Genomic DNA, 115343 nt, shown 5'->3' on the forward strand with positions numbered 1-115343 from the left:
GCAGGCTCCGGCAGGGCACCCGGTGCGCCGTCTCTATCACGACGTGGATCGCCGGGACGCCAATGTCAACACATTGCTCGCACCCCTGCGCACGGCGGTGCATCAGCACTGGCCGGACCTGGACCAGCTGAACGACTTCCGCAGCGTGTCCGAGCACATGGTCGGCCCGGCCCGCGCCGCCAGCGTCGGCGTGAACGTGGCGCAGGCCACGGCTTATGTGGACCACACGGGCAACAGCGCGGTGGTGGCCAGCGCCACGGACCCCAGCGATGCGTGGTCGGTGCTGGTGGGGCCGCCACCGGGCTGGGTCAAGCGCGAGCCGGTCAAGACGTGGCCGCGGGCGCGAGGCCGGACGAGTGCGTACCTGCCGTGGTTCGGAAGGCGGACGGATTGACATGACGCGCGCGCTCGATTGCACGCTTGCATTGGAAACCATAAGCAACCAGACAGGAGAACTCAGGCGATGACCAAACCCAGACGATGCAAGCCGCTTCTCGCGGTGGCGGTGATCCTGCAGTTTGCCGGGCAGGCCAGGGCCGATATCACATCCTTCCAACTGCAGGAACTGCAGATGCAGGCCCAATTGCAGACGGTAAAGACGATCGCGGTCATGCTGGGCATCGCCGAGGGGTGCGCCCAGGTGCATCCGGCGCTGCGTACGGATGTCGATCAACGCTATGGCGCGATCGGCATGGACGAAGAGTTGAAAGGGCAGATGCGAACGGTCATTGCAGCGTGCATGGACAAAAGCAAGGCACCCGGTCTCGAACAATGCCAGCAGCTTGTTCAACGCGTGAATCCGCCATTGGGCGATGACGGCCTGGGCGCCTTCTTCGAAGCGGCCAGGCCTATGCGGGCGCTGGCCATGGTGGAGCCGTGCGAGTAGTGCCCGACGCGCCGCCCAGCCATTGCCGCCATGTCCTGACGCTTAGCCCTCCTGGCAGGCGCCGCTTGCCAAATCTTTCGGAGTCAAACCGATATGTCCAATTCCATAGCCACTGTTGGCGATCTCCATACCCATGGCGGTGTCATCCTCTCCGGCTCCCCCAATCGAAGGATCAATGGGCGTCCCATTGCGCGCAGAGGAGATATGGTGAGCTGTCCGCTGCATGGGCCCAATGTCATCGAACAGGTCATGGGCCTGTTCAAAGTCGATGGCGAAGACGGCGCTGCAACTGGCGACAGAACGCGCTGCGGCGCGGTGCTGATCGGGTCCGCACCCGCGCGGGTGAGCCGATGAGCGTGCGGACGTTGCCGACAGGACGAACGATGGCTGGCGCCGTCCGCCCGCTTGGGCTGGCGCTCGCCTGTGCGCTGCTTTGCGCCTGTTCCACCATGCCGGCGCAGCCGGAGCAGATGAAACTGGAGCTGGCGCTGGAGGCCAGGCCCACCGTCAATCCCGACGAGGCCGGCAAGGCGGCGCCGGTGCTGGTGCGCGTCTATGAACTCAAGACGGAGAGTGCGTTCGCCAATGCCGATTATTTCTCGCTGGACAAGTCCGACCGGCAGTTGCTGGCGCAGGACCTTCTGGTGCGCGACGAGTTCATCCTGCGGCCGGGCGAGCAACGCGCCATCACACGCAAGCTGAACGCGGATACCACCGCGCTGGGTGTCCTGGTGGGCTATCGGGATCTGGGAAAGGCAACGTGGCGGCTGGTGTACAAGCTGCCGCCGGCGCCGGAAGCGGCCTGGTATCGCGCGGCCATTCCGGCGCGCAAGGTCAGGCTGCAGGTGCTGCTGGACCAGCAAGCCATTACAGTTTCCAAACCGGATTAAGAGCATGAGCTGGTATAACAAAGTGGTCTGGAGCGAGGGCTTGTTTTTGCGCCCGCAGCTATTCCAGCAACAGGAACGCTATATCGAGCATTACGCGCACAAGCGTAGCGCGCCGCTGACGCCGTTTTTCTGGGGATTCCATCATTTCGCCATCGATTCGGAAGCGCTCGCGCTGGGAAAACTGGTGCTGTCTTCCGCGGCCGGCTTGTTCCAGGATGGCACGCCATTCGACGCGCCCGCGCATGCCGGCTTGCCGGCGCCGCTGGCTGTGCGCCATGAGCACCTGAACGGGATCATCTGCCTGGCGGTGCCGATCCGCTCGCCGAATGCGGAGGAGACGAACTTTGCCGACGCGGCCGACTCGCTGGCACGCTACCGCGTGTTCGACGAGAGCCTGCCGGACGTCAACTCGATTGCGCAGGGCCCCAGGCTCGTGCAGTTGGCGGACCTGCGCATGCGCCTGATGGGCGAGAACGAGCTGGGCGACGCATGGCTGGGCCTGCCGCTGGCGAGGGTGACGGAGATCGCGGCTGACGGCAGCGTGCGGCTGGATGCCGAACTGATTCCACCCGTCAACGTGTACACCGCCAGCAGTCGCTTGCAGACATGGCTCGCGGAACTGCACAGCCTGCTGCGAATGCGCGCCGAGGCGACCGCAAAGCGGATGGCCGCCGCCACGGCGAGGGGTGGCGATGCCGCCGAAATATCGGAGTACCTGATCCTGCAATTGCTGAATCGCTACGACGCGATCCTCGCGCATCTGCTGGAGGCGCAGGCGGCTTCGCCCGAGGCGCTGTACGCGCATCTCACGGCATTGGCCGGAGAGTTGTCCACCTTTGTCCGCACCGACACACGGCGGCCGTTCAAGCACAAGCCATACCGGCATGGGACACCCCACCTGTGCCTGAAGCCCGTGGTGGATGACCTGCGCATGTTGCTCAATGTGGTGCTGGAGCGCGCTGCGCAGCAGATCGAGCTGCTGGAGCAGGGACACGGCCTGCGGGCGGCGGTGCTGGAACCAGGCGAGATCGCGCAGTTCAGCGCGTTCGTGCTGGCGGTAGCGGCCAGGATGCCGGCCGATCTGCTGCAGCAGACCTTCCCGGCGCAAGCCAAGCTGGGTCCGTCGGAGCGGCTGAACGAACTGGTCGGTTCACACTTGCCGGGCATTCCGCTGCAATCCCTGCCCGTGCCGCCCCGGCAGATTCCGTACCACGCGGGCTATGTCTATTTCGAGCTCAGGCAAGACCATCCCTTGTGGGAGCAGGTGGCACGCCACGGCGGCCTGGCGTTGCACGTTGCCGGGGTCTTTGACGACTTGCGCATGGAGCTTTGGGGGGTGCGGCAATGAACGGAAACCCGAGATCCACAGGCGGCACGGATGCGCTGGGAATGCAGGACGCTGACGCGACGGCCACGGCTGAGCCGCCAGTCGCCACGCCCGCGCCGAAAGCCAAGCCGAGGCTGCCTCCGCGCAGGAGCGTGGAGGAGCGGGCGCAGCGTTGCCTGAAGTCGGAAAACCCGCTGCTGGCTGCCGCGATGCCGTTGCTGCGCGCGATGACCGACCTGCCTGCGTTGCTGCGCCAGGACCAGAAGGCGACGCTGAAGACCATGCTGGTGGAGGCCGTGCTGGAGTTCCAGGCGGTGTGCGAGCGCCTTGATGTCCGGCGCGACCATATGCTCGCGGCGAGCTATAGCCTGTGCACGGCACTGGATGAAGCGGTGATCCGCCAGCCCTGGGGCGGCACCGGCTGGGCGGTCAACAGTCTGCTGATTCAAGTGCACGGCGATACCGGTGGCGGCGTGAAGGTGTTCCAGTTGATGGGGCGGCTGGTTAAAACGCCAAACGAGCATATCGACGTGATCCAGTTGATGTACCGGCTGATTTCGCTGGGCTTTGTCGGGCGCTATGCGGGACAGACCGACGGCCCCAGGACCCTGGAGACGCTGCGTCAGCAGTTGTATGGCCTGATCGCCACGGCGCGGGGCGATGTGCCGCACGAGCTATCGCCGCACTGGCGAGGCGAGACCGAGGGCCGCTTCGGCATGTTGCGAACGGTGCCGGTCTGGGTCAGCTGGTCGGTGATGGCGCTGGTCGTGTTCGGGGTGTTCTCCTGGAACAAGTATCAGCTGATGCAGAAGGCGGCCGCACTTGAACAGTTGATCCTCTCCATCGGCAAGGATGTTCCCGCGCCTCCCGAGCCGCGCGCGACGTTGCGTCTCGCCGAACTGCTGAAGCCGGAGATCGCCCGCGGCGTGGTGAGCGTGCGCGAGGACAGTACGAGCAGCGCCGTCACCTTCCGTGGCGACGATATGTTCGGCGGTGGCAGGGCGGAAGTCAGCGCGCGCATGCTGCCGTTGCTGGACAAGGTGGCGGCCGAGATCGCCAAGGTGAGTGGCAAGGTGACGGTGATCGGGCATAGCGACAACATGCCCATCCGCACGGCGAAGTTCCCTTCCAACCAGGCCCTGTCCGAGGAGCGCGCCGCTACCGTGACCGAGTACCTGGCGGGCCGGGGCGTGGCGAAGGGCCGCCTGGAGGCCATCGGCAGGGGCGACACGGCGCCGCTGACGGACAACAGGACGCCTGCAGCGCGCGCGCAGAACCGGCGCGTCGAGATCGTGGTGACGCAGTAACCGGCGCTATCCGCATGGGCCACCAAGGCTTGGGCGTGACCGCCCGGGCGCGCCCGAATCGCGCATGCAGCGGCTGCAGGGCTGTCGCGCAGGAACGGAAATCAAGATATGGAATTCATGAAACGGATGGCCGGTGCGCTGGCCTCTCGGTACGTGCTGGCGCTGGTGGCATTGCTCCTGGCCGCCGCCGCAGTCTGGTTTGTCGGGCCGCTGCTGGCGTTCGGCGGCATGCAGCCGCTGGCCGGCGCAGGAATGAGGGTGACCGTGATCCTGTTGCTGCTGGGCCTGGTAGTGTGTCTGCTACGGGGCTTTACGGTGTCCGTCGTCGGCATGGTGGCGCTTTGCCTGCTGATCTGGCATGCCGGGCCGCTGTTCGCCTTTGGCGAGCGGCGTCCGCTTGCGCCGGTGGAGGTCCGCGTGACGCTGATATCGGTCATTGCACTCGGATTCATTGCGTACTGGCTGTTCCTGATATGGCGGAAGGCGCAGGCCGAGGAGCACTTCGTCAGGATGCTGCTCAGTTTTGGCAAGGGGAGCAAGGAGCAGGTCGCCAAAGCGGAGATCGCACAGCTCAACGACGCCATTCTGGCCGCGCTGGCGCAGCTCCGGGGCATGCGCACCGGCTCGGGCCTGGGCCGGCTGTTTGAAGGGCGGCGCTATCTGTATGAGCTGCCCTGGTACATGACGGTGGGCGCGGCCGGGGTTGGCAAGACCACAGCCTTGCTCAATGCCGGCCTTCAGTTTCCGCTCGCCGGGCAGATGGGCAAGGCTGCTGGCGCGCGCAGCGGCACGGCATTCACGGACTGGTGGTTTACCAATGAGGCAGTGCTGATCGACACCGCGGGCCGCTACACCAGCCAGGCGTCCAGCCCGGACCTTGATGCGGCGGAGTGGAAGGGATTCCTCGGCTTGTTGAAACGGTATCGCGCACGCGCGCCCATCAACGGCGTGCTGGTCACCATCAGCGCGCAGGATCTCCTCAGCAACTCTGCCGAGGAAGCGGCGCTGGAGGCCGCCGCCATTCGCGCGCGCCTCGAGGATCTCAGGCAGGACCTTGGCATTCGTTTCCCGATCTATGTGGTGGTGACCAAGCTCGACACGATTCCCGGGTTCGAGCCGTATTTCCGTGCGCTGACCAGCGAAGCCAAATCCCAGCCTTGGGGCTTCACCTTGCCGTACGGCAACAAGGGCGGGCGGCGCGAGGATGCGCAGGACCTTGCCGCGCAATGCCGGGCACAGATGGAAGCGCTGGTCCGCCGCGTGGAGGGCACGGTGGACCGCCGGCTCCTGGAGACGTTCGACGCGCAGCAGATGCAAGCCATGCACAGCCTGGTCGAGGACTTTTCCTTTCTGGCGGTTCCGGCCATGGAGATGGTGGAACGGATTTTTCTCGACTCCCGCTTCGACGGCACACAGCACAAGCCAATGCTGCGCGGCGTCTACTTCACCAGCGCCGCCCAGACCGGCGAGGTGGCGCTAGCCGACACGGACCACCTGATCCACCGCCTCCTGTCGGCGACGGGTAGCAGTGAGCAGGCGGCGGGCGCGGCCGACGCCGGTGCCGACGCCAGGGAAGCGGCGATCTCCCGGATCGTGACCGGTAACAGCAGCTACTTCCTGCGCGACGTCTTTCACCGCGTGGTGGTGCCCGAGGCGCACCTTGTACGCCCGAACCTGCGCTGGGAGTTCCGCTTCCGCCTGATGCGCACGGTAGCGCATGTCATGGGCGCGCTGCTGGCCCTCTGGCTCCTGGCGGCATTCGTCGAAAGCACGCGCCGCAACAGCGACTACCTGCACGTGGTGGCGGACAAGGCGCGCGCGCTGATCACGCAGTATGCGGCCTACGTCAAAGCGCCGCGGGCCGAATCCATGCCAGCCGTGCTGGCGGCGGGCTCCGAACTGGCCGCATATCCAGGGCTCGTGCTGTCGGAGCCCGCGCTGCCATGGCGCTACGGCATGTACGCGGCGCCCTTGCCGGTTGCGGCGGCCAGCCAGGTCCATGCAAGGCTTCAGGACAGGCTGCTGGTGCCGCATATGGTGAAGCGGATCGAAGCCGTCCTGCAGACGGCGGTGGCGCAGCGCGACGCCAAACGCACCTACGACACCCTGCGCGTCTACCTCATGCTCCACGAGAAAGACAAATTCAACGCGCGCGACGTCTGGCACTGGGTCCAGGACGACTGGGCCAAGGGCGGCGGCGCGGAAGCCGCCGGCGGCCGCGTGGCGATCCTCGGCCAGCTCGAGGCCTTGCTCGATGGCAGCCGCTCGGTACAGGCGAACTCGGCCCGGAATGAAGAACTGATCCACTCGGCAAGGGCGTTCCTGGACGGCAATACCTCGACGGAGCGCCTGTACGAGAGGGCCAAGGCCGCGATGGCGGCCGAGGCGCCGCAGGATTTCACGCTGATGCGGGCCGTGGGGCCACAGGCCGGCACCTTGTTCGTGCGTGCCAGCGATGAGCCGCTGGAGCGCGGAGTCGCCGGCCTGTTCACTTATGCGGGCTATCACGAGTTGTTCAACGCGAGGCTGCCGGAGTTCGTGGCGGTCGCGCAGGCGCTGGATGCCTGGGTGATGGGGCGCGAAGCGAGGCCGGCCGCTCAAAAAAAAACGCTTGAGGGCATGTCGGGAGGGCTTGCCGGCAATGATCCGCTGACCCAGGAAATCCGCCGCCTGTACCTGAACGAGTATGCGAGCCGGTGGGAAGCGTTTCTTGGGGATATCCGCGTGGTGACGGGCAACAACCTTGCATTCGACCTGGAGATCCTGCGCAACTTCGCGGCGCCCGATTCTCCGCTGGCGCGGCTGGGTCGTGCGGCGGTGCGGGAGACCACCTTGAGCCAGACGCTGGAGCCGGAGGATAAGTCGCTGGCGGACAAGGCCTTGTCCGCGCTGGAGCGCAAGACCGGCCTGGGCGGTCTCGCGGCTCGCGCCGAGGGGCGCCAGGAACGGGAGGCCGTGGACAACCGCTTTGCCGCGCTGCGCGAGGTGGTGACGGGGCAGGCCGATACGCAGAAGGCCGGTGCGGCGGCGCAAGCGGCGGCCGGCAAGCCGCAACTCGATGCCATCGCCGGCATGGTCAATGCCTACTACACCACGCTGGTGGTGGCCAGCAATGCTTTGCAGACGCGCAACCTGCCGCCGCCGAGCGAGGCGGGGGCGCAGTTGCGCATGGAGGCCGCCAAGCTGCCGGCGCCGTTCAAGGCGGTGCTCAACGATCTGGTGGTCCAGGGCACGCGCGCCGTCAACAAGGGCGCGGGCGATATCCTCGTCGCGCGCATGGATGCGGTGATCGGCGAGAGCTGCCGCAGCGCCATCGATGGCAAATATCCTTTCAGCCCGGGCTCGGCGCGCGATGTCGATCCGGATGACTTTGCCCGCATCTTTGCCGCCGGCGGCGTGCTGGACGACTTCTTCCAGAAGGTGCTGGCACCCCATGTGGATACCACCATCTCGCCCTGGCGCTACACGCTGTCCGCACCCGATGTGCCGCCGCTTGCCGGCCCGAGCCTGGTGCCGTTCCAGCGCGCCAAGGCGATCCGGGAGGTGTTCTTCCGGGAGCCGGGCGCCAGCAGGATGGCGTGGAAGGTGGATCTGAAGGTGGTGGCGCTTGACCCGGAAATCGTCGAGCTGAATCTGGATTTCGACGGGCAGAGCCAGCGCTACGTCCATGGTCCCGTGGTGCCGCTGAAGGTAAGCTGGCCCGGGCCGCGCGGCGGGCATGGGGCGGAACTCGCCGCCAGCCCGAAGATTCGGCCGGAGACTTCCACGCTTTCCGCCAGCGGGCCGTGGGCGCTGATGCGTGTCATTGCCAAGGGCAAGCTGGCGGGTTCGGCAAGTGCCAGCCATTTTTCCGCCGAATACGACTTCGATGGGCGCAAGGCAACGCTGGACATCAACACCGGGAGCCTTGCCAATCCCTGGACGACGGGGTTGTTGCAGGGTTTCCAGTGTCCGGCGAGGTCGGGGTGATCAGCGCGCCGTCCATTTTCGGCAAGGTGCCGGCGCAGGGGGATTTCATCCGGCACAACGCTTCGCTGGCACAGGTGGACGCATGGCGCCAATGGTTCGGCGCGGCGGCCGGACAGCCGTGCCGGCCGGGCAGGCATGCTGGCGAACCGCTCTATTTCCTGCTCGGCGCCCGTCCCATGGCGTTTCCCGGCCATGACTTCCTGCTCGGCGTGCTGGTGGCTTCCCGCGACAGGGTGGGGCGGCCGTATCCGATGGCGATCTGGCAGCGCGCCAATGCCGCCGGCCTGGCGCCTTACCTGCGTGCCCCGGCCGCCTGGCTGTCCGGGGTGGCGCAGATTGCCGCCCGGCACGCGGGCCAGCCCGTGGCGGAACCGCTGGCCGGGGAGGTGGTGGCGAGTTGGGAGCGGCACCGCTTGCCTGCGCGTCTGGCCTGGCCCGCCATTGCGGCCAGGATGGCGGATCGCGCCGTGGCGACGATACCCGCCGACTGGCCGGGCTATGGCATGGGAACCCCCGCGGCTTTACGCGTCGACTGGCCGGCATCCCTGTATCGGCCGGGTACGGCCGGGTGCTGCTGGCAGGCAGGTTCGGACCGGGTAGTGCATCTGCGTGACGCAGCCATGCTGGGGCAGCTCATTGGTGGGCTGTGGGCGGAGTCGGCACAGGTGGGCAACGGCAAGCGCGGTTCTGGAATGGGAGTAGTCGCAAATGAACAACGTTGATGCGCAAGCGCGCAGTTCGCAGTTGCTGAGGCTGGCGCAGCCGGTGCTGTGCGTGCTCGATGAACTGGTTCCGGCGCTGGAATCGGCAGCGCGGCTGGATCGTTTGCAAAGCCAGGCCAGGGAACGCCTGCGCGCGTTCGAGCAGGCCGCGGCCGGACTGGATCGCAACGAGGTGCATGTGGTCCATTACTGCCTGTGCGCTGCGCTGGACCAGGCCGGAAGCCGGCTGACCGGCAGGTCGAACGGGCTGCGCGGTGCCTGGCTGCAGCATGGCCTATTGCTGGAATGCTATGGCGAGCATGGCGCGGGCAGGCATTGCCGCGCACTCATCGCCGGCCTGCTGGGAGACCCGGGGGCGCATGCGGATGCGCTTCAGGTGGTGTCCTACCTCGCCGCGCGCGGACTGGCCGATGAGCAAGGCGTGCCCTTGGGGGGCCGGGTCGCGGCGCCACGATCGGCTCCGCCAATGCCAATGCCAATGCCAATGCCAATGCCAATGCATGAGCCCGCACGCCTGCCGCTCATGCCGTCCCGGACGGATATCGAGGTTCCGACTCCGCTGCGCGAAAGACGGGCAAAGACCGTCACCTGGCGCGGGACCCTGATGTGGATGGTGCTGGCGCTTGTTGTCGCGGGCGGCCTGGCATTGTTGCAGTACCGGCAATATGTCAGCGAGAAGGACTTGGCGAGGAAGGTGGATAGCCTGATGGCGCTGAACGCGCCGCTGGAGCTTGCCCCCATCCAACGTATCGCTGCGCAATTGGCTGCGCAAACCGCTCCAGGGGCGTTGAGCTTGCTGTTGCGGGAGGATCGCCTGCATATCGCCATCGATGATGAACTGGCCTTCGCTACCGGCAAAGTCGAACTTTCGCTGGCGCAGATGCCGTTGCTGGATAAGGTCGCGATGCAGCTTGCCGGCAGTCCGGGCACGTTGACGGTGATCGGGCATAGTGATGCCACGCCCTCGGTGCGTGAGGGCCGGCTCTCGAATCTTGCGCTGTCGGAAGCGCGCGCGCTGGCAGTGGCGCGTTACCTGCAAAGCCGTGGCGTGGCGCCAGGCCGGATCCGGGTGATCGGCCGCGCCGACGCGCAGCCGCTTGCGGACAATGACAACGCCGCCGGGCGCGCAAAGAACCGCCGCGTGGAAATCGTGCTGGCGCCACCCGGCTCCTGGCTGCAATAGGGCGAGGCCGCCTTGGCTGCGGGAGCGGCAAGCCGTCCCGCAGCCGCAAGCCCCGGCAATCGCCTTCGGGCTCGACTGCGGCCAGCGTCAGCCGTTTGGCAATACCGGTGCGACGGCCGCGCTATCCGCCTGGGGTTCGTTGCCGCTTTCATCTTCCGCGCCGGCCCCGGCCTCATCCCGCCGGTGCGCCAGCCGGTACAGCACCGGCAGCACCAGCAAGGTCAGCGCCGTGGACGACAGGATGCCCCCGATCACCACGGTGGCGAGCGGCCGCTGCACCTCGGCCCCGGTCCCGGTGGCAATGGCCATCGGGATAAAGCCGAGCGAGGCCACCAGCGCGGTCATCAGGACTGGGCGCAGGCGGGTCAGGGCGCCGGTGTGGATGGCTTCGTCGAGCGGCTTGCCTTCCTCGCGCAGGCTGCGGATGAAGGAGAGCATCACCAGCCCGTTGAGCACGGCGACGCCCGACAGCGCGATGAATCCCACCGCCGCCGAGATCGACAGCGGGATGCCGCGCAGCCACAGCGCCAGGATGCCGCCGGTCAGCGCGAACGGGATGCCGGTGAAGACCAGCAAGCCGTCGCGCACGTTGCCGAACATGGCGAACAGCAGCACGAACACCATCAGCAGCGCCACCGGCACCACGATCTGCAGCCTGGTGGCGGCCGACTGGAGCTGCTCGAAGGTTCCGCCCCAGGTGACCCAGTAACCGGTGGGAATCTTCACCTGGCGATCGAGCGCTGTCATGGCCTCGGGCACGAAGGTGCCCACGTCGCGCCCGCGCACGTTGGCGCTGACCACGATGCGGCGCTTGCCGTTCTCGCGCGAGACCTGGTTGGGGCCGGGCGCGAGCGTCAGGGTTGCGACTTCACCCAGCGGGATATAGCTGGCGGGCGCGGCTTCGCCGGCGCGCGCGGCGGCGCCCTTCGGCAGGGGAATCGGCAGGCGCCGCAATGCTTCCACATCGGCACGGATGCCTTCGGGCAGCCGCACGCCGATATTGAAGCGGCGGTCGCCCTGGAAGAAGATGCCGGCGTCGCGCCCGCCCACGGCGATGGCAACGGTGTCCTGCACGTCGGTCATATTGAGCCCGTAGCGCGCCGCGCGGGCGCGGTCCACGTCCACCGTGAGCACCGGGAGGCCGCTGGTCTGCTCGATCTTGACCTCCGCCGCGCCGGGGATGGCCTGCAGCACGCCGGCGACCTTTTGCGCCGTGTCTTCCAGTACCGCGTTATCGTCGCCGAAGATCTTCACGGCAACGTCGCTGCGCACCCCGGAGATCAGCTCGTTGAAGCGTAGCTGGATCGGCTGCGAGAACTCGAACTTGTTGCCGGGGATGGTCTCGAGTTCGGCTTCCATCTCGGCCAGCAGTTGTTCGCGCGATTTGCCGGGGTCGGGCCATTTGCCCCGGGGCTTGAGCATGATGTAGCCGTCGGACGCATTGGGCGGCATCGGATCGGAGGCGATCTCCGCGGTGCCGGTGCGGGCGAAGACGCGCTCGATCTCCGGAAACTTCTCCTTCAGGCGTGTCTCGATCTGCTGCTGCATGGCCAGCGACTGGGTCAGGCTGGTGCCGGGAATGCGCAGCGCCTGCACGGCGAAGTCGCCTTCGTTCAGGTTGGGGATGAACTCGCTGCCAAGGCGCGTCGCCACCAGCCCGCTGAGCAGCACCGCCACGGCGGCAAAGGTGAGCACCACCGGCGTATTGGCAATGGTCCTGCCCAGCAGCGGCGCATAGGCGCGCCTGGCCCACAGCATCAGGCGGTTCTCTTTCTCCGCCACCTTGTCGCCGATGAACAGCGCCACCGCCGCCGGCACGAAGGTCACCGACAGGATCATCGCGCCGATCAGCGCCAGCACCACCGTCATCGCCATCGGATGGAACATCTTGCCCTCCACGCCGGTCAGCGCAAAGATCGGGATGTAGACGATCATGATGATGAGCTGGCCGAAGATCAGCGCGCGGCGTGCCTCCCTGGAGGCGGCAAAGACTTCGTGGAAGCGTTCGCTGCGCGTGAGCGGCCGGCCGTGCTGATGCTGGGCGTGGGCCAGGCGGCGCACGCAGTTCTCCACGATCACCACGGCGCCGTCGATGATGATGCCGAAGTCCAGCGCGCCCAGGCTCATCAGGTTGGCGCTGATCTTGTACGTCACCATGCCGGTGAAGGTGAACAGCATGGAAAGCGGGATCACCAGCGCGGTGATGATGGCCGCGCGCAGGTTGCCGAGGAACAGGAACAGGATCACGATCACCAGGATCGCGCCCTCGACCAGGTTCTTCTTGACGGTGGCGATGGCGCGGTCCACCAGCACGGTGCGGTCGTACACGGTGACGGCCTTGACGCCGGCCGGCAGCGAGCGGTTGATGGCCGCCATGCGCTGGTCCACCGCTTGCGAGACGGCGCGGCTGTTCTCGCCGATCAGCATGAACACCGTGCCCAGCACCACCTCGCGGCCGTTGTCCGTGGCGGCGCCGGTGCGCAGCTCGCGGCCAATGCCCACGTCCGCCAGGTCGCGGATGCGGATCGGCTGGCCTTGCGCGCTGCCGACGATGATCTCGCGGATATCGTCGACGGACCTGACCTGCCCCGGCGCGCGCACCAGGTACTGCTCGCCGCGCCGTTCGATATAGCCTGCGCCGACGTTGGCGTTGTTCTTCTCCAGCGCGGCCACCACGTCCTGCAGGCTCAGGCCATAGGAGGCCAGCCGTTCCGGGCTGGGCGCCACCAGGTACTCCTTGGCGAAACCGCCGATGGAGTTGATCTCGGTAACGCCGGGCACGGTGCGCAGTTGCGGCTTGATGACCCAGTCCTGGATCTCGCGCAGGTCGGTGGGGGTGTAGGGCGTGCCGTCGGCCTTCTTCGCGCCGTCCTCGGCTTCCACCGTCCACAGGTAGATCTCGCCGAGCCCGGTCGAGATCGGGCCCATCTGGGGCGCGACGCCGGCGGGCAGGTTCTGCGCGGCCTCCTGGATGCGCTGGTTGACCAGCTGGCGCGCGAAGTAGATATCGGTGCCGTCCTTGAAGATCACCGTCACCTGCGACAAGCCGTAGCGCGATAGCGAGCGGGTCTGCTCGAGGCCGGGCAGGCCGGACATCGCGGTTTCGATCGGGTAGGTGACGCGCTGCTCGGTTTCGAGCGGCGAATAGCCGGGCGCCGAGGTGTTGACCTGCACCTGCACATTGGTGATGTCGGGCACGGCGTCGATGGGCAGGCGGCTGTAGTTGTAGATGCCCAGCGCGGCCATGGCGCACACGGCCAGCAGCACCAGCCAGCGCTGCTCGATGGCAAAGCGGATCAGTCGTTCGAACATGATGGAGTCTCCGCTCAGTGGCTATGCTCGGCGCCGGCCTTGCCCAGCTCGGCCTTGACCACGAAGCTGTTGCCCGCCACGTATTGCGCGCCGGGCTTCAGGCCTTCGGTAATCTCGACCAGCTTGCCGTCGCTGCGGCCGGTCTTGACCGGCTGCGCCTGGAAGCCGCCCGGCACGGCAACGAACACCACCTGCTTCTCGCCGTCGCTTTGCAGCGCTTCGCTTTCGATCGCCACGGCTGCCTCGGCGCTGGAGTCGGTTACGCCCACGGTAACGAAAAGGCCCGGCCGCCATGCCATCTTGGGGTTGGGCAGGGTAACGCGGGCAGTGGCGGTGCGCGTTTGCTGGCCCAGCAGGGAGCCTACGTAGGACACCTTGCCCTCGGCCTTGCCGTCGAAGGCGGTGGAGGCGATCCTGACCGTTTCGCCCACGCGCACCCGATCCAGGTCCTTGGGCGCGATCACGAACTCGGCCCATACCGTGCTGAGGTCGGAGATGATGAAGACGTTGGCGTCGGCCGCCACGGCTTCGCCCAGCGCCAGGTGCTTTTCCACCACGGTGCCGTCGAAGGGCGCGCGCAGCTCGAACCGGTTGAGCGCGCGGGCGTTGCCGGCATTGCCGCTGGCGCCGATGGCGGTCAGCTTCTGCGTGGCATTTTGCGTGGCGATGCGGGCCTCCTGCAGCGCGGTGCGCGCCGCCAGGTAGTCCTGCTCGGCGGAGATCTTGTCCTCCCACAGCTTTTTCTCGCGCTGGAAGGTGGATTCGGCCAGTTCCAGGCGCTTTTGCGCGGCCAGCAGTTCGCTGCGCTGGTCCGACAGCGCGGTGCTGGCCAGCACCGCCAGCAGCTCGCCCTTTTTCACCTGTTGGCCCAGGTTGGCGGATACGCCCTCCACCACGCCGGCCACGCGCGGCACCACATGGGCGGTGCGGTCCTCGTTGAAGCGGATCTCGCCGGGGAAGGACACCATGCCTTCGATGCGTGCCGGGCCCGCCACGCGCAGCGTGAGGCCGGCCGCCTGGATCTGCTCGCGCGTCATCTCGACGTGGCCTTCCTTCTCTTCCTTTCCTCCGGCCTCGTGATGCTCATGGTCGCCGTGCGCGGGGGCGTCGTCATGCGCCGCGCCGGCCGGGCTGCCGTGATGCTCGCCGTCGCCGTGGGCCGCGGCTTCGCGATGCGCGCCGCTTGCCGGTGCGGCTTCTGCCGCGCCGTCGCCGCTGCCGCGTCCGGCGAACATCAGTCCCGCCGCGGCGATAGCGCCGCCGGCCAGGATGACGGCGATGCTGGTCTTCTGTTTGCTGTTCATTGCCATGATGGAATTCCTTGTGGCGCTAGCGGCCGAGAATGCGGTCGATGGTGGTGGCGGCCTGGTAGGCGCTGGCGACCACGCCGAGGTAGCGGATACGCGCCTGGAACCAGGTGCGCTGCGCGTCGAGCACGTCGAGGAAATTGAACTTGCCGGCCTCGAAGCCCCGCGTGGCGGCCTCGAAGGCTTGCTGGGCCGCAGGCAGCACGGTGCTCCTGAGCGCCTCGGCCGAGGCGCGGGATACAGTGAGCTGGCGCGCCGCCTGTTGCAGCTCTCCGGCCAGCCGCACCTGGGTGGCGCGGTATTCGTCGGCGGCCTTGTCGGCCTGGCGCTTGGCGGCGTAGAGATTGCCCTGGTTGCGGTCGAACAGCGGCAATGGCAGCGCGATGCCCACCACGGGCATGGTGCCGCGATCGGAACCGTTGTCGCGCTTGCCGCCAAGGCTGACGGTCAGGTCCGGATACTGGCGGCTGCGTTCCACGCCGATGATGGCCTGGCGCCGCTCCAGTTCCAGCCGGCGGCTGGCCAGTTCGGGCGCGCCGTCCAGCGCCAGCGCCAGGCTGGCGCCGTCGGGGCGCGCGGGCAGGGTGTCGAGGCTGCCCGCGGCTTCGGTGAAGCGCGCTTCACCGCTGCCCCACAGGGTCGCCAGGGACTGGCGCGCCGCGGCCAGCGCGGCTTCGGCATCCGCCACCTCGAGCTCGGCATTGGCCTGCTCGACGCGCGCCTTGCTTTCTTCGAGCGGCGCGATCTTGCCGGCGGCGACGCGGCGCGCGGCCGCCTGTGCGCCTTTGGCGGCAATCCCGGCCGAGCCGCGTGCCAGCTTGACGCGTTCCTGCGCAATCACCACGCCAAAGAAGCCGCCGACCACTGCCGCGCGCAGGTCGGTGCGCGTGGCGCCGAGCTGGGATTGCGCCAGTTCGCGCGCCTTCTGCGCGGCGCCGATCCGCGCGGACCGCTTGCCGCCGAGTTCGATCGGCAGGTTGAGCTGCGCGGTGGTGGTGCGGGTATCGCGGCGGTTGTCCTCGAACTGCACGGCCACTTCCGGGTTGGGCAGCACGCCTGCCTGCATGATGCCGCCCTCGGCGGCATCGAGCTCATGGCCGGCCGCGGAGAGCGTGAAATTGCGTGCGGCCGCCAGGGCGAGCGCGGCGTCCAGGGTCAGCGTGCCGGTTGGCTCGGCGACCGGCTCCGGCGTTGGCGCCACGGCTTGCGCGGCGGGGATGGGGGAAGTCGCCGCGTTCTGGGCGAACGCGGCAGGGCTGAGCAAAGCTGCCGCCAGCCCGAGCGGCATCACAAGTGTTCTCATCGAATTTCACCGGAAAAAAGCCAGGGAAGTTCGGCGAGACGAGAGTCTGGAGGTTAAGGAGTCGTCTCGCCGTTCAGGCGGCGAGAGACCATTGCGGGCGGTCCGGGGTGGCGCCGGGCGCCGAGAGATAGGCCATGGCGAGCGGCCGGTAGCTGATCGTCACGCCCAGGTGCGCGGTGGTCGAGGCGACGTCCGGCAATACCAGCTGGGCACCGGCGAAGTGGCAGACCGCGCAGTCCAGGTCGGGCAGCTTGGTGCCGCCCTTGCCATCCGTGCCGGGCTGCTGGTGCGCCTCGCCATGGTGGGCGTGGCTGTGATGGCCGAAATGCCAGCCGGTGCGGGCCGTGCCCGCGCCGCCTTCCTGCTGCCGGCTTTCGTGATTGCAATACGCAGCCGCACCGGCCCAGGCGAACTGGAGCGGCAGCAGGATGGCGAACAGCAGGATCAGGAAACGGCGCATGCGGCGGATTATATAGGCAGATGGCTTGACCCCTGCGGCACTGTGGCCACTGTGGTTCAACCGGCGTCGCGAACAGGCGGCGGGTCAGGTGTGTGCCCTTGCGACGCGCCGGAACCGTCGGTATGAGTACAAAGCGGCTCTCCTGGTTCCGTGAAATGCTGCATGGGATATTTTTATCGAGGTGCACGACACGCTTGACCCTGTAGCCGCTCCAGGGTCTTTAATGGCGGGTAAGAAACAACAAGCAGGGAAATCCGCCATGCCTAGCGCAACGCCAGACCAAGCCTCGCTCCGTGACCAGAAGGGTGATGACCATGGGCATACGCACGATCGCAACCATGCGCACGACCACGACCACGACCATGATCATGGCCACAAGCACGACCACGGCCACAAGCATGACGAGAAGCACGGCCACAGGCACGAGCACGGCCATGTCGCCGTGCCCGCCTGCTGCGGCAGCGCCTGCGGCGCCGCCGGCGCAGCGCCCGCGATGGCCACCCCGGTGCCGGCCGGGGCTGCCTCGGCCAGCTATCGCATCGACGCGATGGACTGCCCCACCGAAGAGACCCTGATCCGCAACAAGGTTGGCAGTATGGCCGGCGTGGCCGCGTTGCAGTTCAACCTGATGCAGCGGGTGCTGACCGTGCATCACACGCTGGATTCCCTGGAGCCGGTCGTGCGTGCCATCGAAAGCCTGGGCATGAAGGCCGAGCCCTTGTCCGAGCAGGCGGCAGCGCTGCCTCCCCAGGCCGCCAGGCCGTGGTGGCCGCTGGCGCTGGCCGGCGCGGCGGCGCTGGGTGCCGAAGTGGTGGAATGGCTGCAGGTGCCCGGCCAGGAATGGCTCGCGCCCCTGCTGGCGCTGGCCGCGGTGGCCCTGGCCGGTCTCGGCGTCTACAAGAAGGGCTGGATCGCGTTGTCCAACGGCAACCTGAATATCAACGCCCTGATGAGCATTGCCGTCACCGGCGCCATGCTGATCCGGCAATGGCCGGAAGCGGCCATGGTGATGGTGCTGTTCGCGCTGGCCGAGCGCATCGAGGCGGCCTCGCTGGACCGGGCGCGCAATGCCGTGCGCGGCCTGATGGCGATGGCGCCGGAGCAAGCCACGGTGCGCCAGCCGGACGGCAGCTGGCTGCCGGTGGATGCGCGCGCCGTGCCCATCGGCGCGCTGGCGCGCCTGCGCCCGGGCGAGCGCGTGGCGCTCGACGGCAGGGTGCTGCGCGGCCGGTCCACGCTGGACCAGGCCCCCATCACCGGCGAGAGCGTGCCGGTGGACAAGACCATCGGCGACGCGCTGTTCGCCGGCACCATCAACCAGGCCGGCGAGCTGGAATACGAAGTGACCGCGCCGGCCAGCGGCTCCACGCTGGCGCGCATCATCCACGCGGTGGAGGCGGCACAGGGCAGCCGCGCACCCACCCAGCGCTTTGTCGACCGCTTCGCCCGCGTGTATACGCCGCTGGTCTTCCTGGGCGCGGTGCTGGTGGCGGTGGTGCCGCCGCTGGCGGTGGATGGCGACTGGAGCGCCTGGATCTACAAGGCGCTGGTGCTGCTGGTGATTGCCTGCCCGTGCGCGCTGGTGATCTCCACGCCGGTGACCATCGTCAGCGGGCTGGCCGCGGCAGCGCGGCGCGGCATCCTGGTCAAGGGCGGGGTCTACCTGGAGCAGGGCAAGGACCTCAAGTGGCTGGCCCTGGACAAGACCGGCACCATCACGCACGGCAAGCCGGCCCAGACCGATTTCCAGCCGCTGGGCGAGACCGCGGCGGCCGGCGCGGCGGCCAGCGACATGGCGCGCGTCATCGCGGCCAGCCTCGCGGCCCGCTCCGACCATCCGGTTTCCATGGCGGTGGCAAACGCCGCGCGCACCGACGGCATCGCGACGCTGGAAGTGCGGGATTTCGCAGCGCTGCCGGGTTACGGCGTCAGCGGCAGCGTGAACGGCCGCGCCTACTACCTGGGCAATCATCGCCTGATCCACGACCGCGGGCTGTGCTCGCCGGAACTGGAGGCCACGCTGGAGGCGCTGGAGCGGCAGGGCAAGACGGTCGTGCTGCTGGGCGCCGACCATGGCGTCGAGGCGCTGTTCGGCGTGGCCGATACGGTCAAGGACAGCAGCCGCCAGGCCATTGCCGAGCTGCACGCGCTGGGCGTCAGGACACTGATGCTGTCGGGCGATAACCCGCACACGGCCCAGGCCATCGCCGCCCAGGTACAGATCGACGAGGCGCGCGGCAACCAGCTTCCGCAGGACAAGGCGGATGCCATCGCGGCGCTGAGCGTGAAGGGCGCCGAGGGTGCTGGAAGTGCCCAGGGTGCCGGCGGCAAGCGCGTGGTGGTGGGCATGGTGGGTGACGGCGTCAATGACGCGCCCGCGCTGGCGCGCGCCGATATCGGCTTTGCCATGGGCGCGGCCGGCACCGACACCGCCATCGAGACCGCCGACGTGGCGCTGATGGACGACGACCTGCGCAAGATTCCGGCCTTTATCCGGCTGTCGCGGCAAACCTCGGCGATCCTGAAGCAGAACATCGCCCTGGCGCTCGGTATCAAGGCGATCTTCCTGGCGCTCACGGTGATGGGCCTGGGCACCATGTGGATGGCGGTGTTCGCCGACATGGGGGCGAGCCTGCTGGTGGTGTTCAATGGCCTGCGGCTGGCGGGGAAGCACCGTGGCTGATCCCTGGCGAGGGCACTGGCCGGAGCCTTCGCCATCGATGCAATCCTGCGACGGCCCCTCTTGCGAGGGGCGTGCAAGTGGCATAGAATGCGCGCCAGACACGGGGCGTTGAGGGACGCCCTCCCGCAAAAGAGGCTCTCACCCTTATACACAAGCATCATCTCCATAGTGGATGTGATCGACCCATTCGCAATGGCTCAGCGGGCAGCCGATAAGCGAACAGGAAGAATCACATGACCAAGTCTCTTGCCGTCGTGACTGGTGCCGCCTCCGGCATTGGTCTGGCACTCACCCACGAACTCATTGCGCGCGCTGTCGATGTCATTGCCATCGACAAGGACGCGATGCCGTTCGAGGGCATTCCCAATATCACCGCGGTCCGGCTCGACGTCAGCGACACCGCTTCCATGCAGCGGCTGAGCGACATCTACGCCGGCCGGCGGCTCGACTATCTTTTCGCCAACGCCGGCATGGGCGCGCCGGGATCGGTCTTTGGCGCTGGCCGGCAGGACTGGCAGCGCGCCTGGGACGTGAATACGATGGGCGCCCTCAATACCCTGCAAAGCTGGTGGCCGCAATTGAAGCTGGCGCGCGGCACGGCAGCGGTCACGGTGTCGGCGGCGGCCTTGCTAGCGTATCCCGGGGCGGCCTTGTACCGCGCCTCGAAGGCGGCATTGCTGAGCCTGCTGGAAAGCCTGTTCTACGAAACGCGTGAGTCGGGCGTGAAGCTGCATGCCTTGTGTCCTGGCATGGTGCAAAGCCAGATCCTCGATAACGCCCGGCCCGCGGGCACACCGATGCCAACGGATGCGTTCACGGCCTACATGATCGAGGCCATGCGGCATGCCGAACCCGCCAGGGATTTCGCGCGGCGCGTACTCGATGGGCTGGACGATGCGCCGTTCTACTGGCTGACGCACCAGGAAACGCTGGCCGCGATCGATGGGCGGCACCATGGCGTGGTGGTGGAAGGGCATCCCACCCTGCATTTCGGGGACATGCCGTGACCTGCCCGGTCGACGAGATCAAGATCCGGGCCCGGCTGCTGTGCAAGGGCCTGGACCGGCAGGATACGGCCGCGCTGGACCGTGCCCGCGGCGTGGCGAAACGGCAGCGCTGGGCTGTTCCGCAAACCTGGACGCTCGGGCTTTGCCTGAATGTGGTGTCGGTGGAAGCGGGCTTCGATCAATGGGACCACGCGCGCAAGGTGCTCGCAGGCGAGGCGGGCCGGGGGAGCGATATGGGCAGGTTCTGGTATGACAAAACCTGCTGGGCCTTGTTGAACCTCTGGTTCGCCAGCTATGAAGACGCGCGGGAGTCCCTGCGCGAGTGCAGCGGCCGGTACCTGTTTCCCTATGGCCGGCAGTACATTGTTGCCGATGGGGCGTTCGTGCAGGCACTTGGCCTGGACCCTGCATCGCCGGGCTTGGCCGGCATCGGCGGCGATCTGGCCGGGGGCTATGGCTCGCCTGCCTGGCAAGAGCAGGTCGAAGCGCGGCTGAGGCACACGCGCACGCAAGCGGCGCGCGCATGAACGCATCGTCAACGGCTGCTTGCCGGCCGTTGACGATTGTCGATGGTTCCTGATGGTTTCCTGATGCGGGGGGCGGCAAGCCCGCCCCGGCCAGCGGCTTACGGCTGCAGGATCAGCTCGCCGCTTCTTCCCTCGATCGCGCCCCATGTCACCGGCAGCTGCGGCAGGGCGCTGTGATCGAGATGGCGGTAGAGCGTTGCCATCGACACCAGTTCATGCCCCTGCGCGCGCCAGCCATCCAGCAGGCGGTTGAACACCGGCGCCAGCTTGCCGCCCTCGAGTTCGGTGTGCAGGGTGAAAACGTGATCGCGTCCGTCTTCGCTCAGGCGCAGCACGGCCTGGTGGACGTTGTCTTCGGTCAGGTTGTCGACGCCGATCAGTTCGTCCAGCGTCGGCAGCGTGGTCGGCATCTGCACGTGGCGGCATGCCACGCCGCCGACGGTGGGCAGGTACGGGCCGGTGCCGCGGCCGTCGGACGCATAGGCCATGCCCCAGTCGTCGATCTGGCGGAAGGCCTCGTCGTTCATCTGCCAGCCGGCCGCGCCATGGGTGGGCGGGGCTTCGCCGAAGATCTCGACATAGCGGTCGAACGCGCTCTGCATCTGGCGCCGGGTCCAGGCGGCATCGCGCTCGCGCACGTTGTCCTGCCAGTAGACATGGTCCCAGGTATGGATGCCGCATTCGTGGCCGGCCGCGCGCGCCGCGCGCATCTCGGCGGCGCCCTTGCGGCCGATGTCGGGACCGGGCAGCAGCACGCCGTACATCAGCGTGCGCAGTCCATAGTTCGACACCACCGAGGTGCGCGAGACCTTCTTCAGGAAGCCGGGCCGGAACACGCGCCGCAGCGCCCAGCCGGTGTGGTCGGGGCCGAGGCTGAAGAGAAAAGTGGCCTCGGCCCGCACGCGGGCCAGCATGGAGAGCAGCGCCGGCACGCCTTCGCGGGTGCCGCGCAGCGTGTCGACGTCTACCTTGAGGGCGATACGGGCCATCGGCTGCGTGCGCTCAGTTGGCCGAATCGACCAGGGTGCGCGCCTCGATCACCTTGCCGCGGTAAGCCTCGAAGATGGCGCGCAGCGCGTCTTCCATGCTGACCTCGGGCTTCCAGCCCAGCTCTTCCACGGTGTTGTCGATCTTGGGCACGCGGTTCTGCACGTCCTGGTAGCCCTTGCCGTAGAAGTCGCCGGAAGAGGTTTCCACGATCTGGGTCTTCTTGGCTTCTTCGGCGTACTCGGGGTAGTCGCCCGCCATCTTCAGCATCATCTCGGCCAGTTCACGCACGGAGTGGATGTTGCGCGGGTTGCCGATGTTGTAGATCTTGCCGGAGGCGACGCCGTTCGGGTTCTCGATGATGCGCATCAGGGCGCTGATGCCGTCGGTGACGTCGGCAAAGGCACGCTTCTGCGCGCCGCCGTCGACCAGCTTGATCGGTTCGCCGCGCACGATATGGCCCAGGAACTGGGTCACCACGCGCGACGAGCCTTCCTTCGATTCGAAGATCGAATCCAGGCCGGCGCCGATCCAGTTGAAGGGACGGAACAGCGTGTAGTTCAGGCCCTGCTCCATGCCGTAGGCGTGGATCACGCGGTCCATCAACTGCTTGGAGCAGGCGTAGATCCAGCGCGGCTTGTTGATCGGGCCGCAGATCAGCTCGGAGGTTTCCGGGTCGAATTCCTCGTCGTGGCACATGCCGTACACCTCGGAGGTGGACGGGAACACCAGGTGCTTGCCGTACTTCACGGCGGCGCGCACGATCGGCAGGTTGGCCTCGAAATCCAGTTCGAACACGCGCAGCGGCTGGCGCACGTAGGTGGCGGGGGTGGCGATGGCCACCAGCGGCAGCACCACGTCGCATTTGCGGATGTTGTACTCGATCCACTCCTTGTTGATGGTGATGTCACCTTCGAAGAAGTGCATGCGCGGGTGGTCGACCAGGTCGCCGAGGCGATCGCTGGACATGTCCATGCCGTAGACTTCCCACGGCGTGGTTTCGAGAATGCGGCGCGTCAGGTGGTGGCCGATGAAGCCGTTGACGCCAAGAATCAGGACCTTTTTCATCGGTTTTCCTCTTTGGACAATGCGGTAAGAAATACGGAAAGCGCGCCTGCCGGGACGGGCGCGGCGGCCGCGCTGTCGTCCAGCAGTTCGCGTACAAGGATCACGCCGCCATCGCCGCATACGCCGACGATCTGCCCGTCGATCACGTGCAGGCCCGGAAGGGCGGCGCTGGCGGGTTGGGACAGGGCTGCCGGCATGCCGGCATGCGGGCGGCGCGCCCGGGCCACCACAAAGCGGCGTCCGCCGACCTCGGTGAAGGCGCCGGGGTAGGGCGGCGCCACCGCGCGGATCAGGTTATAGACCTGCGCGGCGGGCTGTTGCCAGTCGATGCGGCCATCCTCGGGCTTGCGCCCGGAGAAGTAGCTGCCTTCGGCCAGCCGGTTGGGCAGTTGCGCGATCTGGCCGGCCATCATGGCGGGCAGGGCGCGCCATAACGTTTGCTCGGCGGCCACGGTGACTTTCTCGAACACCTCGCCGGCGGTGTCGTCCGGCAGGATGGGCACCGGGGTCTGGTCGACGATATAGCCGGCATCCGGCTTGGCTTCCATGGCGTGCAGGGTGGCGCCGGTTTCGCTTTCGCCGTGCAGTACCGCCCAGTTCACCGGCACGCGGCCGCGGTACTTGGGCAGCAGCGAGCCGTGCATATTGAAGGCGCCCTGCGGGGCCAGGCCCAGCACTGCCGCGGGAATCATCGCGCGGTAGTAGAAGGAGAAGATCGCGTCCGGACGCGCGGCGGCCACCGCGGCGGCCAGCGCCGGGTCGGCCGGGTCCTCGCCGTACATGACGGGCAGTCCGAGCTCGGCGGCGGTATCGGCGACGCGGCGGAACCAGATGTTTTCGTCCGGACGGTCGCGATGCGTGATGACCAGCGCCACCTCCACGCCACGCGCGAGCAGCGTGCGCAGGCAGCGGTCGCCCACGTTGTGATAGGCGAAGACTACCGCGCGCACGAGGACTCCGTGGTCTTTTGCTGTTCCGGCGTGCCTTCGAGCACGGCCTGGATGCGATAGCGCGGACGGTTGCGCACTTCCTGGTAGATGCGGCCGATGTATTCGCCGAGCAGGCCGATGCCGAACAGCATGATGCCCACCAGGAAGAAGTTGAAGGCGAGCAGGGTGAACACACCCTGCACTTCCGCGCCGAACAGGAAGCGGCGTGCCAGCAGCACTACCACCAGGCCGGCGGAGGCCAGCGAGAGCAGGGTGCCGATGGCCGAGAACCATTGCAGCGGGACGATCGAAAAGCCGGTGACCAGGTCGAAGTTCAGCCGGATCAGCTGGAACAGCGAGTACTTGGATTCGCCGGCATGGCGCTCTTCGTGTTCCACCACGATCTCCACCGGGTTGGCGGAGAAGGTGTAAGCCAGCGCGGGGATGAAGGTGTTGACCTCGCGGCAGGCGTTGATGGTGTCGACGACATTGCGGTCGTAGGCGCGCAGCATGCAGCCCTGGTCGGTCATCTTGATGCGTGTGATGCGTTCGCGCAGCCGGTTCATGGCGCGCGAGGCAATGCGCCGGAAAGCGGTATCGTTGCGCTCGCGGCGGATGGTGCCGACGTAGTCATGGCCCTCGCGCATGGTCGCCACCAGCCGCGGGATTTCTTCCGGCGGGTTCTGCAGGTCGGCGTCCAGGGTGACCACGATCTTGCCGCGGGTCTGCTCGAAGCCGGCCAGGATGGCCATGTGCTGGCCAAAGTTGCCGTTGAACAGCACCACGCGCGTGACGTCCGGGCGCTTGTGGTACTGGCTGGCCAGGATCTGCGGCGAACGGTCGCGGCTGCCGTCGTTGACGAAGATGACCTCGTAGCTGCAGCCGAGTCCGTCCATGGCCGGGTAAAGCCGGTCGAACAGGGCTTGGAGACCGTCTTCCTCGTTGTAGACGGGAATGACGACCGAGACTTCGACAGGGCTCATTTGAAGAGGCGTTTGCATGTTTCGCTGAGAGTTGCGCATACCCGCTCCACATCGGCGGCTTGCATGGCAGGGAACATCGGCAGCGTGACGATGCCCCGGCCAATGCGTTCGGCATGCGGCAGCATGCCTTCGCGCCAGCCCAGGGAGCGGTAATAGGAAAACAGGTGCAGGGCGGGGTAGTGCACGCCGGTGCCGATGCCTTGCTCGCGCATGGCTTCCATCACGGCGTTGCGCCCGCCTTCGATGCGCTCGGCCGGCAGCACCACCTGGAACATATGCCAGTTGGTGGTGGCGAGTTCGCCGTCGCGCGGCAGCGGCAGCTCGATGCCGAGTTCGGCCAGGCCGCTGTCGGCGGCACAGCGGAAATAGTTCTCCGCCAGCTCGGCGCGGCGTGCCGTGATGGCATCCAGGTGCGCGAGCTGCGACAGGCCGATGGCGGCGTTGACATCGGTCAGGTTGAATTTGCCGCCGGGCTCTTCCACGTCCATGCCGTCCATGCCAGTGCGGATCACGCCTTGCAGGCGCAGGCGTTCGGCGCGCTCGGCCTCTTCTGGCGAGTTCATCACCAGGCAGCCGCCTTCGACGCTGGTGATGTTCTTGTTGGCCTGGAAGCTGAAGCTGACCAGGTCGCCGAAGGCGCCGATGCGCTGGCCGCGCCAGCGCGAGTCGATGGCCTGGGCGGCGTCTTCGATCACGCGCAGATCATGCTTGCGGGCAATGGCGTAGAGCCGGTCCATGTCCACCGGCAGGCCCGACAGGTAGACCGGCATGATGGCGCGGGTACGCGGCGTGATGGCGGCCTCCACCGCATCGAGGTCGATATTGCGCGTACGCGGGTCGATGTCCACGAAGACCGGCCTGGCGCCCACGGTGACGACCACATTGGCGGTGGCCACCCAGGTGATCGGGGTGGTGATGACCTCATCGCCGGGGCCGATATTGGCCACGCGCAGCGCGATTTCCATGGTGGCCGAGCCATTGGCGAAGGTGCGCACCGGGCGTCCGCCGAACAGCTCGGACAGGGCGGCCTCGAAGGCGTGCATCCTGGGGCCGGAGGTGATCCAGCCCGAGGCCAGCACCTTGCCGACCTCGGCGATGGCATCGGCGTCGATATTCGGCTTGACGAAGGGCAGGAAGGCTTGCGCGGCGGAAGCGGTCATGGCGGTCAGGCTCTTGGTACGGGTGTGACGTTGATCAGGAACGGGCAACAAGGAACACGCCGGCGAGGATCAGCAGCATGCCGGCCACGCGCATCGGGCCGATCATTTCGCCGAACAGCCACCAGGCTGCCAGCGCATTGACCACGTAGCCCAGCGACAGCATCGGGTAGGCGATCGAGACATCGACCCGCGACAACCCGACGATCCACACGCCGACGCTGACCACGTACAGGGTCAGCCCGGCCAGCACCGGCCATTGCGTGAGCACGCGCAGGGCGGTGGTGAACAGCGTCGCGCGGTCGATGGTGATGGCGCCGACGGCGTTGGTGCCCGCCTTGAGCAGCAACTGGGCGCACGCATTGAGCAGCACGCCCGTAAAAATAAAGGCGAAGGTGGAAAGCGTCATGGCGCGCGGTTCGGTTCTTGCTGGGGTGCTGCCGGCGCCTGGCCGGGAAGCGGGAAATTGGTCACCGCCACGCGGCGCTTGTCCTGTCCGATCTTGTACATCGGCACCTTGCGCTCTTCAAGCAGCTTGTAGGTGGCGGCCGACATGATACCTACCGCGTGCTGGCCATCCTGCCATTTTGCAATAAAGGCATCCAGCGTGGGGATCCATTTCTGCGGCTCCTGCTTGGTGCCGAATTCCAGCTCGTCCGGCCATTCCACCATGATGGTGGTGCGGCGCAGGTAGTACGGCAGGGTGTGGTCCAGCATGCGCACGCCGTAGATCGGCATGTCGTCCGTGAGAACCGCCTTGATGGCCGGCGCCATGTCGACCCCCGAGGTCGGCCGGCCCATCACCTCATGGCCCAGCAGCGCCACGGTGAAGCTGGTGAACATGGCGAGCGAATAGGCCGTGATGCTGACCATCACGCCTTTGCTGGCCAGCAGCTTGCGCGCGAGGAAGATGCCGCCGAGCATCAGCACGAAGGCCGTGCCCACCCAGACCGCGAACAGGCGGTACAGGTCGTTGGGCGTATTGTCGGAGTTCAGCGTGGCCACCACGGGGCTCGCCAGCAGGCCGATCGCCGCCACCACCAGCATGCCGTTGAGCTGGCGCTTCCAGGCGCGCTCGTCGATCTTTTCGAGTGCAACCGCCGCCAGGATGGCCAGCGCCGGGAAGATCGGCACGATATAGCCAGGCAGCTTGGAGCCGGACAGGCTGAAGAATACGAAGATGGCAATGGCCCAGATTCCCGCCAGCAGCGCCGGCTGGAAGGGCTTGACGGTGGCCGCGCGTGCTGCGGCGGCACCGCCGCGCATCACCTGCCACATGCGTGGCATCAGGCCCAGCCAGGGGATGAAGCCCGCCACCAGCAGCGGCACGAAGTACCAGAGCGGGCCCTTGCGCGAGTGGACCGTCGAGGTATAGCGCTGCCAGTGCTCGTGGATAAAGAAGAAGTTGAGGAATTCGGGATTGCGCTCCGACACCAGCCAGAACCAGGGCACCGTGACGATCAGCATCAGCACGATGCCGGTGACCAGGTGCAGGCGGCGCCACAGGCCGAAATCGCGCGAGACCAGGGTGTAGATCACCAGTACCAGTCCGGGCAGGGCGATGCCCACCAGGCCCTTGGTCAGGATCGCGACGCCCATTGCCACCCAGCAGGCCCACATCCAGTTGCGGCGGGATGCCGGGGTGGCGGACGGGTGCTGTGCCAGCAGCATGAACGCCAGCACGCAGGCCATGGCCCCCGACAGGGTCATGTCGAGCGAGTTGAAGTGCGAGGCAACGCTCCACATCGGCGCCGCCACCAGCACCAGGCCGGTCAGCAGGCTGGCGCGGATGCCATACCAGCGCTTTGCCGCCAGCATCGAGGCCAGCAGGCCGATCATGCCGGACAGCGCCACGCACAGCCGGGCCTGCCAGTCGCCCACGCCAAACAGGGTGTAGGAAAGCGCGGTCACCCACATATGGAACGGCGGCTTCTCGAAATATTTCAGCCCGTTGTAGCGGATCGTCACCCAGTCGCCGGTGGCGAACATTTCGCGGGCGATCTCGGCATAACGGCCTTCGTCCGAACGCAGCAGATGCCGTGCTTCGAGCGTACCGAACCAGACCAGGAGGATAAACAGGCTGACCAGCGCAATCGCGACTACAGGCAGGCCGGCGGATTGCGAAACACCTTGCGCGGTGTTCGGCGAGGTATCTCGCGAGGTCATCGAACTACGCATACATCTCCTGGAAACTGATCGGGTAACCGTCAGGCTTGCGCACGTGACGGGCGATGGTCGGACCTGCCGGCGCTGCGCTTGCCGCCATCGCGGATGGCATCCGCGGCCTGTCGCAAGCTGCGCACCCGGCGCACTCGGACCAGCTGGCTTGCCCTGTTTCCTGCCCGCGGGCCAACGAGCCCCCGGGTGATGCAGTACGCCGGGCCAATCGCCGGGCGCCTTGCGGGATGCCTGGATTCAGGGAAAACACCACAACGCAGCAGCCACTGCTTTGGCAGACATAACAGTAGACGCAAAGTGAAAGCGATGGCATTGGCCGGCCACTTATCTGTCTTTCCGCGCACACGCAACCTCGATTGCCATGTGGCGCGGCGCGCAATGTTAGCACGACAGCCGGGGCCGCCCGTCAGCCACAGGGGGCCGGCATGAAGACGGCCCGGCATGGCGCAGTGATGCTTTGCTCTAAAGTGATGTAATAGGCGTATTTCTGGCGCTGCGCAGCCGCAGCGCCACGCCAACCAGCAAAATGCCGCATACCAGGGCCCAGGTCCCGATCAGCCATAGCAGCGCCAGGGCGCCAGCCAGCGGCTGCCACAGCAGCAGGAACGCGAATGCGATGCTGACCAGGCCTGCCAGCACCAGCCACCATTCATTGGGAATATCCTTGCGCAAGCGGATCGCCGCTACGATCTGCAGCACGCCCGTAGCCAGCGTCCAGGCGGCGATATACAAGAGCAGCGAAAAGGCCGTGACCACCGGGCTGAACCAGGTCAGCAGGCCCACGCCGAGGCCAAGCAGGCCCTGCAGCGCGAGGATGCCGCGATCGCCGGTTTCCCGCTGGCGGCCCGAGATCGCCATCAGCAGCGCGGCAATGCCGTCGGCGGCCGCAAACGTGCCGAATACCAGCACCAGCGCCGCCAGCGTGGCAATGGGCGCGAAAAAGGCGCAAATCCCAAACATGATGGCGAAGACGCCGCGCAATGCCACGACCCACCAGAGCTTGGCGTAATACTGGAGCATACGAACTCCCTTGAACGGGGCCGGCAGCCCGCCGGTAGCGACGAAGACCAGCAAAGACCGCGAGACAAGCGGGCTAAAACGCGCTAATTTCTAGCCAGCCTGGACAATGGCACGCGGCCGGCCCTGCGCACGGCGCTGCCGCGGCGCTTCATTGGGGCAAGCGCAGGCATAAAATCATTCTAGACAGGAATCATGTGAGGACAAAGGCGCAATTCGTCGGTGCCATATCGGTCGCGGGCGCTGTGTTGATCGCGACCGGCCATGGTGCGCTGGCACAGGCCGTGGCGGGCTCCGACGCCGACACCGCGGATGCCGCGTCGGCACGGCCGGGCGCTGTTCTTTGCGATGCACCGTGGTTCCGTTCAGGCTCGCGGGTACAGATGGAGGGCGACGGGGACATGCCGATGTCGATCACCATGACCCTGCGCCGCACGACCAAGGCCGAGACCGGATGCCGGGCCCAGCTCGAGGTGCGCTCGAAATCGGCATTGTCGGCGCTGATGGGGCCGCCGGTCATCATGGACCAGGTCCACATGGTCAGTATCGAGCGCCGCAGTACCACCGCCAGGGCCAGCATCGAGAGCGAGCATGCGGTCATCAACGCGCAGGGGCGCTATGCGCGCATGTATGGCGAAGCGGCGTTCCGGGGACAAGGCGTGTTCAGCTATGCCGGGATGGATATCCGCGAGGGCAGCACGCTCGACGGGGAGGCCTTCGAGTCCAGTGTTTCGCTGCAGATCTATCCGCTTGGCAAGGACGAGGTGGTGGGAAGCATGCGTGCGCTCTATGCCTCGATCATCGTCAGCTCGCGCCACGTGGGCAAACGCCAGATGATCGATACCATGCTCGGGCGCAAGGAGTGCATGCCGATCACTTACGACAAGCGGACATCGCTCGGGCCGCTGATGGTGGGGGAGGAGGTGGTGCAGGTCGAGCCCACCGTGATGCATGTTACCGACTGGTACTGCCCGGCCGAGGCGTTCGTGCTGCGCACCGAGATCCGCCAGCAGGACAAGGTGCAGCGCGTGGATGTGACCGGGCTGGAGCTCGATACCACGGCGCCCTGAGGCATGCCGCGGCCTTGCGAGTCAGCCGTGTCAGCCGGCTTTTGACAGCAGAAAGCCCGCCAATGGCGGGCTTTCTGCTGTCTGGCGCCGGAACCTGGCGCGCCCGGCCGATCAGTTCGCGGCTGCGGCCGATGCAGCCTTCTTGCTCTTCTTGGCCTTCTTGTGCGACTTCTTGGCTGCCGGCGCCGAGGCGTCGGCCAGATCCGCGCGCGTGCTCTTGTTCGCGCCCTGGGTGTACGGGTCGAACTTGTCGCCGGACTTGGCACCCTGGGTGTACGGGTCGAACTTCTCGCCCGACTTGGCGCCCTGGCTATACGGGTCGAATTGCTGCTTCCCGGTGGATTGCGCCTGGGCAGCCACGGAAACGGCGCCAATGCACAGCGCGATGGCTGTCGCGACGAACTTGTTCATGATTTCTCCTGGAAAATGCCGCCTTGCGGCGGTTCGAGTACGCGGAAACTGCCCGGAACGCCGCTTTGCCGAAACTTGGCCGATGTACCGGGTGGTCCGCTAGGTCCCAGTGTCGCCAACATTTCGCCTGCATGTCAACACGCTTTGTATTGCCGGGAGCGCGGTTTGTGACGGCTTATGGAAAGCCGCTATTGCGTTTGTCACTCAGACTTGCTTGACGAGATGGGTTGAGTGTGTCTCATGAAGCATTTTTTGACTGGCGTCGATCCGCGTCCAGGCGCATAGGGCACACAGGGCGGGACCGGCGAGGTGTGGCGCAAAGAAAAAACCCCCGGCAGTCCCGAGACCGGCGGGGGCTTGCAACGCATTGCTGCGTCGGCAGGGGGCTGGAATTTACTCGGCGGCCACGTCCGAAGGGTGCTTCCAGGCTTCGCGTACCTCCGCGCTGGGTGCCAGCGCAAGGTTGATGCTGCGCGCGCCGATCGGCTGCTGGAACCAGTGTTTCTGCAGCGCGGCGACCTGCGGGCCGGCGAATACCGAGGCCAGGGTCTGGTCGACCAGTTGCTTCCATTCAGGATCGGCCTTCGACATCATCAGCGCATTCTGCTCGACCGACAGCGCCGGTCCCACGATCACGAACTGCGAGGGGTCCTTGGCGCGGGCGCGCAGTCCGGCCAGCAGCACGTCGTCCATCACGAATGCCTGGGCGCGGCCGGACTCCAGCAGCAGGAAGGATTCGCCATGATCCTTGGCGTAGATATCGTGAAAGCCGTACTGGGCCTTCAGGCGGCGCACATGGCGGTCGCCGGTGGAACCCGCGCTGGTGACCACGTTCTTGCCGCGCAGGTCCTCGAAGGTGTGGATGCCGGAGTCCGCGCGCACCAGCATGCGAACGGTGGAGATGTAATGCGAGACGCTGAATGCAACCTGCTTTTGGCGCTCCAGCGAATTCGTGTTCGGCGCGCAGTCGAGGTCCACCAGGCCGTTGACCACGGCGGGAATGCGGTTCTGCGGCGTGAGCGGCATCCAGCGCACCTTGATGGTCTTCAGGCCCAGTTTCGCGCGCGCGGCTTCGGCGGCGCGCAGGCACAGGTCCACGGCGTAGCCCGCTGGTTCTCCCTTGTCATTGGCGAAGGAAAAGGGCAGGGCCGATTCGCGGTAGCCCAGCACGATGGTGCCGGTATTGCGGATCTTGTCCAGTACCGGGCTATCGGCCCGGGCGGCCTGGGGCGCGGCAAAGGTGAGGGCGGCGGCGGCAACGAAAGCCAGCCTGGCCAGCAGGCGCGGCGCGCGGGAAGCGCCGGTGCCGGCGAGTGAGGAAAACAACAGCATGTGGCGAAATCTTCAAAAGTGGCAAGGCTACCTTTCCGCCCTGCCGACGCAAAGAACATTCTTGTCATAAGCAAATACCTGCCTGGAGACCCGCCTGGAGCAAGGTTTTCGGCGCCCGGAACCAAGGTGCCGGGGGCTGCGGGCAACGGCGGGAGCCTTGGCCGGCGTCACAAAAAATCACCATCGCCGGGTTGCAGTGGCATCGATGTGCACGGTACGCTACCGGGTTCGCTGCATTTGTGACTTGCAGCGATCACGATCGTGAAGGGAATCATGAAGATGTCGCGCAAGAAAATCGCGCTGGGTACGGCCGCGCTGGCAGTTGCGGCGGGCGTTGCCGTGCAGGTGGTCTGGCACCCGTTCGGACGTGCATACAAGGGGCAGCCGAGACAGGTCGAGCTTGACTTTGCCCGCCCGGACGCACTGGTCGACAGCGAGAGCCTCTCCAGCCTGCCGCGCGACATGCTGCGCGTGCCGCTGTTGCGCGACGTGCTTACCGAGGATTTCGTCAACTACTACGAAGACAACGAAGGCCGGCTGTCCGCCGCGGGCGCCCTGCGCCGCATCGCCTTCGAGCACGACCTCGACTGGGACGAAGCACTGCTCAAGCGCGTCTTCGACGAACCGGGCCGCCTGATGCTGTGGCGCGGCGCCGACGGCACGCTGCGCTACTGGGCGCTGGCGATGGAGCGCAACGGGCTGGCCAAGGTGCTGCAGACGCTGGGCACCGTCGCGCCTGCCGACACGCAGCTGAGCCGCGCCGGCGAGATCGACGGCACCCCCCTCTACGCCTTGCGCATCGGTCCGGCCCGCAGCCTGCTGCTGGCAGGCAAGGGCGACCGGCTGGTGGTCCTGTCCGAAGCCGGCATGCTGCTGGATGCCGAGAGCAAGCCGATCGGCGCGCGCGCCAAGGCGGTGGCGGCCTGGCTGTCCGGCGACGCCGCCGCCCGCGAGGCCCCGCTGCAGTCGTTCGCGCTGGACCCCGCCAAGGGCGCACCCAAGGGCCACCGCGTGGTGGTCGGGGCCAATTACCTGTCGTTTGGCTACCAGGCGTTCTTTCCCGGTATCGAAGCGCTGCGTTTCGACTTTGCCGGCGCCGATCCGAAGGCCGGGACGGGCGATGCCTCCTGGCGCAGCGCGGTGCTGGTGGATGGCGCGCGCCTGCCCGGCCAGTGGAATACGGCCGGGCTCTGGCAGGCCTTGCCCGCCGATCCGGCCGCCTGCGCCACGCTGCCGGTCGACTGGCAGGCCGCCGGCAAGATGCTGCAAAAGGTCAGCGACGGCGAGGACGAGTTGGCCACCCAGGTCGGCCAGGCTTTCGACGGCCCGGCCGCTGTGTGCTGGTACAGCAAGTCGGCGCTGGTCGCGCCCCTGTTCCTGGCCCGGCTCAAGTCGCCGGAAGCCGCGGCCACGCTGCGGCCGGTGCTGGCCAGCCTGTTCGAACGGGTGATTGGCGCTTATGAACCCAACGCCGGGGGAGAGAAGGGCACGTATGCCCGCCTGCCGGTGCAGAGCCGCCAGGGCGCGGGCGGTGCGACGCTGTGGTCGCGTCCGGTGAGTTCGCCCTATGGCACGCGCGAGGCCAAGGGCGCGCCGTTCGCGGCGCAGCTGTCGTCCGGCATGTATTTCCCTGTGACGCTGGCGCTGGCCGGCACCACCGTGGTGTTCTCGCCCGACGGGGCACTGGTCGACGATGCGCTGGCTGTGCTGGCCAAGCGCTTTCCCGCGGTGGCCGATACCATGCCGCGCGGCCAGCAGGCGCATACCGTACTCGGCTTCACGCCGTCGACGCTGGCGCCGCTGGTGCGGCGCGAGGCCACCAAGGCGCTGCCCGCCGACCAGGAAGCCTTGTTCCTGAACGCCGCGCGCGCGCACCTGTTTCCCAAGCTGAAAGCGCTCGGGGCCTACCCGGCGGTGTCACTGGTGTTGCCGGACAGCTTGCCGTCCGGCCGCGGCTGGGTCACGGTGAACTGGCAGCAGGCAGGCGCGCCGCGTGGCGCGCTGGCCGCGGCTCCCGTGCCACCGGCGCAAGCGGAGCAGGCGGCAGCAAGCCCGGCAACCGAAGAGGCGGCGCAGTGACGGCTGTGAGCCAAGGCCGCCGCGCGATGCTGGCGGCACTGGCGGCGCTGGGGACGGGTTTGCCCCTTGCCGGCGTCGGCCGCGCGTGGGCTTTATCGGGCCTGGAAGCCGACACGCCCGAGGCTGACGTGCTCGATGCCACGCAGTCGGCGGCGTTTCGCGCCTGGTTCGTGCGCATCGTCGGCGAGCAGCTGCGCCAGGGCCCGACCCCGCGCTGGTACCAGCGCGATTGCGCGGGCCTGGTGCGTTTTGCGGTGGGCGAGGCGCTCAAGGTGCATGACGCGCGCTGGCTGCGCGCCAACGGCATGCAGGGCGGCGCCTCGGCCCGCCAGTTGCCGCCGGAGTTCAGCCTGACCCCGAGCCAGCGCACGCTTGGCCAGCGCTGGACCCGTGCAGACGGCAGCACCGGAGCCTATGCCTCCGCCCTTGCCCTGGTGCAGGGCAATAGCCGCTTCGTTGCCAGGAACGTCAACCTGGCCCAGCCCGGCGATTTGCTTTTTTATGACCAGGGCGACGAACAGCACCTGATGATCTGGATGGGCCAGTACCTGGCCTACCACACCGGCACCGTGACCCGTACTGACAACGGTTTGCGTGCCGTCACCCTTTCCCGCTTGATGCAATGGAACGATACGCGCTGGCAGCCGCAGGACGGCAATCCCAATTTCATCGGCGTGTTCCGTTTCGCCTTTCTGTCGAGGTAAAGACGATGCCTGTCGTCACGCTGCGCGCAAGCGCGTTCCTGAATTCCGTGATTGCCCGCGTGCTGCTGGCGCTTGCCCTGCTGGCGGGCGCTCATGCCGCCAGCGCCGCCGAGCGGCCCAGCGCCACGCTCGACCCGGTGCCCTCCAGCGGCTATGGCGCGTTCCAGGGCCAGCCCTTCTTCCTGCTGTCCGATGCCAGTTTCGGCAGCGACCAGACTGCCCGGGTGCGGCTCGAAGCGCCGGGGCGCGAATACAAGAGCGAACTGCAGCGCTACGGCGGCGCGGACATCCTGGTGTACCGGGTCGCGGAGCCGATCGCTTTCCTGAAGGCGCAGAAGAACCTGCACCGGATCGACGTCAAGGCCAATTACCGCGGCGAAGGCCTGGCCAATACGCTGTCCTATCTGTGGGATAGCTGGTACAAGCAGGCGCGCCGCGCATGGCAGCGCGTGCTGTCCTTCGCCACGCGCAGCAAGGCGGTCGAGGACGCGCCCCAGTTCAGCATGGGCGAGCAGATCGCCCAGCCCACCCGCTTCGAGAACAATCCGCAATACGAGCCGCTCAAGGGCTACGACCTGGTGGAGCGTTTCCGCTATCCGATCTGGGACGCCAAGGAGATCGAGCCGCCCAAGGATGTCAAGCTCGAAGGCAGCAGCAGCGAATTCCTGCCGCGCGACGCCGGTAACGTGATGGTGCCGCTGGGCAAGCTCAAGCCCGGGCTGTACATCGTCGAAGGCATCATCGGCACCTACCGTGCCCATACGCTGTTGTTCGTTTCCGATACCGTGGCGATCACCAAGAGCACCAGCAACGGCATGCTGGTCTGGGCCGCGCAGCGCAAGAGCGGCCGTCCGGTTGCCGGCACCAGCCTGGCCTGGACCGATGGCCTGGGCGTGCTGCAAAGCGCCACCACCGGCACCGACGGCGCGGCTGAACTGGCCCACACCAGTCCGGAACGCAGCTACCTGCTGGGCGTGGACCCGGCCGGCGGCGCCTTTATCTCGGAAAACTTCTACTACGACAGCGAGATATACAACACCAAGCTGTACGCCTTCACCGACCGGCCGCTGTACCGCCCGGGCGACGAGGTCCGCGTCAAGTTCATCGGCCGCAATTTCCGCAACGCCACCGAATCGGCGCCGGCCGCCGCCGGCGATATCAAGCTGGAGGTGCTGGATCCCAATGGCGCGCCGCTGGCTTCGGTGAATACCGCGCTGGCCGCGGACAACGGCGCCGACGCGCGCTTCACGCTGCCGGCCAATGCACTCGCGGGCGGCTATACGCTGCGCTTCGACTACGGCGGCAACACCTACGGCGGCGCCTTCCGCGTGGCCGAATACATCAAGCCGCATTTCGACGTGAACCTGGCGCTGGACAAGGCCGACTACGCCACCGGCGAGGCGGTCAAGGGCAAGATCCAGCTACGCTACCCCGACGGCAAGCCGGTCAAGGACGCCAGGCTGTCGGTCAGCCTGCGCGCGCAGCAGGTGACCATGGTGGAAGGCGAGCTGCAGTATGCCGGCCTGTTCCCGGTCAAGCTGGAGCAGCAGGAACTGAGCACCGATGGCAGCGGCAATGCCGCGCTGACCCTGCCGGCGGCCAAGGACCCCAGCCGCTACGTGGTGACGGTGTTCGCCAACGACGGCGCCGCCTATCGCGTCAAGGTGACGCGCGAACTGCTGATCGCGCGCGGCGCCACGCCGTACAAGCTCAGCACGCCGGCCAACTTCACCAACCCGGGCCAGAGCGCGACCTTCCAGCTGCAGGCGCTGGCCGCCACCGGCCAGGCGCCGGCCCAGGCGCCGGCCAGGTGGGAACTGGTGCGGCTTGAATCGCGCACGCGTACCGAGGGCAAGCTCAGCCCGGGCGCCGGCGGTGCATTGTCGTTCCCCGTCAAGTTCGACCAGCCGGGCTCGTACACACTCTCCGTCAAGGACGGCGCCGGCAACCTGCTGGCCGCGGCCAGCCACTGGGTGGCCGGCGAAGGCCTGCAGACCGTGCCCGGCAATATCGAGATCGTGTTCGACCGCGACCGCTACCGCATCGGCGATACCGCCGAGGCGCTGGTGACGTTCCCGCTCGCGGTGGAAGACGCCCTGCTGACACTGGAGCGCGATCGTGTGGAACGGCGCGGCCTGCTGTCCAAGGGCGGCGACTGGCTCTCGCTGGAAAAAGTCACGGACCGGCAGTGGCGCGCGCGTATCAAGGTGGGCAATGACTTCAGCCCCAACATGACGTTCTCCGTGCTGTACGTGAAGGACGGCGACTACGTGTTCCAGAACGCCGGGATTGCCGTGGTGCAGCCCACCATCGAGCTGGCGGTCAAGAGCGACAAGGCGGTCTACGCGCCCGGCGACACCGTCACGCTGGACCTGTCGAGCGCCTTCAACGGCAAGCCCGTGCCGGCCAATCTCACTGTGAGCGTGGTCGACGAGATGGTCTACGTGCTGCAGCCGGAAATCGCGCCGAGCATCGTGGACTTCTTCTATCATCCGCGCCGCAACAGCGTGCGCACCACGTCCAGCCTCAATTTCATCGGCTACGACCTCGCCGTCTCGGCCCAGCCGGGCGCCGGCGGCCCCGAGCGCGGCCGCTACAACGAACGCGGCGTCAAGGTGCTGGAGCGCCCGCGCCGTGACGAGAAAGACACCGCCGCCTGGGAGGCCAACCTGCGCACCGGCGCCGACGGGCGCGCGCGCATGAGCTTCACCATGCCCGACTCCCTGACCCGCTGGCGTGTCACCGTGCGCGCCATGGCGGGCGACGGCGTGGTCGGGCAGCGCACCGCCAGCATCCGTTCGGACAAGGGCCTCTACCTCAAGTGGACCGGTCCGCAGCGCTATCGCGCCGAGGACGCGCCGCGCATCGATATGGTGGCCTTCAACCAGGGCGACCAGGACGTGGCCGCGGACCTGGTCGTGATCGGCGCCGGACTCAACGTCAACCAGAGCGTGACGCTCAAGCGCGGCGCCAACTACGTGCGGCTGCCAGTCGCGCAAAGCGCGCTGCAAAGCGGCGTGGTCAATGCGGAGATCAAGCTCCAGGGCAGGACGGTGGACCGCTTGCAGACCACGCTGACGGTCGAACCCACGGGCTGGCTCTCGCAGCGCGAGCTGACGCTGCCGCTGGCCGGGGCCAACGCCGCGCTCAAGCTGCCGGCCGATGCGCAGGACGTGCGCCTGCGCTTCGTGGATGGCGCCGCGAGCCAGTTCGCCCGCGTGGCCGACGACCTGCTCAACTATCCCTACGGCTGCACCGAGCAGACCGCCAGCCGGCTGATTCCGCTGGCGCTGGCCCAGCGCAGCCTTGCCGCCACCGGTGCCGACACCGGCGGCGGTACCCAGGGCATCGACGCGCTGCTGCGTACCCAGCGCCAGCGCCTGGCGCTGCTGGCCGGCGTCAACGGGCAGTTCGGCTGGTGGGGCGATACCGTGGGCAACAGCGCGCTGTTGACCGCCTATGCCTACTATGCCGACTGGCTCGCCACGCGCGCCGTGGGCATCAGCCTGCCGCCCGATCACTGGAAGCGCACGCTGGAAGCCTACAAGCAGGCCATGAGAGAGCCGCTGCTGCATCGCACGCTGGCCCTGTGGTTCATCAACGAGATGGGCCTGCCGGTGGCCACGCAGCTCGGCGGCGTGGCTGCCGAGCTGGGCCGCCCCGCTACGGATGCGCCCGGCGCCGCGGTTGGCGAGAGCCTGGTGTTTGCCGCGCCGGATTCGCCGCAAGGCCGCCGCGTGGCGACCGTGCTGGCCGCGCAGCTCTACAGGCAGATCGGCCAGCCGATGCCGGAAGGTCTTTCCGGCGCTGCCGACGCCGCGCGCCAGACGCTCGCCAACGATCCGTCGCCGCTGGTGCAGAGCCTGTTGCTGATGGCGGGCAAGGGTGCCGCCACCTCCGATGTGCAGGCGCTGCTGTCCCGCGCCGGCGCCGCCTCGCCCACCATCGACCGCGCCGTGACCCTGGTCTGGCTCAACAAGGCGCTTGGCGGCGGCCTGGGCCGCGGCCTGGCCGGCGAGGGCGATCCCGCGCTGCGCGTGCCGCAGGGCAACTGGAAGGCCGCGCGCAGCCAGCTGGGCCGCCCGGAATGGCGCTGGACCGGCGCGCAACTGCCGGAGACGCTGGCGCTCACCGTGCCGCAGAACATGGACGCGGCCTCGCAGTCGTTCAATACCAATGCGGTGGTGTCGTACCGCAGCCGCGCGCAGGAAGCCGCGCGCCTGCCCATCGGCATCGAACGCAAGCTCTATCGCCTGGTACCCACCAGCGATGGCGCGGCCAAGGAGGGCAAGGCGGACGACGCCGCGGCGGGCACGGCCGGGCTGAACTTCACGGCCAAGCCGGTCAAGCCGGGCGACAAGCTCGACAGCAATACGCTCTACGTCGACGAGATCGTGCTCAGCCCGCGCCAGGGCGCCTATCGCTATGGGCTGGTCGAGGCGCCGCTGCCGCCGGGCGGCGAAGTCGAGGGCACCACCTGGGGCCTGCGCATCGACGGTTTGCCCGATCCCGACAACAAGGCCACCGGCCTGCAGCCGTTCCAGCGCGCGGTGACCTATGAAATGGGCATGCTGTCCTACCACCAGCCGGTGGTGTCGCTGGAGCGCCCGGTGGTGCTGCGCCAGCTGGTGCGTTTCTCGCTGCCGGGCAAGTTCAACCTGCCGCCGGTGCGCTATTTCCGCATGTACCAGCCGGATGCCAAGGCCCTGCAGGGCGATGGCAAGGCAGCGGGCTTCCCGTTGACGGTGGAGTGAGGCAGGCATGAGCGGGGCAGTGTGCCAGGCAACGGGCCGGGCCGGGTCGCCGGCACGGCGCTGGCCGATGCCGCGCGCCACACGGCCGGGCTGGTGGCGCCGGCTTGCGATGGCGGCGGCAATGGGCGCGGCGTGCGCCACGCCCGTGCCGGCTGCCGCGCGTGTACCGGCGCAGTCCGGCGTGGCCGAGCCACTGCGCTTTGCGCGCCTGGCGGGCAATGAGGCCTGGTTGTCCCGCCTCGACGGCAGCGCCGCGGCACCGTTGCCGGCGGGCTTGCAGACGCCGCTGGGCAGCGTGTGGAAGCTGTTTGTCTACAGCTACCTGGTGGGGCGCGACACGCCCTCCGACGACTACACCTGCCGCGGGGGCGATCCGGAGGAAGTCTACTGCTGCACCGCCGGGCAGAGCATCGATCGCGAACATGCGCTGATCCAGTCCTGCGGGCGCTATTTCGAACCGGGGCGGCTGGGGCTGTCCGGCGCCGACTGGCGCCGGTTCTGGAAGGCGGCCGGGGCACCGGCGTGGCTGCAGGACATGCGGGCGATGCAGCCGCAGCGCACGGTGTCCGTGGCCGATCTGCTGGCCGGGCTGCATGCGGTGCCGCCGGCTGCGCAGCAGGCGGCCGCCGCGACCCTGGTGTCGGTGCTGACGGTGGGGCGCGGCGAGGGCACGCTGGCCGGTTATGGCAGCCTGCTGCGCGCCAAGACCTGGACCATGCCGGACCCGGCGCGGCCGGGCGCGTCGATCGGTGGCGCCGCGGGCTGGCTTGCCGATGGCAGCCCGGTCTGGCTGGGCGGGCCCGGCGCCAGCGCCAATGTATTGCGGCGCGCGGCGCCGCGCCTGCAGCCGCTGCTGGCATCCGTGCCGGTGCCCGACGACGGCGCCTGCGTGCTGGTCGACATGTTCGAGCGTTACCCCTTGCGCGATCTGCTCGCCGTGGGGGCCGGTCCGGGGCGGAAGGCCGCGCCGGCCGGTCCGCTCAATGGCAGCTTCCGCGCCGAGTTCGCCAACGGCAACAGCCTGCGGCTGGAAAGCCGCGGCGAACTGACGCTGCTGCGCGCGCCGGGCGCCGCGCCGCGCGTGCTGGGCCGCTTTGGCCTTAACGACTACGTGGCCCGCGTGGTCGAGCGCGAAGGCGATACCGCCGAGCCCGAGGCCGCCCGCGCCCTTGCTGTCGCCGCGCGCAGCTACCTGATCCAGCAGGCCACGCGCGAGCAAGGCTGCTTCCATATTGCCGACAGCAGCCGCACCCAGCGCGTGCTGCCGCGCGCGCCCACGGCGGCGGCGCGCCGTGCCGCCGACCTGACCGATGCCCTGGTGCTGTCCGGCGTGGCGGTGCGCTACCACCACGATGCGGGCGGCCAGGGGCGCATGGCCTGGCTCGAGGCCAAACGCGCGGCCGGGCAGGGGCAGGCATTCGACGCCATCCTGGCGCGCTGGTGGCCGCAGGCCACGCTGACCTCGTTCCAGAGCCCGGTGGCCGGCGACTGCCTGGCGGTGGCCAATGCGCGCCAGTGGCTGGCCCGGCGCGCGCCGCAGTGGGCGCGCCGGCTTGCCGGCGAGCCGGGTTACGAAACCCCGCCGCTGCCCGCCGTGTGCGAAGTGCGCGAAGGCCGGCCATATGCCGACGCGCGCCGCAATCGCCTCTACATCCACCGGCTCGCCAGCGAGGACGACCGCATCGCGCTGGCCCACGAATATCTTCATCTCGCGTTCGCGCGCCATCCTCGCGGCCAGGACGAAAACTTCGTCGAAGGCCTGGCGCGCAAGCTGGTGCGCACGGAAAATCCATCATGAACCTGACCCGCAATCTCCTGTGCAACTGGCGCCGCGGCGCGCTCGCCCTGGCCTGCGCCGGGCTGCCGCTGATCGCCGCGGCAGAGCCGGTCGCGGACCTCGATGGCCCGGTCGGGGGCTGGCGCCACGGCGGCCTGTCGAATGAACTCGAGCGCTATACCGCCGCCTATCCCAAGCCACCGGTGGATCGCGGCGCGCAGAAATACCGCACCCTGATCGAGGGCCGCCTGCGCAAGGTCGGCAAGGACGACCGCAAGCCGCCCACGCTGGTCGTCAATGGCACCGCCATGCCGCTGTACGCCGATGAGCAAGGGCGCTTCGCCCGGCCGTGGGCGTTCGGCCGCGGCTCCAACAGCGTGGAGATCGTGTCCGCCGACGGCGCTTCGCGCCAGCGCCTGCAGTTCTTTGAGGCCGACGCTACCAAGACCCAGGCCAAGCTGCGCGCGGTCCTGACCTGGGACGATCCCAAGGCCGAGGTCGACCTGCATGTGATCTCACCGGACGGCGGCCACGCGTTTTTCGCCAGCCCGCTGCTGGCCGAGGGCGGTGGCCTGGACGTCGACAGCGTGGACGGGGCGGGGCCGGAGATTTTCTCCAGCGCGGCACCGCGGCCGGGGGTGTGGCTGTTCTATGTGAACTACTGGGGCAATTTCAGCGCCGCCGGCTACAACTTCGAGAAGGGCGCGAACGCTCGCGACCTGATCACCGCCAAGCTCACCCTGATCTACAACGAGAACACGCTCAATGAAAAGCGTGAAACCCTGGTGGTGCCGCTGCGCAAGCTGGGCGAACTGGCGCTGATGAAATCGGTGCGCTTCTGATCCCGGTCCGCCGCCGGAAGCCTAGCCAGAACAGCCAGAACAGCCGCAAGGAATGCCAGGAAGGAACCGTGGATATGCAGCGTTTGCCGAATCTTTTCTTTACCAACCTGACCCTGCCCGCGCTGCTGCTGCTGGCGGGCGCCGCGCACGCGGACGAGGCCATTGAATTCACTACGCCGAGCAATGGCTGGCGCAACTCGGCCGGCGACGCGTCGGCCTACACCCAGGAAGTGCACTACCCGGCGGTGGCGGTTTCCACCAGGCCCGGGCAGGCCGCCAGCGCGATGATTGCCGGGCGTATCCGCTCCTCACCGAAGACTGCCGACGTCCAGGCCGCGAGCGTTGTGCAAGGCCAGCCGCAGGCCCGGCGCGCCAGGCGCGGCGATGGCAGTTCGGTCGCCACCCTGGTGGTCAACGGCGTGGCCATGCCGCAACGGGTGGAGGAGGATGGCCGCTTTTCTCGGCCCTATGCCTTCTCCGGCGGCAGCAACAGCGTAGAGATGCGTACCGCGCAGGGCGCCAGCAAGCGCGTGCAGTTCTACGACGGCTACCAGCGCAAGACCCGTCCGCGCCTGCGCGTGGTGCTGTCCTGGGATAGCGACGGCACCGACCTGGACCTGCACGTGGTGGCGCCCGATGGCCAGCACACCTTCTATGCCAATCGCGTGGCCACCAACGGCGGCGCGCTCGACGTCGACGTGACCACCGGCTACGGTCCCGAGATCTATTCGATTGCCGCGCCGCCGCCCGGGACCTACCTGGTCTACGTCAACTACTATGGCAGCGGTGCCGGCCCGGAAGCCATCACCGTGGCGCAGGTCGCGGTGATCACCGACGAGAACACGCCCAATGAAAAGCAGCAGGTGTTCCGTGTGCCGATGCGCAAGCCCGGCGAACTGACCCTGGTCAAGTCGTTCGTCATGAAGTAAGGCCGCGGCGGCCTCCCTGCCTTGCCGTGGCCGGCTGCCTCGCCGGGCGTATACACTGCTACCCGCCATTTCCGAACATCCGGGGTGACTCCCGGAAACCCAAGTCCACATGTCGCAGCAGAAGATCCTGTTTCTCAGCGTTTCCGCCGGCGCCGGCCATATGCGCGCCGCCGAAGCGCTGCGCCTTACCGCCGAAGCCGAGTTTCCCGGGGTGCAGACCCTGCACCTCGACGTCATGGAGTACGTTCCGGCGACTTTCCGCAAGCTGTATACGGATTTCTATATCAAGCTGGTGAACAGCTACCCGGCGATCTGGGGGATGCTCTATCAACATACTTCCGAGGCGGACCCCGCCGGGCCGATGCAGAAGCTGCGTCGCGCCGCCGAGCGGCTGAGCACGCGCGCACTGCGCCGCGCGATCGACGAGTTTGCCCCGGATGCCATCGTCTGCACGCACTTCCTGCCTGCCGAGATCCTGATGCATGAAGTGCGGCGGCAGCGGCTGGCGGTGCCGGTATGGGTGCAGGTGACCGATTTCGACCTGCACGGCATGTGGGTGATTCCGCATATGACTGGCTACTTCGCCGCCAGCGAGGAGATCGCCTTCCGCATGCGCGCCAGCCGCATCGAGGCCGGCCGCATCCATACCACCGGCATTCCCGTGGTGCCGGCGTTTGCCCATCCGCAGGACCGCCAGGCCTGCGCCCGGCATTTCGGGCTCGATCCGGCGCGGCGCACCATCATGCTGATGGGTGGCGGGGCGGGTCTTGGCGGGCTGGACGAGGTGGCGGGCGCGCTGATGCGGCTGGAACACGACTTCCAGCTGATCGTGCTGGCCGGGCGCAACGAGACCGCGCTGGCGCGCCTCAAGACCCTGGCCGCCGCGCATCCCGGCCGGCTATTTCCCTTTGGCTTCACCAACGAGGTGGAGCGCCTGATGACCTGTTCCGACCTGGTCATCACCAAGCCGGGCGGGCTGACCACCTCCGAATGCCTGGCGATGGGCGTGCCGATGGTGGTCAACGCGCCGATTCCCGGGCAGGAAGAGCGCAACGCAGATTACCTGCTGGAGCAGGGCGCCGCGCTCAAGGCAGTCGACCTGGTTTCTCTGGAATACCGCGTGCGGCTGTTGCTGGCGGAACCGGCCCGGCTCGACCAGATGCGCGCCCGCGCCCGTGCCCTGGGGCAGCCAGCGGCGGCCCGGCGCGTGCTGGAAATCGTGTTGGGGCGGATGGCGCAGACGGAACCGGCGGGACGGCAGGGCCAGGCGGTGACGGCCGCCACGGTGGGACGCTGAGATGCGCACCCTGAACCTGTCGGCCTCGCGCGAGGCCGCGCCTGCCTACCCGCCGCGGCATCCGCTGGTGCTTGTGCTCACGGTGGCCTGGACTTTGCTGCTGGCTTTTTTCTTCGCCAATGTGGAGATCCAGATCGAGGGGGCCGCGGGGTGGGCCGGCAATTTGCCCACCTGGCGCATCGAGCATCACTGGTTGCTGGACATATTCTGGGGTGGCCGCCCGATGACCGGTTATCACGCCTGGGTATTTCCCTGCGTGGCATTGTTTTTCCATTTTCCGCTGCTGTTCGGCGGGCGCTGGAACTGGCGGGCCGAGGCGCGGGTTATCGCCTGCATCATGGTGTTCTGGATTACCGAGGATTTTCTCTGGTTCGTGCTGAACCCGGCGTTTGGCATAGCCCGCTTCGCGCCGGATTTCGTGCCCTGGCATATTCACTGGTGGGCGGGTGCGCCGACGGATTACTGGGTGTCGCTGGCGGCGGCCGCGGCGCTTTTCCGGTTGTCGTGCAGGGTGTCGGGCGCGCGCTAGTTTCGGGTTCCCGGTCGACGCACGGCGCTCTGGCCGACAGCCGCTTTGGTTTCCCGAGCGGCGCGGGCGCTGAAGATCTGCCGCAGCAAGCCTCAGAGGCAGGCCCGCGCAAGCGGGCCTTTTTGCAGATGAAACCTGGGCCTGCTACGCGAAATCGCCAAAACTGTCTGGATCGTCCGGCATCGTCCATTTTATCGACACGTCTTCCGCCTCGACCGGTTGTTTGGGCGGCGGCGTTGTGCCATGTGGCGCGAACTGCGAAATCAATTGGGATTGCGGTACGTCGATGATTTCCTCGCCGTCTTCGGACCAGCACCTGAGCCTGACCGACATAGTGGCCTCCGGTAAGTGACGCCAGAAATCTGCACCGCATCGGCGATGCAGGGGGGGATCTCCTACCATAGGTCTGTTACATGACAGTTTGCTTACGGCAAGGGGCAAGGCGATCTCCGTGCTGAGCCCGCGCAGCCCGGCGTTGGCGGCGCCAGCAGGCCGGGGCCGGTGCGAGATCGCGTCCCGGCAAAATGCAATGAGGGGCTCCACCATGTACCTTACCCGCCACAGCGGGGCACGATATCCCGCCTTGGCGCGCAGCGCGATCGCACAGGAGTAGAATCCGCTTCTCATGTACTTTGTAGCATTCTTATAACAAATGGGAATGAGCCCCCGTCCTTCGCGCATGGCGTGCATCGACGCTCTGAAAGCGCTCAGTTCGCAACTGATCGTGCTGCACCATCTTGCTTTCTACGGCCCCATGTCCGATGCGGCCCACGTGCTGGCGCCCGATCTGCTCGACTGGCTCTCGCAATACGCGCGTATCGCGGTGCAGGTCTTCCTGGTGATCAGCGGTTTCCTGGCGGCGCGCAGCCTGGCGCCCGGCGGGCATCTGGTGGTGCCGCATCCCTTGCTGGCGATCTGGCGCCGCTACCAGAAGCTGGTGGTGCCTTATACGGTGGCTATCCTGATTGCCATTGCCGGTGCGGCCATCGCACGCACCTGGATGCAGCATGATTCCATTCCTTCCGCACCGGGCTTGCATCAGTTCCTGGCGCATGTGCTGTTGCTGCACAACCTGCTCGATTTCGACGCGCTGTCGGCCGGAGTCTGGTATGTGGCGATCGACCTGCAGTTGTTCGCGTTGCTGATTGTCGCCCTGTGGGCGGCGCGCCGCTGCGCGCAATGGTTCGAGTTTGGCGGCAGCCAGCTGGGTACGCTGACGGTGGCGGGGCTGGTGCTGGCGTCGCTGTTCTGGTTCAACCGCAATGCGGCCTGGGATGTCTGGGCGATCTACTTCTTCGGTGCCTATGGCCTCGGCACGCTGGCGTTCTGGGTCTCCGCGCCGGAGCGTTCGCCGGTGGCGCTGCTGGTGCTCGGTGCCGTGGTGGTGGCGGCGCTGATCCTGGACTTCCGGCTGCGCATCGCCGTGGCGCTGGCCGTTGCCTTGCTGCTTGGCGCGGCACGGCGCGGCGGCTGGCTCGAACACTGGCCGCGGGCGCGGGGACTGGCATTTTTCGGGCGTATTTCCTATTCGGTCTTCCTGGTGCATTTTCCGGTCTGCCTGGTCGTGAACGCCCTGGTATTCCATCTCGTACCGCACCAGCCAGTTCTCAATGCACTTGGCATGGTGCTGGCATGGGCGCTTAGCAATGGCGCCGGCGCCGTGTTCCACCGCTACGTGGAGAGCGGCGCGCCGCTGCGGAGCCTGCGCCTGGCACTGTGGCCGGCACGCCCGCGGCCGGTCCAGCGGCAGCAGTCGACCTGACGTTTCCTGCCGGCTTCCCGGCGCATCCGGTCGCGTCCACGCGGCACCCGGCCCCGGCGGGCGGGTGCCGCTTTCACATGGTGCCTGTGCACCATCCCCGGCCAGTGGGCAGGATCGCACGCACGCTCCCGGTGCGCCGCCACATGGTGCGGCATGCAACACAGGGTGGAAACGAGCATTGGGATATGGCACGAAGGTTGCCTACTATGGAATTGCAAACCTGACCGTTTGGTCAGGATTCCCGTTCCGAGGCTGCCATGTCCGACCATATCGTCCTGACCTCGCACGCGCGCCGCGACAAGCCGGCCGAGCCCATCCACTGGGGGGCCGTCAGCGCGGCGGAGCGCGGTCCCGTGATCGCCAGCCTGACCAATCCGGCGCAGCGCAATGTGATCGGCACCCATTCCGGGGCCTACGCGGTGTACCGGGCGCTGGCGGTGGCCTCCGGCAAGCTGCAGCGCGACCATCGCGCCGACCTCACCGATACCGCCCCGGCCGAAAGCATCGGACCCCATCCGCAATGGAGCGATCCGGACAAGATCGTCTCGCTCGATCCCTGGGGCCACCTGGTGTCCAGCGCCTTCGCCGACCGGATCGCGGCGGGCATCGATATCCGCCCGTCGATCGCCGTTACGCGGGCCCACATCAATATGCCCGAACTGATGGGCGCCATCGCTGCCGGCCGCCTCAAGCCGGATGGCCACATCCTGCATGCCAACGGCGACGTGCGCGTCACCAAGGCGGCGATCGATCCGGTCTGGTACCTGCCCGGGCTGGCGCGCCGCTTCGATATCAAGGAAAGCATGCTGCGCCGCAGCCTGTTCGAGCAGACCAGCGGCATGTTTCCCGAACTGGTGACCCGGCCGGACCTGAAGGTGTTCCTGCCACCGATCGGGGGCATGACGTTGTACTTCTTCGGCGATGTCGGCCAGCTTGGCAAGCCCGAGACCAAGGTGGCATGCCGCGTGCATGACGAATGCAACGGCTCCGATGTGTTCGGCTCCGATATCTGCACTTGCCGGCCCTACCTGGCGCACGGCATCGAGGTTTGCATCGAGATGGCCCAGCAGGGCGGGGTGGGCCTGGTGGTCTATAACCGCAAGGAGGGCCGTGCGCTGGGAGAAGTGACCAAGTTCCTGGTCTACAACGCCCGCAAGCGCCAGGTGGGTGGCGACCGCGCCGAGACTTATTTTGCCCGCACGGAATGCGTGGCGGGCGTGCAGGACATGCGCTTCCAGGAGCTTATGCCCGATGTGTTCCACTGGCTCGGCATCAAGCGTATCGATCGCTGGGCTTCGATGAGCAATATGAAGCACGGGGCGCTGACAGCCCAGGGTATCGAGGTGGTCGAGCAGGTGGCGATTCCCGATGCGCTGATTCCGGCCGACGCCCGCGTGGAAATCGACGCCAAGGTGGCGGCCGGCTATTTCACGAGCTATACCCCGCCGGATGCGGAAGAACTCGCACTGGCCAAGGGTAGGGGATTGGACGAATGAACGAGACACCCGAAGCGGGCCCGCCGGATGGCGGCCCGAAAGCTTCCGCGCATGGCGCGGAGGACCGCGCCGGCTGGGCCTGTCCAGTGCCTCCCGGCCATCCCGCCGCGGCACTGCTGACCGGCCACGCGGTGCGCACCCGTTGCGCCGCGGTGACGGATCACGTGGCGGCTGGCGCATCCGGGCTGTTTACCTGGCATCCGGAGCGGATTCCGGCGGTCGCCGATTACGTCGCGACCACCATCCGCCAGCGCTATCCCGACCTCAACGTGCCCTACCACAGCCGCTGGCGGCACTTCGAAAGCGGTGGCCCGGGCGAGAAGCGGGACCGCTGGCAGATCCTGTGCGAACGCGGCGGGCTGTCCGGCGAGTCCGATCGCGAGGAGCGCGCCCGCATCGGCATCGACCTGGTGATTCCCAGCGTACTGCTGGATGCCGGGGCCGGCCCGGGCTGGCGTTACCGCGACCCGGCCAGCGATTTGTCGCTGACCCGCTCCGAAGGGCTTGGCGTCGCCAGCTTCGACCTGTTCGCTCGGGGTGGCTTTTCGGCCGAATCGGGCCAGCCGCTGCGCGCCGACGCCGAGCGGCTGAGGCGGATCGATGCGTCCACCATCGCCACCGCTTTCCAGGTGGCGCAGCACAATCCGCTGGTGGGGCTGGAGGGGCGCGCCGGGCTGCTGCGGCGGCTCGGCGAGGTGGCGCAGGCCACGCCGGCCGTGTTCGGCACACCGGCGCGGCTGGGCAACCTGTACGACTACCTCAAGGCCCATGCCGTCGACGGCCAGATCGAGGCCGGCTACGTGCTCACCACGCTACTGGTGGCGCTGGGGCCGGTGTGGCCGGGGCGCATCAGCCTGGAAGGCGTCTCGCTGGGCGACTGCTGGCGCCACCCGGCCTGCGCCGATGGACTGGTGCCGTTCCATAAGCTGACCCAGTGGCTGACCTACTCGCTGCTGGAGCCGCTGGAAGATGCCGGCCTCAAGGTGACCGGGCTGGAAGCCCTGACCGGCTTGCCTGAATACCGCAACGGCGGCCTGCTGTTCGATTTCGAGCTGATGGTGCCGCGCGACCCCGGGTTTGCCGCCGCGACGCACACGGTGGACGAGCCGGTCATCGTGGAGTGGCGCGCACTCACGGTGACCGGGCTGGACCTGGTGGCCGCGTCGGTGCGCGAGGCGCTGGGTCTGTCGGCCGCGGATTTCCCGCTGGCACGCGTGCTGGAAGGGGGCACCTGGGCCGCGGGGCGGCGTATTGCCGCCAAGCGCAGGCCCGGCGGTCCGCCGCCGTTCGCGATCGACAGCGACGGCACGGTGTTCTAGACCTAGACCAGGACGCACGCAGCAAGACCTGTTCGCTACCGCCCTCCAGGAGCGCTTCATGACCGACCTTTCCGCCGTTCCGACTGTCACCCCGTCCCTCATGGTGGTGGATCATCCGCTCGTGCAGCACAAGGTCACGCTGGCGCGCAGCGAGGACACCACGACCGACAATTTCCGCCGGCTGGTGCGCGAGATCAGCCAGTTGCTGACCTACGAGGCGACCCGCGACCTGGCGATGGAAACCATCTCCATCAAGACCCCCATCGCGCCGATGCAATCGCCGGTGCTGTCGGGCAAGAAGCTGTGCCTGGTGTCGATCCTGCGCGCCGGCAATGGCTTCCTGGACGGCATGCTGGACCTGCTGCCGGCCGCGCGGGTGGGGCATATCGGTCTGTACCGCGACCCGGAAACGCTGGAGCCGATCGAGTACTACTTCAAGATGCCGGAGGATATTCACGAGCGGCTGGTGATCGTGGTCGATCCCATGCTGGCCACCGGCAACTCCGCCATCGCCGCGCTGAACCGGCTCAAGGAGGCGGGCGTCAGCACGCTGAAGTACATGTGCCTGATCGCCTCGCGCCCGGGCTTGCGCGCGCTGCAGGCCGCGCATCCCGATGTGGCCATCGTCACCGCCGCCATCGACGAGGAACTCAACGATCACGGCTATATCGTACCGGGCCTGGGCGACGCGGGCGACAGGCTCTACGGCACAAAGTGATGGATGCGCGGGCCACGGCGCAGCCGCCATGCTTTCCGCCGCCGCGGGCGGCGGCGGGCGGGCGCATCCGCCAGGAGAACGAGGCGCTGATCCTGCGCGCCGCCGAACACGTCTTCGCGCGTGCCGGGTTTGCCGGCGCCACCATGGCCGATATCGCGGCGCGCGCCGGCGTGCCGAAGTCCAACCTGCATTACTACTTCCGCACCAAGCAGGCCCTGTATCGCGCGGTGCTCGCGCATACGCTCGCGCTGTGGCTGACCGAGACCGACATCATCGACGCGGAGCAAAGCCCGCGGGTGGCGCTGGAGCAGTATATCCGCGCCAAGATGCGGCTGTCGGCGAGCCATCCAGATGCCTCGCGCGTGTTCGCCAACGAACTGCTGCACGGCGCGCCGGAGATCCGCGACGTGCTTAGCGGCGCGCTGCGCGGGCTGGTGGCCCGCAAGGCCGGCGTGATCCGGGAGTGGATCGCGCGCGGCGAGATGGCCAGCGTGGATCCCATGCATCTGTTTTTCACGATCTGGGCCGCGACCCAGACCTATGCCGATTTCGAGTCGCAGGTATGCGCCGTGCTTGGGGTGAGCCATCTGGGCCAGCGCGATTACGAGCAGGCCACCGACCACCTGGTGCGGCTGCTGCTGCGCGGTTGCGGACTGGAGCCGGCCGGCCTGGCCAGGCAACTATCGTCCACAAGGGGATAAAGCCATGCGGTTATGGGGTGCGCGCAGGGCCGGGTTGACATTCGCGGCCGCTGGCGTGGCTGGCTATTCATGAGCCTGGCGCTATCGCAGCCCGTGGCCGGACAGGGCAACCGCGTGGGCGCATGAACGCCGATCGTGCCTGGAACAAATAACAGACCACCATCATGCTCGACCTTATCCTGCGCAACTGCGCGCTTCCCGACGGCCGTACCGGCATCGATATCGGCATCGCGGGCGAGCGCATCAAGGCAGTCGAGCCGGCGCTCAAGGCACCCGCGGCCGCCGAGGTCGATACGGCGGGGCAACTGGTCACGCCCCCTTTCGTCGACGCGCATTTCCATATGGATTCGACGCTGTCCTATGGCATGCCGCGCATCAACCAGTCCGGCACCTTGCTCGAAGGCATTGCGCTATGGGGCGAGCTCAAGCCGCTGCTGACGCAGGACGCGATCGTCGAACGGGCGCTGGCCTATTGCGACTGGGCCGTGGCCAAGGGCATGCTGGCGATCCGTTCGCATGTGGACGTGTGCGATCCGCGCCTGCTTGCCACCGAGGCGCTGCTGCATGTGCGCGAGAAGGTCCGGCCATACCTTGACCTGCAACTGGTGGCCTTCCCGCAGGACGGCGTGCTGCGCGCGCCCGGCGCGCTCGACAATCTCAAGCGGGCGCTGGGCATGGGCGTGGACGTGGTCGGCGGCATTCCGCATTTCGAGCGCACCATGGCCGACGGCGCCGAGTCGGTGCGCATCCTGTGCGAACTGGCCTGCGAACGCGGGTTGCGGGTGGACATGCACTGCGATGAGAGCGACGATCCCTTGTCGCGCCACATCGAGACGCTGGCCAGCCAGACGGTGCGCCTTGGCTTGCAGGGCAGGGTCACGGGTTCGCACCTGACGTCCATGCATTCGATGGACAACTACTACGTGTCCAAGCTGATTCCGTTGATACGCGAAGCCGGTGTTGCCGCCATCGCCAATCCTCTGATCAACATCACGCTGCAGGGCCGGCACGACAGTTACCCGCGACGGCGCGGCATGACCCGCGTGCCGGAACTGCTGGCCGGCGGCGTGCCGGTGGCGTTCGGCCACGATTGCGTGATGGATCCCTGGTACGGCCTGGGCTCGGGCGATATGCTGGAGGTGGCGCATATGGGGCTGCACGTGGCGCAGATGACCGGCCAGGACGCCATGCGCGCGTGTTTTGCCGCCGTCACCGAAACACCGGCGCGCATCCTCGGGCTGGAGGGCTATGGCATTGCCCCGGGCTGCCGCGCCGACCTGGTGCTGCTGCAGGCGCGCGACGCGGTGGAGGCGATCCGCCTGCGCGCCACCCGCCTGCTGGTGCTGCGGGCGGGCAAGGTGGTGGCGAGCACACGTCCCGCCACCGCCACCCTGCACCTCGACGGCAGGCCGGGGCATGTCTGTTTCCAGCCGTGATCCGGACCACAGAAAAGGGATGCCGGAAAGGAGGGGGGGTAAGAAAAATGTTGACAGCAGGTTCCGTGGTCAGCATAATGTCGTTCTTCGCAGCGCTGCAGCAAAGCGGCAAAACGAAGCCCAGATGGCGGAATTGGTAGACGCACTAGGTTCAGGTCCTAGCGGTGGCAACACTGTGGAGGTTCGAGTCCTCTTCTGGGCACCAAGACTCGATGAAAAAGGCCGTTGCTTATGCAGCGGCCTTTTTCTTTGGTGCGCCGTAATCGGCCATGCGCGTAGAGCTCTTCGCATGCACTGCTTGCCCCGTTCCGGGCCTGCCTGCCGCCGCGGCAAGTTCAGGGTCCCGCCGTCCACGATTGCACGATGCCGTCATTGCCCGCCTCGGGCTGGCCTGCGCCGGTGCCTTGCGCGGACAGGCCGGGCACGGGCGCCAGCCGTCCCACATAAGCCAGCTTGCGCGTGACCTGGAAGGAGGGCACGTCGCCTTCGCGCATGTGGAGCAGGTCCGCTGGCGAGACGGCATCGTCCGCTGCGCCGGTCAGCGGCAGGCCTGCCGCGCGGTAGGACGCCAGTACCAGTTGCGAACAAAAGAAACTGTTGCGTGCGTCCAGTTCATTGGGTGCCATCTGGATGGTGCTGAAGCTGCGCATGCAGGCGTTGCGCACGACGCCGGGCACCCCCGGTAGCTCGCACAGGCGCCGTTCCAGCGAGAACGGTGCCTGCATGGCGATGCCGATGTGGTTGTACGGCTGGCCTACCTGGGCCATGGCGAAGGCGCGCAATTTCAGGCGCATGCCATCGTCGAGCCCCGGGTGGCGGTAAGCCACGATGATGTCGCCATCGTCCAGCGCCTGGTGCAGCGGATAGACCCGGACACCTGAACCCACCGCCTCCACCACATTGCCATCGCCGACGTAGACGGCCGAGTGGCTGACCTGCGATAGCGTCGCCAGGCGGATCGCGGAGGAATTGAATGACGGGGTGGCCGAAAGCAGGATATCGCCGACCTGCAGCGCTTCGACGTCGAGTGGCCGCGCCGCGACCCCTGCGACCTCCAGGCTCATTTGCTGGAAGCGCACCGGCAGGGGCGAGCCGCGTGTCGCGGCGACATTGAGATCGTCCGGATGGCTGCCCCATTGCGTGGCGCAACCCCCTAGCGCGAACGCCGCCAGGCCGGCGCCGGCCAGCATGCGGATGCGGCTCATGCCTCGTCGTCCGTGCGCGCGGGTGGCATGCGGCGGAAGGGGAATAGCTGCTGCCGGACGAAGCCGTCGGGCATATAGTCGCCAACTACGCCGTATTTCTCCGGGAAGCGCTTGTCCGATTTCACCGCGGTGCCGAACAGGTAGTCGAGAAAGGCGTAGTGCGCCGCGTAGTTCTTGTCGATCGCCTCGTCGTCCGAGGCGTGATGCCAGTGATGGAAATCCGGCGTGACCACCAGGTAGCGCAGCGGTCCCCATGGCAGGTGCACATTGGCGTGATTGAATACCGCCTGGAATCCCACGATGATGATGTACGCGTCGATTACCGCCTTGTTGAAACCGAGCACGTAGAGCGGCGCCAGCACCAGCACGCGGGTGAACACCAGCTCCAGCATGTGCTGGCGCGACCCGGCCAGCCAGTCCATGGTCTTGGTGCTGTGGTGTACCGCGTGAAATTTCCAGAGGAAGGGCACTTCGTGATAGGCGCGATGGGTCCAGTACTGCGCCAGATCGGCGGCCAGGATGCACAGCAGCAGTTGCAGCACGAACGGAATGCCGCCCACGAAAGCGTGCACGCTGTCGCGCACCAGCCAGCCGAACAGCCGGAAGATCAGGAAGTTGACCGTCAGCAGGATCAGGCCAACGATAAAGTGATTGACCGCGAAATGCACCAGGTCGGTTTGCCATTCGCGGCGAAACACGGCCTGTCCGCGGTAGAGCGGGAACAGTTTTTCGATCACCACGAAGATCAGCGTGGAGCCCAGCAGGTCGAGGATGAACCAGTCCAGGCCGATGTATGGCGTGTGGTCCGGGAAGTCGCCCACCGGCACGCGCGATCCGCCCAGGGCCACGGCCAGCGCCACCAGCGCGAAGGCGGCGGCGTTGAGGCTGCGCCGCCGCCCCAGCACCAGGTTGCTCAACGACAGGCCGCCCGACACCAGCAGCGCGGCAAACAACACATGGCGAAGTACATCCACGGAATACTTGTGGCGCAGTTCGGGGGTGGTCAGGTACTGCGGGAAATGGAAGGCAAGCACGCCCAGCAGGCTCAGCCCGCCCAGGGCCAGCGCCAGGATGGCGGTGATCAGGCCGCGCCCGGCTTCGAGCTCGCCGCTGCTGTTCAGCAATTCGCGCGTATCGCGCAGCACGTTATGCACCGGGGCGATCGGCAGCTTGCTGCCGGTCGGGCCCTGCTCATTCTGTTTCATCTTTGCATCGTCCGGCGCGCCGGGCTTGCCAGGCTCGTTGAGTTCGCCTGACCTGTCAATCGGGTCGTTGTTCATCCGGATATTCCATTGTTCTTGTTCTGCTGGCGCTGCGGCGCCGGGCAGTAGCGTCCGTCATGGCCGTGTGGCCACTGCCAGCCGCGATCCTAACGGACCGACATCGCTTTGCATAGCGACGTGGGAATCCGCTCCAGCGCCGCCACTGTGTTTCATCCATGTTACTCGGGCAGCCGAGTCGCCCTGTGCTCGCGCCCACATAGCCGATGCCCGTCCCCTTACGCTTGGTCAGGGTTTGACCTATGCTCAAGCAAAGCCGACATGGTGCATTTTCGCCAGAGGTAGCAGCGATGGCCACGGGCGTGTCTTCTGCGAGCGCGACATCGGACGGTACCGGTACCGCTGAGCATGGTCTTTGCGCGCACGCCGTCCACACCCATCCTTGCCGCCTGTGCTGCTCGATTCTTGCGATGCTGATGGCAGCCCTGGCACAAGCGGAAGAGCGTCCCGCCAGCGGCAACCCGGGCTTTGCCCGGGACCAGGCCGAAGCCGAACCCATGGCGCAGGTGGCCGGCAACGTGGCGACTTCATCGCCAGTCGCCACGACGTCAATGGCGATGCCGGCGGCAACCACGCAACCGGCAGCATCAGCAGAATCAGCAGCACCAGCAAGGCCGATAGCATCGCCGCCGGCGCCACCCGGCCACGTGGACTATGTGCAGATGCCCGTGATGGCATCGATCGGCCGCTGGCATCAGGCTGGGGAGCCGCGTTCCGCTAGCCACGGCGCGGACAACGATGCGCCCGGTCCCATCGCCGTCGCCAGCGATCCCGCTTATGCCGATTCAGCCGGCAAGCCGCCGCGCGCCGTTTTTTCCCTCCATATGGACGATGCCACTTCGGCAACCGGCCATGTCGGCAGCCGTGTGCAAAGCATGGCGCTTGCGCTGGACACCGTGCTGCCGCGCAGTGGCGGCCTGACGATACAGTCGCGCCTGCAGCTTGCCTACCAGTCCGGCCTCGACAAGAACGCCAACGGTTTCCTGGCCGGCCAGCCGGAAGACAGCAGCGTGGCGGCGATGGTCGTGCGGGTCTATCAGACGCAGCCGACCCGGCTCAATGGCGTCAACGGGGTCTATCCCTTCGTCGAAGCGGACCTCTGGCAGGATCACAAGCAGGTCATCAACATCAACGGTACCCGCATCGATCCCGAGATGCTGCGCGGCCTGCTCGCGTTCAACCTGGGTGCGCATGGCAGCACCAATTCAGGCGTCAAGATCTGGCTCAAGCTGAAGGCCGGCCGCAATCCCGGCGGGACCGTGGGCGCGCGCTATCGCTGGTAGCTCGCGGACAAGGCTGGCATCGGCGGCAGGCTGGAATCAATAAATACGGCGAGGGGTCTTGCTTTTTTCGGCGGCTCCGCTAGAATGTCGTTCTCGCGTGCGGCTGTAGCTCAGTTGGATAGAGTACTTGGCTACGAACCAAGGGGTCGTGGGTTCGAATCCTGCCAGCCGCACCACCGATAAGACAAGGGTTAGCACGTTCTGCGTGCTGACCCTTTTGTCATTTTGTCATTCCGGCGCATCGATCGGCACGCCTGCGGATGCGCGGCTCCCGTATCCACTCCCATGCCAAAGACCGATCCCGCATCCAGCACCGCTGCAGAGCCCGTACCGAAACGCAGCCTCGCCAGCCAGACCTTGTTCCGCGGGCTGGAAATCGTCGATGCCGTGTCGCAGGGCTTCACCACCTTGCCGGAAATCAGCAAGCAGACCGGCATCTCCTACAGCACCGCGCACCGGCTGGCCTCGGCGCTGACTGAGATCCGCTATCTGCAGCATGAGCCGCGCAAGGGGTACAGCCTCGGCAGCCGGCTGATCGAACTGGGCTTCCAGGCGCACCGGCAGTCGGACATTCTCGGCTGCGCGCGGCCGTATCTCGAACGCCTTGCGGCGCAGACGCGCGATACCGTGCATCTGGCCACGCTGATCGGGGACGAGGTGGTGTATCTCGACAAGCTGGCGGGGCAGCGCGCGGTGGAGATCAGCTCTCACATCGGCGGCCGCAAGCCGGTCTGCACCACGGGCGTGGGCAAGGCGCTGCTGATCGACAGCGGCGAGCCGGAGTGGCGGCGGCTGTATACGCGGGAAGCGGCAAAGGCGCCCCAGATGCCGCCGGAGGCAGTGTGGATCGACGCCATGCGCGGCTATGCGCAAGCCGACTACGCCTTCGACCTGGGCGAGGACGAGCCGTCGATCCGCTGCGTGGCGGCGCCGATCCGGGACGCCACCAACCGCATCGTGGCGGCGGTGAGCGTATCGAGCGCCGTGCAGTATATGGACAGCGAGCGGGTACAGGCGCTGATACCGGTGATCCGGCGCGCGGCGGCGGATATCAGCCAGCAGCTTGGCGGAAAGCCGGCGCGGCCCTGAGCCGGCGCCGGCGGCTTCCGTTGTGCATGCGGCTGGCCGCCGTCAGGCGATGCCGCTGGTCCCGCCATGGCGGTCTTGATCAGCGTGATGGAAAACATGCCGCGGTACGACTGGCGGTGGGTCAGGCCCGCGATAGCTGATCCCATCAGGCCGGCCAGCACGGTGATCGAGATGGCTTCGTTGAAGAGCGGAGTGGGGATCATCTGCAGCGTCCTGGCGGCGATGATGAAGCCCGGCAGCGTCGCGACAATGGCACTGAAGCCGAATGCCGGGGCGCTGTTCATCGCAGCCAGCAGCGACCCGCTCACCGCCGTCTTGCTGCCCTCGGAGAGGCGCCGCAGCAGCGTGCGCCAGCTCGTCGCCACCGCGGTCAGGAATCGTGCCTGCGGCTGGCGGCCGGGCCCGAGGCCCGGCTTTGCTAGCGTTTGAGATCGAGCGCGACGTCCACGATCATGTCTTCCTGCCCGCCCACCATGCGGCGCCGTCCCAGTTCCACCAGGATTTCCACTGCCGGCACGCCGTATTTTTGCGAGGCGGTTTCCGCGTGGCGCAGGAAGCTCGAGTACACGCCGGCGTAGCCTAGCGCGAGCGTTTCGCGATCGACCCGCACCGGCCGGTCCTGCAGCGGGCGCACCAGGTCATCGGCGGCATCCATCAGCGCGCGCACATCGCAGCCATGGTTCCAGCCCATGCGCTCGGCCACCGCCACGAAGACTTCGAGCGGCGCATTGCCCGCGCCCGCGCCCATGCCGGCCAGGCTGGCATCGACGCGATCGCAGCCTTCCTCCACCGCTACCACAGAATTGGCCACGCCAAGGCTGAGGTTGTGGTGGGCATGGATGCCGATTTCCGTGCCGGCCTGCAGCGTGCCGCGCAGCGCTCGCACACGGTCGCGCACGCCGTTCATGGTCAGCGCGCCGCCGGAGTCCACCACGTAGATGCAGGTGGCGCCATAGCTCTCCATCAGCTTGGCCTGCCCGGCCAGTTTCTCCGGCTCCGTCATGTGGCTCATCATCAGGAAGCCGACGGTATCCATGCCCAGCTTGCGCGCGCATTCGATATGCTGGCGCGAGGTGTCGGCCTCGGTGCAATGCGTGGCCACGCGCACCACGCGCGCACCGGCATCGTAGGCGGCGTGCAGGTCGTGCACGGTGCCGATGCCCGGCAGCAGCAGGGTGGCGATCCTGGCGTGCTTCACGCTCTCGGCCGCGGCCGCAATCCACTCCAGGTCCGTGTTGGCGCCGAAGCCGTAGTTGAAGCTCGAGCCGCTCAGGCCGTCGCCGTGCGCGACTTCGATCGAATCGACGTGCGCCGCGTCCAGCGCGGCTGCGATCGTCCTGACGTTCTCGATGCTGTACTGATGGCGGATGGCATGCATGCCGTCGCGCAGCGTGACATCGGAAATATAGATTTTCTTGGTGCTCATCTCGGTTTCCCCCTTGTCTTTCAGGCTGCGCAGAGTTGCGTCTGCGCCATGCGTTCCGCGCAGGCCAGTGCCGCGGAGGTCATGATGTCGAGATTGCCCGCGTAGGCCGGCAGGTAGTGCGCGGCGCCCTCCACCTCGAGATAGACCGAGGTCTTCAGGCCAGCGGTCCTGCCGATACCCGGCACGTTCAGCGCGTTCTCTCCCTCGAAGCGGTCGAATTGCACCGACTGCTTGAGCCGGTAGCCCGGCACATAGGACTGCACCTTCTTCACCATCTCGTGGATGCTGGCTTCGATGCGGTCCTGATCGGCCAGGTCGGACAGGACGAACACCGTGTCGCGCATGATCAGCGGCGGCTCGGCCGGGTTCAGGATGATGATCGCCTTGCCGCGCGTGGCGCCGCCCAGCACTTCGATGGCGCGTGAGGTGGTTTCGGTGAACTCGTCGATATTGGCGCGGGTGCCGGGGCCGGCCGACTTGCTCGAGATCGAAGCCACGATCTCGGCGTAGTGCACCTTGGCCACCTGGGACACCGCCGCGACCATGGGGATGGTTGCCTGGCCGCCGCAGGTCACCATATTGATGTTGGTGGCTTCAAGCTGCTGGTCGATGTTGATGGCGGGAATCACGTACGGGCCGATGGCCGCCGGCGTCAGGTCGATCACGCGGATGCCTTTTTCCTGCAGCTTCGCGTTGTGGTGCTCGTGCGCGCCTGCCGAGGTGGCGTCGAAGACCACGCGGATGTCCTTGAACTCGGGCATGGCCAGCAGGCCGTCGATGCCGCCCGCCGTGGTGGGGACGTTGAGGCGCGCCGCGCGCGCCAGGCCGTCCGATGCGGGGTCGATGCCGACCATCGCTCCCATCTCCAGATGCTTGCCGTGCCGCAGGATCTTGATCATCAGGTCGGTACCGATATTGCCGGAACCGATGATGGCGGCTTTGATCGTGTCGCTTTTGCTCATTGGATCTCCTCCGATTGACTTGAGCCGCGCGTTGCGATGTCCCCGACCGGAGATGGCCGTGACGTGGCGAAGCTCATCTATTCGGAGCAGATGTTATGGGCTCTCTCAATTAGTTGTCAATATATGAAAGTAACTCTCATATATTGAGATTAAAAAGAGATGGAATCTCCATTTGCGAGCCGAAAACCGGACAGTAGCGCTTGCCGTGGCATCTACAGGCCGTTTGGCAGCAGGGCCCCCAGTGCCTCGCGCATGGCGCGCGCAATCAGTTGCTGGCGCTCGCGCGGCATGCGCGCCAGGGTGGATGCCACGCTGATGGCCGCCAGGGGCTCGCCGTCGCCGGCGTGGACCGCCATGCCGACCGCCAGGACGCCGCGGGTGGCGTGGTTGCCGATCACCGACCAGCCGCGCTCGCGGGTGGCGCGCACCAGGATCCGCATGCGATCCGGCGTCATGCCGCCGTACTGCCCCAGCGCCGGCGCGTTGGCTGCGATGCAGCCCGCCACGTCGTTGTCCGGCAGTGCCGCCAGCAAGGCCAGCCCTGCGGCGCCGACGCCTAGCGGCTGGCGCGTGCCGACCTGGATGACGAGGATCTGCACCGGGTGGGTGCCCACGTGGCGTGCAATGCAGTGCGAGATCGGCCCTTCGCGCACGATGGCGAAGGCAGCGTCGCCGCAGGCCGCGCTTACCCGCGCCAGGACGGGCTGCAAGCGCTGCGCAAAGCCAGGCGTGGCCTTGGGCGGTGCCAGGCTTGCCAGACGCGGGCCTGCCGTATAGCGAAAGCGGCCGCGTTGTGCGATGTAGCCGCTCTCGATCAGGGTCGCCAGCAGCCGGTAGACCGTGGCCCGCTCCAGCCCCGCGGCACGGCACAGATCCACTACGCGAAGACCGTCGCGGCCGCTTTCGCGCACCGTGTCCAGCAGTTGCAGCCCACGCCGAAGCGTGCGGCTGCCGGGATCGTCGTCGCGTTCGGCGGCGGGGGTGGGCGTCGCCATGTCCATGGCTTGAATGTCCGGCAGGCGGACGTTTCGAGTGGCGGTGCGGGCGGGCATCGGGAAGAATTTCTCCGTCGGTGGGGTACCCCGCAGTATGCCGCAGCGTGACAAGAACGGGCCCGCGACAAGCATGACATCCAACAGGAGACAAAGCATGACATTCCATCGCGCACCGCGCCGGCGCTGGCTCGCGTTCGCCGCCGCACTTGCGTGCAGCGCTGTGCTGCCGTTGCAGGCGCAGCCCGCCGCCTGGCCGGCCAAGCCGGTCAGACTCGTGGTTGGCTACGCCCCCGGCGGCGCCACCGACGTGATCGCGCGCATTGTCGCCAACAAGCTCGGCGAGCAGCTTGGCCAATCCGTGATCGTGGACAACCGCGCGGGCGCCAACAGCAATGTGGGCGCGGAGGTGGTCGCCAAGGCGGTGCCCGACGGCTACACGCTCTATGTCTACACTATCGCCAACACCATCAACGGCACCCTGTACAACAAGCTGGGCTATGACCCGCAGAACGACTTCGAGCCGATCGGGCTGATCGCCAAGATTCCCAACCTGCTGGTGGTGAATCCCAAGCTGCCGGTCAAGAGCGTGGCGGACTATGTGCGCTTCGCGAAGGCATCGCCGAACGGCGTCACGTTCGCATCATCGGGCAGCGGCTCGTCCATCCACCTGTCGGGCGAGATGTTCAAGATGCAGGCCGGGCTGAACATGCTGCACGTGCCCTACCGCGGCAGCGCGCCGGCGATCACCGATCTGCTGGGCGGCCAGGTGCAGTCGATGTTCGACAACACGCCGTCGGCGCTGCCGCACGTGCAGGCGGGCCGCTTGCGCGCCATCGCCATCACCAGCGCGCAGCGTTCGCCGCTGTTGCCGGACGTGCCGACGGTTGCCGAGTCGGGTTTTCCCGGCTTCGACGTGCAATCGTGGTTCAGCCTCGCCGCGCCTGCCGGCACGCCGAGGCCGGTGATCGAGCGCGTGAACGCCGCCCTCAACAAGGCGCTTGCGGCGCCCGACGTGCGCCAGCGCCTGCACGACCTGGCGGCCACGCCCGAACCCGGTACGCCGGGGCAGTTGCGTAGCTTCATCAAGGCGGAGATCAAGCGCTGGCACGACGTGGTGAAACAGTCCGGCGCCAAGGCCGAATAAGGAGTCCCACCCTTCATGTATCCGATCGATTTCTTCTGGCGCGCCGCCGCGCGCTGGCCTGGCAATGTCGCCATCGATGCGCCCGAAGGCGCCATCCGCTACGATGCGCTGGCCGACCGGGTGGCCGCGCTCGCCGCCGCGCTCGTCGCGCTGGACCCCGCACCGCAAAGCCGGGTCGGCATTTGCGCGGGCAACAGCGCCGAGCATATTGCCGCGCTGCTGGCGGTGCTGGCCTGCGGCAAGGTCTGGGTGCCGCTCAATCCGAAGAGCACCCGGCCTGAGATCCGCCGCATCGTCGACGCGACCGAGCCGTCCATCCTGGTGGTCGATGCGGCCTGTGCCGGCCTGCTGGAGGGCGCGCCCGGCGTGCGCATCTACAGCGGCTTGCCGCCGGCAGGCGAGCCAACCGTCGCGGCGCTGGCGGCGGTGCATGCGGGAGCGCCGCGCCCGGTCTTCACGCTGCCGCCGGATGCCATCCAGGCGATCAAGTTCACCGGCGGCACCACCGGTGCGCCGAAGGGCGTGATGCAGCCTTACCGCGCCTGGATGGCCAACATCGTCAACCAGATCCACGCGTGGGGCTTCGACGAGCACGAGCGCTATATCGTGGCGGCGCCGATCACGCATGGCACCTCAACCTATCTGCTGCCCATCCTGGCACAGGGCGGTTGCCACGTGGTGCTGGCCGAGGCGGGCGCCGAGGCCGTGCGTACCGCGTTCCGCGAACGTGGCGGTACCGCGTGCTTCATGCCGCCTACGCTGGTCTACATGCTGATGGCGTTGCCGGGCGCCTCGCGCGCGGACTTTCCGCGCCTGCGCCGGCTGATCTATGGGGGCGCCCCGATGCCGCCGGAGAAGATCCGCGAGGTGCGCGACTTCTTCGGCCCGGTGCTGGGCACCACCTACGGCCAGACCGAGGCGCCGCAGATTCTTACCGTGATGCGTCCCCGGGACTTCGATGATGAACGGAACTGGGCTGCGGTGGGCCTTGCCGGCTGGTTCAGCGACGTGGCGGTCATGTCGCCGGACGGCCGCTTGCTGCCCCCATGCGAGGTCGGCGAGGTGGTGGCGCGCGGTGACCTCGTCATGACCGGCTACTGGCGCCTGCCGGAGAAAACCGGGGAGACCCTGGTGGACGGCTGGCTGCATACCGGCGACCGCGGCATGATCGACGAGCGTGGCTACCTCTACCTGAAGGACCGGCTGAAAGACATGGTCATCACCGGTGGATTCAACGTGTATCCGGTGGATGTCGAGAACGCGCTAGGCCAGCATCCCGCCGTGCATGAATGCGCGGTGTTCGGCGTGCCCGATGAGAAATGGGGCGAGGCGGTGCAGGCCGCCGTGGAGTTGCGCCCCGGCCAACACGCTACCGAAGCCGGATTGATCGCCTTCGTGCGAGAGCGGCTCGGACCCGTGCAGACGCCCAAGCGCATTCATTTCCATGCCAGCCTGCCGCGCTCGCCCGTAGGGAAGGTGCTCAAGACCACGGTGCGGGAACGCGCCATGGCCCCCGGGGCGCCTGGCACCGACAACCCAGCTAGCGCAGACAACAGCGCCCGCGCAGCATCAAGGACCAAGCCATGACCACAACCGCCAAGCCCGTTACCCGCCTGTGCACCCATACGCTCACCAGCCTGCATTACCGCGATGCGAACCTGGTCGAGGACCTGATGGGCAAGAAGACCTTTACGGAAGTGATGCTGATGCAGATTCTCGGCCGCGAGCCGCGCCCGGTCGACCTGCGCATCACCGACGTGGTGCTGATCGTCCTGATGGAGCACGGCCTCACGCCGAGCGCCATCGCCACGCGCCTGATCTACATGAGCGCGCCCGAGAACCTGCAGGGTGCCGTGTCGGCAGGCCTGCTGGCGGTCGGGAGTTCATTCGTGGGCACCATGGAGAACTGCGCGCAGTTGCTCGACCGCATCGGCGCGGCCGCCGACCCCGATGCCGAGGCGATGGAGATCGCGCGCCACTACAAAGCCGTCAAGAGCCCCGTCCCGGGCTTCGGCCACCACTTGCACAAGCCGGTGGATCCGCGCGCCTACAAGCTGCTCGAGATGGGGCGCGCCGAGCCCGACCTGGCCGGAGACAAGATCCGCGCACTCGAGTGCCTGTCCAGGGCCGTGGATGCCGTGAGCGGCCGGGCCATCACCATCAACGCCACGGGCGCCGTCGCCGCCTTGCTGGGCGAGCTGGGCGTGGCCACGGGCGTGATGCGCGGCTTTGCCGTCATTTCGCGTGCGGCGGGCCTGGTGGCGCATATCGTCGAAGAGCAGCAAAGCCCCTCCGGGCGCTTTATCTGGGACACCGTCGAGCATGCCATTCCCTATGTGGGCGAGGGCGGCAGGCCGGAGGAGGGCAGGTGACGCGGGCAACTCCCTGAGCCCGCGTGCATCCGGGCTGGCCAGACGGCAAGAGCGGCATCGGATGCGGGTGGAAATGCTAGGATTCCAACAGAACGCAGCAATGATCCTGCGAATCCAGGCAAGTGCAAAGGAGAGACACGGAGATGGAAAGCGGCGTCACGGAAGGCATCAAGGAATACAGGGGCTATGTTGTCCATGTCTTCTGCAAGACGATCAAGGACGGCTTGCACATCGCATCCTGCGCGATCTGGGAGGATGGCGCCGTGGTGCAGGATGCCAGGTCGATCGGCCGCAACCATGCCACGCCTGACGATGCGAAGGCGGCTGCCTACGAATGGGCCAGGCAGTGGATAGACGCCAATAGCTGAAACCGGGGGCAGGAGTCCAGGCCTGGTTCCGGTGCCGGCGGCGCCTGCGCCGGAAGGTCGGAAGTTCGTATTGCCGCAGGGCCTCGGGCGGTGCATTTCCGTTCGCATCGCCTCGGGGAAGGGATCCATACCGGCACTTTCCGGCTTTTTTTCCATAAAGGGTATCCAGATGCCGCCAACCCGCGTATATTTCGGCCCGCGGGGTGGAGCAGTTGGCAGCTCGTCGGGCTCATAACCCGAAGGTCGCAGGTTCAAGTCCTGCCCCCGCAACCAGATATAAGGCAAAAAGCCCGTGCGGATCACACCGCACGGGCTTTTTGCTTTCTTGCCTTGCCTCAGCCCTGGTCTACCTTGATGTTCAGCAAGTCATTGCCGGTCTCGGTCAGATAGGGCGAGAAAAGGCTCATCACCTGAGACGCGCCCCATCGGATATGTTGGCGCTTGATGGCGTCGATACCATGGCGGGAGCGCAGATAGTCGATCCAGTAAGTGGATACGATCCAGGTATTCACGACCAGATGATCGAGTTGCGCGGGCGTGGCGCGCAGCAATCCCGCGGATTCCATGTCCCCGAATACCCGCCGGACATCTCGCTGGCCGTCATTGGCCAGCGCTTCGGTGCGCGAGCGCAAAGCCGGCGCAAGGTTGCGAATGGCGGCCGAGTCGCGATAGAAGAAGCGCCACTCCCACATCAGGTTGAACCAGCCGCTCAGATAGCCTGCAAAACGGCCAGGTTCTTCCCCATGCGCCAGATCGGCAACCGAGGTGTCGCGCAGCGCCCGCTCGAACTTGTCGAACAGCGCCTCCAGGATCTGTTCCTTGCGGTTGAAGTGATAGTAGAGATTGCCTTCCTGGATGCCGACCGCCGACGCGATCTCCGCCGTCGTCACAACGACCGGGCCGCGTTCGTTGAACAGGCTCAGGCAGGCATCCAGGATGCGTTCGCGCGTCTTGGGGCGCAGGACCGGCGCGCCTTTCACAGTCATGGCCGGAGACTCCTGTGGTGTTGCGTTATCTGCATGTCTTGCATGGGGGAATTTAGGGGTAAGCCCTGATTCCAGGCAATCCCGGTTGATAAATTAGGGTGAACACCCTAGTCTAGTCCGAAGGCAGCACGAATGCACCGCGAGAATTCGGCGCGGCCAGCGCCAGCCCGGTTTTGCCAACAGGAGACAATCGATGCTATCAGGCAACGCGGATCATCTTTCTTCCCAGGCCCAGTCCGGCACGCCGGCCGAAGCGCGGGGCGCGGGACAGCAGACGGCGCATGCCGCTGGACAGGGCAAGGCACAGCATGTCGATGTGCTGATCGTAGGGGCCGGGCTGTCCGGCATCTGCGCGGCCTACCACCTGCAAACCAGCTGCCCGGGCAAGACGTTCGCGATACTGGAAGGGCGGGATGCGATCGGCGGCACGTGGGATCTCTTCCGTTATCCCGGCGTGAGGTCGGACTCGGACATGTACACGCTGGGCTTCAGTTTCCGCCCCTGGCGGAGCGAGAAGTCGATCGCCGACGGCGATGCCATCCTGCAGTACATCCGGGGCACGGCACGGGAATTCGGTATCGAGCAGCGCATCCGCTTCGGCCACCGCGCCACCCGTGCTTCGTGGTCGTCCGACACCGCCCGGTGGACGGTGGAGGCGACGGTTGGCCCGCAGGCCACGCCCGCGCGCTTCACTTGTGGTTTTCTCTATCTCTGCAGCGGCTACTATGACTACGCGGATGGCTATATGCCGGGCTGGCCGGGCATGGAGCGGTTTGGCGGGCGCATCGTGCATCCGCAGCACTGGCCGTCGGACCTGGTGTATGACGACAAGCGCGTGGTCGTGATCGGCAGCGGCGCGACTGCGGTCACGCTGCTGCCTGAAATGGCCAAGCGGGCTGCCCATGTGACCATGCTGCAGCGCTCGCCGACCTATATCGTGGCCCGCCCATCCAGCGATGCCATTTCCGCATGGTTGCAGCGGCGCCTGCCGGCGGGCATGGCGCACCGGGCCACACGCTGGAAGAACGTCTTGCTCGGCATGTACTTCTACAATCTGTCGCGCAAGAAGCCGGAGCTGGTCAAACAGAAGATCCTCAAGGGCGTGCGTGCCCAGCTCGGGCCCGACTATGACATTGACAAGCACTTCACGCCATCCTACAAGCCGTGGGACCAGCGGCTTTGCCTGGTGCCGGACTCCGACCTGTTCGAATCCATCCGCTCCGGCAAGGCCTCCGTGGCGACCGACCAGATCGCGTCGTTCACCGAGACAGGGCTGGCGCTGCGCTCCGGCGCGCAACTCGACGCGGACGTCATCGTGACGGCCACGGGACTGCAGCTCAAAGTGGCGGGCGGACTGCAGATCGAGGTGGATGGCGTACCACGGAGCCCGGCGCAGGCCTTTATGTACAAAGGCATGATGTATAGCGACATGCCCAACCTTGCGGTTGCCATGGGCTATGTCAACGCCTCCTGGACCCTGAAGGCGGAACTGTCGTCGACCTATGTGTGCCGGTTGATCAATCACATGGACGCGCACGGCTATGCCTGGTGCGCGCCGCGGCGTGCGGATTCGTCCGCGGACCAGGAGCCGTCGCTGTCGCTGAGCTCAGGCTATGTGCAACGCGCCAGCGGCATCCTGCCCAAGCAGGGCTCGAAGCGGCCATGGCGGGTGCATCAGAACTACCTGTTCGACCTGATGGCGCTGAAATTCGGCAGGATCGAAGATGGCGCGATGGCGTTCGGCCGGGCCGGCCAGGCTGCGGCGCGGCCGGAGAGCACCATGCCTTCCGCCATGACCGCGGATTCCGTGAACGGTTGAAAGGATCCCTGTTATATGACCTTACTGATTGCTTGTATTGCGGTTGCCGTCGTCGTCGTGCTCGGGCTGGTGGCATTTACCTGGCTGATGGCGCGCAAGGTGGAAAAGGCGCTGCCGCCGAAGGGGAAGTTCATCGAGATCGACGGGGCCCGGATCCATTACATCGACAAAGGCAACGGCCCGGCCATCGTGATGGTCCACGGACTGGGCGGCCAGAGCGGCAACTTCTCCTATGCCCTGCTTGAGCGGCTGGCCAGCCGTTTCCGGGTGATCCTGGTCGACAGGCCCGGCTCGGGATATTCGACCAGGCCGGCCGCGATGTCCGCACGCCTGCCGGTGCAAAGCGCGGTGGTCGCCAAATTCATCCGGGCGATTGGCCTGCAACGTCCTTTGCTGGTCGGGCATTCCCTTGGCGGTGCCGTTGCGCTTGGCGTTGCGCTCGATCATGCCGACGCGATCAGCGGGCTGGCCCTGATCGCGCCGTTGACGCATCCCGTGGAGGGCACGCCGGCCTCGTTCCGCGCATTGGCGATCTCGTCCGCCGCGGTGCGCCGCGTGGTGGCGTGGACGTGGGCCATACCCAGGTCGATCCTGCGCGGGCGCGCCATGATGGAACTGGTGTTCAGTCCCGACCGGCCGCCCCAGGATTTCGGGACCGCCGGCGGCGGATTGCTGGGGCTACGGCCGGGCAGCTTCTATGCGGCATCGTCCGACATGGTTGCCATCGCGGACGACCTGCCCGGCATGGCCCGGCGCTATGCGACGCTGGCGCTGCCGGTCAGCATCCTGTTCGGCACCGAGGACGGCATCCTCGACTGGCAGGCGCAGGGCAAGGCGATGAAGGACAAGCTGCCGGCGCTGGATCTCGAACTCGTCTCCGGCGGGCACATGCTGCCGATCACCATTCCCGACCGTACCGCAGCGTGGCTGACGGCGGTTGCAGGGCGGCTATAGCGGCGGCAGATAGCGGCGTGGCCGACGGGAACAAGCAACGGGTGGCTTGCATCTGCACGACAAAGGGGCATGACCGGGAAGGCGCAAACGCAGCCGGGCGGAGCGGGGTGAAGCGGTGGATCATGCTAGGATCCGCCCTCTGCACCAAAATCGAGCCCACCGATGTCCAACACCTTCCTGATACTTGATCCGGTTCCCTCCGAAGACGGCGAGCGAATCGGCTTTTCCATTGTGGCCAACGGCGTTGAGGGTAGAGGCGCCGTGTCTCGCTCGGCGCTCGACGAGCTGGCCCAGGGGCAGATCGGCAGTCACCTGGATATTTTCGGGAGGAATCTCGCTCGCATCCAGGAGGCGGTCTTGATGAAATGGTCGGCGAATCCATCGCTCGACCCGGTGCTGCTGGGCGTCAACGACTTCTGAATGGCCATCTGCCGCCTCCTGCGCTCGCCTGGCGGCGAACGCAGGCCTCACACCTGCGAGTAGGTGCGCACGAGCTTGGTCTTGAGTGGCCAGGGCTTCGAGGCAAGGATCCAGATGCAGAGCAGTGGACCAAGGAGCGGGATCAATGCCAGGTAGGCATAGAAGCCATCGAAATGCGCTGACTTGAATACCTTCCGAAAGGGAAAGAACCAGATGGCTTCGAAGACTAGAAATCCCAGAAGGTAGAGCGTCATGATCGTGCTTCCTGTGCGGCTTCCCGGCTAGGCACATGCCTTGCTTTGCGGCATTGTAGAACCCATTCAAACACGGACAATCCCACCGCATAGGGGGATTTCTGCGGGAGCTGCAGCCATACCGGCGTAGCAATGCGCGGGAATTTCGCCTCGCCGGGGCGGCGCGTCGCTTACCGCAGTGCGCGCTGTGCCACGGCAACCAGGGCCACCGCGACGCAGGCGAAGGCCAGCAGCGCAAACAGATTGCTCACCGCTATCAGCTGTGCCTGCTGGTCGATCAGCATCGACCAGCTTGCCAGCGTGGCGGCATCGAAGCCGGCGGGCAGGTCGAAGGGCGTGATCCTGGCCACCAGTTGCGTGCGTGCCAGCGCCTCGCCGTACTGGAGCCACAGGCTGGCCACGCCAGTGCCGCCAGCGGTCGCAATCTGGCGCACGATGTTCTTGAACTGGTAGGCATGCGCAAAATCCTCGACGCTGAATTCCGCATAGGTCAGGCCCGCCACCAATGCCAGGATAAAGGGCGTGGTCAGGCTCTGCAGCGTCAGGGCCGGCAGCAGGACGGCGATGGAGGCGCCCGGCATCATCCGCTGGCTGAGCAGCCAGGCGGCGGCGCCAAACATGAGGTAGCCCAGGGCGATGTAGCGTCGCTGTCCCTTCAGGCGGCTCCCGGCATAGGTGAAGGCGCACAGGCCGGCACAGCCGATCAGCCCCGTGACGGTGAGCACCTTGCCGGCGGTCTGGAAGGTGAAGCCGAGCCCGGACTGCAACATGGTGGGCACCACATAGGCCCACAATCCATTGAGGAAGTAATACAGCGTATAGAAGCCCAGCCCGGCCAGGTAGCGGCGGCCGAACAGCAGGCGGGGATTGAGCCAGGGGTCGGGGTGGCGATGCTGGTGCACGAATACGGCCGCAAGCAGCGCCAGTCCGACAAGGGGTGTGACCGACACCGAGGGCGAACTCGCCAGTTCATAGAAGCGCAGGTCGCCGAGCCCATGCAGCAGGACCAGCGCGCCCATGCCAAGCAGGACCACGGTTACCCAGTCCATGCCGCCGACATCCACCTCCCACGGTGCGAGCGAGGCCGCCAGCCGGCGCGGATAGGAGCCCAGCACCAGCAGCATTGCCGCGGCCGACATGATGGCCTGCACTACAAAGATCATGCGCCAGCTCGCATCCTCCACCAGCACTGCCGTGATCCACGGCGCCAGCGCCGCCAGGCCCATGCCGCCGATATTGAAGCCCATGAAGAGCGGCCGCCGCTCTTCGCGGACGGCGGCCAGCTGGATGATGATGCGGGACGCGGTGAACAAGCCGCCCGCGCCCAATCCCTGCACGGCGCGCGCCAGGCTCAGTTCGAGCGGGGTATTGCAGACAGCGCACAGCGTTGCCCCCACAGTGGCGATGCCCAGGCCGAGCAGGCTATAGCCGCGATAGCTGATATCCTTGGCGAGGCGCCCCAGTATCAGGTTGGCGACCGTGGCCGCGGCCGCATAGGACGTGAGGCTCCAGAGAAAATCCTCCGGCGAAGCGTGGATGCCGCCCCGGATGTGCGTGCCCGCCACGCCCATCATGGATGAGGCGACGAAATCCACGCCGGTGGTGCAGCCCAGCGTGAACGCGAACAGATAAACCTGCGCCGCCGACAGGTCGGGGTGTTTACCCAGCAATGCGCTGCCAGTTGCCATGGCGGTTCCATCCGTCGCATATCAGCGTCGCAGTCCGGCCGGCTTCCGCTCCCGCAACCGGGCGAAGCGCTTCCCGGCTTCCTCGGCGGCGTCCCGGTGCGTTGTGTATGGCGGTTTGATGAGGCGCCTGGATGCCTTCCCCAGTATCGTATAAACGACAAGGGTGCCCAAGCAAAAAACGGGAAAGCGGGCCGCGGCCCCGGTGGAGATCGCCAAGGGCTGGCGATTGCGGCCGATGGTCAGGCCGTCATGGCAGCGGACGATCGGGGGCGGTACCTCAACGTGGCCGCCCGCCCAAAAAAAGACGCCGCCCCATGGTCGAGGCGGCGTGGCGAGGTATCTAGCGGGAAATGCAGAAGGGCTGCATTCAAGGACTGGATGGTGACGGCTGCCGCGTAAAAATGGTGTAAAAATTCGCTGGAAAGCGGGGTCAGGCCAAAGGCGGCGATGCCTGGCAGGCCCGTGAACCCCGGGGCCAGGGGCGCACTCCGCCCGCCCCCTGTTAGATGCCGGGTTCCGGTCTTCCCGGTACCGGAAAACCAGGCCTGCCGAAACCTGGAGCCATCCCAAAATGGAAAGGCGATGAAAAAAACGCGAGTAATCGGCACCTCCATGGATGCACTCCGTGCTGCCGAAACGGAGTTGGGGCGCAGGCTGCCTCAATCCTTCTTAATGAGGGCAAAGTGGTCGTTCGCGGCATTGCCCGGGTAAAGTCCGGCTCGGATTCTGGGCGGCGAACCTGGCTGGTTGGCATTATATCGTTTTTTGTTCGGTGATTAATATAATTCGATTCCTGTTTTTATTGATTATTGGTTTTTTGAGAGTTGATATTCATTATCAGGGTTAATCGCCTGGCCTGAAGGGCCGATGCTGCCGCTGTCGCCGGGGGCCTCATATCGAAGCCGTTCGCTGCCTTGCCGCCACGACTGCGGCTTGGTTCGTTCGCGCGCATTGTTTTCAGTTCGTCAATTGACAAGCCTGGTTCGCGGGAACATCATCGCTGGGGAAAATAAACGCGCCTCTGTGCGGTCGGGTCGCCCGTTTGCCGGCGATAACGCGCGGAAGGTCGCCAGTCCGAGAGGAAACGGGGGTCATGAGTATTTCGCTACGCCAGATTGCGAGCGCGCTTGCGCTCGGTTTGCTGTTGTCCGCCTGTGCCACGGGCCCGCAAGCACCCGCTGCGCCGCAGTCAGCCGCGGCACCATCCGATGCGGCCATCAAGGGCTTGTCGGCCCAGGTGTTCGCCTACGCTTATCCACTGGTGCTGATGGATGTCACGCGCGAGGTCATGACCGCGCGCGTTCCGCCCAACACGTTTGGGCACAAGCGCAGCTTTCCGGATGCCGGCTTCAGCGCGGTGGTCAGCCCGAATGCCGATACGCTTTACTCGACGGCATGGCTGGATCTGTCCGCCGAACCGGTGATACTGTCGCTGCCCGACACGCACGGGCGCTATTACCTGATGCCGATGATGGACGCGTGGACCAATGTCTTCGCCTCTCCGGGCAAGCGCACGACCGGCACGAGAAAAGCCGTGTTCGCCGTGACAGGTCCGAAGTGGACGGGAACGCTGCCGCCGGGCGTCAGGGAAATCCGCGCGCCCACCGATATGGTCTGGCTGCTTGGCCGCACCCAGACCAATGGCAAGCAGGACTACGCCGCGGTGCGCCGCCTGCAGGACCAATACCGGCTGTTGCCGCTTTCCGCATGGCTGCGGGATGGCGCGGCGCGTGCCGCAGCAGCGCCGGCCAGCCTGCCCGCAGCGGCCGTGGTGGATGCCGAGACACCGCCTGTCGAGCAGGTAGCGGCGATGGATGCCCAGGCCTTCTTCACGCGGTTTGCAGCACTGCTGCCGGCGAACCCGCCCGCGGCGGACGACGCCGGGATGGTGGAGTCGATCCGCAGGCTAGGCATCGTCCCGGGTGCGCCGTTTTCCGTGACGGCGCTGGAGCCATCGACCGCGCGCGCGGTGCAGGAAGGCGCAACAGCCGCGCTGGCGGGCATCGTGGCCGCGGCCCGGCACGGCGAGCAGGGCGCCGAATGGACGATGCACCGCGATCTCGGCAATTACGGCACGGCCTATGGCAAGCGTGCCGTGGTCGCCTGGGTGGGGCTTGGCGCCAACCTGCCGGCGGACGCGCTCTATCCCGGCACGCGGGTCGATGCCGCGGGCCAGCCGCTGAGTGGCGCGCATCGCTACGTGGTCCATTTCGCCAAAGGCCAGTTGCCGCCCACCGATGCCTTCTGGTCCCTGACGCTTTATAACGACAAGCAGGCATTTGTCGCCAACCCGCTCGGCCGCTACGCCATTGGCGATCGCGACCGGCTCAAGTACAACCGGGACGGCTCGCTGGATATCCATATCCAGAATTCGCGGCCGCCGGCAAAGCAGGTGGCCAACTGGCTGCCGGCGCCGCCGGATGCCTTCAACCTGATGCTGCGCGTGTACTGGCCGCGCAAGGCCATGCTGGACGGGACGTGGATGACGCCCTTGGTGGAGCGGCTGGATTGAGCGCCGCGCGCAGTTATGCCCGGAACGGAAAAAACCCGCCATGGCGGGTTTTTTCAAGCTGCAAGACCAGCAGGCAAGCTTGCCGCGGCCCGGTCAGAACTTGTATTTGACGCCGGCGTACAGCGAGCGCCCCGCGCCCGGGTAGAACACCGCGGTGTTGGCGGTGCGGGCATCCGTCACGGTGCTGAAGTCGGTCACATAGCGTTTGTTGCCAAGGTTGCGTGCGTCGAGAAAGAGGGTGACGCCGTGCTCGAACGCGTAGCTGGCCTGCAGGCCGAACAATGCATAGCCTGGCGTGCGCAGCGTGTTCGCGTAGTCGACATAGGCGCCGCCGGGCACCCAGTCGATCGTGCCCGCCACGCGCAGGCCGGCAGCGCGGCTGTAGGCGATGGTGGCGCGCAGCACATGCTCCGGCACGCCGGCGATACGGTTGTTGCCATACTGGGGATCATTGTCGAAGCGAAAATCGCTGTAGTTCCAGAGCGCCGACAGCGTGAGCTTGTCGCCCGGGCCGGACAGGTTCTGCAGCACGTCCCCCGACACGCCCAGTTCGATGCCTTGCAACGTGGTGCGGTTGGCATTGAAGGTCGAAGCCGGGATATTCGGGTTGGTGGTGTATTGCAGCAACTGGTCGCGTAGCAGCGAGCGGTATGCCGTTGCGTCCCAGGAGAAGCGCTCGCGCTTGCCGCGCGTGCCGAGTTCCAGGGTCCAGCCGCGCTGCGCGGAGAGCGGCACGAAGCGGGTGGTGGTGGCGAAGGTCTGGCTCAGGTCGGTGAAGTCCGGCACGTCCGCGCTGCGCGTGATGTCGGCAAAGGCCTGCACATCCCGCGCCGGCTCCCACAGCACGCCGAATTTCGGATTGATGCCGCTGTAGGTCACGCTGTCCGACTTGGCCGCGGGGTTGGCCGGCAGGCCGCCGTAGTCCTGGTATCTACGCACGTTGCGGTAGGCCTTGGCGCCGGCCATCAGCGCGACCGTGGACGTTACGTAAAGGCGGTTTTCCAGGTAGGCCTCGTAGTTATAGGCGTCCTGCGCTGCGTTCAGGGTCTGGGCGCCGCGGTTGCCGGCGTTGTTGAGGTACTGGCGCGCGTCGTTGTTGCCGCCGAACAAGCGCGCACCGGCGATGAGCTGGTTGCGCAAGCCGCCGATGGTCTGCGTGCCGGTGTAGCGCGGGGCGAAGCCATAGGTCCAGTAGTCCTGGTCGATGACCTGGAAGATCGGGTGGTACAGGCTCTTGTGGATGACCCAGGTGGTGAAATCCAGCTGCCCGCCGTCCAGCTTGACGCTGGTCACATTGGCCACGCGCTCGGTGCGCGTATCGCGCGCCTGGTCGCCGGCCAGCGCCGCCGGCGAGGCTTTCCTGGGGTTGTTCAGCGCATCGTTCAGCGACAGCGCGCCGGGCAGCTGCTGGTCGACGATATAGGCGCCGAGGTAGAAGCGGGTCTCCACCCGCGGGCTGAATCGATAGCCGAAATTGGCATTGAACTGCTCGTACTGGCCCCGCTCGTGGGCGCGGAAGCCGTCCGCGTGGTTGACGCTCAGGTTGGCCAGGAAATCGAAGGCGCCGATCTGGCGCGAGACCTGGCCGCTGGCGCGCGCGGTGCCAAAGCTGCCGCCATCCACGCGCACCTGGTTGGGCGCATCGGCGGTGAGCGCGGTGGGCGTGGTGAAATTGATCGCGCCGCCCAGCGTGGTGCCGCCGTATGCCAGCCCATTGCCGCCCTTGTAGACTTCGGCTGCGCCAAGGCCCAGCGGGTCGATCTGGTAGAAGTCGCCGCTACCGTCGGCGAAGTTGGTGGGGATGCCGTCCTGCAGGATCTCCAGTCCGCGCGTGTGATAGCCGCGGGCGATGCCCGACCCGCGGATGGAAAGGCGCAGTTCCTGGCCGTAGCGCTCCTGCACGTAAACGCCCGGCGCATCCTTCAGTACGTCGCGCAGGTTGCTGGCGTAGGTGTCGCTGTACGAAGCCGCGTCGACAAAGCCGACCGAGCCGGCCGTTTGTTCCAGTGCCTGCTTTTGCTGCTGCAAAGCTGGCGCGGTCAGCGAGCCTGGGGCCTTGGCCGTGACCGTGGTGGCGGGCAGCGTGACGGCCGCATCCGGCGTGGCCAGGTTGCTGGCCTGCGCGAAGGCAGCGGTGGTGAATGCAGCGGCGGGGAAGGCGGCGGCACGCCGCTTCCAGTGTCTGGCTCGTTTCATGTTTTCCCTTGTGGCGCCGAACCTGCATTGGGCCGCGCCTTTTCATCGTGCTTGGATAGCCGCCTACGATACGGAACAGCACCGCCCGCGCGCTATGCGACACAGTGCCGCATAAATGCGTCCGGGCGCATTCATGCGAGCGAGCCGCCGGTACAGACCATCGCCAAGGGAAAAAAGAGATGGCCGGCCGGCTCGTGCGCTAACCGCGCCGGCCGGCCGGCAGCAGGCTCAAGCGACCGCCTGGCTTGCGCAATCGGTGCAGCCTGCCGCGTGGCCCGTCGTCCGCTGCGCGGCGTGGCCGCCCAGCCCGGCGCGGCGCGGTGCGCGCTGCCACCGGGTCGCGCCGGCCTTGCCGATGCGCTCGCGCAGGCCGCGCGCGGCGGCCACCATATTGGCCAGCGCGGCTTCGGTCTCCGGCCAGGCGCGCGTCTTCAACCCGCAATCGGGATTGACCCACAGCCGCTGCGGTGGAATCACCTCGCAGGCCCGCTCGAGCAGGTGCGTGATGGCATCCACGCCCGGTACGCGCGGCGAATGGATGTCGTACACGCCCGGTCCGATCTCGTTGGGATAGTCGAACGCACCGAAGCCTTCGAGCAGTTCCATGGCCGAGCGTGAGGTTTCAATGGTGATCACGTCGGCGTCCAGCGCGGCGATGGCGGGCAGGATGTCATTGAACTCGGCGTAGCACATATGGGTGTGGATCTGCGTTTCATCCGCCACCGAGGCAGCCGAGATCTTGAACGCATGCACGGCCCAGTCCAGGTACGCGGTCCAGTCGCCCTTGCGCAGCGGCAGGCCTTCGCGCAAGGCGGGTTCGTCGATCTGGATGATGCGGATGCCGGCCTGTTCCAGGTCCGAGACTTCGTCGCGGATCGCCAGCGCGAGCTGCAGCGCGGTGGTGGCGCGCGGCTGGTCGTCGCGCACGAAGGACCATTGCAGCATGGTGACCGGCCCGGTCAGCATGCCCTTCATCGGGCGCTCGGTCAGCGACTGCGCATAGCGCGTGGTTTCCACGGTCATGGGCTCGGGGCGGTACACATCGCCATAGATCACGGGCGGCTTGACGCAGCGCGAACCGTAGCTCTGCACCCAGCCGTTGTCGGTGAACGCGTAGCCGCATAGTTGCTCGCCGAAGTACTCGACCATGTCGTTGCGCTCGGCTTCGCCGTGCACCAGCACGTCCAGGCCGAGGGCCTCCTGCTTGCGCACGGCAGTCTCGATCTCGGCGCGGATGCGTTGCAGGTAGTCCAGCGCGCCGATGTCGCCGCGGCGGTAGGCGGCGCGCGTCTGGCGGATCGCCACGGTCTGCGGGAAGGAGCCGATGGTGGTGGTTGGCAGCGGCGGCAGTTGCAGCGCTGCGCGCTGGCGCTCGATGCGGGCCTGGAAGGGGCTCTGGCGCTCGGCCATCGCGGCGGTGACGGCTGCCACGCGTGCCTGCACCTGCCGGTTGACCACGCGGCGCGAGTCGCGGCGTGAAGCCAGCGCGGCATCGGCGGCGGCCAGCTCGGCGGCGACCGCGCTTTCGCCCTCGTTCAACGCACGGGCCAGCACGCTGACTTCCGCCAGCTTCTCGGTGGCGAAGGCCAGCCAGGTCTTGATTTCCGCATCGAGCTTGTGCTCGGCTTCCAGCGAGACCGGCACATGCAGCAGCGAGCACGACGGCGCCACCCACAGGCGCTCGCCCAGCCGGGCATGCAGCGGTGCCAGCAGCGCCAGCGCGCGCCGCAGGTCGGCGCGCCAGATATTGCGCCCGTCGATCACGCCTGCGGATAGCACGGCGCCGGCGGGCAGGACCGCGAGCCAGGCGTCGAGTTGTTGCGGGGCGCGCACCAGGTCGATGTGGAATCCCTGCACCGGCAGCGCGGCGGCGCGCGCGGCATGGTCGGCGGCGCTGTCGAAGTAAGTGGCGAGCAGCAGCTTCACGCCGGACCCGGCCAGCCCGGCAAAGGCGCTGTGGTAGGCGTCGAGCCATGCCGGGGCCAGGTCCAGGCACAGCGCGGGCTCGTCGATCTGCACCCATTCGATGCCGCGCTCGCGCAGGCGGGCCAGGATGCGGCGGTAGGCAGCCACGAGGCCGGGCAGCAGGCTCAGGCGGTCGAAGCCGTCCACATGGGTCTTGGACAACAGCAGGTAAGTGACCGGCCCGATCAGCACGGGCTTGGCGGCCAGGCCCAGCGCCAGGGCTTCGTCGAGCTCGTCGAAGAACCAGTCCACGCCGCCGTCGAAGCGGGTATCCGGGCCGAGTTCGGGGACCAGGTAGTGGTAATTGGTATCGAACCACTTGGTCATTTCCATGGCCGGCTGCGCCTTGTTGCCGCGCGCCAGCTCGAAGTACTGGGCCAGGCTCAGTTGCTTCGGGTCGAAGCCGAAGCGCGCGGGCAGGGCGCCAAGCAGCGCGCTCAGGCCCAGCACCTGATCGTAGTAGGCGAAGTCGCCCGCCGCCACGCTGTCCAGCCCGGCTTGCGCCTGCGACTGCCAGTGCTGCTGGCGCAGGCCGGCGGCAACCTGGCGCAGGTTGGCTTCGTCCGTTTCGCCGCGCCAGAACGCTTCCTGGGCGAACTTCAGTTCGCGCCGGGCGCCGATGCGGGGGAAGCCCGCGATATGGGTGCGTGCCATGCAATGCTCCGAATTTGAGATGTGACGATGGCGCCCAGTGTGGAATCCGGCGTAAAATGAATCAAGCGATAAGATTTAAACACTATATGAATCATTTTCATACGAAGCCGTTCCGGCGCGAGTCCGAAGGCGCGGCGCGCCGGGCCGGCCAGTTACCTCAATGTGGGAGTCCCTTGTGATCGAAGTCAGGCACCTGCGCTCGCTGGTGGCGATCGCCGAGTCCGGCAAGCTGGCCATGGCCGCCGAGCGCGTGCATCTGAGCCAGTCGGCGCTGTCGCACCAGATCAAGGGCATCGAGGCGCATTACGGCCTGCCGCTGTTCGACCGTACCCGGCAGGGCCTGCGCTTCACCCCTGCCGGCGAGCGCCTGCTGGTGCTGGCGCGCGAGACGCTCGCGGCGATCAGCACCGCCGAGCGCGACCTGACCCGCCTCAAGGGCGATACGCGCGGGGAGCTGCGCATCGTGCTGGAGTGCCACACCTGCTTCGACTGGCTGATGCCGGTCATGGACGAGTTCCGCCGGCGCTGGCCGGAGGTGGAGGTGGATCTGGTCGCGGGCTTTCATGCCGATCCGCTGGCGTTGCTGGCCGAAGGCCGCACGGATATGGTGATCGGCTCGTTGCCGCAGGCCAGGCGCGGCCTGGCGGTGGCGCCGCTGTTTCGTTTCGAGATCCTGGCGGTGATCGCCAACGAGCATCGCCTGCGCAACAAGCGCCGCATCGAGGCGGCCGACCTGGCCGGCGAAACCCTGATCACCTACCCGGTGCCGGAGCAGCGCATCGACCTGATCCGCGAGGTGCTGGAGCCAGCCGGCATCAAGCTGCAGCGGCGCACGGCGGAGCTGACCGTGGCGGTGCTGCAGCTGGTGGCCAGCCGCCGCGGCGTGGCCGCGCTGCCGAACTGGGGCGTGAAGAACTATGTCGACCACGACTATGTGCTGGCCAAGCGCATTGGCGCCAAGGGCCTGTGGAGCGAGCTTTACGCCACCACCCCGGCCGCGCTGGCGGTGCGGCCATACGTGCGCGATTTCGTTGCCATCGTGCGCGATACCTGCGCCGCCGAACTGGACGGGATCGAGCTGCTGCCCGAAGCCGCCTAGCGGGCGGCGGCGCGCTACTGCACCAGCTGCCCGCAGCGTTCAGCCACGCCGATGCGGGCTTCGGTGCCGGCGTTGAACTGCAGGAAATCCGCTTCGATGCCATCGCTGAAGATCACGCCGCTCTCGGGCATCAGCGAGCGCAGCACGATCTGCTGCCCGCGCGGGATGTCGCCATACACCAGGGTGGTATTGCTGGCGCGGCTGGGAAAGGGCTCGCGCACGGCGAACACCAGCCGGTCCGCGTCCCATGGCAAGGGCTGATAGGGTGTACCGGCGCCGTCGCCCGCCTGCGCGATGGCGCGCGCGCCGGTGACGATGCTCTTGAGCCAGGCCGTGGAGCCAAGCCCCGTGGAGACAATGACGCCGCTCGACGATTGCACCTCGTTGCGCGCGCCGAGCTGGATTTCGTAGCGCGCCGAGGTGTGGCTGCGCGGCCCGATGAAGAAGTCGTTGACCGCGTACAGCACCTGCTGGTCCGACAGTTCGGCGCGCGCCATGGTGACCGGACGGGCAGGGCGCCGGTCCTGCATGGCTTCGGCCAGCACGGGCGCCAGTTCGCCCGCCTGGAACGGCAGCAGCACGCCGTCGTAGCGGCCCGGATCCGGGTTCACGCCGAGCAGCGGCTGGCCGTTCAGGTATTTCATGGTGTTGGCGACGAGGCCGTCCTGGCCCAGCGCCACCACGATATCGTCCGGCCCGAACAGGAAGTTGGGCAGGAACTGCCGGTCCACCACCTGCCTGCGCAGGTAGCGCGACAGCACGGCGCTGACTTGCTCGCGCGCGGCAAGGTAGGCATCGTGCTCGCGCTGGTAATCGGTGATGTCCGCGCCGAGGTGCTCCAGGTAGAAGCGTGCCTGCGCCAGCGAGTGGTAGCGCGCCAGCAGTTCCTCCAGCCGTGTCTTGCGTGTCACCAGTACTACCTTGCGATCGGCGGCCGTGCCCATGCGTGTTGCTCCTGTTCCTGTTTCTGTTCCTGAATGCGGATGACCTGTTCGCGTGCCGGGGATCAGCCGCGGCCCTTGCCCTGCGGGGCCAGCAGCGATTGCAGCAGCTCCGGCGACATATTCAGCTGCCCGATGCGCTCGGCCTTGTCGGCAATGCCGCCAAAGGCCTGTGCGATCAGCTGGCCGGGGGCCATGCCCGATGCGGCCAGCGCCTGCACGATGCGCGCGTCGGCCCCCTGCAGTGCCTGCATGACCGCGCCCAGGCGGTGGGCTTCGGCCTCGGCGGTGGTGCGGGTGTTGTCCGCTTCCAGGCCGACGAACTCCTTGCGGCGCGCCTCCAGCGCGATCTGCGCCTCCATGGCGCTGGCCTCCAGTTCCGCCTGCTTCTTCTGCACCGCGGCTTCGGCTTCCATCTGGGTCTCGCGGATGGTGCGCTGCTTGAGTTCCACCGCCACCTCGGTGTCGAGTTCGCTTTCCTTGATGGCGCGTTCGTTCTCGACGGCAGCGTTGCGGCGGGCGTAGATGGCGTCGTCGGCCGCCTTCAGGATTTGCTCGCGGATTTCGGCTTCCAGCGCACGCGCGGTCTCGGCGCGCGGCTTGACCGCCACCATCGAGAAGGACAGGATCTCCAGCCCGAGCGCCAGCACGTCGGGCTGGGTCTTCAGCGCGCCTTCGACCTGGCGCGCCATGCGGTCCGAGGCCTGCAGGGACGAGCGCAGGGTTTCGGCGCTGACCGCCTGCTGCACCAGCACTTCCACCACGCCTTCGACGCGGGTGCGCAGGTTCTGGGGATCTTCCGAGACGTAGTTGCGGCCATCCGGCTTGAGCGCGAAGTTGAGCATGGCGGCCGTCTTGCGCGGTTCGGCGACGCGGTAGGAGAGATTGCCCTGCACTGTCACCGACTGGAAGTCGGCCGTGATCAGCTCGAAGATGTACGGCAGGACCTGGCTGCCCACGGGCACGGCCACCAGCGACGTGGTGGGCGAGTAATAGTAGAAGGACTGGCCGCTGCCTTCGCGCAGGATCTTGCCGCCCTTCATCTGCATCAGATAGGTGGTGGGGTCTGCCTTGATGAAGCGGATGCCGAACATGGTGGTTCCTTTCCCGTGGTGTCTGGTGGTCTGCCCGCTTTCGCCGGCAAGCGAAAATCGGCGATAAGTGTGTCAGTACCACTAATATAAGTGTCACTGTGCCACTTGTCAACCTATAATCCGCCATGAACAGCCGCGACAAGGAGCCCTCCCGCAAGATGACCAAGCCTTCCGAGCCCATTCCTGATCCGGTCGAAGCCGCCGGCGACGCGGTCTTCCGCCGCCCGCTGACCACCGTGGATGTGGTCATCCTGACCATCCGCGCCGGTTCCCTCCAGGTGCTGCTGGTGCAGCGCCCGCAACAGGCGGGCGAGCCCTTCCCGGGCCGCTGGGCGCTGCCGGGCGGCTTTGTCGATGTCGCGCGGGATCAGGATCTGCAGGCCTGCGCCCTGCGCAAGCTGGCGGAAAAAACCGGGGTGGACAGTCCTTACCTGGAGCAGGTGGGCAGCTGGGGCAGCGCCACGCGCGATCCGCGCGGCTGGTCCACCACGCACGTGTACGTGGCCTTGTTGCCGGACGAGACGCTGGCGCTGCAAAAGGGAGGCAACGCGGCCGACTTGCGCTGGGCGCCGGTGGAGGGCGAGGGCGTTGCCATGCCGCTGGCGTTCGATCACGCTGTCCTGCTGGGCGCAGCGCTGCATCGCGTGCGCGGCAAGACCGAGTACACCTCGCTGCCCGCGCACCTGCTGCCGTCCGCCTTCACGCTTGGCGAATTGCAGCACGTGTACGAACTCGTGCTCGGCCGTTCGCTGGAGAAAAAAGCGTTCCGCACCAGGATGCTGGCGGGCGGGATGCTGGAAGACCTTGGCGCGCAGAAGGAAACCGGGCGCCGCCCGGCTTTGCTCTACCGGTTGCGCGAGCAGGCCGGGCTGGTTTATTTCACGCGCAGTTTCGAGCAGCGCTGAGGCGCCGGCGGCAGGGGCCGGGCCGCGTGGCTACTGGACTTGTGCCGGGGCCGCATGGGCATGGCCGACGGGGACGGTCCGCGGCGCATCGAGGGGGCTGGGACCGGCTGCCACGGCGGGAACGGCCTGCGCATCGGCGGGGGCCGCGATCTCGAAGATTTCAAGCACATCCGCGCCGTTCTCCATGCGCCGGAGAAACAAGGGCAGCAAGTCCGCATTGTCGGCGCCGACCGACAGCGTGAGCTGGTGGGGCGCGGCCGCCTGCCCGAAGCACAGATCGATCAGGGTGAGCCCGGTGCGGCGGGCGTTGGCGAGCGTCCATTCGATGGCGCCGAAGAGGTCGTTGCGTTCAAGCCGCAGTGCAAGGTTCAGGGTAGGCATGGTGTCGGAGGCGGCGGGGGTATGTGGCTCGGAGTTCATGCGATAAATCTACCAGCGCTGCCTCAGAATGGGCTTCTTTATTGCCTCCAGATTTGCCTTGATTGAGGACGAATCATCTTCTGGTGTTAAAGTTGATGGTGAATTGTTCCTGTAAGGTGGTAAAAACCATGGCAAGCTCCCCAAAGCTGGATGAAACCGACCGGCGTATCCTGCGCGCGCTGCGGCGTGACGGCAGGCTTTCCAACCTCAAGCTGGCCGAGCAGGTCGGGCTGTCGCCCACGCCCTGCTGGAACCGGGTGCGCGCGCTGGAGGAAAGCGGCGTGATCGAGGGCTACGCCGCGCTGCTGAACCAGAAGGCGCTGGGCCTGCCGGACACGGTGCTGATCGAAGTGACGCTGGACCGGCACGATGACGACATGCTGGACCGCTTCGGCGAAGCCCTGGCGGAGTTGCCGGAAGTGATGGAAGCCTACCTGCTGACCGGCGAATACGACTACCTGATCAAGGTGGCGGTGGCCGGCACGGAAGGCTACGAGGAATTCTTGCGGCACAAGCTCTACAAGCTGCCGGGCCTGCGGCACAGCCATTCCACCTTCGTGCTGCGCTGCATGAAGCGGGAGCCGTCGGTCGAGCCTTGACCTTGAGGCTTCAGGCTTTGAGGTTTGACGATTGAGGCCCGGCAAGGTGGCGCGCCTCCAGGCCGCCTGCCGTTCAGGCCGCCGACTGGCTCCAGCGGTCGGTGCACAGCAGCTCCGCCAGCGGGCGTCCCTGGCGCCAGCCTTCCAGTTCCAGCATGGGCGCGGGATAGAAGGCGTCGACCGGACCCAGGCAGAGAATCGCGATCGGCAGGCCGCCCGGCGGCAGCCGCAACAGGGTTGCCAGCGCGCCGGGCTCGAACATGGACACCCAGCCCAGTCCCAGGTTTTCCACGCGCGCCGCCAGCCAGAGGTTTTCAATGGCGCAGGCCGCCGAGCACAGCGCCATCTCGCGCGGCATGGTGCGGCGGCCGAACACGGTGCCATCGTCCGGCGCCAGCGCCACCACCAACAGCTCGGCGCACTCGCGCACGCCTTCCACCTTCAGGCGCAGGAATTCGCTATCGCGTTCGCCCAGCGCCGCCGCTGTCCGGTGGCGCTCGGTCTCGACCAGGGCCGCGATGTCCTGCCTCAGTGCGGGGTCGGCAATGCGGATGAAACGCCACGGCTGCATCAGGCCCACGGACGGGGCGCTGTGCGCGGCCTGCAGGACGCGCATCAACACCGCCTCGTCGACCGCGGCGCCCGCCATGAAGTGCCGCATGTCGCGGCGCGACGCGACTAGGCGGTAGAAGCTCTGCCGCTCCTCTGGCGAGAACGTGGTGCAGGCTGTTTCGGTCATGGTCGCGGGCATGGCGTGGCGGGGGCGCGAAAGCCGGCATTGTAAGCCTGTGGGGAGGGCGGCGGGCGGCATGCGCAGATCCGCCGCGCGGGCCCGGGATGTGGCGGCGCCCAAGCGAGGCTGCCCGCTGGCCGGCGATGGCTGATCCAGCGGGAACTAGCGCGCCGAATCCGGCGGCAGCGTACTCACATGGCAGGAAATCTTTCCGCCAATCGCTTCGAACCCCTGCGCCAGATCCGCCAGCAGGTCATCGACATCCTCCAGCCCGATATGCAGGCGAATGACCTGGCCGCGCGCTGACCAGTCGGTCACGCTGCGCGCGCCGCGCAGGTCGGCGATCACGGCAAGGCTCTCGAAGCCGCCCCAGGAGGCGCCGATGCCGAACAGCGCAAGGCCGTCGACGAAGCGCTCGGCCGCATCCGGCGCAGCATCGCCCAGAGAGAACGACAGCAGCCCGTTGGTGCCGCGGCAATCCCGGCGCCACAGTGCATGGCCGGGGTCGCCGGGCAGGGCGGGGCAGAACACCTCGGCCACTTCCGGGCGTGCGCGCAGCCAGTGCGCTACCGCCAGCGCGCCGCGCTCGTGCTGGGCCAGGCGCGCGCCCAGCGAGCGCATGCCTCGCTGTACCAGGTAGGCATCGTCGGGGCTGACGGCCATGCCGAAGGCGTCGGCGGCGGCGGCAAGCGCCGGCCAGGCGGCCTCGGTGGTGCAGGCCGTGCCCATCATCACGTCGGAATGGCCGGACAGGTATTTGGTGGCTGCCATCAGCGAGATATCCGCGCCGAGCGAGAGCGGGTGGTATAGCAGGCCGGAGCCCCAGGTGTTGTCGGCCGCCACCAGCGCGCCGTGCCGATGGGCGATGCCGGCAATGGCGGGCAGGTCGCACATCTCGTAAGCCAGCGAGCCGGGCGCCTCGACGTAGACGAGACGGGTTTCCGGCCGCAGCCTGGCTTGCAGGTCGTGGCCGTCGCTGGCATAGAAGCTGGCGGCAATGCCGTGCTGCGCCAGAAAACCCTCGGCGAGCTTGCGTACCGGCTCATAGACGCAATCCGGCAGCAGCACATGCTGGCCGGGGCGCAGGCAGGCCAGCAGCGTCATTGCCGCGGCGGCGAGTCCGCTGGGGAACAGGCGGGTGCGGTAGCCGCCCTCCAGCTCAGTGACCATGTCCTCCAGCGCGAAGGCGGTGGGATTGCCGCGCGCGCCATAGGTGAAGAGCCGCTCGTTGCCGCGCCGCGAGCGCATCTCGCGCATCTGCGCGACGGAATCGAAGAGCACCGTGCTGGCGCGTACCACGGGCGGGTTGACGGGCTGGCCGCCGTCCACGGTGCCGGTACGGCCGGCATGCGCGAGGCGGGTAAGCGTGCTGTGTTTCATGGTTTGGCCCGATCAGGGTGAGGCACCGTACCGCGCCGGCGCGGCCGGCGTGGCTGTGCGTGGCTGCGCGTGCGTATATCGTGTTGCTGGCGCAGGCGGTTGCAAATCCCATGCCCATGCCGTTTGCGCGCCGGACAGCGATCCATCAGTCCATGCGCGCGCCGGACAGCTTGACGATATGCGACCAGCGCGCGATGTCTGCCTTGAGCTGCGCGGCGAACGCATCCGGTTTGCTGGCCACCACATCGCTGCCGCCGTCATTGATCAGTTTCACCACTTCCGGCATCTGCAGCACCTGCACGATGGCGCGGTTCAGGTAGGCGACGCGCTCGGGCGGGGTGCCGGCCGGCGCGAACACGCCATACCAGTCTTCGAAGCGGGCATTGCGATAGCCCAGTTCTTCCAGCGTCGGCACCTTGGCGAACACGCCGAGGCGGCGCGGGCTGGTCACCGCCAGCGCGCGCATCCGGCCGCCCTGGATAAAGCCGGCCACCGAGGCGGTGGAGGTGATCAGCACGTTCACCTGGCCGCCCAGCAGGTCGTTGATGGCGGGGCCGGCGCCCTTGTAGGGCACATGCTGCAGCGTCACGCCGCTGTCCTTGTCCAGCACCACGCCGACCAGGTGCGACAGCGTGCCATTGCCGGGCGTGGCAAAGGTGATCTTCTGCGGCTGGGCCTTGGCCTGCGCAGCCAGTTCGGCAAAGGTCTGCCATGGTGCATTGGCGGCCACCACGATGGCCAGCGGCGCCGCGTTGATCTGCGTGACCGGCGTGAAGTTCTTCACCGGGTCGAAGCCCGGGGCGCCGTACAGGGTCGGGTTGACGGCCATCACCGATACCTGCGAAGTGAGCAGGGTGTAGCCATCGGGCTTGGCCTCGGCAACCAGGCGCGTACCGATATTGCCGCCGGCGCCGCCGCGATTGTCGGTGACGGCGGTCTGGCCGAGCACCTCGCCCAGCCGGGTGGTGACGATGCGGGTGATGGCGTCGTTGCCGCCGCCAGCGGGGAAGGGCGAGACGAAGCGCAGCGGCTGCGACGGGTAGCCGCCGACCGGCGCCAGCGGCTGGGCCGTGGCGGGGGTGGTGGCGAGGGCGAATGCGGCGACGGTGGCGGTAGCGAAGGTGCTGGCCAGGACATGCTTGATGCGTGACATGAAGAACCCCTGTATCTGTAGAGAGATGTCAGTGCAAAGGGAGGCTGGGCGGGCTTCTGCGGCCCCGCGCGATGCATCGCGCGCCGCTCCGGCCCCTGTGTTCCCGGAATGCCGGGGCGTCCCCTTGGCGCTGCACCGTCGAGCCGGTTGGGAATCGTTGCCTTGCGACTCGCCTTGCCGGCTGCGCGCGTCCGTCGCCGTGCCGGTGGGCGGGCGGTGGATGCGCGAGCGGGCTCGGTCGCTGGTGGCGGTTCATGGTGCGAAATGGCTTGGATCAGGCAGGAACGGATCGCATGGCGCTGGCTCAGGCGAAGCGGAAGGTGGCCAGTTCCTGCGCGTCGAGCTGGCCGATCAGGTTGGTTTCCCAGGCCAGGTAGCGGCGCGCGGCTTCCTTGTTGCCGTCGTGGCGGTCGTGCACGAAGAACAGGAAATCGATGCAGCGCGCATCCGGCAGGCAGTCCGCGCTGCCGGTGACCAGCGCGAGGCCCGCGGCCTGCCACGCGCCGACGCCGCCGTCGAGCACGCTTACGTCGCGGTAGCCGAGCGCCACCAGTTCCGCCAAGGCCAGCGCCGCTACGCCAGGCTGCCCGGCGTCCCCGATCAGTACCAGCGCCGTGTCGTGCGGCACATCCGCCAGGTCGCGCGCAACTACGGGGCGGATCGACCAGCGGCTGCCCTGGATGTGTCCCGCGCGATACGCCGCGCTGGGGCGCACATCGAGCGCAAGTGCGCGTTGCCCGGCCAGTTGCGCGGCCAGCGTGGGCGTATCGATGCGGCGGAGCACGGTGGTGGGCGCCGCGGGGCCACCCCGGGCGGCCAGGCCGCCGGCCAATGCCGCGGCAATGCCGCCTTCGAGCACCACCGCGTCGTGCCCCATCTGGCGCAGCCAGCTGGCCACCACGGGGGCACGCACGCCGTCGGCGTCCATCAGCACAAGGCGGGCACGCCGCACGCCCACGTACTGGTCGGTGGCCTGGATGAGCTGGCCGCCGGGCGTGTGCTGGGCCCCGGGCACCGAACCGGCTGCGTATTCCTCCGGCGTGCGAACGTCGCACAGGTAGGTGGTGCGCAAGCGGTCGTCCAGCCACATGCGGGCTTGCGCGGCACCGATGCACGGCACGGCGAAGCGCCTGGCCATGGCCTGCGCGGCATTCCGGGCGGCGTCGAGACCGCGCGGCGCGTCGTTGTCCGGATAGCGGCGCGTGCCGCCATGCTCCAGCTTGAAATCGTTCAGGTACCAGCCCTGGGTGCCGTTCTCCAGGGCGAACACGGGATTGGGCACGCCGAAATGGATCAGCGTCTGGGCGCCGATGATGCTGCGGGTGCGGCCGGCGCAGTTGATCACGATGGGCGTGGTGGCGTCCGGCACGAGGTCACGCAGGCGGTAAGCCAGTTCGCCGTTGGGGCAGCAGATGGCGCCGGGGATATTCATCTTGCGGAACTCGGCGGCCGGGCGGCCGTCGAGCACCACCGGCGGCTGCCCGCTGGCCTGCATGGCGGCCAGCCCGGCGGCCGAGACGCGCGGCGTGCCGTAGTGATGCTCGGCCAGTTCGCCAAAGGCCTTGGAGGGCACGTTGACGCCGGCGAACAGGACGTAGCCCGCGGCCTGCCAGCCGGGCACGCCGCCATCGAGCACAAACAGCCTTGTGTAGCCGAGTGCCGCCAGGGCGTGGGCGGCGCGCGGCGCCACGCCGTCGCCATCGTCGGCCAGCACGATGCGGGCCGAGGCGTTGGGCGCCAGGCGGCCGATGTCGAGCTCGAGCCGGCTATAGGGCAGCGGCACGGCGTAGAACGGGTGGCCTTCGCCGTACTGGCCATGCTCGCGGATATCGAACAGGGCGATTTCATCCTGGTCGTGCAGCCATCCCTTGAGGACGACGGGATCGACCAGGGCGTAATGCGTAGCGGCGGTATCGACCGTATCGGCGGTAGCGGGCGCAGCGAGGAGAGCGGGCATGTGTTTGTTCAGGCAAAAAGGGGGCCTGGCCTCCTGGCCGCGCACGGGCGGGAGGCAAGCGGCAATGCATTGGGTGAGGGTTGGGCCGGGCGTGCCGGCGCGGCAGCCCGGTGTTTGCTAGCGGCGCGTCTTGACGCCCACGCCCATGACCTGGCTGCGGCCGGTCTCGAGGTCGAAGGAGAGGCGGTCGGTCAGGGTTTCGAGCGCGCGGCCGTACATATGCAGATGGCGGATCACGGCTTCGCCGCGGATTTCCACCGAATGGATGTCATCGGGCAGCAGCGCGATGCCCGTGCCCGGGCCGACTTCCACGGTGTGCGAATGCGCGAGCGTGCCCACGCCGGGCTGGCTGCCGTCGTCGGTGCGCAGGTAGACGTCGTTGTATTCCGTGCCGACCACGCCCGCCACGCAGGCCCACGTGGTGTGGTTGTGCGGCGGGATGCGCTTGCCGGGCCGCATCACGTTCAGGTATAGCGCGAAGGTCTGATCGGTGTCTTCGGCAATCAGGTAGCGGGCCTGGCGCTCACCCTCCTCGGGCGGGGCGAATTCGCTCTCCTCCCACAGTTGCGGGCTGGCCGCGAGTTGCTCCACCTGCGCCAGCACGCCGGCCAGCGAGTCACGGGTGACGCCTGCGCTGGCAACGATTTCCTTGATGGATCGAATGGCGTCCCCGACGGCGGCCTGGCGTTGTTGTGCGATCGACATGTCTCTAGAATCCTTGCTGGGTCTCTGGTAAGTCTTGTGGGATATTGGCTTGCGGGGCGTTGCGTAGCGCCGTCAGGTTTCACTGTAATGAAAGCCACCGCCCGAAACCACTTAATCACCCATGAAAACACTTAAGCAAGTCTAATGAATGCGTAATCTCGATCTGGATCTGCTGCGCACCCTGGTCGCCATTGCCGATCACGGCACCTTCGGCGCCGCTGCCGAGCGGCTGCATCGCACGCAATCCGCCGTCACCCAGCAGATGCAGCGGCTGGAGGAGCAGGTGGCGCTGGCGCTGTTCGAGCGGCAGGGGCGGGGCAAGCAGCTCACCCGGCATGGCAACAAGCTGGTGGAGTACGCGCGGCAATTGCTGAGCCTGAACGACGAGGCGCTGCGCGTGCTGCGCGAGGGCGACCTGACCGGATCGCTGCGGATCGGCGCGCCGCACGATGTGGCCGACACCATCCTGCCGCCGCTGCTGTCCCATATCGCGCGGGCTTCGCCTGCCTTGCGGCTGGAGATCCACGTGGGGCGCAGTCCCTTCCTGATGGAGTCGCTGCGGCGCGGGGAGATCGACCTGACCGTGTCGACGCGCGAAGACACCAGCCTGGACGGCCTGGTGTTGCGCACCTCGCCCACCATCTGGGTTTGCGCGGCGGATTTTGCCTATGAGCACGGCAGCACGGTGCCGCTGATCCTGGCCGATGAGCCCAGCCTGTTCCGCAAGCTGGCCCTGGAGGCGCTCAAGGAGGCTGGCGTGCCGTGGCGCGCCGCCTACCTGGCGCCAAGCCTGATCGGCATCAAGGCGGCCATTCGCGCCGGGCTGGGGATTACCGCGCGCAGCATCGACCTGCTGGGGGCCGACATGCGCGTGCTGGGGGACAAGGATGGGCTGCCGCGCCTGCCGGATGTGACGTACTACCTCTGGGCACGTCCGAATGCCGCCAACCCGGTGGCCCGGCAGGTGTTCTCCATGCTCAAGACCACCTTGCAGCGCGGCCTGTCGGCGCCGTGAGCGGGCCCGGCGGCGAGCGCTGCGCCCGCTCAGGCCACCGGGGCCAGCCGGAAGGCGCCCACCGCTTCGGCAAGCTGGTGCGCCTGCGCTTCGAGCGAGCCGGCGGCGGCGGCGGCCTGCTCCACCAGCGCGGCGTTTTGCTGGGTGACCTGTTCCATCTGCGTCACCGCCTGGCTGACCTGGACGATGCCGGCGCTTTGCTCCAGCGATGCCGAGGAGATGTCCTCCATGATCCGCGCCACGCGGCGTACGGCCTCCACGGTCTCGCTCATGGTCTGGCCGGCCTGCGCCACCAGGGCGTTGCCGGCGCTGACCTTGCTGGCCGAGTCGTCGATCAGGGATTTGATCTCGCGCGCAGCGTTGGCGCTGCGTTGCGCCAGCGCCCGCACCTCGCCCGCCACCACCGCGAAGCCGCGGCCGGCTTCGCCAGCCCGCGCCGCTTCCACGGCCGCGTTCAGGGCCAGGATATTGGTCTGGAAGGCAATGCCGTCGATCACGCCGATGATGTCGGCGATGCGCTGCGAGCTGCCGCTGATGTCGCCCATGGTCTGCACCACCCCGCGCACGTCGTCGCCACCGCGCATGGCCAGGCGGGCGGCCTCGGCGGCCAGTGTGCTGGCCTGGCGCGCGCTCTCCGTGTTGTTGCTCACGGTGGAGGTCAGCTGCTCCATGCTGGCGGCGGTCTGTTCGAGCGAGGCGGACTGCTGTTCCGTGCGGGAGGAGAGATCCGTATTGCCGGCGGCAATCTCGCGCGCGCCGATATTGACCGAATCCGAACTGGCCCGCACTTGCGTGACGGTGCGGATCAGCGCCTCCTGCATGCGTGCCACCGCGGTGAGCACGCGTCCCACCTCGTTGCCGCCCGCGGCTGCCGCGCGCTGGCTCAGGTCGCCCTCGGCCACGCGGCCAAGGTGCTCGGCGGCGGCGGCCAGGGGCCTGACGATGAATGCGCGCAGCCCAAGGTGTACCGCGACGATCAGCCCAAGCGCGGCCGTGATGCCCACGACCACCAGCTTGACCACCAGGCCGTAGCGTGCGCCGCTGGCCTCGGCCTCCTGCTGCGCGAGCTGGCTTGCCTGCTGCTGGAAGGCTGCGGCACCTTTCGAATAGGCGGCGCCGGAGGGTGTCACCTCCTTGTCGTTGACGGCTGCATAGCCGGCGGGGTCCCCGGCGCGCAGCGCTGCCATGGCGCGCTCGACCGTGGCGGCGTGCGCCCGCGCGGCCCCAACGACCTGGCGGCGCAGGGCCTCGTCTTGCCCTTCCAGCGCGGCGGCGGCGCCAAAACGCTGCAGTTGCTCGCCCGAGCGCTTGAGCGATGCCTGCGCCGCGTCGAGTGCGTTGGCATCGACCCCGGCGCTGCCTTCGCGTGCCGAGGAATAGGCGCGCGCCAGCGCCGAGCGGGCGCGGGTCATGTCCTTGTAGGCATCGTCCAGCAGCAGGGTGCGGGCGGCGATCTGCTGGACGCGCTCGGTGGTCTGGTTGGCGGCGCGCAGCGCGAGCACGCCGACGCCGGCGCCAAACACGATCATCAATGCAAAGGTCACCAGGATCGCCAGCAGCCCAGTGCGCACGCTAAGGTTTTTCATCGTCGGGATCGAAACGAGGGTTTGAGGTCAGTCCGCTAACGGCCGGCGGCGTCCAGACTTGACCGGGCGATGGCGTATTGTTTGAGCTAGATCAAGTGCGACAGTCCGTCCGCGGGATGCAGGGCGCCTGTTCTGGCACACTGCGCGGCGCCAGTTCAAGTTTTGTTGCGTTGCACCGATAGAGAGGGCGTCCCCCTCCAGCGAACCGCCCCCTTCGCATCATGATCGCAAGCCTCACCATCCGCGCCCGTCTCATTGCCACGGTTTCCCTGTTGTTCCTGCTTGCGCTCGGCATAGGCGCGGCCGCCTTGCTGGGCTTGCGCGCCGCCAACCAGGCACATGAGGCCACCTATTCGAACCAGCTCGCCTCGGCCCTGGCGCTGGGCGAGGCGGATCTGAGCCTGACCCGGGCCCGCACCGCGCTGGATCGCGCCATGCTTTATCCCGACAGTCCCGAGGCATCCGGTCTGCTGGAGCGCACTGAAGAGCTGGTGGCGCGCTCGGATACCGCGTGGAAGCGGTTCATGGCCTTGCCCCGCGACAGCGAGGAGGACCGCCTGGCCAGCGAGGTCGCCGGCAAGCGGGAGGCCGCCAACCGAGATGGCATTGCGGCCATCATCGCAGCGCTGCGTGCCCGTGACCGTGCCCTGGCCGACCAGATCATGGATGGCAGGCTTTCCAGGCTGTTCCGCGATGCCAATGACAGCAGCCTCAGGCTGAGCCAGTTGCAGCTCAGGATGGCGGCGGGCAATTTCGATGCATCGCAGGTGGCGTACCGTCAATTCCGCAACGGCGTGATTGCCGCCATCGTGCTGTCGCTGCTGGTGGCGGCCGCCTGCGCGGTGTTTCTGCTGCGTGCCATCGTTGGCCCGCTGGAACTGGCGCTGCGGCAGTTCGACCGCATCGCGCAGGGCGATCTCAGCCACCCGGTGCGGGTGACGCGCCGCGACGAGATGGGCCGCCTGCTGGAAGGGCTGGGCCGCATGCAGGGCAGCTTGGCCACTACCGTGGGCCGCGTGCGCGACGGCTCGGAGGCCATCACCGCGGCCACGCGGCAGATCGCCGCCGGCAATGCCGACCTCTCCGGCCGTACCGAGGCGCAGGCGGCATCCTTGCAGGAAACGGCGTCCAGCATGGAGCAGATGACCTCCACCGTCCGCCAGAACGCCGACAACGCGCGCCAGGCCAGCCAGCTCGCAGTCAGCGCGGTCGAGGTGGCGCACCAGGGCGGTGCGGTGGTGGGCGAAGTCATGGCCACGATGGGCGATATCAGCGCGGCGGCCAAGACCGTGGCGGAGATCATCGGCGTGGTCGACGGCATTGCCTTCCAGACCAATATCCTTGCGCTCAATGCCGCCGTGGAGGCCGCGCGGGCCGGCGAACAAGGGCGCGGCTTCGCCGTGGTCGCCGGCGAGGTGCGCAGTCTGGCGCAGCGCAGCGCGGGGGCTGCCCGCGAGATCAAGTCCATGATCGAGACCTCGCTGGCGCATGTAGCGACCGGCAGCGGCCTGGCCGGGCGGGCCGCAAGTACCATGGAGGACGTGGTGGCGGCGATTCGCCGCGTGACCGACATCATGGGCGAGATCGCAGCCGCGTCGCTGGAGCAGAGCAGCGGCATCGAGCAGGTCAACCGGGCGGTGACCTCGATGGACGAAGCCACCCAGCAGAATGCCGCGCTGGTGGAGCAGGCCACTGCCGCTGCGGCGTCGCTGCAGGACCAGGCGCGCCAGCTCGACCAGGCCATTGCCGCGTTCCGCATATAGGCTGACGGGGCGGGCGGGGCGGCGCGCCATGACGCCGCACGCGCACTTTGTACGTTAGGCCCCATTGAGCTAGGGTATACGCGGTGACGAACGCAGCGTAACAGTGCCATCGTTGCCAGCAGGCGGCCGGCACAGGCCGAAGCGCCGGGCTGCCCCCGGTTTCCTCGCAAACGGACCTGAATCGTGCGACGTCGTCTCTGGCCCAGGCTCCTGATACTGGCCCTGCTTGCGGGGGGCGCGTACGTGCTTGGCGCCGTGGTCGCCGAGGAACTTGCCACGTCGCGGCTGCAGGCGCGCTACTTTGCGGCGCGGGCGAAAGGGGTCGCCTTTGCGGTACAGCCCGGCCCGAGCGATCGCATCCGCTTTCCAGAAGACGGTCCCTATGACGTGCGCTTCGGCTATAGCCGGCTGCCGCAGTTCACCGAGTTGCTGGAGGCGCGCGGATTTCGGCGCGAACACCAGGCGCGCTGGTCGGACAGGATGCTCGAGCTGACCGATTCCGGCCTGTTCGCGCCATACCGCGAAAAAACCCATGCCGGCCTGGACCTGCTCGACTGCAATGACGAGCCGTTCGGCCCCCCCCGGCTGCCGCGGCGGGACTATGCCAGCTTCGGCGCGGTTCCGCCGTTGCTGGTGAGCGCCTTGCTCTTCGTCGAGAACCGCGACCTGCTCGACCCCGAGTTTCCCATGCGCAATCCGGCGCTGGATGTGCGCCGTTTTGCGCGCGCCGCCATGGACCAGGGCATGCACTTCTTCAATGAGAAGCACGATGCGGCCGGCGGCAGCACGCTGGCTACCCAGATCGAGAAATACCGCCATTCGCGCGCGGGCCGCACCGCTTCGCCCAGGGAAAAGATCAGGCAGATGGCCAGTGCGTCGATACGGGCGTACCTGGACGGGCCGGATACGGTCGCGGCCCGCCAACGCATCCTGGTCGATTACCTGAACACGGTACCGCTGTCTGCCCGGGCCGGCATCGGCGAGATCAACGGGCTGGGCAACGGGATGTGGGCCTGGTACGGGCGGGATTTCGACGAGGCCAACCGGCTGCTGGCGAGTGCCGTGGGGCCGGGGCCCGGCGCGGGCCAGGCCGAGGGCGAGCAGGGCCAGCTGCAGGCACGGGTGTTCAAGGAGGCCCTCTCGCTGATCATCGCGCAACGCGGGCCATCGCACTTCCTGCGGCGCAATACCGAGGCGCTGGCAGCGCTGACGGATAGCCACCTGCGCCTGCTCGCCGCCGCCGGCGCCATCCCGCCATGGCTGCGCGACGCCGCGCTGGCCCAGCCCTTGAAGCTGTCGCCCGCCGCGCTGGACCGCCCGGAAATCTCGTTCGTGGCGCGCAAGGCCATCAGCGGTGTCCGTTCCGACCTGTTGCGCTATCTCGGGCTGGGCAGCAGCTATGAACTCGACCGCCTCGACCTGACGGCGCACAGCACGATCAACACGGCGCTGCAGCGTGTCGTCACCGACGCACTGCTGGCGGCGGGCACGCGCGACGGCGCCCACGCCGCCGGGCTGTATGGCCACAACCTGCTGCGGGAGGGCGACGATCCCGGCAAGCTGGCCATGAGCTTCACGCTCTATGAACGGGTCGCCGGCGCGAACCTGCTGCGCGTGCAGGCCGACAACCTCGATCTGCCTTTCGACCTGAACCGCGGCGCCCGGCTGAACCTGGGCTCGACTGCGAAGCTGCGCACGCTGGTGACTTACCTGGAGATCATCTCGGAGCTGCATGAGCAGTATGCCGGCATGTCTGCCGCCCAGTTGCGCGAAGTCAGGCCGGCCCCGCTCGATGCGCTGCGCCTGTGGGTGGTGAACTACCTGCTCACCGCCTCCGACAAGAGCCGGCGCGCCATCCTGGAAGCCGCCATGCAGCGCCGCTACTCCGGCAGCACGGGCGAGGCGTTCTTTACCGGCGGCGGCCTGCAGACGTTTACCAATTTCGAGCGCTGGGAAAGCCTGAAGATCATGCCGGTCGAGGAAGGCTTCAAGCACTCGGTGAACCTGGTGTTCATCCGCCTGATGCGCGATATCGTGCGCTACGAAACCTACCGGCTGCATCCCGACGCCGACGAGTGGCTGAACAACCCGGATGCGCCGCAACGGCATGCCTACCTGGTGCGCTTCGCCGACAAGGAGGGCAGCGATTACCTGCGCGCCTTCTACCTGAAGTATCAGGGCAAGACGCAGGCGGAGGCGGCCAGGCGCGTGCAGGAAGGCCGGACCCTTACCCCTTTGCGGCTGGCGGTCACGCTGCGCAGCATCGATCCCGACGCAGACCTGGCCCAGTTCAGCAAGGCGATGCGCGCAGGCCTGCCGCACGCGCCACTGACCGACGACATGCTGGCCAAGATGTACCGCAAGTACGGACAGGACAAGTTCAACCTCAACGATCGCGGCTATCTGGCGCACGTGCATCCGCTCGAGCTCTGGCTGCTGGACTATCTGCGCCAGCGGCCCGATGCCAGTCTCGACGAAGTGTTGCGCGACAGCACCGCGCAGCGTCAGGAGGTGTACGCGTGGCTGTTCAAGACCCGGCATCCCGGCGGCCAGACGCGCCGCATCCGCAGCCAGCTCGAGCGCCAGGCATTCGGCGAAATCGCGCGCCGCTGGCAACGGCTGGGCTACCCGTTCAGCGCCATCACGGCGTCCTACGCCTCGGCGATCGGTGCGGCGGGCGACCGGCCCGCCGCGCTGGCCGAACTGGTGGGCATCATCCTGGCCAATGGCGTGCGCCAGCCGGCCAGTGCCTTGCGGAGCCTGGATTTTGCCGCGGGCACGCCCTATGAAACCGGATTCGGGCTGGGCACGCAGGGTACCCGGTTGCTGAGCGAGGATATTGCCGACGTGGTGCGCGCGGCGATGATCGGCGTGGTGGACAGCGGCACGGCGGGTTCGCTCAAGGCGGCGATGAGCGGCAGCGGCGTGGTGGCCGGCGGCAAGACCGGCACGGGCGATCACCGCTTTGAGGTCTACGGGCCGGGCGGCCGTCTTATTTCATCGCGCGTGGTCAGTCGGTCCGCCACCTTCGTCTTCTTCCTGGGCGATCGTTATTTCGGCAATGTCACGGCCTATGCGCACGAGCCCTATGCCGCGCGCTATGCCTTCACCAGCGCCTTGTCGGTGCAATTGCTGAAATCGCTCGCGCCGACCATCCTGCCGCTGGCGCGGGATGGCGGCACGCGTCCCGCGCTGGCATGCCGGCATTGAATCCGCCTGGCCGCCGGCAGGGCGGCCGGACAAGGACGGCGCTAATCCCAGCCGTGGCGACGGGCGCAGTACTCGTCTTCGGACGCCTGCGCGTCCCGTTCGTATTCGGCGATCACCTGCAGCGTGGCCGACTGGAGCAGGGAGCCCGCGGTCAGCGTGGCGGCAAGCTCGCGCAGGCCTTGCAGGCAAATGGCGGTGCGGGTCGGGGCTTGTTCCTGCATGATGCGCTGCTGGCTCGAAGATGGGCCCGACGCGGGGCCCGATGCTTCGATTGTAGGGAGCCTGCGCCTGCCCGAATGCAAAGCAATGTGTCGGCTCGCACCTTCAAGGCGCGAGGCGGCGCATCAGGCCTGTCAGAGCCATGAAAAGTATCGTGCAAGCAGCCCGGCGGCCAGCAGGGTGCTGCAAATCCACAACACCACGATCACCGCCGCGGCGATGCGGCTGCGCGGGCGTTGCGCGGCCGCCACGGCCGCGGCACGGAACTCGCCCATCAGTGACGTGGGGATCATCCTGATGGTCAGGATGACGCCGAGGGGAACCAGCACGACGTCGTCGAGATAGCCCAGCACGGGAACAAAGTCGGGAATCAGGTCGATCGGCGACAGGGCATAGCCGGCCACCAGCAGCGCCATCGCCTTGGCATGCCAGGGCGTGCGCGGGTCGCGCGCGGCCAGCCAGAGGGCGTGCACATCGCGCAGCACCTCGCGGGCCCACTGGCGTCCTCGCCTGGCCAGGCGCAGCAGGCGGGCGCGCAGGTCGTCCATGACCGGCACCACCGCCAGCACCAGCAGCAGTGCCGCCAGGACGAGCGTGGCGCTGAAGCCCAGTTGCTTGAACCCCAGCGCACCGGCAACGCCACCCCCGAAGAACAGCGCCACCAGCGTGGCCAGCACGCGCAGCTTGGGGCGGTTGGCCAGCACCACCGGCGTGGCCGGGTCGGCCCTGGCTATGTTCCAGTAGAACAGCTTGCCGATTTCGATGCCGATATCGGTAATCATGCCGGTGATGTGGGTGGTGCGGATCTCGGCGTTGGAGATCTTGGTGATCAGGGCGTTCTGCAGGCCCATGATGAAGCACAGCAACATCACCGTGGCCGGCACGAACAGCCATTGGCGGGTACCCAGGTTGCCGCCCAGCAGGCCGAAGCAAAGGAGCAGCAGGGCTTCCAGCATCAGCGGCAGGGCGTATTCGCTATGCAGCCGTTCGCGCCGCGCCCAGTTGATCAGGACTGCCGAGGTGGCGGCGCCAGCCAGGAACGACAGCAGGGCCCCGAGCCCCTCCAGGATCAGCCCGGCCTGGCCGAGCGCCAGGCGGTCGGCCATGGCCGAGACGATGCCGGTCATATGCGAGGTGTACTGCTGCACCGCGAGGAAGCCGCCGGCATTGGTGGCCCCGGCCACGAAGCTCAGATAGCCGGCGAGCCGGCGGTTGGCCAGCTGGCTGCGGCGCTGGCCGGTCAGGCTGCGCAGGTAGGCGATCGGCATGGGGGCGGTATCCGTGGGGTGGCCGCTCAGTCGGTCAGCAGTGCGCAGATGACGCGCAGCGCTACCGATTCGTCCACGCCGCTGGCCTGGATGCGCAAGCGGAGCCCTGCGCGCGACGACAGATGCATGACCTCCTTGACGTTCTTGGCGTTGGCCGTGTAGTCGTTGCTGCTCAACAGGATATTGCACTCGAACTGGCTGGCCGTCTTGGTCAGCCGGTCGGCCCTGCGGCCCTGCAAGCCGTGGGGACTGGACATTTCAATCGTTGCTTCTACCACGGCACCCTCGGTCGAACCTCGATAAAGCGTGGATATCGGAGACTGCGGGCACGGGTGGCGCAGAGGCCGGGAATGGCCTCGCCCCACAGGGTTGCCTGTCAGCCAGCATGCGATGATAACCCGCCGCATCCTACTGATCGACCCGGTGAACGGGAAAGTGTTCGCAAGCCTGTGTGCGATACCGGGCGCTCAACTGGCCGGCCGGCCGTTTTGCAGCCATTGGTCAAGCATGCAGCATGACGCACGCGGCGGGTCCGCTGCTGGCAGAATAGGGGGGCGCCGGCTGCCCGCTGTCTCACCTGCGTGCCAGCCCATCTGTCAGCCAACTTCCCGGAGCCTTCGCCAAATCATGCAAGCACGCCTGCCATCCGCTGTCGCCCTTGTCCCTCCGCTCCGGCTGGTGTTGCCGGCGCTGGCTCTGGCCGGCGGCCACGCCTTTGCGCAATCCATCCCGGTGCCCGCGGTGTCGCCGGCGGTGGAGCGTACCTATGCCAGCCTCGAGGCAGCCCCGCTGGTCAAGAAGGTACTGGCCGACGTGAAGGCGGACGACGCGCGCTCGCTGGGAGACCTCAAGGCAATGACCGAGATCCCGGCGCCGCCGTTCAAGGAAAAGGCCCGGGCCGAGTATTTCCTGGGCAGGCTCAAGGCGCTCGGCCTGGCCGACGCGCATATCGATGCCGAGGGCAATGTCATCGGCATTCGCAAGGGCGCCGGGAGCGGCCCCCGGCTGCTGGTCTCGGCCCATCTCGACACGGTGTTTCCAGAAGGCACCGATGTCACGGTGAAGCCGCGCGACGGCAGGCTGTATGCGCCGGGCATCTCGGACGACACGCGCGGCCTGACCGTCCTGCTGTCGTGGCTGAAGGTGCTGAACGACAACCAGGTCCGCACCGTCGGCGACCTGGTGTTCGTGGGCAATGTCGGCGAGGAAGAGCTGGGTAACCTGCGGGGCATGAAGGCCGTGTTCCGCGAGCATCCGGACATCGACGGCATGGTCGGGCTGGAGCCCGGGGTGGGCGACCGGGTGCTGACCCTCGGCACCGGCAGCCATCGCTACGAAGTCACTTTCCGCGGCCCGGGTGGCCACAGCTTCGGCGCTTTCGGCCTGCCCAGCGCCATCCACGCCATGGGACGCGCCATCGCCAAAGTCGGCGACGTGCGGCCGCCCGAGGATCCCCGGACGACCTTCACCGTCGGCACCGTGAGCGGCGGCACCTCGGTCAACGCGATCGCAGGCGATGCGCGCATGAGCGTGGATATCCGCTCGAATGCCACGCCTGCCCTGCTGGAGACGGAAAAGCAGATCATGGCGGCCATCGACGCCGGCGTCGCCGAGGAAAACCGGCGCTGGCATGCCAGCCAGGCCGCCAGCCAGATCACCTACCAGGTACGGCTGATCGGCGATCGTCCCGCCGGGCACACCCCGGCCGATGCCACCATCGTGCAGGCGGCGGTGCGCGCCATCAAGGGCTATGGCAAGGGCACGCCGAGCCTGCGCGGCGCCAGCACCGACGCCAATGTGCCGATGTCGCTAGGCATCCCCGCCATCATCATCGGCAGCGGCGGCAAGACCGGCGGCTTCCATGCGCGCGACGAGTGGTACGACCCGGCCAACGCCTGGGAAGGCGCGCAGGTCGGGCTGACCACGGTACTCGGGCTGGTGGGTGTGCAGGGCGTGAGCCAGCCGCTGCTGGAAAAGCGCGCGGCGGCGAAGTAGCGCGGCGGCCCCAGGCTGCCAGTCTGGCGTTCGAGTTCGGCCAAGGGCGGGTTCCAGCAGACTGCCGCGGCCGCAGCGCGCGCAACCTAGGTTTTTTGTCCTAGCGCCGCTTTGTGGATCGCCGCCCGTATGCGCGGATACGTGCCGCAGCGGCAGATATTGCCGGCCATGGCGGCGTCGATGTCCGCGTCGGTCGGCTGGGGTGTCTGCCTGAGCAGGGCGCAGGCGGACATCAGCTGTCCGCTCTGGCAGTAGCCGCATTGCACGACATCCAGTTCCGTCCACGCTGCCTTCAGGGCCTGCGCCTGCGCGCCTTGCAGCCCCTCGATGGTCGTGACCTCCCGCTCGCCCACGGCGGAGACCGGCGTCACGCAGGAGCGGACCGGCGCGCCATCGAGATGCACCGTGCAGGCGCCGCACAGGGCCATGCCGCAGCCGAACTTGGTCCCGGTCATCTTGAGTTCGCCGCGCAGCACCCAGAGCAGCGGGGTGTCGGCCTCGGTCTGCACATTGACCACCTTGCCGTTGATCTTCAGTGAGAGCATGTCAGTCTCCAGGGGCCGGGTCAGGCCAGTTGCAGGGGAAGGGCGCGCAGGCGCTGGCCAGTGAGGGCGAACAGCGCGTTCGCAATGGCCGGGGCGATCGGCGGGGTGCCCGGTTCGCCAACGCCTTCCGGAGGGGCCTGGCTCGGCATGATTTCGGTTTCGATCGCCGGGCAGGCATCGATGCGCAGCACCGGGTAGTCATGGAAATTGCTCTGCTGCACCTGGCCTTCGGCAATCGTGATCTCGCCATACAGCGCCGCCGAAAGGCCGAAGACGACCGCGCTTTCCATCTGCTGGCGGATCAGGTTCGGGTTCACCGGGGTGCCGCAATCGATCACGCAGACCACCCGGTGCACACGGATGCGCTTGTCCGGGCCGAGCGAGACCTCGGCCACCTGCGCGACAATCGAGCCGAACGACTGGTGCAACGCCACGCCGCGCGCCCGCGGGGCGCCGTCGGCGGCGGGCGCAAGCGGCTTGCCCCAGTCCGATAGCGCCGCGGCGCGCTGCAGCACGGCCAGGTGCCGGGGGTGATGCGCCAGCAAGCCAGACCGGAAGGCCACCGGATCCTGGCCCGCGGCAACGGCCACCTCATCGACGAAACTCTCCTTGAAGAAAGCCTGGTGCGAATGCCCCACCGAGCGCCAGAAACCCACCGGCACGGGCAGCTCGACGATCTCGTGCCCGATCCGCGCGTTTGGCCATTCATAGGGCTGGTCGAAGGCGCCTTCCGAGGTGGTCTTGTCGGGACCGGCAGCCGGCAGGCCAAAGCTGCGCGCCAGCACATTCGGCATGATGGCCTGGCCGGCCGAGGTGTTGTGCCAGGCGACCAGCTTGCCAGCCTTGTCGAGGCCCGCCTTGAAGCGAGAGACACAAGCCGGCCGGTAAAAATCATGCCGGATGTCCTGCTCCCGCGACCAGATGGTCTGCACCGGCCGGCCTTCCACTTCGCGCGCGATGGCCGCGGCCTGCGAAATGAAGTCGGCCTCCAGGCGCCGGCCAAAGCCACCGCCGAGCAACTGCACCTTCAAGTCCACCTTGTCGGCCGGAATGCCCAGCGCCCTGGCGGCCTGGTCGCGTGCGATACGGGGCACCTGCGTTGACGCCCAGACGGTGGCCGCCCCGTCCTTGAGCCGCACCGTGCAGTTGGCCGGCTCAAGCGCTGCGTGCGCCAGGTAGGGCGCGTGATATTCCGCAACGACCGTCCTGGCCGCCGTGGACAGGGCGGCATCGACGTCGCCGTGGCTGTAGTAGGCGTGCCCCTGGGCTTCATCCAGCGTCTGGGCCAGTTGCCGCTGGATGGCCGCGCTCGATGCCTGCGCGGCGGCGCCGTGGTCCCACTGCACGGTGACCTGCTTGAGCGCACGCATGGCGCGGTAGGGCGTATCGGCAATGACGGCCACGCCGCCGCTGCCGCCGTTGTGCGCACCGACCTGGATCACTTTGACCACGCCGGGCAGCCTTGCCGCCGCCGTCCCGTCGAAACCGGCCACCGTGCCGCCCAGGGTCGGGCACATTGCGACACTGGCATAGAGCAGGCCGTCCGGCAGGACGTCGATGCCGAAGCGCGCCGAGCCGTCGAGCTTCGATGCCGCTTCAATGCGGCGTACCGGCTGGCCGACAAGCTTGAAGCGTGCCGGATCCTTGAGCGCCACCGTGTCGGGCCGTGGCTGCCGCGCGGCCAGCGCCGCCAGTTCGCCGAAGCTGGCCGTGCGGCCCGAGGCATGCAGCACCTTGCCGGCCTCGGCACGGCATTCGCCCGCCGGCACCTTCCACTGTTCGGCGGCAGCGCTGATCAGCATCGCGCGCGCCGAGGCGCCGGCTTCGCGCATGGGCAGCCACAGGTCCTTGATGCTTGACGACCCGCCCGTCATCATCGTGCCGATCTCGCGCATGAGCTTGCGGGTCATCCATCCCGCCGCCGTCTTGACGGCGCCATCGTCGTCTGGATGAAAAGGCAGTCCATCGACGGTGGCCGCCTGGTTGTTGTAGATCTTGTCGATCGGCGAGTGCTCCACCCTTACCTGGGCCCAGTCGGCGTCGAGTTCCTCGGCCAGCAGCATGGCCAGGCCGGTGTGCACGCCCTGGCCCATCTCTGACTTGCTCATCATCACCGTGACGGTGTTGTCGGAAGCCACTTTGACCCAGCCGTTGAGTCCTGCCTGCGAATCATCCAGCGGCAGCGGATCGGCCGTGACCAGGCGCTGGCGCGGCGGCATCACCGACCAGCCGACCACCAGCGCGCCCATGGCCCCCGCGATGCCGGCGCTGCGGAGCAGAAAGGTTCTTCGGTTCAACATGGGAGGTCTCCGGGTGCCGCATAAGATACCGGGCTTGGTCCTGGCCAAAGATCGCGCGTTGTAAAATCGCTCGCCCCTCCTTGGCAGGTTGCAGTCCATGGCCTGCGTATCTTATGTTTTATGTTGTCAGTGGCAACATACCATAGCAACGGATGTAACCCATGTCAACATCGAGGCTCGACGATGAGTTCAACCCGCCTTCCACTGCCGGCCAGCGAGGCGCGGCGAAAGGCGCCGCAAAGCGCGCGGGCGCGGCACGGTACCACCATGGCGACCTGCACGCGGCCTTGAGAACCGAGGCCGAGCGCATCCTCAAGACGCGCGGCGCGACGGAGGTGAGCCTGCGGGAAGTGGCGCGCGGGGTGGGGGTATCCCACGCCGCGCCATACCGTCACTACGCCAACCGCGAGGCCCTGCTGGCCGATCTGGCGGCGCGCGGCTTCGAGCGCCTGCATGCGCGTTTCGAGGCGTTGCCGCGACGCGTCAAGGCAGCGCGCCGCTTTGCGGCCTTGCTGCAGGCTTACCTGGAGTTTGCGGCAAGCGAGCCTGCCATCTACCGGCTGATGTTCGGGCCGGACCTGCGCAAGGCCGATCATCCGCAACTGGCGCAGGCAGGCTACCGGGCGCTCGACGTGGTGCGCCGGGCCATAGAGGCGCTGGATATCCCGCCGCCGGCCACCGCGGAGGCAATGGCGGCCTGGAGCCTGGCGCACGGGCTCGCGCTGCTGATCCTCGACCAGCGCCTGGAGTTCGAGCCGGGCGTGGACGAGCCCATGGAGCATCTTGCGCTGGTCAGGCGGGCCGCCGATATTTTCATGGCGGGCTTGCAGGCTGGCCGGTTGAGCGCCGCGGTGGCAAAACCGGCCGGAGCCGCACCGAGACGCAAGCCATGACACGCCGCGCCATGGCGGCGCGGCGTCTTTGGCTACGCGATCAGCGCTGGGAGTGCCGGTCGCCGGGCTCGGCCGGTGGCCGTGGCGTGGCGATCCACTGGGCCACGGCGGCGGCATCCAGCGGGCGGGAAAACAGATAGCCTTGTCCCATGCGGCAGCCCTGCGATAGCAGGAAGCACCGCTGCGCTTCGTTTTCGACGCCCTCGGCGACCACCGCGAGTTTCAGGCTGTCGCCGATGCGGATGACGGCGCTGGCCAGTTCGCGGGCGGCGGCATCGCTCTCCAGGTCGATCACGAAGCTCTTGTCGAGCTTGAGCTGGTGCACGGGCAGCTGCCGGAGATAGCCAAGGCTGGAGTAGCCCGTGCCGAAATCGTCCATGGACAGGCGTACGCCCTGCGCGTGGATGGCCGCGACAGTGGCGGCAAGGCTGGCGTCGTCCTCCATCAGCAGGCCCTCCGTCATCTCGAGCATCAGCGCCTCGGCGGGCAGGCCATGGCGGGACAAGGTCTGCGCGACCTGCGCCGGCAGCGTCGGGTCGCGGAAGCTGGCGGGCGAGATATTGACCGATATGGTCGGCACCGAGAGCCCTTCGCGGCGCCAGGCGGCGAGTTGCGCGCACGATTGTTCCAGCACCCAGCGGTCGAGTGTGCCAATCAGGCCGCTGTCTTCGGCCAGCGGCACGAAACGGGCGGGCGAGACCGTGCCGAAATGCGGGTGCTGCCACCGGACCAGGACTTCGAGGCCGTAGAGCCGTCCATCCCGCAGGAACACCTGGGGCTGGAAATTGAGGTGCAGCTCTTCGCCGATCAAGGCCTCGCGCAGCGCAGACTCCAGCGCCAGGCGTTCCTGGGCGGCCCAGTTCATCTCGATGCTGAAGAAGCGGAACAGGTTGCGTCCAGCGGCCTTGGCATCGTACATGGCCATCTCGGCGCAATGGAGCAGGTAGTCCAGCGCGTCGCCGTCGACCGGAAACATGCTGATGCCGATGCTGGCGGACGGCGCGATGCTGACGTGATCGATGCGCAGCGGCTGGCGTAGCGCGGCCAGGAGGCGTTCGCCCGCGGCGATGGTCTGCGTGCGGTCGCTATTGGGCAGGACCAGCGCGAATTCGTCGCCCGAGAGCCGGGCCACCAGCGCGCCGTCGCCGGCCTGCGCGGCGAGGCGCACGGCGACTTCGCGCAGCAGCTTGTCGCCGCCGGCGTGGCCCAGCGAATCGTTGATATGCTTGAATCGGTCCAGGTCGACGAACAGCACGCTGAGCGTGGCGCCGGCCTGCTGCGTGGCAAGCAGCAAGGTGGCAGCCTGCCTTTGCAGCAGGCTGCGGTTGGGCAGGCCGGTCAGCGAGTCGTAACGGTCCAGTTGCAGGATGCGTTCCGCCGCCTCCTCGCGTTCGAACGCGAGCTTGCACAGCGCCACGCAAACCTCGACCAGCTGCAGGTGAAAGGCATCCGGCCGGCGGACCGTCCGGTAGTAGAACGCCAGCGTGGCCAGCACACGCCCGTCGCCCGCCTTGATCGGATAGGACCAGCAGGCCGCCAGGCCGAGCGGCAGCGCCAGGTCGCGATAGCCATCCCACAGCGGGTCGTTGGCGATGTCGCTCACCACGACCGGTTCGCCGAACCAGGCAGCCGTGCCGCAGGAGCCGGTCATGGGGCCCGCGTTCAGGCCCTCCAGCGCCGCGCAGTAGTGCGGCGGCAGGCCGGGCGCGGCCAGCGTATGCAGGCGCCGGTCGGCGTCCACCCTCAGCACCGACGCGATCACGGCGGGCGCCACGCGTTGCACCTCCTGGCAGATCAGTTCCATCACCGCCGGCAGCGGCTGCTCCATCACCATGGCATGCAGCACTTTGCGCTGCAGCAGTTCGTAGGTTTTCTTCTGCGTGATATCGGAGAGGATGACGATGCCATGATGCTGCGCGCCGTCGGCCCGGCCCAGGTGCCTGACCGTGGCCGAGACCCATAGCGGGCTGCCGCAGCGCGCATAGACCAGCGCTTCGTGGCGCTCGGTGGCGGCAGTCGGGCGCGGCGTCTGCAGGCGGTGCATCACGGCCGGATCGGTGAATTCGCCGGCCAGCAGTTCGGCAGGCGTCTTGCCGGCCATCTCGCCGGGCGTAAAGCCCAGCATGCGCGTCAGGCCGGCGTTCGCGTAGACGATGCGCCAGTCGGCATCGACCACGAGGACGGCGCTGTCTATTTCGTCGGCGATCACCGATAGCAGCGGATGGCCTTCGCGGCTGGCTCCGGCAGACTCCTTCACCAGCAGGGTGTGCAGCGTGGCGTCTCCCAGGCGGGTACGGGATTCGGCGACGTAGCCAAAGCGCAGCGTGCCGTCGCGGCGCTGAATCTGCACGGCGGGTAAAGGACTGAGGCCTTCGCTATCCGGCCCGGGTCCGGCGGCGTGGGCGGCGTTGCCGATGCCTGGCAGCCGTTGCACGAGCGTATCGATATGCATGCCGACGACTTGCGTCCGGCATGCGCCGTAAAGTGCCTCCGCCGCGGCGTTCAGGAAGATGACGCGGTTGTCCGCGTTCAGGACGAAGACGGCGTCGGTTGCCTGCTCGAGCGAATTGCGGAACAGCTGATGGGGGTCGGCTATGCTGAGCGCTTTGTCTCTGTCTGGCATGAGTGAGGTAAACGTCGCTAAAGGCCGCGATGCCCGCCTGGCCCGTCTGGGCTCGCGAGACATTGACTCGGCTCTGATGCAGCTATCGGCATTCGTAGCCATATCCTGAAGTTTTTTTGGAATCGCTCCGGGGTGCGGCCCGCCTGCCGATACCCCCGGATCGCCATGACGGAGCATGAGCGCGCGCAAATCCGCGCGCGGCTTGGCATAATTGCGCCCTGTCCGGACGGGGCGCGATGCGCGCCCGTTCTTGTCGATACGGGAGATTTCATGATCATCTGCGCCGGCGTAGGCCCCGGGCACCTGGACTTCCTGACGCATGGCGTGGCGGAACTGATCCGCGGCGCCGATATCGTGGCCGGCTTCGATGCGGTGATCGAGGTAGTGCGGCCGCTGCTGCCGCAGGGCGCGCGGGTCGTGACCATGGGCTATCAGGACCAGGTGGCCCGGCTCGACCGGGTCGCCGCCGAGCATCATGCCGGCCGGCGCTGCGTCGTGCTGTTCATGGGCGACATGCATTTCAGCGGCTTTCAATACCTGGAGCGGGTCGAGCGGGCATGCGGCCATCCGGTGGATACGGTGCCCGGCATTTCTTCCGCCCAGGTGCTGGCCGCGCGGGGCAAGGTCTGTTTCGACGAAACCACATTCCTGACGTTTCACCGCCGCGGCGACCTCGAACCGTTCAAGCGTCATCTCGTGCACGTATTGGCGGACCAGCGCAACGCCATTGCGATTCCTCGGCCCTGGGATTTCATGCCCAAGGACATCGCCGCCTGGCTGCTTGCCCAGGGCGTGTCCCCCGGGCATCCGGTCGAAGTCTGGGAGAACCTTACGCTGGCCGACGCCGCGTGGCGTGGCACGTTGGGCAGTTGCACGCAGGCGTTCAGCGACATGAGCATCATGCTGATCCGCGCCCTGGCGCCAATGCCCAGCCAGATCGAACCCCCGCCGCACCCCTGAGCCACGTGCCGGCGGTGCCGGGCCGGGGAGGCTTGATCTGCCGCAACGGCTGCGCATTGCCCGCTTGCACTGCCCTGGCCAGGGAGTAGAGTCCATCCGGAATGGTTGAACAGCACCGGCACCGGCACCGCCATGGCAATGGCTCCAGCTAACATTACCGGCACGGAGGAACAAACATCATGGATTTCAAGACCCTGCTTGTCGAACTCGGATCCGACCCTGGCTGCGCGGATCGCGTGGCCTTTGCGGCGGACCTGGCGCAGCGCGCCGCGGGACATGTGATTGGCCTGACGGCCACCGGCATGCGCCTGGAGCCATTCCGGGGCGCGGGCGACGAGGCCGGGCGCTACGCCGAGCTGGCAAGGCGCCAACTGCTGGCGCAGGGCGCCGAGGCCGCCGCCGCCTTCCAGCGCGCCATGCACGAGGCGGCACCCGGCGTGGGCTTTACGCACCGGATCATCGAGGACGACGCAGGGTGGGCGCTGGCGCAGCAGGGGCGCATGGCCGATCTCGTCGTGTTGGCCAGGCCAGCCGGCACCGATGGCATGCCGGTGCTGGTGGCGCAAACCGCCGAGTACGTCCTGCTCAATGCCGGCCGACCGGTGCTGCTGGTGCCGCAAGGTGTGCGCCGCCTGGTTTGCCAGCATGTGGCCATCGCATGGGACGGCGGGCGGGAAGCCGCCCGGGCCGTGGCAGATGCCATGCCTCTGCTGCGGCAGGCCAGCCGTGTCACCGTGGTGGCCGCGTCCAGTACGCATGACCGCACGGTCACGCACAGCGCGCCCGACGTGCACGGTGCCCACGCCGGTTTGCGCGACCAGCTGGAGCGGCAAGGCGTCGCGGTCGCGATGCATGCCGTGCAGGGAAGCCACCGGGTGGGCCAGCTCCTGCTGGAGGCGGCGCGGCATTTGCAGGTCGACCTGCTGGTGGCCGGCGGCTACGGCCACGCGCGCCTGCGCGAGCTGGTGACCGGGGGAACCACGCGTACCCTGATGCGACATGCCGACATGCCGGTGCTGATGTCGCACTAGGCGGCCGGCGGTCCCTGCTACCTGGCAGGGCCCGTGCGCGGATTCGATATGCAAATGCATGTCAGTTAGATTCGCGTAGCGCAACCGACCGCCTTGCCCCGGCTTCCCATCCATGGATCGGGCAGGGGCTGCCATCCTGAACAGCGAAGCGATGCGGGCCGCAAGCGCCGGCACCGTCGCTCCGGCCTTGCCATTCAAGACCCGTCAACCGGTTTTCGTCCCGGCATTTCCGGAACCGGTGCGCAAGGACGCGTGCGCGCCGAAGGTTTACCGCGCACAATCACGCCTGCGGCGCGGACGCGCTTGTTCGCGCCGCGCGGTAACCGATTCGCGAACCAGCGGATCGGCGAGCCAGCGCACCGCGACCAGACAACGAATGAACGAAATGATGGAGAGAGGTCGATGCAAGTCGATGTTGTGAGCGACGAGGCCGGGGTGGATCCGCTGGCACGGGCCCAGGCCGCAAGTCGCAGCACCTGGGTGAGCGTGGCGGTGAACATCCTGCTGACCGGCATGCAGTTGCTGGCCGGCGTGGTGGCCGGCTCCCAGGCCTTGATCGCGGATGCGATTCATTCGCTTTCCGACCTGGTCTCGGATTTCGTGGTGCTGTTCGCCAGCCACCATAGCCGCAAGGGCGCGGATGCCGATCACCACTATGGTCACCAGCGTTTCGAGACCGCCGCCGCGCTTGCGATCGGCGTGCTGCTGCTGGCGGTCGGGGCCGGCATGCTGTGGTCGGCCGTGCAAAAGCTGGAGCATCCGGAGCTGATCCAGCCGGTCAAGTCCGTGGCGCTTTGGGTGGCATTGGGCGCGCTGGTGGCCAAGGAACTGCTGTTCCGCTACATGCTTGCCGTAGCCGAGCGCGTGCGCTCCAGCATGCTGGTCGCCAATGCATGGCACGCCAGGTCCGATGCGGCCTCCTCGCTAGTGGTTGCGGTGGGGATTGGCGGCAATCTGCTTGGCTATCACATGCTCGATCCGGTAGCGGCGCTTGTGGTCGGCCTGATGGTGACCAAGATGGGCTGGAGTTTTTCCTGGGACGCCTTGCATGACCTGATGGATCGCGCAGTGGACGAGCGGAGCGTCGAGGCGATCCGGCTGGCCATCCTTGCGACGCCGGGCGTGGCGGGACTGCATGACCTGAAGACGCGCAAGATGGGCGATGCCATCCTGGCGGACGTGCACCTGGAGATCGACGGCGCGATCACAGTGGAAGAGGGGCACCGTATCGCGGTGGAAGCCCGCCTGCGCGCGCTGGAGGTGCAGGACGTGCTGAACGTGATGACCCATGTCGACCCGGTGCGCTTGCCGCGGCCGCCAGCCGCGGACCCGGCTCGCGCGCGGGCGGCATAGGCGTTGCCCCGTGCGTCCGCATTGCGGCAGCGCCACACAATCCGCCCCATGGACCCATCGCAAAACCCCTCTTCTTCGATGAGATTCCTGCCTTATCTCGTCGCCGCCACCTTCTTCATGGAGTACCTGGACACCACCGTGCTCGCCACTGCCTTGCCGCAGATGGCGCATTCGTTCGGGGTCGGGCCGAATGACCTGAGCCTGGGCATGACGGCCTACATGCTGGCGCTCGCCGTGTTCATCCCGATCAGCGGCTGGATTGCCGATCGCTTCGGGTCGAGGACGGTGTTCGGCGGCGCGATCGTCGTATTCACGGTGGCCTCAGTACTGTGCGGCGCGTCGAACGGCCTCGTCGAGTTCACCGCGGCGCGGGTATTGCAAGGGATCGGCGGCGCGATGATGGTGCCGGTCGGGCGGCTGATCGTGGTGCGCAATACGGACAAGCGCCAGCTGATCAAGGCCATTTCCACCATCACCTGGCCTGCCATCGTCGCGCCCGTGGTCGGGCCGCCGATTGGCGGCTTCATTACCACCTATGCCTCGTGGCGCTGGATCTTCCTGCTGAACGTACCGTTTGGCATCGCGGCGCTGATCGCCACCATGACGATGATCCGCAACGAGCGCGCGAGCGAGCGCCGGCCGCTCGATATCGTCGGCTTCCTGCTGAGCGGGGCGACGCTCACCCTCGTGCTGTACGGTACGGAACTGGCAAGCCAGCAAGGCTCCAGCCTCGCCACGGCCGCAGGCTTCGTGGCCGCGGGCATCGTGCTGGGCGTGATCGCCGTGCGGCACGCGGCGGGGCGGGCGCATCCGCTGCTGGATTTCACGACGCTGCGCGTGCCGACGTTTTCTGTCACGGTGATCACCGGATCGGTCACCCGCATCGGCATTGGCGCGGTGCCGTACCTGATGCCGCTGCTGTTCCAGGTCGGCTTCGGGCTCTCCGCGTTCCGCTCGGGACTGTTGCTGCTGGCCAGCGCGCTGGGCAATCTCGGCATGAAGGCGCTCACGACCCGTGTGTTGCAGCATTACGGCTTTCGTGCCACCGCGATCGTCGATGTCGTCTTTGCCAGCGTGTTCATCACGGCGTGCGGACTCCTTACGCCGCAGACGCCGCTCGCCGTCGTGCTGTTCGTGGTGTTCGTCTACGGCGTGACGCGCTCGATGCAGTTCTCGACCCTGGCAACGCTGGCTTACGCCGATATCCCGCAAGCGCAGATGAGCAGCGCCAACACATTGTGGAACGCCGCCCAGCAGATGACGATCGGCCTCGGCATTGCATTCGGCTCGCTGTCGCTGCGGATGGCGGCGTCGATACGCGGCGAGGCAAGCGAAACGCTGCATTTCACGCTCGGCGATTTTCGCTGGGCCTTCCTGTTCGCGGGCGCGGTGACGCTGGTGTCGCTGATCGGCTATGTGCGGCTTGCGCCCGATGCGGGACGGCATCTGGCGAGCGGGCAGGGCGCGCAGCGAGCGCGTTAATGCCGGCCGGCCATCGCCGCGGGCCCTGCCGGCGGCCATCCGGGCCGCACTCTCTTACAGCAGCGATCCGTCCACCGCCAGGATATCCGGCGCCATGTCCACGAGGATGGCGGCCTGGCGCTGGACCAACGCGGCGATCGCATGCGCCATATCGCGTTCTTCCTCGATGTACAAGGGATCTGCTGCCTGTCTTGCGGCTTGCATGGCCGCCGTACGCGCCAGGCTTGTCATGATCCGCATGGCCGTCGGCCGGCGGATACCGATGCGCGACATGAAGTCCGCGAAGGCAAAAGGCGTGACCCTGGCCATGTCGAATTCATCGCCAATCGCCATCGCAAGCTCATGTATGAACCGGTCGTACTGGACTACCGAGACCAGATCGTAGAAAGGGGCGGGCGTCAGGCCCGCCCGCGTGCAGAAGAACGAGAAGTTCTTGCCGTGCGCGTCACTGTTGCCGATCAGGAACTGGAAGGTGGCCCATTGCAGCATGATGCGCTGGGCAACGGCCCGGTCGACCGTCTTGTCCCGCAGTGAAAAAAGGCGTTCGAAGCTGATGCCGTCGCGGATGGCCGCAACGTCCTTGGTGGCGCCGAAATTCCGCTCGTACTTGTAGCTCACCGGAAGATCCAGCGCCTGGCAGGCGTCGACGATATGCAAACGCCTGACTCCGCCGTTTTCCTTCAGGCGGTCGAACCGCGTGACCAGCAGGATCGGGCTGGGAATGCGGCGAATCGACACCGGCGCGACCGGCAAGCCAAGGCGGCCTGCCAGCGTCATGCAGAAATGCTCGTTGGCTACCATGCAGGAGGCCGAATCGTGGGCGGATTCGGGTTTGACGATGTGGGTCGATGCCACGGCTGCCCCGTCGGCCAGGTACATGCGATCCCCATCCATGAACACGGCCAACTTGTCCTGGTGGCCGGCGATGGACAAGCGCACCCGGCCGTCCCAGACAGAGAAGGGAACCTGTTCCCGTTCGCGTATGCGCTGGTTCAGCTCGTCGGCGGAGATCTCGCGCAGCCGTGGCGCCACGGGCTGCGGCGGGGCATCGGCATGAAAGCTCAGCGCGCCCGCGGTCTCGCCGCCGAGCTGGCGGATCAGGCCGTAGACGTTGTTCTTCGAGACTTGCCCATAGACCGAGGCGATGTCCAGTGCCCGGCCCTCGGGAAGCAGGTTTTCGATGAAGCGCCTGATGCTTGCCGAGCCCGCCGGCTGGTCGAACGGGATCGCGGGCGACAGCGGGTAGCCGCGGGCGGCAGCGCGCCAGGCCTCGTCATAGGCAAACGAGAAGCTGTCCTCCAGCGCATCGTAGTGGACCGTCCCCACCAGATCCGGCCCGTCGTAGACGGAGAGGGGATGCGTGGCCATCAGGCACGCTCAAGGGGAAAAAACGGCAGGTCGATATCCATCAGGGCGGCCTTGGGCCCAAGGACCATGCCCAGGCCCAATCCCGCGAGGACGAGCAAGAGCTTGTCGGTCTGCACGGGGCGGCCATTCTCCAGTCTCGATAGAAGACTCGCCGACACGCCGCAAAAGCTCGCCGCGTCGTCAATGCGAAGCGCTTGCTCAAGGCGGCGGTTGCGAACGAGCGCCCCCAGTTCGGCAAGGGTGGAGATGCGCGGCTGCACTGACGGTATCGAGGGGGGAAGCTGACGAGCCATGTGATGTGAATTCCCGGATACCCAGGTTCTGTACGTTATTGTTTCCTTTTGCGGAAACAATTTCCGTGCCAGGCAGTGGTTGAGCATTGTTTTTTGATAAAGAAACTATAGTCCGGCAAGTACAGGTGGTCAACGTTGTTTCCGATTGCGGAAACTATGACTATCACGGCGCGTATATACACCATGGTTTCCTTAAACGGAAATTTAGTGGTGTATAGTGCTCATACCCTGTGCCGGCCGCATCGCCTGGCCAGGCCAAAGCCAGAACTCCCCGCGGAACTCTCGAGAGGCAGATCAGTCACACCATCCATATCCACCGGAGTCAACGCAAAATGATCCTGTAAGCCCGCTTCAACACTGTTCGCGCTGGTCGAGCCCCCGGGTTCCGGGCGCGCAATCTGTCTTGTCGGGAGCTTGCATGGCTGACTTCGAATCGATTCCGTTCGCGGTATTCTCCGCGTCCCCTTCTTCTGTTTCTTCCAGCGATGCCGGCGCAGCCTCGGACGTGGCGCCATTGTCATTGCCCTCATCTTCGGCTTCGCGTCTCCATCCGCCTGCGGCGTTCTCGCTGTCGCTGCGTCATGTCACCGTGGCGTTGCCTGACGGGCGCGTGGTACTGGACGACCTGAGCGGCACCTTCCACGCGCAACGCATTGGCCTGGTCGGCCGCAATGGTGCCGGCAAGAGCCTGTTGGCAAAGCTGCTGGTGGGGCTGCTCACGCCGGACGCCGGGCGGGTGGTCAGGAGCGGCACTGTCGCTTATGTTCCCCAGGATGCAGCGCCGGCGGAGCACGCCACGCTGGCGGAAGTGGCCGGCCTGGCCCCCGCCTTCGATGCACTCGCGCGGCTCGAACGCGGCGAGGCGCTGGCATCGGACTTCGACCTGCTGGAAGGGAGATGGGATCTTGGCGAGACGCTGCATATGGCGCTGGCGGCGGCCGGCCTCGGGCACCTGGAGCCGCAGCGGCCCGCCGCCAGTCTCAGCGGCGGCGAGCTCACACGCGTGGCGCTGATCGGCGCCTTCCTTTCGGGCGCGGACGGGCTGGTGCTGGACGAGCCCAGCAATCACCTCGACCGTGACGCAAGGCAATGGCTGCGCGAGCGGCTGCGGCAATGGCGCGGCGGGCTGGTGCTGGTGAGCCACGACAGGGAACTGCTGGACGACATGGCGCACATCGTGGAGCTGACGCCGGACGGCTTGCGGCACTATGGCGGCAACTACTCGCTGTACCAGGCGCAACGCGAGGCCGAGGCCGCCGCCGCGCAAGCCGCGCTCGACCATGCCAGGGCCAGCAGAAGCGCGGCCCTGCGGGATTTGCGGCGCCAGCACGATGCGCATCAACGCCGCAGCGCGCATAACGACCGGGCGGGGACGACGGCCAACCTGCCCGCCATCTACCTGGGCCGGCTGAAGGACGGCGCGCAAGCCTATTCCGGCCGGGAGCAGCGGCGCCAGCAGGAAACCCGCGCTGCGCTGGACGACGCGGTGAAGCAGGCGGCAGAGCGTGCCGGGTCAGGCACGCCGGTGGCCCTGATGCTGCCGGGCGCGGTGGTCGCCACGGGCAAGCGCGTGGTGCATCTGGAAGACGCGGTAGCGCCATTCCCGGCGGGGGCCAGGCCGCTCAGCCTGACCTTGTCGGGGCCCGTGCGGGTTGCCGTGACCGGTCCCAACGGCAGCGGGAAAACCACGCTGCTGAATATGCTGGCCGGTATCGGCGAGCCCGTTTCCGGTACCGGCGCGGCATGTGTTCCCTGCGCGCGGCTGGACCAGCACGCGGCATCGATGCTGCGGCCTGGCCAGTCCGTGCTGGAGCGCTTGCGTGAGCTGGACAGCCCCTTGCCCGAGGGCGTGCTGCGCAGCCATCTGGCCTTGCTCGGCCTGGGCGCCGGGCTGGTGCGGCAACCCTCGGCGGCGTTGAGCGGCGGAGAGCGCCTGAAAGCCGCCCTTGCGTGCGCGTTGTGGGGCGGAACGCCTGCCCAGCTGCTATTGCTGGACGAGCCGACCAACCACCTCGATATCGACTCGGCAAGCGCGCTCGAGCAGGCCCTGGATACCTATCCGGGGGCAATCCTGGTCGCTTCGCACGACCAGCGTTTTCTCGATGCGCTGCGCGTGAGCCACAGGCTGGAGTGGAGCGCGGGAGAATGGCAATTGACGGCTTGCGCGTAGCGGGGCCGCACCCGTTTACCCCTGTTCCCCCGCGCCGCCGGCGCCTTCCTCGACCGACCGGGTGCCCGCGCGCCGCAAGGCGTCGAGCGCGGCGCTGACGGCGGTGCGGCCGAAACCATCGTCGCGCCAGTACATGGAGACCGAGCCGAAACCCGCCAGGCGCAGCGGCAGGATGCGCAGCGCCCCGAGTTGCTCCAGGCGGCGCGCGGTCCGGTGCGAGGCCACGCCGATCATGTTGCTGTGGTTGAGCAGGGTCAGGTTGAGGATGACCGAGTTCGACTCCACGCAATCGCCCGGCATGCTCCTGCCGGCGGCGTTCAGCGCCGACTCCAGCGTATTGCGGATCGGCGTGC

General features: G+C 67.3%; 93 protein-coding genes, 3 tRNA genes and 1 pseudogene (1 of these 97 running past the window's edge). 54 read left to right on the forward strand and 43 right to left on the reverse strand.

What is annotated here, in order from left to right; genetic code table 11:
* From AC3FOF_RS14470 to AC3FOF_RS14510, 9 genes and pseudogenes are all read left to right on the forward strand, one after another.
* Positions 1 to 394 (forward strand): annotated as a pseudogene (locus AC3FOF_RS14470) (hypothetical protein); the annotation flags it as partial.
* Between the two features lie 105 nt (positions 395 to 499).
* Positions 500 to 886: a hypothetical protein gene (locus AC3FOF_RS14475; RefSeq protein WP_488726983.1), complete on the forward strand. Its 387-nt coding sequence runs from the start codon at positions 500 to 502 to the stop codon at positions 884 to 886.
* 93 nt (positions 887 to 979) lie between these two features.
* Positions 980 to 1240: a PAAR domain-containing protein gene (locus AC3FOF_RS14480; RefSeq protein WP_035818270.1), complete on the forward strand. Its 261-nt coding sequence runs from the start codon at positions 980 to 982 to the stop codon at positions 1238 to 1240.
* A gap of 29 nt (positions 1241 to 1269) precedes the next feature.
* Positions 1270 to 1776: a type VI secretion system lipoprotein TssJ gene (gene tssJ / locus AC3FOF_RS14485; RefSeq protein WP_488726984.1), complete on the forward strand. Its 507-nt coding sequence runs from the start codon at positions 1270 to 1272 to the stop codon at positions 1774 to 1776.
* 4 nt (positions 1777 to 1780) lie between these two features.
* A complete protein-coding gene (tssK, locus tag AC3FOF_RS14490) occupies positions 1781 to 3124 on the forward strand; it encodes a type VI secretion system baseplate subunit TssK (RefSeq protein WP_017230928.1) in 1344 nt (447 codons plus the stop codon).
* Positions 3125 to 3165: 41 nt separating this feature from the next.
* Entirely contained in the window at positions 3166 to 4410 is a 1245-nt protein-coding gene (gene tssL, locus AC3FOF_RS14495) for a type VI secretion system protein TssL, long form (RefSeq protein WP_488726985.1), read from the forward strand.
* Between the two features lie 108 nt (positions 4411 to 4518).
* On the forward strand, positions 4519 to 8379 hold the full coding sequence (tssM, locus tag AC3FOF_RS14500) for a type VI secretion system membrane subunit TssM (protein ID WP_488726986.1): 3861 nt from the start codon (positions 4519 to 4521) through the stop codon (positions 8377 to 8379).
* On the forward strand, positions 8358 to 9101 hold the full coding sequence (gene tagF / locus AC3FOF_RS14505; protein ID WP_488726987.1) for a type VI secretion system-associated protein TagF: 744 nt from the start codon (positions 8358 to 8360) through the stop codon (positions 9099 to 9101). Before tssM ends, tagF begins: the two co-directional genes overlap by 22 nt.
* Entirely contained in the window at positions 9088 to 10284 is a 1197-nt protein-coding gene (locus AC3FOF_RS14510) for an OmpA family protein (RefSeq protein WP_488726988.1), read from the forward strand. Before tagF ends, AC3FOF_RS14510 begins: the two co-directional genes overlap by 14 nt.
* 87 nt (positions 10285 to 10371) lie before the next feature.
* On the opposite strand, the gene AC3FOF_RS14515 is transcribed toward AC3FOF_RS14510, so the two are convergent.
* The 4 genes from AC3FOF_RS14515 to czcI all read right to left on the reverse strand — a co-directional run bounded on the left by AC3FOF_RS14515 (position 10372) and on the right by czcI (position 16666).
* The gene (locus tag AC3FOF_RS14515; protein WP_488726989.1) at positions 10372 to 13596 is read right to left on the reverse strand and encodes a CusA/CzcA family heavy metal efflux RND transporter; all 3225 of its coding nucleotides are present in this window, start codon (positions 13594 to 13596) and stop codon (positions 10372 to 10374) included.
* Positions 13597 to 13610: 14 nt separating this feature from the next.
* The gene (locus AC3FOF_RS14520) at positions 13611 to 14906 is read right to left on the reverse strand and encodes an efflux RND transporter periplasmic adaptor subunit (RefSeq protein ID WP_488726990.1); all 1296 of its coding nucleotides are present in this window, start codon (positions 14904 to 14906) and stop codon (positions 13611 to 13613) included.
* A gap of 19 nt (positions 14907 to 14925) precedes the next feature.
* On the reverse strand, positions 14926 to 16206 hold the full coding sequence (locus AC3FOF_RS14525; RefSeq protein ID WP_488726991.1) for a TolC family protein: 1281 nt from the start codon (positions 16204 to 16206) through the stop codon (positions 14926 to 14928).
* Positions 16207 to 16279: 73 nt separating this feature from the next.
* Complete coding sequence (gene czcI, locus AC3FOF_RS14530) at positions 16280 to 16666, reverse strand: cation efflux protein, CzcI family (RefSeq protein WP_017224175.1); 387 nt, start codon at positions 16664 to 16666, stop codon at positions 16280 to 16282.
* A 259-nt stretch (positions 16667 to 16925) separates the two neighbouring features.
* Here czcI and AC3FOF_RS14535 point away from each other — a divergent pair, with 259 nt between their 5' ends.
* From AC3FOF_RS14535 to AC3FOF_RS14545, 3 genes are all read left to right on the forward strand, one after another.
* Entirely contained in the window at positions 16926 to 19349 is a 2424-nt protein-coding gene (locus tag AC3FOF_RS14535; RefSeq protein WP_488726992.1) for a heavy metal translocating P-type ATPase, read from the forward strand.
* A 233-nt stretch (positions 19350 to 19582) separates the two neighbouring features.
* A complete protein-coding gene (locus AC3FOF_RS14540; protein ID WP_017227579.1) occupies positions 19583 to 20356 on the forward strand; it encodes an SDR family NAD(P)-dependent oxidoreductase in 774 nt (257 codons plus the stop codon).
* Positions 20353 to 20883, forward strand: coding sequence for a hypothetical protein (locus tag AC3FOF_RS14545; protein ID WP_017227578.1), 531 nt, complete (start codon positions 20353 to 20355; stop codon positions 20881 to 20883). The genes AC3FOF_RS14540 and AC3FOF_RS14545 overlap by 4 nt, the downstream gene beginning before the upstream one ends.
* Positions 20884 to 20981: 98 nt before the next feature.
* Here AC3FOF_RS14545 and AC3FOF_RS14550 read toward each other — a convergent pair whose 3' ends face one another.
* The 8 genes from AC3FOF_RS14550 to AC3FOF_RS14585 all read right to left on the reverse strand — a co-directional run bounded on the left by AC3FOF_RS14550 (position 20982) and on the right by AC3FOF_RS14585 (position 29205).
* Positions 20982 to 21872, reverse strand: coding sequence for a polysaccharide deacetylase family protein (locus AC3FOF_RS14550; RefSeq protein ID WP_017227577.1), 891 nt, complete (start codon positions 21870 to 21872; stop codon positions 20982 to 20984).
* A gap of 13 nt (positions 21873 to 21885) precedes the next feature.
* Positions 21886 to 22938 carry a bifunctional UDP-4-keto-pentose/UDP-xylose synthase gene (locus AC3FOF_RS14555; protein ID WP_017227576.1) on the reverse strand — a complete coding sequence of 351 codons (1053 nt, stop codon included), beginning with the start codon at positions 22936 to 22938 and terminating at the stop codon, positions 21886 to 21888.
* Positions 22935 to 23888: a formyltransferase gene (locus AC3FOF_RS14560; RefSeq protein ID WP_276267723.1), complete on the reverse strand. Its 954-nt coding sequence runs from the start codon at positions 23886 to 23888 to the stop codon at positions 22935 to 22937. Before AC3FOF_RS14560 ends, AC3FOF_RS14555 begins: the two co-directional genes overlap by 4 nt.
* Positions 23876 to 24868, reverse strand: a complete 993-nt coding sequence (locus tag AC3FOF_RS14565) for a glycosyltransferase (RefSeq protein WP_035812576.1) — start codon at positions 24866 to 24868, stop codon at positions 23876 to 23878. The genes AC3FOF_RS14560 and AC3FOF_RS14565 overlap by 13 nt, the downstream gene beginning before the upstream one ends.
* A complete protein-coding gene (locus AC3FOF_RS14570; RefSeq protein ID WP_017227574.1) occupies positions 24847 to 26010 on the reverse strand; it encodes a DegT/DnrJ/EryC1/StrS family aminotransferase in 1164 nt (387 codons plus the stop codon). The genes AC3FOF_RS14565 and AC3FOF_RS14570 overlap by 22 nt, the downstream gene beginning before the upstream one ends.
* Before the next feature lie 34 nt (positions 26011 to 26044).
* Complete coding sequence (locus AC3FOF_RS14575) at positions 26045 to 26416, reverse strand: DMT family transporter (RefSeq protein WP_017227573.1); 372 nt, start codon at positions 26414 to 26416, stop codon at positions 26045 to 26047.
* On the reverse strand, positions 26413 to 28185 hold the full coding sequence (locus AC3FOF_RS14580) for an ArnT family glycosyltransferase (protein WP_276267724.1): 1773 nt from the start codon (positions 28183 to 28185) through the stop codon (positions 26413 to 26415). The genes AC3FOF_RS14575 and AC3FOF_RS14580 overlap by 4 nt, the downstream gene beginning before the upstream one ends.
* A gap of 462 nt (positions 28186 to 28647) precedes the next feature.
* On the reverse strand, positions 28648 to 29205 hold the full coding sequence (locus tag AC3FOF_RS14585) for an HdeD family acid-resistance protein (RefSeq protein WP_276267725.1): 558 nt from the start codon (positions 29203 to 29205) through the stop codon (positions 28648 to 28650).
* Between the two features lie 242 nt (positions 29206 to 29447).
* Between AC3FOF_RS14585 and AC3FOF_RS14590 the strand changes: the two genes are divergently transcribed.
* Positions 29448 to 30272 (forward strand): hypothetical protein, encoded by an 825-nt coding sequence (locus tag AC3FOF_RS14590; RefSeq protein ID WP_488726993.1) that lies wholly within the window; start codon positions 29448 to 29450, stop codon positions 30270 to 30272.
* Positions 30273 to 30383: 111 nt separating this feature from the next.
* Here the strand turns inward: AC3FOF_RS14590 and AC3FOF_RS14595 are convergent, their stop codons facing one another.
* Positions 30384 to 30683: a hypothetical protein gene (locus AC3FOF_RS14595; protein WP_017227569.1), complete on the reverse strand. Its 300-nt coding sequence runs from the start codon at positions 30681 to 30683 to the stop codon at positions 30384 to 30386.
* Positions 30684 to 31076: 393 nt separating this feature from the next.
* Positions 31077 to 32015 carry an amino acid ABC transporter substrate-binding protein gene (locus AC3FOF_RS14600; RefSeq protein WP_017227568.1) on the reverse strand — a complete coding sequence of 313 codons (939 nt, stop codon included), beginning with the start codon at positions 32013 to 32015 and terminating at the stop codon, positions 31077 to 31079.
* A gap of 273 nt (positions 32016 to 32288) precedes the next feature.
* On the opposite strand from AC3FOF_RS14600, the gene AC3FOF_RS14605 reads away from it, so the two are divergent.
* The 8 genes from AC3FOF_RS14605 to AC3FOF_RS14640 all read left to right on the forward strand — a co-directional run bounded on the left by AC3FOF_RS14605 (position 32289) and on the right by AC3FOF_RS14640 (position 44926).
* Positions 32289 to 34094 (forward strand): DUF2138 domain-containing protein, encoded by a 1806-nt coding sequence (locus AC3FOF_RS14605; protein ID WP_488726994.1) that lies wholly within the window; start codon positions 32289 to 32291, stop codon positions 34092 to 34094.
* 26 nt (positions 34095 to 34120) lie between these two features.
* On the forward strand, positions 34121 to 34798 hold the full coding sequence (locus tag AC3FOF_RS14610) for a DUF1175 domain-containing protein (RefSeq protein WP_488727068.1): 678 nt from the start codon (positions 34121 to 34123) through the stop codon (positions 34796 to 34798).
* A gap of 5 nt (positions 34799 to 34803) precedes the next feature.
* The gene (locus AC3FOF_RS14615) at positions 34804 to 39552 is read left to right on the forward strand and encodes an alpha-2-macroglobulin family protein (RefSeq protein ID WP_488726995.1); all 4749 of its coding nucleotides are present in this window, start codon (positions 34804 to 34806) and stop codon (positions 39550 to 39552) included.
* A 67-nt stretch (positions 39553 to 39619) separates the two neighbouring features.
* Positions 39620 to 41350, forward strand: a complete 1731-nt coding sequence (locus AC3FOF_RS14620; RefSeq protein ID WP_488727069.1) for a DUF2300 domain-containing protein — start codon at positions 39620 to 39622, stop codon at positions 41348 to 41350.
* Positions 41347 to 42171 (forward strand): YfaP family protein, encoded by an 825-nt coding sequence (locus AC3FOF_RS14625; protein ID WP_488726996.1) that lies wholly within the window; start codon positions 41347 to 41349, stop codon positions 42169 to 42171. The genes AC3FOF_RS14620 and AC3FOF_RS14625 overlap by 4 nt, the downstream gene beginning before the upstream one ends.
* Positions 42172 to 42245: 74 nt before the next feature.
* Positions 42246 to 43100 carry a YfaP family protein gene (locus tag AC3FOF_RS14630; protein WP_488726997.1) on the forward strand — a complete coding sequence of 285 codons (855 nt, stop codon included), beginning with the start codon at positions 42246 to 42248 and terminating at the stop codon, positions 43098 to 43100.
* Between the two features lie 109 nt (positions 43101 to 43209).
* Positions 43210 to 44397, forward strand: coding sequence for an MGDG synthase family glycosyltransferase (locus AC3FOF_RS14635; RefSeq protein ID WP_017230430.1), 1188 nt, complete (start codon positions 43210 to 43212; stop codon positions 44395 to 44397).
* Position 44398: 1 nt separating this feature from the next.
* Complete coding sequence (locus AC3FOF_RS14640; protein ID WP_276269533.1) at positions 44399 to 44926, forward strand: hypothetical protein; 528 nt, start codon at positions 44399 to 44401, stop codon at positions 44924 to 44926.
* A gap of 144 nt (positions 44927 to 45070) precedes the next feature.
* Here AC3FOF_RS14640 and AC3FOF_RS14645 read toward each other — a convergent pair whose 3' ends face one another.
* Positions 45071 to 45259, reverse strand: coding sequence for a hypothetical protein (locus AC3FOF_RS14645; RefSeq protein WP_017230432.1), 189 nt, complete (start codon positions 45257 to 45259; stop codon positions 45071 to 45073).
* 325 nt (positions 45260 to 45584) lie between these two features.
* Between AC3FOF_RS14645 and AC3FOF_RS14650 the strand changes: the two genes are divergently transcribed.
* The 7 genes from AC3FOF_RS14650 (at position 45585) to AC3FOF_RS14680 (ending at position 52563) form a co-directional block, all read left to right on the forward strand.
* Complete coding sequence (locus AC3FOF_RS14650) at positions 45585 to 46688, forward strand: acyltransferase family protein (RefSeq protein WP_488726998.1); 1104 nt, start codon at positions 45585 to 45587, stop codon at positions 46686 to 46688.
* Positions 46689 to 46945: 257 nt separating this feature from the next.
* Positions 46946 to 48184: a GTP cyclohydrolase II gene (locus AC3FOF_RS14655; protein ID WP_488726999.1), complete on the forward strand. Its 1239-nt coding sequence runs from the start codon at positions 46946 to 46948 to the stop codon at positions 48182 to 48184.
* On the forward strand, positions 48181 to 49503 hold the full coding sequence (locus AC3FOF_RS14660; RefSeq protein WP_488727000.1) for a URC4/urg3 family protein: 1323 nt from the start codon (positions 48181 to 48183) through the stop codon (positions 49501 to 49503). The genes AC3FOF_RS14655 and AC3FOF_RS14660 overlap by 4 nt, the downstream gene beginning before the upstream one ends.
* A 58-nt stretch (positions 49504 to 49561) precedes the next feature.
* Positions 49562 to 50221, forward strand: a complete 660-nt coding sequence (gene upp, locus AC3FOF_RS14665; protein ID WP_017230435.1) for a uracil phosphoribosyltransferase — start codon at positions 49562 to 49564, stop codon at positions 50219 to 50221.
* The gene (locus AC3FOF_RS14670; RefSeq protein WP_488727001.1) at positions 50221 to 50922 is read left to right on the forward strand and encodes a TetR/AcrR family transcriptional regulator; all 702 of its coding nucleotides are present in this window, start codon (positions 50221 to 50223) and stop codon (positions 50920 to 50922) included. Before upp ends, AC3FOF_RS14670 begins: the two co-directional genes overlap by 1 nt.
* Before the next feature lie 164 nt (positions 50923 to 51086).
* Positions 51087 to 52358: an amidohydrolase family protein gene (locus AC3FOF_RS14675; protein ID WP_488727002.1), complete on the forward strand. Its 1272-nt coding sequence runs from the start codon at positions 51087 to 51089 to the stop codon at positions 52356 to 52358.
* Between the two features lie 118 nt (positions 52359 to 52476).
* A tRNA-Leu gene (locus AC3FOF_RS14680) sits at positions 52477 to 52563 on the forward strand.
* A gap of 130 nt (positions 52564 to 52693) precedes the next feature.
* Here the strand turns inward: AC3FOF_RS14680 and AC3FOF_RS14685 are convergent.
* Positions 52694 to 53563, reverse strand: coding sequence for a YiiX/YebB-like N1pC/P60 family cysteine hydrolase (locus AC3FOF_RS14685; RefSeq protein ID WP_017230438.1), 870 nt, complete (start codon positions 53561 to 53563; stop codon positions 52694 to 52696).
* Entirely contained in the window at positions 53560 to 54843 is a 1284-nt protein-coding gene (locus AC3FOF_RS14690; RefSeq protein ID WP_017230439.1) for a sterol desaturase family protein, read from the reverse strand. The genes AC3FOF_RS14685 and AC3FOF_RS14690 overlap by 4 nt, the downstream gene beginning before the upstream one ends.
* A gap of 416 nt (positions 54844 to 55259) precedes the next feature.
* On the opposite strand from AC3FOF_RS14690, the gene AC3FOF_RS14695 reads away from it, so the two are divergent.
* The 4 genes from AC3FOF_RS14695 (at position 55260) to AC3FOF_RS14710 (ending at position 57644) form a co-directional block, all read left to right on the forward strand.
* Positions 55260 to 56126, forward strand: a complete 867-nt coding sequence (locus AC3FOF_RS14695; RefSeq protein WP_488727003.1) for a hypothetical protein — start codon at positions 55260 to 55262, stop codon at positions 56124 to 56126.
* A 99-nt stretch (positions 56127 to 56225) separates the two neighbouring features.
* Positions 56226 to 56302, forward strand: a tRNA-Arg gene (locus AC3FOF_RS14700).
* Positions 56303 to 56411: 109 nt separating this feature from the next.
* Positions 56412 to 57215 (forward strand): IclR family transcriptional regulator, encoded by an 804-nt coding sequence (locus AC3FOF_RS14705; RefSeq protein WP_017230441.1) that lies wholly within the window; start codon positions 56412 to 56414, stop codon positions 57213 to 57215.
* Positions 57216 to 57281: 66 nt separating this feature from the next.
* Complete coding sequence (locus tag AC3FOF_RS14710) at positions 57282 to 57644, forward strand: hypothetical protein (protein ID WP_276264561.1); 363 nt, start codon at positions 57282 to 57284, stop codon at positions 57642 to 57644.
* Here the strand turns inward: AC3FOF_RS14710 and dmpG are convergent.
* From dmpG to AC3FOF_RS14725, 3 genes are all read right to left on the reverse strand, one after another.
* Complete coding sequence (gene dmpG, locus AC3FOF_RS14715; RefSeq protein ID WP_017230443.1) at positions 57634 to 58641, reverse strand: 4-hydroxy-2-oxovalerate aldolase; 1008 nt, start codon at positions 58639 to 58641, stop codon at positions 57634 to 57636. The two genes, AC3FOF_RS14710 and dmpG, sit on opposite strands and share 11 nt — an antisense overlap.
* 20 nt (positions 58642 to 58661) lie before the next feature.
* Positions 58662 to 59603, reverse strand: a complete 942-nt coding sequence (locus tag AC3FOF_RS14720; protein WP_017230444.1) for an acetaldehyde dehydrogenase (acetylating) — start codon at positions 59601 to 59603, stop codon at positions 58662 to 58664.
* Positions 59604 to 59815: 212 nt separating this feature from the next.
* A complete protein-coding gene (locus AC3FOF_RS14725; RefSeq protein ID WP_488727004.1) occupies positions 59816 to 60655 on the reverse strand; it encodes an IclR family transcriptional regulator in 840 nt (279 codons plus the stop codon).
* Positions 60656 to 60752: 97 nt separating this feature from the next.
* Here AC3FOF_RS14725 and AC3FOF_RS14730 point away from each other — a divergent pair, with 97 nt between their 5' ends.
* The 5 genes from AC3FOF_RS14730 to AC3FOF_RS14750 all read left to right on the forward strand — a co-directional run bounded on the left by AC3FOF_RS14730 (position 60753) and on the right by AC3FOF_RS14750 (position 64755).
* On the forward strand, positions 60753 to 61742 hold the full coding sequence (locus tag AC3FOF_RS14730) for a tripartite tricarboxylate transporter substrate binding protein (protein ID WP_276264559.1): 990 nt from the start codon (positions 60753 to 60755) through the stop codon (positions 61740 to 61742).
* Between the two features lie 15 nt (positions 61743 to 61757).
* Positions 61758 to 63329 (forward strand): class I adenylate-forming enzyme family protein, encoded by a 1572-nt coding sequence (locus tag AC3FOF_RS14735; RefSeq protein ID WP_488727005.1) that lies wholly within the window; start codon positions 61758 to 61760, stop codon positions 63327 to 63329.
* Positions 63326 to 64114: a citryl-CoA lyase gene (locus tag AC3FOF_RS14740; RefSeq protein ID WP_017231296.1), complete on the forward strand. Its 789-nt coding sequence runs from the start codon at positions 63326 to 63328 to the stop codon at positions 64112 to 64114. Before AC3FOF_RS14735 ends, AC3FOF_RS14740 begins: the two co-directional genes overlap by 4 nt.
* 143 nt (positions 64115 to 64257) lie before the next feature.
* Entirely contained in the window at positions 64258 to 64482 is a 225-nt protein-coding gene (locus tag AC3FOF_RS14745) for a DUF6566 family protein (protein ID WP_017231295.1), read from the forward strand.
* Positions 64483 to 64679: 197 nt separating this feature from the next.
* Positions 64680 to 64755, forward strand: a tRNA-Met gene (locus AC3FOF_RS14750).
* 62 nt (positions 64756 to 64817) lie between these two features.
* On the opposite strand, the gene AC3FOF_RS14755 is transcribed toward AC3FOF_RS14750, so the two are convergent.
* Entirely contained in the window at positions 64818 to 65468 is a 651-nt protein-coding gene (locus tag AC3FOF_RS14755; protein WP_276264556.1) for a TetR/AcrR family transcriptional regulator, read from the reverse strand.
* 193 nt (positions 65469 to 65661) lie between these two features.
* Between AC3FOF_RS14755 and AC3FOF_RS14760 the strand changes: the two genes are divergently transcribed.
* From AC3FOF_RS14760 to AC3FOF_RS14770, 3 genes are all read left to right on the forward strand, one after another.
* Positions 65662 to 67287, forward strand: a complete 1626-nt coding sequence (locus AC3FOF_RS14760; RefSeq protein WP_488727006.1) for a flavin-containing monooxygenase — start codon at positions 65662 to 65664, stop codon at positions 67285 to 67287.
* A gap of 15 nt (positions 67288 to 67302) precedes the next feature.
* On the forward strand, positions 67303 to 68241 hold the full coding sequence (locus AC3FOF_RS14765) for an alpha/beta fold hydrolase (RefSeq protein ID WP_488727007.1): 939 nt from the start codon (positions 67303 to 67305) through the stop codon (positions 68239 to 68241).
* 162 nt (positions 68242 to 68403) lie between these two features.
* Entirely contained in the window at positions 68404 to 68661 is a 258-nt protein-coding gene (locus AC3FOF_RS14770; RefSeq protein ID WP_017231291.1) for a hypothetical protein, read from the forward strand.
* A gap of 47 nt (positions 68662 to 68708) precedes the next feature.
* On the opposite strand, the gene AC3FOF_RS14775 is transcribed toward AC3FOF_RS14770, so the two are convergent.
* Both AC3FOF_RS14775 and AC3FOF_RS14780 read right to left on the reverse strand, forming a co-directional pair.
* On the reverse strand, positions 68709 to 68915 hold the full coding sequence (locus tag AC3FOF_RS14775) for a hypothetical protein (protein WP_017231290.1): 207 nt from the start codon (positions 68913 to 68915) through the stop codon (positions 68709 to 68711).
* A 170-nt stretch (positions 68916 to 69085) separates the two neighbouring features.
* Complete coding sequence (locus AC3FOF_RS14780) at positions 69086 to 70603, reverse strand: MFS transporter (RefSeq protein ID WP_488727008.1); 1518 nt, start codon at positions 70601 to 70603, stop codon at positions 69086 to 69088.
* A 1093-nt stretch (positions 70604 to 71696) separates the two neighbouring features.
* On the opposite strand from AC3FOF_RS14780, the gene AC3FOF_RS14785 reads away from it, so the two are divergent.
* Positions 71697 to 73115: a DUF1254 domain-containing protein gene (locus AC3FOF_RS14785; RefSeq protein ID WP_488727009.1), complete on the forward strand. Its 1419-nt coding sequence runs from the start codon at positions 71697 to 71699 to the stop codon at positions 73113 to 73115.
* 93 nt (positions 73116 to 73208) lie between these two features.
* On the opposite strand, the gene AC3FOF_RS14790 is transcribed toward AC3FOF_RS14785, so the two are convergent.
* Positions 73209 to 75311, reverse strand: a complete 2103-nt coding sequence (locus AC3FOF_RS14790; RefSeq protein ID WP_488727010.1) for a TonB-dependent receptor family protein — start codon at positions 75309 to 75311, stop codon at positions 73209 to 73211.
* Between the two features lie 228 nt (positions 75312 to 75539).
* The gene (gene metE / locus AC3FOF_RS14795; RefSeq protein ID WP_488727011.1) at positions 75540 to 77930 is read right to left on the reverse strand and encodes a 5-methyltetrahydropteroyltriglutamate--homocysteine S-methyltransferase; all 2391 of its coding nucleotides are present in this window, start codon (positions 77928 to 77930) and stop codon (positions 75540 to 75542) included.
* Positions 77931 to 78105: 175 nt separating this feature from the next.
* Here metE and AC3FOF_RS14800 point away from each other — a divergent pair, with 175 nt between their 5' ends.
* Entirely contained in the window at positions 78106 to 79029 is a 924-nt protein-coding gene (locus AC3FOF_RS14800; protein ID WP_035813152.1) for a LysR family transcriptional regulator, read from the forward strand.
* A gap of 14 nt (positions 79030 to 79043) precedes the next feature.
* Here AC3FOF_RS14800 and AC3FOF_RS14805 read toward each other — a convergent pair whose 3' ends face one another.
* Both AC3FOF_RS14805 and AC3FOF_RS14810 read right to left on the reverse strand, forming a co-directional pair.
* Positions 79044 to 79973 (reverse strand): diacylglycerol kinase catalytic domain-containing protein, encoded by a 930-nt coding sequence (locus AC3FOF_RS14805; RefSeq protein WP_488727012.1) that lies wholly within the window; start codon positions 79971 to 79973, stop codon positions 79044 to 79046.
* Between the two features lie 62 nt (positions 79974 to 80035).
* Positions 80036 to 81064, reverse strand: a complete 1029-nt coding sequence (locus AC3FOF_RS14810; RefSeq protein ID WP_017227992.1) for an SPFH domain-containing protein — start codon at positions 81062 to 81064, stop codon at positions 80036 to 80038.
* 158 nt (positions 81065 to 81222) lie between these two features.
* Here AC3FOF_RS14810 and AC3FOF_RS14815 point away from each other — a divergent pair, with 158 nt between their 5' ends.
* The gene (locus tag AC3FOF_RS14815) at positions 81223 to 81969 is read left to right on the forward strand and encodes an NUDIX hydrolase (RefSeq protein ID WP_488727013.1); all 747 of its coding nucleotides are present in this window, start codon (positions 81223 to 81225) and stop codon (positions 81967 to 81969) included.
* Between the two features lie 30 nt (positions 81970 to 81999).
* Here the strand turns inward: AC3FOF_RS14815 and AC3FOF_RS14820 are convergent, their stop codons facing one another.
* Positions 82000 to 82389 carry a hypothetical protein gene (locus AC3FOF_RS14820; protein WP_488727014.1) on the reverse strand — a complete coding sequence of 130 codons (390 nt, stop codon included), beginning with the start codon at positions 82387 to 82389 and terminating at the stop codon, positions 82000 to 82002.
* Positions 82390 to 82517: 128 nt separating this feature from the next.
* On the opposite strand from AC3FOF_RS14820, the gene AC3FOF_RS14825 reads away from it, so the two are divergent.
* Complete coding sequence (locus tag AC3FOF_RS14825) at positions 82518 to 82988, forward strand: Lrp/AsnC family transcriptional regulator (RefSeq protein WP_017227989.1); 471 nt, start codon at positions 82518 to 82520, stop codon at positions 82986 to 82988.
* A 73-nt stretch (positions 82989 to 83061) separates the two neighbouring features.
* Here AC3FOF_RS14825 and bluB read toward each other — a convergent pair whose 3' ends face one another.
* The 5 genes from bluB to AC3FOF_RS14850 form a co-directional block, all read right to left on the reverse strand.
* On the reverse strand, positions 83062 to 83727 hold the full coding sequence (bluB, locus tag AC3FOF_RS14830; protein ID WP_488727015.1) for a 5,6-dimethylbenzimidazole synthase: 666 nt from the start codon (positions 83725 to 83727) through the stop codon (positions 83062 to 83064).
* A 156-nt stretch (positions 83728 to 83883) separates the two neighbouring features.
* Entirely contained in the window at positions 83884 to 85101 is a 1218-nt protein-coding gene (gene metC / locus AC3FOF_RS14835) for a cystathionine beta-lyase (RefSeq protein ID WP_488727016.1), read from the reverse strand.
* Between the two features lie 145 nt (positions 85102 to 85246).
* Entirely contained in the window at positions 85247 to 86254 is a 1008-nt protein-coding gene (locus AC3FOF_RS14840) for a Bug family tripartite tricarboxylate transporter substrate binding protein (protein ID WP_488727017.1), read from the reverse strand.
* A gap of 304 nt (positions 86255 to 86558) precedes the next feature.
* Complete coding sequence (locus AC3FOF_RS14845; protein ID WP_488727018.1) at positions 86559 to 88211, reverse strand: rhodanese-like domain-containing protein; 1653 nt, start codon at positions 88209 to 88211, stop codon at positions 86559 to 86561.
* A gap of 117 nt (positions 88212 to 88328) precedes the next feature.
* A complete protein-coding gene (locus AC3FOF_RS14850) occupies positions 88329 to 88916 on the reverse strand; it encodes a cysteine dioxygenase family protein (RefSeq protein ID WP_488727019.1) in 588 nt (195 codons plus the stop codon).
* A 148-nt stretch (positions 88917 to 89064) separates the two neighbouring features.
* On the opposite strand from AC3FOF_RS14850, the gene AC3FOF_RS14855 reads away from it, so the two are divergent.
* Positions 89065 to 89931, forward strand: coding sequence for a LysR substrate-binding domain-containing protein (locus AC3FOF_RS14855; protein ID WP_276264541.1), 867 nt, complete (start codon positions 89065 to 89067; stop codon positions 89929 to 89931).
* A 29-nt stretch (positions 89932 to 89960) separates the two neighbouring features.
* Here the strand turns inward: AC3FOF_RS14855 and AC3FOF_RS14860 are convergent, their stop codons facing one another.
* Positions 89961 to 91517 carry a methyl-accepting chemotaxis protein gene (locus AC3FOF_RS14860; protein WP_488727020.1) on the reverse strand — a complete coding sequence of 519 codons (1557 nt, stop codon included), beginning with the start codon at positions 91515 to 91517 and terminating at the stop codon, positions 89961 to 89963.
* A gap of 221 nt (positions 91518 to 91738) precedes the next feature.
* On the opposite strand from AC3FOF_RS14860, the gene AC3FOF_RS14865 reads away from it, so the two are divergent.
* The gene (locus tag AC3FOF_RS14865) at positions 91739 to 93280 is read left to right on the forward strand and encodes a methyl-accepting chemotaxis protein (protein ID WP_276264539.1); all 1542 of its coding nucleotides are present in this window, start codon (positions 91739 to 91741) and stop codon (positions 93278 to 93280) included.
* A gap of 183 nt (positions 93281 to 93463) precedes the next feature.
* Complete coding sequence (locus AC3FOF_RS14870) at positions 93464 to 96490, forward strand: transglycosylase domain-containing protein (protein ID WP_488727021.1); 3027 nt, start codon at positions 93464 to 93466, stop codon at positions 96488 to 96490.
* 41 nt (positions 96491 to 96531) lie between these two features.
* Here the strand turns inward: AC3FOF_RS14870 and AC3FOF_RS14875 are convergent, their stop codons facing one another.
* The 3 genes from AC3FOF_RS14875 to AC3FOF_RS14885 form a co-directional block, all read right to left on the reverse strand.
* Positions 96532 to 96711: a hypothetical protein gene (locus AC3FOF_RS14875; protein WP_017231319.1), complete on the reverse strand. Its 180-nt coding sequence runs from the start codon at positions 96709 to 96711 to the stop codon at positions 96532 to 96534.
* Positions 96712 to 96843: 132 nt separating this feature from the next.
* Positions 96844 to 97977, reverse strand: coding sequence for a DUF1275 domain-containing transporter (locus AC3FOF_RS14880; protein WP_488727022.1), 1134 nt, complete (start codon positions 97975 to 97977; stop codon positions 96844 to 96846).
* A 26-nt stretch (positions 97978 to 98003) separates the two neighbouring features.
* On the reverse strand, positions 98004 to 98255 hold the full coding sequence (locus AC3FOF_RS14885) for an HPr family phosphocarrier protein (protein WP_276264536.1): 252 nt from the start codon (positions 98253 to 98255) through the stop codon (positions 98004 to 98006).
* 349 nt (positions 98256 to 98604) lie between these two features.
* Between AC3FOF_RS14885 and AC3FOF_RS14890 the strand changes: the two genes are divergently transcribed.
* Positions 98605 to 99972 (forward strand): M20/M25/M40 family metallo-hydrolase, encoded by a 1368-nt coding sequence (locus tag AC3FOF_RS14890; RefSeq protein ID WP_017230066.1) that lies wholly within the window; start codon positions 98605 to 98607, stop codon positions 99970 to 99972.
* Positions 99973 to 100058: 86 nt separating this feature from the next.
* On the opposite strand, the gene AC3FOF_RS14895 is transcribed toward AC3FOF_RS14890, so the two are convergent.
* The gene (locus AC3FOF_RS14895; protein ID WP_017230065.1) at positions 100059 to 100517 is read right to left on the reverse strand and encodes a (2Fe-2S)-binding protein; all 459 of its coding nucleotides are present in this window, start codon (positions 100515 to 100517) and stop codon (positions 100059 to 100061) included.
* A 20-nt stretch (positions 100518 to 100537) separates the two neighbouring features.
* On the reverse strand, positions 100538 to 102817 hold the full coding sequence (locus AC3FOF_RS14900) for a xanthine dehydrogenase family protein molybdopterin-binding subunit (RefSeq protein ID WP_276264534.1): 2280 nt from the start codon (positions 102815 to 102817) through the stop codon (positions 100538 to 100540).
* Between the two features lie 161 nt (positions 102818 to 102978).
* On the opposite strand from AC3FOF_RS14900, the gene AC3FOF_RS14905 reads away from it, so the two are divergent.
* Positions 102979 to 103710, forward strand: a complete 732-nt coding sequence (locus tag AC3FOF_RS14905) for a TetR/AcrR family transcriptional regulator (protein ID WP_276264533.1) — start codon at positions 102979 to 102981, stop codon at positions 103708 to 103710.
* A 40-nt stretch (positions 103711 to 103750) separates the two neighbouring features.
* Here AC3FOF_RS14905 and AC3FOF_RS14910 read toward each other — a convergent pair whose 3' ends face one another.
* Entirely contained in the window at positions 103751 to 106333 is a 2583-nt protein-coding gene (locus tag AC3FOF_RS14910) for a sensor domain-containing protein (protein ID WP_488727023.1), read from the reverse strand.
* A 165-nt stretch (positions 106334 to 106498) separates the two neighbouring features.
* Between AC3FOF_RS14910 and AC3FOF_RS14915 the strand changes: the two genes are divergently transcribed.
* The 4 genes from AC3FOF_RS14915 to AC3FOF_RS14930 all read left to right on the forward strand — a co-directional run bounded on the left by AC3FOF_RS14915 (position 106499) and on the right by AC3FOF_RS14930 (position 111159).
* Entirely contained in the window at positions 106499 to 107293 is a 795-nt protein-coding gene (locus AC3FOF_RS14915; protein WP_488727024.1) for a cobalt-precorrin-7 (C(5))-methyltransferase, read from the forward strand.
* Between the two features lie 179 nt (positions 107294 to 107472).
* Positions 107473 to 108324 carry a universal stress protein gene (locus tag AC3FOF_RS14920; protein ID WP_276264530.1) on the forward strand — a complete coding sequence of 284 codons (852 nt, stop codon included), beginning with the start codon at positions 107473 to 107475 and terminating at the stop codon, positions 108322 to 108324.
* A 402-nt stretch (positions 108325 to 108726) separates the two neighbouring features.
* On the forward strand, positions 108727 to 109677 hold the full coding sequence (locus AC3FOF_RS14925) for a cation diffusion facilitator family transporter (protein ID WP_488727025.1): 951 nt from the start codon (positions 108727 to 108729) through the stop codon (positions 109675 to 109677).
* Between the two features lie 78 nt (positions 109678 to 109755).
* Positions 109756 to 111159, forward strand: a complete 1404-nt coding sequence (locus tag AC3FOF_RS14930; protein WP_488727026.1) for a DHA2 family efflux MFS transporter permease subunit — start codon at positions 109756 to 109758, stop codon at positions 111157 to 111159.
* A 54-nt stretch (positions 111160 to 111213) separates the two neighbouring features.
* Here the strand turns inward: AC3FOF_RS14930 and AC3FOF_RS14935 are convergent, their stop codons facing one another.
* A complete protein-coding gene (locus AC3FOF_RS14935) occupies positions 111214 to 112527 on the reverse strand; it encodes a HipA domain-containing protein (protein WP_488727027.1) in 1314 nt (437 codons plus the stop codon).
* Positions 112527 to 112787 (reverse strand): helix-turn-helix domain-containing protein, encoded by a 261-nt coding sequence (locus AC3FOF_RS14940; RefSeq protein ID WP_346430251.1) that lies wholly within the window; start codon positions 112785 to 112787, stop codon positions 112527 to 112529. Before AC3FOF_RS14940 ends, AC3FOF_RS14935 begins: the two co-directional genes overlap by 1 nt.
* A gap of 451 nt (positions 112788 to 113238) precedes the next feature.
* Between AC3FOF_RS14940 and AC3FOF_RS14945 the strand changes: the two genes are divergently transcribed.
* A complete protein-coding gene (locus AC3FOF_RS14945; RefSeq protein WP_488727028.1) occupies positions 113239 to 114990 on the forward strand; it encodes an ABC-F family ATP-binding cassette domain-containing protein in 1752 nt (583 codons plus the stop codon).
* Between the two features lie 15 nt (positions 114991 to 115005).
* Here AC3FOF_RS14945 and AC3FOF_RS14950 read toward each other — a convergent pair whose 3' ends face one another.
* Positions 115006 to 115343 carry the 3' end of a LysR substrate-binding domain-containing protein gene (locus AC3FOF_RS14950; protein ID WP_488727029.1) on the reverse strand. Its footprint extends 613 nt past the window's final position, so only the last 338 of its 951 coding nucleotides appear in the window; its start codon lies beyond the right edge, outside the window — the gene reads right to left on this strand; its stop codon occupies positions 115006 to 115008.

Source organism: Cupriavidus sp. 96C5-1 (assembly GCF_057798855.1).

Coding starts and splice junctions, on each gene's coding strand:
- AC3FOF_RS14810 (WP_017227992.1), bottom strand. CDS start 81,064: ATGTTCGGCATCCGCTTCATCAAGGCAGACCCCACCACCTATCTGATG.
- AC3FOF_RS14860 (WP_488727020.1), bottom strand. CDS start 91,517: ATGAAAAACCTTAGCGTGCGCACTGGGCTGCTGGCGATCCTGGTGACC.
- bluB (WP_488727015.1), bottom strand. CDS start 83,727: ATGACCGAAACAGCCTGCACCACGTTCTCGCCAGAGGAGCGGCAGAGC.
- AC3FOF_RS14595 (WP_017227569.1), bottom strand. CDS start 30,683: ATGAACAAGTTCGTCGCGACAGCCATCGCGCTGTGCATTGGCGCCGTT.
- AC3FOF_RS14655 (WP_488726999.1), top strand. CDS start 46,946: ATGTCCGACCATATCGTCCTGACCTCGCACGCGCGCCGCGACAAGCCG.
- AC3FOF_RS14855 (WP_276264541.1), top strand. CDS start 89,065: ATGCGTAATCTCGATCTGGATCTGCTGCGCACCCTGGTCGCCATTGCC.
- AC3FOF_RS14790 (WP_488727010.1), bottom strand. CDS start 75,311: ATGAAACGAGCCAGACACTGGAAGCGGCGTGCCGCCGCCTTCCCCGCC.
- tssJ (WP_488726984.1), top strand. CDS start 1,270: ATGGCTGGCGCCGTCCGCCCGCTTGGGCTGGCGCTCGCCTGTGCGCTG.
- AC3FOF_RS14825 (WP_017227989.1), top strand. CDS start 82,518: ATGGCAAGCTCCCCAAAGCTGGATGAAACCGACCGGCGTATCCTGCGC.
- AC3FOF_RS14630 (WP_488726997.1), top strand. CDS start 42,246: ATGCAGCGTTTGCCGAATCTTTTCTTTACCAACCTGACCCTGCCCGCG.
- AC3FOF_RS14780 (WP_488727008.1), bottom strand. CDS start 70,603: ATGGCAACTGGCAGCGCATTGCTGGGTAAACACCCCGACCTGTCGGCG.
- AC3FOF_RS14925 (WP_488727025.1), top strand. CDS start 108,727: ATGCAAGTCGATGTTGTGAGCGACGAGGCCGGGGTGGATCCGCTGGCA.
- AC3FOF_RS14740 (WP_017231296.1), top strand. CDS start 63,326: ATGACCACAACCGCCAAGCCCGTTACCCGCCTGTGCACCCATACGCTC.
- AC3FOF_RS14550 (WP_017227577.1), bottom strand. CDS start 21,872: ATGGCCCGTATCGCCCTCAAGGTAGACGTCGACACGCTGCGCGGCACC.
- AC3FOF_RS14585 (WP_276267725.1), bottom strand. CDS start 29,205: ATGCTCCAGTATTACGCCAAGCTCTGGTGGGTCGTGGCATTGCGCGGC.
- AC3FOF_RS14555 (WP_017227576.1), bottom strand. CDS start 22,938: ATGAAAAAGGTCCTGATTCTTGGCGTCAACGGCTTCATCGGCCACCAC.
- AC3FOF_RS14785 (WP_488727009.1), top strand. CDS start 71,697: ATGAGTATTTCGCTACGCCAGATTGCGAGCGCGCTTGCGCTCGGTTTG.
- AC3FOF_RS14930 (WP_488727026.1), top strand. CDS start 109,756: ATGAGATTCCTGCCTTATCTCGTCGCCGCCACCTTCTTCATGGAGTAC.
- AC3FOF_RS14535 (WP_488726992.1), top strand. CDS start 16,926: ATGCCTAGCGCAACGCCAGACCAAGCCTCGCTCCGTGACCAGAAGGGT.
- tssL (WP_488726985.1), top strand. CDS start 3,166: ATGCAGGACGCTGACGCGACGGCCACGGCTGAGCCGCCAGTCGCCACG.
- AC3FOF_RS14915 (WP_488727024.1), top strand. CDS start 106,499: ATGACGGAGCATGAGCGCGCGCAAATCCGCGCGCGGCTTGGCATAATT.
- AC3FOF_RS14760 (WP_488727006.1), top strand. CDS start 65,662: ATGCTATCAGGCAACGCGGATCATCTTTCTTCCCAGGCCCAGTCCGGC.
- AC3FOF_RS14685 (WP_017230438.1), bottom strand. CDS start 53,563: ATGAGCCGCATCCGCATGCTGGCCGGCGCCGGCCTGGCGGCGTTCGCG.
- AC3FOF_RS14520 (WP_488726990.1), bottom strand. CDS start 14,906: ATGGCAATGAACAGCAAACAGAAGACCAGCATCGCCGTCATCCTGGCC.
- AC3FOF_RS14725 (WP_488727004.1), bottom strand. CDS start 60,655: ATGCCCGCCCGCACCGCCACTCGAAACGTCCGCCTGCCGGACATTCAA.
- AC3FOF_RS14620 (WP_488727069.1), top strand. CDS start 39,620: ATGCCGCGCGCCACACGGCCGGGCTGGTGGCGCCGGCTTGCGATGGCG.
- AC3FOF_RS14575 (WP_017227573.1), bottom strand. CDS start 26,416: ATGACGCTTTCCACCTTCGCCTTTATTTTTACGGGCGTGCTGCTCAAT.
- AC3FOF_RS14660 (WP_488727000.1), top strand. CDS start 48,181: ATGAACGAGACACCCGAAGCGGGCCCGCCGGATGGCGGCCCGAAAGCT.
- AC3FOF_RS14900 (WP_276264534.1), bottom strand. CDS start 102,817: ATGTTGAACCGAAGAACCTTTCTGCTCCGCAGCGCCGGCATCGCGGGG.
- AC3FOF_RS14650 (WP_488726998.1), top strand. CDS start 45,585: ATGAGCCCCCGTCCTTCGCGCATGGCGTGCATCGACGCTCTGAAAGCG.
- AC3FOF_RS14720 (WP_017230444.1), bottom strand. CDS start 59,603: ATGAGCAAAAGCGACACGATCAAAGCCGCCATCATCGGTTCCGGCAAT.
- AC3FOF_RS14635 (WP_017230430.1), top strand. CDS start 43,210: ATGTCGCAGCAGAAGATCCTGTTTCTCAGCGTTTCCGCCGGCGCCGGC.
- AC3FOF_RS14890 (WP_017230066.1), top strand. CDS start 98,605: ATGCAAGCACGCCTGCCATCCGCTGTCGCCCTTGTCCCTCCGCTCCGG.
- AC3FOF_RS14920 (WP_276264530.1), top strand. CDS start 107,473: ATGGATTTCAAGACCCTGCTTGTCGAACTCGGATCCGACCCTGGCTGC.
- AC3FOF_RS14820 (WP_488727014.1), bottom strand. CDS start 82,389: ATGAACTCCGAGCCACATACCCCCGCCGCCTCCGACACCATGCCTACC.
- AC3FOF_RS14845 (WP_488727018.1), bottom strand. CDS start 88,211: ATGCCCGCTCTCCTCGCTGCGCCCGCTACCGCCGATACGGTCGATACC.
- AC3FOF_RS14570 (WP_017227574.1), bottom strand. CDS start 26,010: ATGACCGCTTCCGCCGCGCAAGCCTTCCTGCCCTTCGTCAAGCCGAAT.
- AC3FOF_RS14895 (WP_017230065.1), bottom strand. CDS start 100,517: ATGCTCTCACTGAAGATCAACGGCAAGGTGGTCAATGTGCAGACCGAG.
- AC3FOF_RS14670 (WP_488727001.1), top strand. CDS start 50,221: ATGGATGCGCGGGCCACGGCGCAGCCGCCATGCTTTCCGCCGCCGCGG.
- AC3FOF_RS14705 (WP_017230441.1), top strand. CDS start 56,412: ATGCCAAAGACCGATCCCGCATCCAGCACCGCTGCAGAGCCCGTACCG.
- AC3FOF_RS14565 (WP_035812576.1), bottom strand. CDS start 24,868: ATGCAAACGCCTCTTCAAATGAGCCCTGTCGAAGTCTCGGTCGTCATT.
- AC3FOF_RS14905 (WP_276264533.1), top strand. CDS start 102,979: ATGTCAACATCGAGGCTCGACGATGAGTTCAACCCGCCTTCCACTGCC.
- AC3FOF_RS14640 (WP_276269533.1), top strand. CDS start 44,399: ATGCGCACCCTGAACCTGTCGGCCTCGCGCGAGGCCGCGCCTGCCTAC.
- AC3FOF_RS14840 (WP_488727017.1), bottom strand. CDS start 86,254: ATGTCACGCATCAAGCATGTCCTGGCCAGCACCTTCGCTACCGCCACC.
- AC3FOF_RS14745 (WP_017231295.1), top strand. CDS start 64,258: ATGGAAAGCGGCGTCACGGAAGGCATCAAGGAATACAGGGGCTATGTT.
- AC3FOF_RS14880 (WP_488727022.1), bottom strand. CDS start 97,977: ATGCCGATCGCCTACCTGCGCAGCCTGACCGGCCAGCGCCGCAGCCAG.
- metC (WP_488727016.1), bottom strand. CDS start 85,101: ATGAAACACAGCACGCTTACCCGCCTCGCGCATGCCGGCCGTACCGGC.
- AC3FOF_RS14710 (WP_276264561.1), top strand. CDS start 57,282: ATGGCGGTCTTGATCAGCGTGATGGAAAACATGCCGCGGTACGACTGG.
- AC3FOF_RS14875 (WP_017231319.1), bottom strand. CDS start 96,711: ATGCAGGAACAAGCCCCGACCCGCACCGCCATTTGCCTGCAAGGCCTG.
- tssK (WP_017230928.1), top strand. CDS start 1,781: ATGAGCTGGTATAACAAAGTGGTCTGGAGCGAGGGCTTGTTTTTGCGC.
- AC3FOF_RS14695 (WP_488727003.1), top strand. CDS start 55,260: ATGGCAGCCCTGGCACAAGCGGAAGAGCGTCCCGCCAGCGGCAACCCG.
- AC3FOF_RS14510 (WP_488726988.1), top strand. CDS start 9,088: ATGAACAACGTTGATGCGCAAGCGCGCAGTTCGCAGTTGCTGAGGCTG.
- AC3FOF_RS14730 (WP_276264559.1), top strand. CDS start 60,753: ATGACATTCCATCGCGCACCGCGCCGGCGCTGGCTCGCGTTCGCCGCC.
- AC3FOF_RS14735 (WP_488727005.1), top strand. CDS start 61,758: ATGTATCCGATCGATTTCTTCTGGCGCGCCGCCGCGCGCTGGCCTGGC.
- AC3FOF_RS14755 (WP_276264556.1), bottom strand. CDS start 65,468: ATGACTGTGAAAGGCGCGCCGGTCCTGCGCCCCAAGACGCGCGAACGC.
- AC3FOF_RS14765 (WP_488727007.1), top strand. CDS start 67,303: ATGACCTTACTGATTGCTTGTATTGCGGTTGCCGTCGTCGTCGTGCTC.
- AC3FOF_RS14935 (WP_488727027.1), bottom strand. CDS start 112,527: ATGGCCACGCATCCCCTCTCCGTCTACGACGGGCCGGATCTGGTGGGG.
- AC3FOF_RS14600 (WP_017227568.1), bottom strand. CDS start 32,015: ATGCTGTTGTTTTCCTCACTCGCCGGCACCGGCGCTTCCCGCGCGCCG.
- AC3FOF_RS14815 (WP_488727013.1), top strand. CDS start 81,223: ATGACCAAGCCTTCCGAGCCCATTCCTGATCCGGTCGAAGCCGCCGGC.
- AC3FOF_RS14865 (WP_276264539.1), top strand. CDS start 91,739: ATGATCGCAAGCCTCACCATCCGCGCCCGTCTCATTGCCACGGTTTCC.
- AC3FOF_RS14515 (WP_488726989.1), bottom strand. CDS start 13,596: ATGTTCGAACGACTGATCCGCTTTGCCATCGAGCAGCGCTGGCTGGTG.
- AC3FOF_RS14945 (WP_488727028.1), top strand. CDS start 113,239: ATGGCTGACTTCGAATCGATTCCGTTCGCGGTATTCTCCGCGTCCCCT.
- metE (WP_488727011.1), bottom strand. CDS start 77,930: ATGGCACGCACCCATATCGCGGGCTTCCCCCGCATCGGCGCCCGGCGC.
- AC3FOF_RS14580 (WP_276267724.1), bottom strand. CDS start 28,185: ATGCGTAGTTCGATGACCTCGCGAGATACCTCGCCGAACACCGCGCAA.
- AC3FOF_RS14910 (WP_488727023.1), bottom strand. CDS start 106,333: ATGCCAGACAGAGACAAAGCGCTCAGCATAGCCGACCCCCATCAGCTG.
- AC3FOF_RS14610 (WP_488727068.1), top strand. CDS start 34,121: ATGCTGGCGGCACTGGCGGCGCTGGGGACGGGTTTGCCCCTTGCCGGC.
- AC3FOF_RS14675 (WP_488727002.1), top strand. CDS start 51,087: ATGCTCGACCTTATCCTGCGCAACTGCGCGCTTCCCGACGGCCGTACC.
- AC3FOF_RS14850 (WP_488727019.1), bottom strand. CDS start 88,916: ATGTCGATCGCACAACAACGCCAGGCCGCCGTCGGGGACGCCATTCGA.
- AC3FOF_RS14525 (WP_488726991.1), bottom strand. CDS start 16,206: ATGAGAACACTTGTGATGCCGCTCGGGCTGGCGGCAGCTTTGCTCAGC.
- upp (WP_017230435.1), top strand. CDS start 49,562: ATGACCGACCTTTCCGCCGTTCCGACTGTCACCCCGTCCCTCATGGTG.
- AC3FOF_RS14770 (WP_017231291.1), top strand. CDS start 68,404: ATGTCCAACACCTTCCTGATACTTGATCCGGTTCCCTCCGAAGACGGC.
- AC3FOF_RS14645 (WP_017230432.1), bottom strand. CDS start 45,259: ATGTCGGTCAGGCTCAGGTGCTGGTCCGAAGACGGCGAGGAAATCATC.
- AC3FOF_RS14540 (WP_017227579.1), top strand. CDS start 19,583: ATGACCAAGTCTCTTGCCGTCGTGACTGGTGCCGCCTCCGGCATTGGT.
- AC3FOF_RS14690 (WP_017230439.1), bottom strand. CDS start 54,843: ATGAACAACGACCCGATTGACAGGTCAGGCGAACTCAACGAGCCTGGC.
- AC3FOF_RS14775 (WP_017231290.1), bottom strand. CDS start 68,915: ATGACGCTCTACCTTCTGGGATTTCTAGTCTTCGAAGCCATCTGGTTC.
- AC3FOF_RS14805 (WP_488727012.1), bottom strand. CDS start 79,973: ATGGGCACGGCCGCCGATCGCAAGGTAGTACTGGTGACACGCAAGACA.
- AC3FOF_RS14615 (WP_488726995.1), top strand. CDS start 34,804: ATGCCTGTCGTCACGCTGCGCGCAAGCGCGTTCCTGAATTCCGTGATT.
- AC3FOF_RS14625 (WP_488726996.1), top strand. CDS start 41,347: ATGAACCTGACCCGCAATCTCCTGTGCAACTGGCGCCGCGGCGCGCTC.
- czcI (WP_017224175.1), bottom strand. CDS start 16,666: ATGCGCCGTTTCCTGATCCTGCTGTTCGCCATCCTGCTGCCGCTCCAG.
- dmpG (WP_017230443.1), bottom strand. CDS start 58,641: ATGAGCACCAAGAAAATCTATATTTCCGATGTCACGCTGCGCGACGGC.
- AC3FOF_RS14480 (WP_035818270.1), top strand. CDS start 980: ATGTCCAATTCCATAGCCACTGTTGGCGATCTCCATACCCATGGCGGT.
- AC3FOF_RS14605 (WP_488726994.1), top strand. CDS start 32,289: ATGAAGATGTCGCGCAAGAAAATCGCGCTGGGTACGGCCGCGCTGGCA.
- tssM (WP_488726986.1), top strand. CDS start 4,519: ATGGAATTCATGAAACGGATGGCCGGTGCGCTGGCCTCTCGGTACGTG.